The sequence below is a fragment of the Streptomyces sp. NPDC046465 genome (assembly GCF_040646035.1).
Taxonomy (GTDB): domain Bacteria; phylum Actinomycetota; class Actinomycetes; order Streptomycetales; family Streptomycetaceae; genus Streptomyces.
This window is the reverse complement of the sequence record NZ_JBEYZK010000010.1, coordinates 1-115,343: the sequence shown is the minus strand read 5'-3', so window position 1 is coordinate 115,343 and position 115,343 is coordinate 1. Positions and strand designations below refer to the sequence as shown.

Annotated in this window: 83 protein-coding genes, 1 other RNA gene and 5 pseudogenes (1 of these 89 running past the window's edge); 39 read left to right on the top strand and 50 right to left on the bottom strand. The window is 71.3% G+C overall.

The window, feature by feature from the left end:
- The 7 genes from ABZ953_RS17265 to ABZ953_RS17235 all read right to left on the bottom strand — a co-directional run.
- On the bottom strand, window positions 1–683 hold the 5' portion of the coding sequence (locus tag ABZ953_RS17265) for a zf-HC2 domain-containing protein (RefSeq protein WP_361723817.1). 112 nt of this gene lie to the left of the window's left edge; only the first 683 of its 795 coding nucleotides appear in the window; the start codon lies at window positions 681–683; its stop codon lies beyond the left edge, outside the window.
- Window positions 680–1,261, bottom strand: a complete 582-nt coding sequence (locus tag ABZ953_RS17260; protein ID WP_361723814.1) for a sigma-70 family RNA polymerase sigma factor — start codon at window positions 1,259–1,261, stop codon at window positions 680–682. The genes ABZ953_RS17265 and ABZ953_RS17260 overlap by 4 nt, the downstream gene beginning before the upstream one ends.
- Window positions 1,262–1,441: 180 nt before the next feature.
- On the bottom strand, window positions 1,442–2,035 hold the full coding sequence (locus ABZ953_RS17255; RefSeq protein ID WP_361723811.1) for a CGNR zinc finger domain-containing protein: 594 nt from the start codon (window positions 2,033–2,035) through the stop codon (window positions 1,442–1,444).
- A gap of 137 nt (window positions 2,036–2,172) precedes the next feature.
- Window positions 2,173–3,405 carry a uroporphyrinogen-III synthase gene (locus ABZ953_RS17250; RefSeq protein ID WP_361723808.1) on the bottom strand — a complete coding sequence of 411 codons (1,233 nt, stop codon included), beginning with the start codon at window positions 3,403–3,405 and terminating at the stop codon, window positions 2,173–2,175.
- Window positions 3,406–3,528: 123 nt separating this feature from the next.
- Complete coding sequence (locus ABZ953_RS17245; protein WP_361723805.1) at window positions 3,529–4,869, bottom strand: nitrate/nitrite transporter; 1,341 nt, start codon at window positions 4,867–4,869, stop codon at window positions 3,529–3,531.
- 207 nt (window positions 4,870–5,076) lie between these two features.
- Window positions 5,077–5,382 carry a contact-dependent growth inhibition system immunity protein gene (locus tag ABZ953_RS17240; RefSeq protein ID WP_361723802.1) on the bottom strand — a complete coding sequence of 102 codons (306 nt, stop codon included), beginning with the start codon at window positions 5,380–5,382 and terminating at the stop codon, window positions 5,077–5,079.
- A 206-nt stretch (window positions 5,383–5,588) separates the two neighbouring features.
- Window positions 5,589–6,107 (bottom strand): MarR family transcriptional regulator, encoded by a 519-nt coding sequence (locus ABZ953_RS17235; RefSeq protein ID WP_361723799.1) that lies wholly within the window; start codon window positions 6,105–6,107, stop codon window positions 5,589–5,591.
- A gap of 270 nt (window positions 6,108–6,377) precedes the next feature.
- Between ABZ953_RS17235 and ABZ953_RS17230 the strand changes: the two genes are divergently transcribed.
- Together ABZ953_RS17230 and ABZ953_RS17225 are read left to right on the top strand one after the other, a co-directional pair.
- The gene (locus ABZ953_RS17230) at window positions 6,378–7,397 is read left to right on the top strand and encodes an EamA family transporter (RefSeq protein WP_361723796.1); all 1,020 of its coding nucleotides are present in this window, start codon (window positions 6,378–6,380) and stop codon (window positions 7,395–7,397) included.
- A 79-nt stretch (window positions 7,398–7,476) separates the two neighbouring features.
- Window positions 7,477–8,130, top strand: coding sequence for an NAD(P)H-binding protein (locus ABZ953_RS17225; protein ID WP_361723793.1), 654 nt, complete (start codon window positions 7,477–7,479; stop codon window positions 8,128–8,130).
- Here ABZ953_RS17225 and ABZ953_RS17220 read toward each other — a convergent pair.
- Window positions 8,114–8,599: an ATP-binding protein gene (locus tag ABZ953_RS17220; protein WP_361723790.1), complete on the bottom strand. Its 486-nt coding sequence runs from the start codon at window positions 8,597–8,599 to the stop codon at window positions 8,114–8,116. The genes ABZ953_RS17225 and ABZ953_RS17220 overlap by 17 nt on opposite strands.
- Before the next feature lie 74 nt (window positions 8,600–8,673).
- On the opposite strand from ABZ953_RS17220, the pseudogene ABZ953_RS17215 reads away from it, so the two are divergent.
- Window positions 8,674–9,282 (top strand): annotated as a pseudogene (locus tag ABZ953_RS17215) (DUF5753 domain-containing protein); the annotation flags it as partial.
- An 11-nt stretch (window positions 9,283–9,293) separates the two neighbouring features.
- Window positions 9,294–9,368: pseudogene (locus ABZ953_RS17210) on the top strand (DUF397 domain-containing protein); the annotation flags it as partial.
- A gap of 117 nt (window positions 9,369–9,485) precedes the next feature.
- Here the strand turns inward: ABZ953_RS17210 and ABZ953_RS17205 are convergent.
- From ABZ953_RS17205 to ABZ953_RS17170, 8 genes are all read right to left on the bottom strand, one after another.
- Window positions 9,486–10,274, bottom strand: coding sequence for a hypothetical protein (locus ABZ953_RS17205; RefSeq protein ID WP_361723787.1), 789 nt, complete (start codon window positions 10,272–10,274; stop codon window positions 9,486–9,488).
- Window positions 10,275–10,366: 92 nt separating this feature from the next.
- Entirely contained in the window at window positions 10,367–11,410 is a 1,044-nt protein-coding gene (locus tag ABZ953_RS17200; protein WP_361723784.1) for a hypothetical protein, read from the bottom strand.
- Window positions 11,407–12,087, bottom strand: a complete 681-nt coding sequence (locus tag ABZ953_RS17195; RefSeq protein WP_361723781.1) for a hypothetical protein — start codon at window positions 12,085–12,087, stop codon at window positions 11,407–11,409. Before ABZ953_RS17195 ends, ABZ953_RS17200 begins: the two co-directional genes overlap by 4 nt.
- Before the next feature lie 197 nt (window positions 12,088–12,284).
- A complete protein-coding gene (locus ABZ953_RS17190; protein ID WP_361723778.1) occupies window positions 12,285–12,881 on the bottom strand; it encodes a hypothetical protein in 597 nt (198 codons plus the stop codon).
- 397 nt (window positions 12,882–13,278) lie between these two features.
- Entirely contained in the window at window positions 13,279–14,427 is a 1,149-nt protein-coding gene (locus tag ABZ953_RS17185; protein ID WP_361723775.1) for an acyltransferase, read from the bottom strand.
- A 131-nt stretch (window positions 14,428–14,558) separates the two neighbouring features.
- Window positions 14,559–17,006, bottom strand: a complete 2,448-nt coding sequence (locus tag ABZ953_RS17180; RefSeq protein ID WP_361723772.1) for a glycosyltransferase — start codon at window positions 17,004–17,006, stop codon at window positions 14,559–14,561.
- Window positions 17,003–17,779: a hypothetical protein gene (locus ABZ953_RS17175; RefSeq protein WP_361723769.1), complete on the bottom strand. Its 777-nt coding sequence runs from the start codon at window positions 17,777–17,779 to the stop codon at window positions 17,003–17,005. Before ABZ953_RS17175 ends, ABZ953_RS17180 begins: the two co-directional genes overlap by 4 nt.
- Window positions 17,780–18,006: 227 nt before the next feature.
- Window positions 18,007–19,005 (bottom strand): LysR family transcriptional regulator, encoded by a 999-nt coding sequence (locus tag ABZ953_RS17170; protein ID WP_361723766.1) that lies wholly within the window; start codon window positions 19,003–19,005, stop codon window positions 18,007–18,009.
- Between the two features lie 128 nt (window positions 19,006–19,133).
- On the opposite strand from ABZ953_RS17170, the gene ABZ953_RS17165 reads away from it, so the two are divergent.
- A complete protein-coding gene (locus ABZ953_RS17165) occupies window positions 19,134–20,471 on the top strand; it encodes an MFS transporter (RefSeq protein ID WP_361723763.1) in 1,338 nt (445 codons plus the stop codon).
- Here ABZ953_RS17165 and dacB read toward each other — a convergent pair.
- From dacB to ftsE, 6 genes are all read right to left on the bottom strand, one after another.
- Complete coding sequence (gene dacB / locus ABZ953_RS17160; protein ID WP_361723759.1) at window positions 20,392–21,987, bottom strand: D-alanyl-D-alanine carboxypeptidase/D-alanyl-D-alanine-endopeptidase; 1,596 nt, start codon at window positions 21,985–21,987, stop codon at window positions 20,392–20,394. The two genes, ABZ953_RS17165 and dacB, sit on opposite strands and share 80 nt — an antisense overlap.
- 134 nt (window positions 21,988–22,121) lie before the next feature.
- Window positions 22,122–22,510, bottom strand: a transfer-messenger RNA (tmRNA) gene (gene ssrA, locus ABZ953_RS17155).
- Between the two features lie 133 nt (window positions 22,511–22,643).
- On the bottom strand, window positions 22,644–23,165 hold the full coding sequence (gene smpB, locus ABZ953_RS17150) for an SsrA-binding protein SmpB (RefSeq protein WP_361723756.1): 522 nt from the start codon (window positions 23,163–23,165) through the stop codon (window positions 22,644–22,646).
- Between the two features lie 18 nt (window positions 23,166–23,183).
- A complete protein-coding gene (locus ABZ953_RS17145; protein WP_361723753.1) occupies window positions 23,184–24,350 on the bottom strand; it encodes a S41 family peptidase in 1,167 nt (388 codons plus the stop codon).
- A gap of 78 nt (window positions 24,351–24,428) precedes the next feature.
- Window positions 24,429–25,346 (bottom strand): permease-like cell division protein FtsX, encoded by a 918-nt coding sequence (gene ftsX, locus ABZ953_RS17140; RefSeq protein ID WP_361723750.1) that lies wholly within the window; start codon window positions 25,344–25,346, stop codon window positions 24,429–24,431.
- A gap of 70 nt (window positions 25,347–25,416) precedes the next feature.
- Entirely contained in the window at window positions 25,417–26,106 is a 690-nt protein-coding gene (gene ftsE / locus ABZ953_RS17135; RefSeq protein WP_055569411.1) for a cell division ATP-binding protein FtsE, read from the bottom strand.
- A gap of 248 nt (window positions 26,107–26,354) precedes the next feature.
- On the opposite strand from ftsE, the gene ABZ953_RS17130 reads away from it, so the two are divergent.
- Window positions 26,355–26,546, top strand: coding sequence for a hypothetical protein (locus ABZ953_RS17130; protein ID WP_361723747.1), 192 nt, complete (start codon window positions 26,355–26,357; stop codon window positions 26,544–26,546).
- Between the two features lie 110 nt (window positions 26,547–26,656).
- On the opposite strand, the gene ABZ953_RS17125 is transcribed toward ABZ953_RS17130, so the two are convergent.
- The 4 genes from ABZ953_RS17125 to ABZ953_RS17110 form a co-directional block, all read right to left on the bottom strand.
- Window positions 26,657–27,319 (bottom strand): LPXTG cell wall anchor domain-containing protein, encoded by a 663-nt coding sequence (locus tag ABZ953_RS17125; RefSeq protein ID WP_361723744.1) that lies wholly within the window; start codon window positions 27,317–27,319, stop codon window positions 26,657–26,659.
- A gap of 282 nt (window positions 27,320–27,601) precedes the next feature.
- Window positions 27,602–28,708 (bottom strand): peptide chain release factor 2, encoded by a 1,107-nt coding sequence (gene prfB / locus ABZ953_RS17120; RefSeq protein ID WP_361723741.1) that lies wholly within the window; start codon window positions 28,706–28,708, stop codon window positions 27,602–27,604.
- 570 nt (window positions 28,709–29,278) lie between these two features.
- Entirely contained in the window at window positions 29,279–30,520 is a 1,242-nt protein-coding gene (locus tag ABZ953_RS17115; protein WP_361723738.1) for a serine/threonine-protein kinase, read from the bottom strand.
- 125 nt (window positions 30,521–30,645) lie between these two features.
- Window positions 30,646–32,328, bottom strand: a complete 1,683-nt coding sequence (locus ABZ953_RS17110) for a serine/threonine-protein kinase (protein WP_361723735.1) — start codon at window positions 32,326–32,328, stop codon at window positions 30,646–30,648.
- Window positions 32,329–32,779: 451 nt separating this feature from the next.
- Here ABZ953_RS17110 and ABZ953_RS17105 point away from each other — a divergent pair, with 451 nt between their 5' ends.
- The 7 genes from ABZ953_RS17105 to ABZ953_RS17075 all read left to right on the top strand — a co-directional run bounded on the left by ABZ953_RS17105 (window position 32,780) and on the right by ABZ953_RS17075 (window position 46,357).
- A complete protein-coding gene (locus ABZ953_RS17105) occupies window positions 32,780–36,205 on the top strand; it encodes an FHA domain-containing protein (protein ID WP_361723732.1) in 3,426 nt (1,141 codons plus the stop codon).
- A 209-nt stretch (window positions 36,206–36,414) separates the two neighbouring features.
- Window positions 36,415–37,809, top strand: coding sequence for an ABC transporter substrate-binding protein (locus ABZ953_RS17100; RefSeq protein ID WP_361723729.1), 1,395 nt, complete (start codon window positions 36,415–36,417; stop codon window positions 37,807–37,809).
- Window positions 37,810–37,846: 37 nt separating this feature from the next.
- Window positions 37,847–39,163, top strand: coding sequence for a sugar ABC transporter permease (locus tag ABZ953_RS17095; protein WP_361724338.1), 1,317 nt, complete (start codon window positions 37,847–37,849; stop codon window positions 39,161–39,163).
- Window positions 39,160–40,041 carry a carbohydrate ABC transporter permease gene (locus ABZ953_RS17090; RefSeq protein ID WP_361723726.1) on the top strand — a complete coding sequence of 294 codons (882 nt, stop codon included), beginning with the start codon at window positions 39,160–39,162 and terminating at the stop codon, window positions 40,039–40,041. The genes ABZ953_RS17095 and ABZ953_RS17090 overlap by 4 nt, the downstream gene beginning before the upstream one ends.
- Before the next feature lie 144 nt (window positions 40,042–40,185).
- Window positions 40,186–42,444: a bifunctional glycosyltransferase family 2 protein/CDP-glycerol:glycerophosphate glycerophosphotransferase gene (locus tag ABZ953_RS17085; protein ID WP_361723723.1), complete on the top strand. Its 2,259-nt coding sequence runs from the start codon at window positions 40,186–40,188 to the stop codon at window positions 42,442–42,444.
- Window positions 42,445–42,557: 113 nt separating this feature from the next.
- A complete protein-coding gene (locus ABZ953_RS17080; protein ID WP_361723720.1) occupies window positions 42,558–43,532 on the top strand; it encodes a hypothetical protein in 975 nt (324 codons plus the stop codon).
- Complete coding sequence (locus tag ABZ953_RS17075) at window positions 43,529–46,357, top strand: stealth conserved region 3 domain-containing protein (RefSeq protein ID WP_361723717.1); 2,829 nt, start codon at window positions 43,529–43,531, stop codon at window positions 46,355–46,357. The genes ABZ953_RS17080 and ABZ953_RS17075 overlap by 4 nt, the downstream gene beginning before the upstream one ends.
- A 7-nt stretch (window positions 46,358–46,364) precedes the next feature.
- Here the strand turns inward: ABZ953_RS17075 and ABZ953_RS17070 are convergent, their stop codons facing one another.
- Window positions 46,365–48,527, bottom strand: coding sequence for a CDP-glycerol:glycerophosphate glycerophosphotransferase (locus ABZ953_RS17070; protein WP_361723714.1), 2,163 nt, complete (start codon window positions 48,525–48,527; stop codon window positions 46,365–46,367).
- A gap of 148 nt (window positions 48,528–48,675) precedes the next feature.
- Between ABZ953_RS17070 and ABZ953_RS17065 the strand changes: the two genes are divergently transcribed.
- The 4 genes from ABZ953_RS17065 (at window position 48,676) to galE (ending at window position 56,550) form a co-directional block, all read left to right on the top strand.
- Complete coding sequence (locus tag ABZ953_RS17065; RefSeq protein ID WP_361723711.1) at window positions 48,676–52,176, top strand: CDP-glycerol glycerophosphotransferase family protein; 3,501 nt, start codon at window positions 48,676–48,678, stop codon at window positions 52,174–52,176.
- A complete protein-coding gene (locus ABZ953_RS17060; RefSeq protein WP_361723708.1) occupies window positions 52,173–53,705 on the top strand; it encodes a hypothetical protein in 1,533 nt (510 codons plus the stop codon). Before ABZ953_RS17065 ends, ABZ953_RS17060 begins: the two co-directional genes overlap by 4 nt.
- A gap of 102 nt (window positions 53,706–53,807) precedes the next feature.
- Window positions 53,808–55,478, top strand: coding sequence for a glycosyltransferase family 2 protein (locus tag ABZ953_RS17055; protein ID WP_361723705.1), 1,671 nt, complete (start codon window positions 53,808–53,810; stop codon window positions 55,476–55,478).
- 73 nt (window positions 55,479–55,551) lie between these two features.
- Window positions 55,552–56,550: a UDP-glucose 4-epimerase GalE gene (galE, locus tag ABZ953_RS17050; protein WP_361723702.1), complete on the top strand. Its 999-nt coding sequence runs from the start codon at window positions 55,552–55,554 to the stop codon at window positions 56,548–56,550.
- A 934-nt stretch (window positions 56,551–57,484) separates the two neighbouring features.
- On the opposite strand, the gene ABZ953_RS17045 is transcribed toward galE, so the two are convergent.
- Window positions 57,485–58,105: a TetR/AcrR family transcriptional regulator gene (locus ABZ953_RS17045; RefSeq protein ID WP_361723699.1), complete on the bottom strand. Its 621-nt coding sequence runs from the start codon at window positions 58,103–58,105 to the stop codon at window positions 57,485–57,487.
- Window positions 58,106–58,238: 133 nt separating this feature from the next.
- On the opposite strand from ABZ953_RS17045, the gene ABZ953_RS17040 reads away from it, so the two are divergent.
- The 8 genes from ABZ953_RS17040 to ABZ953_RS17005 all read left to right on the top strand — a co-directional run bounded on the left by ABZ953_RS17040 (window position 58,239) and on the right by ABZ953_RS17005 (window position 70,839).
- Window positions 58,239–59,156 carry an ABC transporter permease gene (locus ABZ953_RS17040; protein WP_361723697.1) on the top strand — a complete coding sequence of 306 codons (918 nt, stop codon included), beginning with the start codon at window positions 58,239–58,241 and terminating at the stop codon, window positions 59,154–59,156.
- Entirely contained in the window at window positions 59,149–59,964 is an 816-nt protein-coding gene (locus tag ABZ953_RS17035; protein WP_361723694.1) for an ABC transporter ATP-binding protein, read from the top strand. Before ABZ953_RS17040 ends, ABZ953_RS17035 begins: the two co-directional genes overlap by 8 nt.
- A 98-nt stretch (window positions 59,965–60,062) precedes the next feature.
- A complete protein-coding gene (locus ABZ953_RS17030) occupies window positions 60,063–63,656 on the top strand; it encodes a bifunctional glycosyltransferase family 2 protein/CDP-glycerol:glycerophosphate glycerophosphotransferase (protein ID WP_361723692.1) in 3,594 nt (1,197 codons plus the stop codon).
- Window positions 63,653–65,917 (top strand): CDP-glycerol glycerophosphotransferase family protein, encoded by a 2,265-nt coding sequence (locus ABZ953_RS17025; protein ID WP_361723689.1) that lies wholly within the window; start codon window positions 63,653–63,655, stop codon window positions 65,915–65,917. Before ABZ953_RS17030 ends, ABZ953_RS17025 begins: the two co-directional genes overlap by 4 nt.
- Window positions 65,914–67,590, top strand: coding sequence for a glycosyltransferase family 2 protein (locus ABZ953_RS17020; RefSeq protein WP_361723686.1), 1,677 nt, complete (start codon window positions 65,914–65,916; stop codon window positions 67,588–67,590). The genes ABZ953_RS17025 and ABZ953_RS17020 overlap by 4 nt, the downstream gene beginning before the upstream one ends.
- 348 nt (window positions 67,591–67,938) lie before the next feature.
- Window positions 67,939–68,481 carry a UTRA domain-containing protein gene (locus ABZ953_RS17015; protein ID WP_361723683.1) on the top strand — a complete coding sequence of 181 codons (543 nt, stop codon included), beginning with the start codon at window positions 67,939–67,941 and terminating at the stop codon, window positions 68,479–68,481.
- The gene (locus ABZ953_RS17010; RefSeq protein ID WP_361723680.1) at window positions 68,478–69,257 is read left to right on the top strand and encodes a GntR family transcriptional regulator; all 780 of its coding nucleotides are present in this window, start codon (window positions 68,478–68,480) and stop codon (window positions 69,255–69,257) included. The genes ABZ953_RS17015 and ABZ953_RS17010 overlap by 4 nt, the downstream gene beginning before the upstream one ends.
- Window positions 69,258–69,426: 169 nt before the next feature.
- Entirely contained in the window at window positions 69,427–70,839 is a 1,413-nt protein-coding gene (locus ABZ953_RS17005; protein WP_361723677.1) for a YncE family protein, read from the top strand.
- 393 nt (window positions 70,840–71,232) lie between these two features.
- Here ABZ953_RS17005 and ABZ953_RS17000 read toward each other — a convergent pair whose 3' ends face one another.
- From ABZ953_RS17000 to ABZ953_RS16990, 3 genes are all read right to left on the bottom strand, one after another.
- Complete coding sequence (locus tag ABZ953_RS17000; protein ID WP_361724335.1) at window positions 71,233–72,435, bottom strand: helix-turn-helix transcriptional regulator; 1,203 nt, start codon at window positions 72,433–72,435, stop codon at window positions 71,233–71,235.
- A gap of 75 nt (window positions 72,436–72,510) precedes the next feature.
- Entirely contained in the window at window positions 72,511–73,152 is a 642-nt protein-coding gene (locus ABZ953_RS16995) for a hypothetical protein (protein WP_361723674.1), read from the bottom strand.
- On the bottom strand, window positions 73,152–75,353 hold the full coding sequence (locus ABZ953_RS16990) for a glycoside hydrolase domain-containing protein (RefSeq protein ID WP_361723671.1): 2,202 nt from the start codon (window positions 75,351–75,353) through the stop codon (window positions 73,152–73,154). The genes ABZ953_RS16995 and ABZ953_RS16990 overlap by 1 nt, the downstream gene beginning before the upstream one ends.
- A gap of 176 nt (window positions 75,354–75,529) precedes the next feature.
- Between ABZ953_RS16990 and ABZ953_RS16985 the strand changes: the two genes are divergently transcribed.
- On the top strand, window positions 75,530–75,913 hold the full coding sequence (locus ABZ953_RS16985; RefSeq protein WP_361723668.1) for a peptidase inhibitor family I36 protein: 384 nt from the start codon (window positions 75,530–75,532) through the stop codon (window positions 75,911–75,913).
- Between the two features lie 85 nt (window positions 75,914–75,998).
- On the opposite strand, the gene ABZ953_RS16980 is transcribed toward ABZ953_RS16985, so the two are convergent.
- The 5 genes and pseudogenes from ABZ953_RS16980 to ABZ953_RS16960 all read right to left on the bottom strand — a co-directional run bounded on the left by ABZ953_RS16980 (window position 75,999) and on the right by ABZ953_RS16960 (window position 85,266).
- On the bottom strand, window positions 75,999–77,531 hold the full coding sequence (locus ABZ953_RS16980; protein ID WP_361723665.1) for a hypothetical protein: 1,533 nt from the start codon (window positions 77,529–77,531) through the stop codon (window positions 75,999–76,001).
- Window positions 77,515–78,039 carry a GtrA family protein gene (locus ABZ953_RS16975; protein WP_361723662.1) on the bottom strand — a complete coding sequence of 175 codons (525 nt, stop codon included), beginning with the start codon at window positions 78,037–78,039 and terminating at the stop codon, window positions 77,515–77,517. Before ABZ953_RS16975 ends, ABZ953_RS16980 begins: the two co-directional genes overlap by 17 nt.
- Window positions 78,036–78,896, bottom strand: a complete 861-nt coding sequence (locus ABZ953_RS16970) for a polyprenol monophosphomannose synthase (RefSeq protein ID WP_361723659.1) — start codon at window positions 78,894–78,896, stop codon at window positions 78,036–78,038. The genes ABZ953_RS16975 and ABZ953_RS16970 overlap by 4 nt, the downstream gene beginning before the upstream one ends.
- 128 nt (window positions 78,897–79,024) lie before the next feature.
- Window positions 79,025–80,095 (bottom strand): annotated as a pseudogene (locus ABZ953_RS16965) (NDP-sugar synthase); the annotation flags it as partial.
- A gap of 224 nt (window positions 80,096–80,319) precedes the next feature.
- Window positions 80,320–85,266, bottom strand: coding sequence for an NAD-glutamate dehydrogenase (locus ABZ953_RS16960; RefSeq protein ID WP_361723656.1), 4,947 nt, complete (start codon window positions 85,264–85,266; stop codon window positions 80,320–80,322).
- A 472-nt stretch (window positions 85,267–85,738) separates the two neighbouring features.
- Here ABZ953_RS16960 and ABZ953_RS16955 point away from each other — a divergent pair, with 472 nt between their 5' ends.
- A complete protein-coding gene (locus ABZ953_RS16955) occupies window positions 85,739–86,305 on the top strand; it encodes a DJ-1/PfpI family protein (RefSeq protein WP_361723649.1) in 567 nt (188 codons plus the stop codon).
- A 320-nt stretch (window positions 86,306–86,625) separates the two neighbouring features.
- On the opposite strand, the gene ABZ953_RS16950 is transcribed toward ABZ953_RS16955, so the two are convergent.
- Together ABZ953_RS16950 and ABZ953_RS16945 are read right to left on the bottom strand one after the other, a co-directional pair.
- Window positions 86,626–88,986 (bottom strand): LuxR C-terminal-related transcriptional regulator, encoded by a 2,361-nt coding sequence (locus tag ABZ953_RS16950; RefSeq protein ID WP_361723646.1) that lies wholly within the window; start codon window positions 88,984–88,986, stop codon window positions 86,626–86,628.
- Between the two features lie 138 nt (window positions 88,987–89,124).
- Complete coding sequence (locus tag ABZ953_RS16945; RefSeq protein ID WP_361723643.1) at window positions 89,125–89,685, bottom strand: TetR/AcrR family transcriptional regulator; 561 nt, start codon at window positions 89,683–89,685, stop codon at window positions 89,125–89,127.
- Window positions 89,686–89,714: 29 nt separating this feature from the next.
- Between ABZ953_RS16945 and ABZ953_RS16940 the strand changes: the two are divergent.
- Together ABZ953_RS16940 and ABZ953_RS16935 are read left to right on the top strand one after the other, a co-directional pair.
- Window positions 89,715–89,879 (top strand): annotated as a pseudogene (locus ABZ953_RS16940) (hypothetical protein); the annotation flags it as partial.
- 110 nt (window positions 89,880–89,989) lie between these two features.
- Window positions 89,990–90,442 (top strand): serine hydrolase domain-containing protein, encoded by a 453-nt coding sequence (locus tag ABZ953_RS16935; protein WP_361723640.1) that lies wholly within the window; start codon window positions 89,990–89,992, stop codon window positions 90,440–90,442.
- On the opposite strand, the gene ABZ953_RS16930 is transcribed toward ABZ953_RS16935, so the two are convergent.
- From ABZ953_RS16930 to ABZ953_RS16920, 3 genes are all read right to left on the bottom strand, one after another.
- A complete protein-coding gene (locus tag ABZ953_RS16930) occupies window positions 90,421–90,633 on the bottom strand; it encodes a hypothetical protein (RefSeq protein WP_361723637.1) in 213 nt (70 codons plus the stop codon). The genes ABZ953_RS16935 and ABZ953_RS16930 overlap by 22 nt on opposite strands.
- 123 nt (window positions 90,634–90,756) lie before the next feature.
- Window positions 90,757–91,443 (bottom strand): HAD family hydrolase, encoded by a 687-nt coding sequence (locus ABZ953_RS16925; protein ID WP_361723634.1) that lies wholly within the window; start codon window positions 91,441–91,443, stop codon window positions 90,757–90,759.
- Between the two features lie 89 nt (window positions 91,444–91,532).
- The gene (locus ABZ953_RS16920; RefSeq protein ID WP_361723631.1) at window positions 91,533–92,036 is read right to left on the bottom strand and encodes a hypothetical protein; all 504 of its coding nucleotides are present in this window, start codon (window positions 92,034–92,036) and stop codon (window positions 91,533–91,535) included.
- Window positions 92,037–92,359: 323 nt separating this feature from the next.
- Here ABZ953_RS16920 and ABZ953_RS16915 point away from each other — a divergent pair, with 323 nt between their 5' ends.
- A complete protein-coding gene (locus ABZ953_RS16915) occupies window positions 92,360–92,827 on the top strand; it encodes an Rv3235 family protein (RefSeq protein WP_361723628.1) in 468 nt (155 codons plus the stop codon).
- Between the two features lie 198 nt (window positions 92,828–93,025).
- On the opposite strand, the gene secA is transcribed toward ABZ953_RS16915, so the two are convergent.
- Entirely contained in the window at window positions 93,026–95,857 is a 2,832-nt protein-coding gene (gene secA, locus ABZ953_RS16910; RefSeq protein ID WP_361723625.1) for a preprotein translocase subunit SecA, read from the bottom strand.
- A gap of 223 nt (window positions 95,858–96,080) precedes the next feature.
- Between secA and ABZ953_RS16905 the strand changes: the two genes are divergently transcribed.
- Together ABZ953_RS16905 and ABZ953_RS16900 are read left to right on the top strand one after the other, a co-directional pair.
- Window positions 96,081–96,656, top strand: a complete 576-nt coding sequence (locus ABZ953_RS16905) for a GNAT family N-acetyltransferase (RefSeq protein WP_361723622.1) — start codon at window positions 96,081–96,083, stop codon at window positions 96,654–96,656.
- 95 nt (window positions 96,657–96,751) lie between these two features.
- Window positions 96,752–97,915 carry a crosslink repair DNA glycosylase YcaQ family protein gene (locus ABZ953_RS16900; RefSeq protein WP_361723619.1) on the top strand — a complete coding sequence of 388 codons (1,164 nt, stop codon included), beginning with the start codon at window positions 96,752–96,754 and terminating at the stop codon, window positions 97,913–97,915.
- 50 nt (window positions 97,916–97,965) lie between these two features.
- On the opposite strand, the gene ABZ953_RS16895 is transcribed toward ABZ953_RS16900, so the two are convergent.
- From ABZ953_RS16895 to mtrA, 6 genes are all read right to left on the bottom strand, one after another.
- Window positions 97,966–98,709, bottom strand: coding sequence for a response regulator transcription factor (locus ABZ953_RS16895; protein ID WP_055568536.1), 744 nt, complete (start codon window positions 98,707–98,709; stop codon window positions 97,966–97,968).
- 196 nt (window positions 98,710–98,905) lie between these two features.
- Window positions 98,906–99,655 (bottom strand): ribosome-associated translation inhibitor RaiA, encoded by a 750-nt coding sequence (gene raiA, locus ABZ953_RS16890; RefSeq protein WP_361723615.1) that lies wholly within the window; start codon window positions 99,653–99,655, stop codon window positions 98,906–98,908.
- Window positions 99,656–99,912: 257 nt separating this feature from the next.
- Window positions 99,913–100,803, bottom strand: coding sequence for a ComF family protein (locus ABZ953_RS16885; protein WP_361723612.1), 891 nt, complete (start codon window positions 100,801–100,803; stop codon window positions 99,913–99,915).
- A 180-nt stretch (window positions 100,804–100,983) separates the two neighbouring features.
- Window positions 100,984–102,738 (bottom strand): LpqB family beta-propeller domain-containing protein, encoded by a 1,755-nt coding sequence (locus ABZ953_RS16880; protein ID WP_361724332.1) that lies wholly within the window; start codon window positions 102,736–102,738, stop codon window positions 100,984–100,986.
- Between the two features lie 97 nt (window positions 102,739–102,835).
- Entirely contained in the window at window positions 102,836–104,947 is a 2,112-nt protein-coding gene (mtrB, locus tag ABZ953_RS16875; protein ID WP_361723609.1) for an MtrAB system histidine kinase MtrB, read from the bottom strand.
- A 1-nt stretch (window position 104,948) separates the two neighbouring features.
- The gene (gene mtrA, locus ABZ953_RS16870) at window positions 104,949–105,638 is read right to left on the bottom strand and encodes a two-component system response regulator MtrA (RefSeq protein WP_189176211.1); all 690 of its coding nucleotides are present in this window, start codon (window positions 105,636–105,638) and stop codon (window positions 104,949–104,951) included.
- A 779-nt stretch (window positions 105,639–106,417) separates the two neighbouring features.
- Between mtrA and ABZ953_RS16865 the strand changes: the two genes are divergently transcribed.
- A complete protein-coding gene (locus ABZ953_RS16865) occupies window positions 106,418–107,032 on the top strand; it encodes a nuclease-related domain-containing protein (RefSeq protein WP_361723605.1) in 615 nt (204 codons plus the stop codon).
- A 19-nt stretch (window positions 107,033–107,051) separates the two neighbouring features.
- Here the strand turns inward: ABZ953_RS16865 and ABZ953_RS16860 are convergent, their stop codons facing one another.
- Window positions 107,052–107,588 carry a transcriptional regulator gene (locus ABZ953_RS16860; protein ID WP_361723602.1) on the bottom strand — a complete coding sequence of 179 codons (537 nt, stop codon included), beginning with the start codon at window positions 107,586–107,588 and terminating at the stop codon, window positions 107,052–107,054.
- A 119-nt stretch (window positions 107,589–107,707) separates the two neighbouring features.
- On the opposite strand from ABZ953_RS16860, the gene ABZ953_RS16855 reads away from it, so the two are divergent.
- The gene (locus ABZ953_RS16855; RefSeq protein ID WP_361723599.1) at window positions 107,708–108,331 is read left to right on the top strand and encodes a tyrosine-type recombinase/integrase; all 624 of its coding nucleotides are present in this window, start codon (window positions 107,708–107,710) and stop codon (window positions 108,329–108,331) included.
- A gap of 87 nt (window positions 108,332–108,418) precedes the next feature.
- On the opposite strand, the gene mtnA is transcribed toward ABZ953_RS16855, so the two are convergent.
- Window positions 108,419–109,576, bottom strand: coding sequence for an S-methyl-5-thioribose-1-phosphate isomerase (gene mtnA / locus ABZ953_RS16850; RefSeq protein WP_361723596.1), 1,158 nt, complete (start codon window positions 109,574–109,576; stop codon window positions 108,419–108,421).
- Between the two features lie 140 nt (window positions 109,577–109,716).
- Here mtnA and ABZ953_RS16845 point away from each other — a divergent pair, with 140 nt between their 5' ends.
- The 5 genes and pseudogenes from ABZ953_RS16845 (at window position 109,717) to ABZ953_RS16825 (ending at window position 115,215) form a co-directional block, all read left to right on the top strand.
- The gene (locus ABZ953_RS16845) at window positions 109,717–110,991 is read left to right on the top strand and encodes a glycerophosphoryl diester phosphodiesterase membrane domain-containing protein (protein ID WP_361723593.1); all 1,275 of its coding nucleotides are present in this window, start codon (window positions 109,717–109,719) and stop codon (window positions 110,989–110,991) included.
- 52 nt (window positions 110,992–111,043) lie between these two features.
- Complete coding sequence (locus tag ABZ953_RS16840) at window positions 111,044–111,742, top strand: DUF4129 domain-containing protein (RefSeq protein WP_361724329.1); 699 nt, start codon at window positions 111,044–111,046, stop codon at window positions 111,740–111,742.
- Complete coding sequence (locus ABZ953_RS16835) at window positions 111,739–112,950, top strand: DUF4350 domain-containing protein (RefSeq protein WP_361723590.1); 1,212 nt, start codon at window positions 111,739–111,741, stop codon at window positions 112,948–112,950. The genes ABZ953_RS16840 and ABZ953_RS16835 overlap by 4 nt, the downstream gene beginning before the upstream one ends.
- Window positions 112,950–113,936, top strand: a complete 987-nt coding sequence (locus ABZ953_RS16830) for a MoxR family ATPase (protein ID WP_361723588.1) — start codon at window positions 112,950–112,952, stop codon at window positions 113,934–113,936. The genes ABZ953_RS16835 and ABZ953_RS16830 overlap by 1 nt, the downstream gene beginning before the upstream one ends.
- Window positions 113,936–115,215: pseudogene (locus ABZ953_RS16825) on the top strand (DUF58 domain-containing protein). The gene ABZ953_RS16830 and the pseudogene ABZ953_RS16825 overlap by 1 nt, the downstream one beginning before the upstream one ends.
- Window positions 115,216–115,343: the final 128 nt, after the last annotated feature.

Below are 115,343 nucleotides of genomic sequence, written 5' to 3'. Positions count from 1 at the left end.
CATTTGTTCGGACTGTCCTTGATGCCGTACCCCCACTCGGGCACCGACCAGCTGGTGACCGTCTCCTTCTCGCCGTCCTTGCCGACCGCGATCAGCGAGCACTTGAGCGGCCCTTTGACGTTCTTCAGCTCCAGGACGGTGTGCGTGCCCCACGCCTTCTCCTCCGTGCCGACCGTGGCGCTGACCTTGGTCGACGGGTCCGTGGCGCGCGACTTCCGCGACATGTGGTGGAAGAAGGCGTCCTCGGCGGGGCTGGTGGGGTGCGGGTCGGCCACCGCGTCCTTCGAGCCGCCGCCGCCGTCGCCGGTCAGCGCGAGAACGGTGAGCGGGCCGCCGACGATCAGTACGGCCGCCGCGGCGACCAGGTAGAGGCCGCGCCTGCGCCGGTGCTCGCGGTGGCCCGCGACCTCGTCGGCGAGGCGTTCGGCGAGGCGGGGGCTCGGCCGGGTGCCGAGCTGCTCGGCGGGCGCCGGTACGCCGGGCGAACCCGCCGCGAGCGCCGCCAGCATCGGCTCCATGCCGGAGAACTCCTCCAACTGCTGTCGGCAGCCGCCGCACCCGGCGAGGTGCTCCTCGAACCGCGTGGCGTCCGCCTGGTCCAGGATCCCGAGGGCGTAGGCACCGGCGCTCTCGTGGAGTTCGTCGTCCCTGCGCGCGTCGTGGTGGCCGTAGGACCCGGTCATGTCGTCACCCCCCGCTCCTCGAGCGCCAGCTTCATCGAGCGAAGTGCGTAGAACACCCGTGAACGCACCGTCCCGCTGGGTATACCCAGCGTCTGGGCCGCCTCATTGACCGTACGCCCTTTGAAATAGGTTTCGACAAGTACCTCCCGGTGCGCGGGAGTCAGGTCCTCCAGTGCGTCCGAGAGAGTCATCAGCCACAGCGCCCTGTCGATCTCGTCCTCCGCGGGAATGACCTCCAGTGGCGACGGGTCGACCTCCTGCGGCCGGGCCTGCCGGCTGCGGTGACCGTCGATGACGATGCGCCGGGCGACCGTCACCAGCCAGGGGCGTACCGAACCGGTCGCCCGGTTGAGCTGACCGGCGTTCTTCCAGGCACGGATGAGCGTCTCCTGCACGACGTCCTCGGCGCGCTGCCGGTCCCCCGCCACCAGCCGGAGCACATACGCGAGGAGGGGCCCCGCGTGCTCTCGGTAGAGGGCGCGCATCAGCTCCTCGTCCGGGCCCGGGGGCCGGCCGAGGCGATGCCGGTGCGGCTGTGGGCGCTCATCGGCCACGGCGGAATCCTTGCGCACGCGCACCTCCGGTGTCCGCGCTTTGGCGCGGTCGGGCGGGTCTCACGTCGGAGGTACGTACGGGGGGCGGCGGGCGTTCAACATCCGCGTACGTTCTTGCCCGTGAGCTCACCCGTGTCTTTGAGCTCACCCGTGTCTTTGAGCTCACCCGCCCCACCTGTCCCGCTGCGTCGCCCGGGGCCCCGCTCACGTACGGGCGAGCGCGGCCCTTCGGCGGTGTCTGGCCACCCGTTCGCGGTTGCCGCACACCTCGCTGGAGCACCAGCGGCGACGGCGGCCGCGGGAGGTGTCGAGGTAGACGAGGGGGCAGTTGTCGCCCTCGCACTGGCGGAGCAGCGCGCGGGCCACCGGGTCGGTGAGCAGGTCGACGGCGTCCCGCGCGACGGCGGCCACGAGCCCCGCGCAGCCGGGGTCGCCGCGCAGCACGCGGACCAGGGTGCCGTCGGGGGCGCGCACGGCGCAGGGGGCCGGGGGCGCGGCGGCCGCCAGCGCGTTGACGCGGTCGAGCGCTGCGGCGGTGACGGCGGGCCTGTGCTCGATCTCGCCCTGCACCAACTGGGCGGTGTGGCCCCGCAGTTCACGGAAGGCCGCGAGCCACTGCGGTCCCGCGCCGGGCAGCGGGGCGCCCGGCGGGACGAGACCGGCGCCCGCGAGCCAGGCGCGCAGTCTCTCCACGGAGTAGAGCCGTTCCATGGGGTGGTTCGTCGCCACGAGGTCCAGGCAGCTCCGCCCGGAGTCGAATCGCAGCTCGTACGGGGCCGGGGCCGTGCCCAACGCCATGCGTCTGTCACCGCCTTGGGGGTCACCGGTGAGGGAATGCCGTTGCGTACCCCTACAGTGCCCTTCCCCGGGCAGGTCCGGAACCCGGCGTACCAGGTTGCCCCGGAAAGCCGCGTGCCCGCCGTACCCCTTCGCGCTCATTCCGCGTCGGTGTCGGCGTCCGTGTCCGTGTCCGTTTCCGTGCCCGTGTACTTCGACCCGGTGGCCGGGTCGATCGCGAGCCGGTAGCCCCGCTTGACGACCGTCTGGATCAGCTTCGGCTCCCCGAGCGCCGCGCGCAGCCGGGCCATCGCGGACTCCACCGCGTGCTCGTCGCGCCCCGCGCCGGGCAGCGCGCGCAGCAGTTCGGCGCGGGCCACCACCCAGCCGGGGCGCCGGGCGAGGGCACGCAGCAGCGCCATGCCCGCGGGCGGTACGGGGCGCAGCTCGTCGTCGACCAGGACGGCGTGCCCGCGGATCTCGACGCGGCGCCCACCGATGGGCAACGCCCGCGCCCGGCCAGGCAGTTCCCTGCACAGCACCTGTACGAGCGGGCCGAGCCGGAAGCGTTCGGGCTGCACGGTGTCCACGCCGAGGGACTGCAGCGGCAGCGCGGTGACGGGCCCCACGCAGGCGACGAGCACGTCGTGGCGCAGGGCGGCGAGGAGCTCGGCCGTCATGCCCCGCTCCTCGGCGCGGGCGAGCAGCGACGCGGCGGCGGGCGCGCTGGTGAACGTGAGCGCGTCGAGTCCGCGCCCGACGGCCGCGTCGAGAAGCCGGTCCACGGGGGTGAGGTCCTCCGGCGGCAGCCATCGGTAGACGGGCACGAGGACGACCTCCGCGCCTCCGGCCCGCAGCGCCTCGACGAAGCCGGGCAGCGGCTCCCCGTGCAGTTGCAGGGCGACACGCCGCCCCGCGACGCCCTCGCCGAGCAGCCGGTCGAGAACCTCCGCCATGGACTCGGACGACGGCGACCAGTCCTCGGTGAGCCCCGCGGCGCGCACGGCGCCCTTCACCTTCGGCCCGCGGGCGAGCAGTTCGACGCCGCGCAGACAGCGGATCAGCGCCTCCCCGCACCCCCAGCCGTCGGCGGCCTCGACCCAGCCGCGGAACCCGATGGCGGTGGTGGCGATGACGACGTCCGGCGCGTGGTCGATCAACTCCTTGGTGGCGGTGAGGAGTTCACTGTCGTCAGCGAGCTGAACGATGCGGAGCGCGGGGGCGTGCAGCACGGTGGCGCCGCGCCGCGTGAGCAGCGTGCCGAGCTCGTCGGCGCGCCGGGCGGCGGTCACGCCTACGGTGAAACCGGCGAGGGGGGAGTGGGGGGTGGGGGTGGCGTGCGCTGAGGTGTCGGCGTCGTGCGCTGAGGTGTCGGCGTCGATGTCGTGCATATATCTGTCTCGTCTCGTCCCGCTCGTGACTCTCGTTCCGCTCGTGGCTCGTGGGCGGCGGACGACCGAGCCTGTCAACGGCGCGTGACGGACCCGGTTCGCCCCGATGTCCGCCGTGTTACGTCACACTTCGGCGTAGCTGAGCTGCGGCTTCTCCTGCGTGTCGGTCGCACCGGCCGTGCGGGCCGCCGCTCCCCGAAGGTATACGGCCCAGGTGACGAGGGAGCACACCCCGTAGAAGAGGAGGAAGGCGACGTAGGCCCCGGTGCCGGAGCCCACCGTACGGAAGGACTGCCGCAGGGCGAGGTTGATGCCGAGCCCACCGAGCCCGCCGACGGCCCCGATCAGCCCCATCGCCGCCCCGGAGAGCCGCCGCCCGTACGCCGCGGCCTCGTCCCCCGTGAGCCCCTTGGCCTCGGCCTTCGCCTGGAAGATCCCGGGGATCATCTTGTACGTCGATCCGTTGCCGAGCCCGGTGAGCACGAACAGTGCGACGAACGCGCCGACGAACAGCGGCAGGGACTCCCGTACGGACGCGACGACGACCACGCCGGTCGCGGCCCCCATCCCGAGGAAGTTCCCCAGGGTGATGCGCGCCCCGCCGAACCGGTCGGCGAGGCGTCCGCCGACGGGCCGGATCAGCGAGCCGAGCAGCGGCCCGACGAACGTCAGCTGGGCGGCCTCCAGGGGCGTGCGCCCGAACTGCGTCTGCAGGACGAGCCCGAAGGCGAACCCGTACCCGATGAACGACCCGAACGTCCCCACGTACAGGAACGACATGATCCACGTGTGCGGGTCCCGGGCCGCGGCCTTGACCGCCCCCGTGTCGTTGCGGACGGACGAGATGCTGTCCATGAAGAGGAAGGCGCAGACGGCGGAGACGAGGACGAGCGGGATGTAGATCCCGAGCACCAGGCGCGGACCGCCGCCCGCCCCGATGACGGCGAGCCCGACGAGCTGCACCACGGGCACGCCGATGTTGCCGCCCCCGGCGTTGAGCCCGAGGGCCCACCCCTTCTGCCGCAGCGGGAAAAAGGAGTTGATGTTGGTCATGCTGGAGGCGAAGTTGCCGCCGCCGATGCCGGTGAGCAGCGCACACACCATGAAGGTGCCGTACGACGTCCCCGGCTCCATGACGACGAAGGCGGCGACGGTCGGCAGGAGCAGCAGGGTGGCGGCGATGACGGTCCAATTGCGCCCCCCGAACCGGGCCACGGCGAAGGTGTACGGAACGCGGACGACGGCCCCGACGAGGGTGGCCATCGACACGAGGAAGAACTTCCCGGCGGCGTCGATCCCGTACTCGGGCCCCATGAACAGGACCATCACCGACCACAGACTCCACACGGAGAACCCGATGTGCTCGGACAGCACGGAAAACGCCAGGTTCCGCCGCGCGACCCGCTCCCCGCCCCCGTCCTTCCAGAACCCCTCATCCTCCGGGTCCCACCGCTCGATCCACATCACACGCCTCCAGAGGTCTCCCCAGCCGCCCCACGGCCACCGGCCAACACCTCCCCAAGCTAGGCACCCCGCATTTCCCCCTCATGGCCTCCGGTGACCGTGGGGGAACGTTGCTCTCACGGGGGGTGGGGTGGGGTGGTGAGGGGGCGGGGGGCGAAAGGGCCCGGGGGCCCGGGAGGGGCGGGGCTGCGTATCACGCCAGCGGTATCACGCCCGCCCCTCCCACTCCCTCACCTTGCGCCGGAGCCGGTCCTCAATGCGCCGCATCCACTCCCATGAGGTCATGTCCGGCGGCGCGAGCAACCCGCAGTCCATCCCGGACAAAGCCTCCTCCAACCCGTCATCGGTCGGAGCGACGGACCGCAGCGCCTCGATGTCACGCAGCATCTCGCGAGCGTATTCGGGCTGCTCGCCCACGAAGTAGCCGTCCACCACAGCGTCGCGGTCCGGAAAGAGGTCCAGGCAGTCCTGGTGAAAGCCGCCCCTCATCAACCGGCTGATGGCCGACCTCATGGCACGGGAAGGAACCTCAGTCGTGTCCAGGTCCCCCGGGGGCATCAGCACTCCGTCACGGGAATGGTTCTTGACCCACGTCGACACGTAGGAACGCAGAAGTTTCGGGAAGCTCGGCAAACACGAAACCCATCGCTTCAATTCTGATCGGCTGTCCGCCCGTGAGAGCTGTGCACGGGCCTGTCGCGGCTCGACGCAGTCCCGCCTCAGCCCAGATGCGTGTCCCCCAGCGAGATCAGCAGGCGGCGCAGCGCCCCGTCGAGGGTCGTGCGTTCTTCCGGGGTCAGAGTCGCCAGCATGTCGTTCTCGTTCGCCACGTGGTCGACCACCGCGCGGTCGACCAGGTCCTTGCCCGCGTCGGTGAGGCGGACGCGGATGGCGCGGCGGTCGTCGGGGTCCGGGCGGCGTTCGATCAGGCCCTTGCGTTCCAGCTTGTCGAGGCGGTTGGTGATGGCTCCGGAGGTCACCATCGCCGTCTTGAGGAGGCCGCCCGCGGTCAGTTCGTGCGGGGCGCCGACCCGGCGGAGCGTGGCGAGGACGTCGAACTCCGCGAACTCCAGGTTGTACTCGGCGAAGACCCGCTTCATGCCCTTGCTCAGCAGGTGGTCGGCGCGCTTGATGCGGCCCACCAGGGCCATCGCGTCGAGGTGGGAAAGGTCCAGGTCGGGGCGTTCGCGGCGCCATTGACCGCGCAACTCGTCGATGGCGTCCGCGGAGTCGGCCACGTCTGCGGCCTCCGCTGGGAACGTGGCCTCCGCGACCTCCTGGCCAACGGCTTCAACCTGGCCGACGGCTTCAACCTGACCAACGGCTTCCACCTGGCCAACGGCTTCAACGGCCTTCCGAGCAGCCATGGACGTCCTCCTCCTGCGTCGGAGCCAGATCCGTCGACGCAATCTCTCAACGTTCAGATACTTGACGTTCGCAGACCCAGGGCTCATATTTATCTCAACGTTGAGAATAACAGCGTTCAAGGGAACGTCGAGGGGGAGCTCATGTCCATCACCAGCAGCAGCACCAGCACCGGCACCGGCACCGGCACGCACCGTGCGACCGGCGCCCGAAGCCTCTCGACCCCGCCCCCGGCCCCGCCCTCGGCCCCGGCTCCGACCCCGACGTCGGCATCCCGCCCCTCCGCCAAAGCCGCCGCAGGCATCGCCGCCCTCGCCGCCATCGGCCCCGCGACCTGGGGTACCACCTACGTCACCACCACCGAACTCCTCCCCGCCGACCGCCCGTTGCTCGCCGCCGCCCTGCGCGCACTGCCCGCCGGGCTCATCCTCCTCGCCCTCACCCGGCGACTGCCGCGCGGCGACTGGTGGTGGAAGGCCGCCGTGCTCGGTGTGCTCAACTTCGGCGCCTTCTTCCCGCTCGTCTTCTTCGGCGCCTACCACCTGCCCGGCGGCGTCGCCTCGACGATCAGCGCGGTCATGCCGCTCCTCGTGGCGGGCTTCGGGGTCGGCGTACTGAAGGTGCGCCCCACCCGTCGTACGTTGATCGCGGGACTCGTCGGAGTCGCGGGCGTCGCCCTCCTCGTCCTGCGCGGCAGCGCGGTGGTCGACCTCGCGGGGATCATCGCCATGCTGACGGCCACGACACTGATGGCCTTCGCCGTAGTGCTGAGCAAGCGGTGGGGGCGCCCCGAGGGAGTCTCGCTCCTGGCCCTGACAGGCTGGCAGTTGACCGCGGGCGGCCTGGTCCTGGCCCCCGTCGCCCTCACCGCCGAGGGCCTGCCCGACCACTTCACCGGCGCCAACATCGCCGGATACGCCTACCTCGGCATCATCGGCACGGCCATCGCGTACGCCCTGTGGTTCCGCGGCATCGAACGCCTCCCCGCGTCCTCGGTCTCGTTCCTCGGCCTGACCAACCCGGTGGTCGCCACACTCGCGGGCCTGCTGCTCCTGGGCCAGACGCTGACCGTGTGGCAACTCGTGGGCCTGGCCCTGGTACTGGCCAGCGTGCTCCTCGGCCAGGCCAGGAACACCGGCCCCCGAAAGCCCAAGTCGAGCTGACGCCTCCCTCGAACGTTCCCGAGAACCCCAAGACCATCCCCGCCGATCCGCCCCAGCCCCAGCCCCAAGGAGCAATCCCATGAACCCCCTGCGCATCACCGTCTTCGGAGCAGCAGGAAACACCGGCAGCCGCGTCGTCACCGAAGCGCTCTCCCGGGGCCACAAGGTCACCGCCGTGGCCCGCGACGCCGCCCGCTTCACGGAGCTGCACCCCCGCGCCGAGCACCGCACGGGCGACGCGGGGAACCCGTACGACGTAAGGGAGTTGAGCGCACACCAGGACCTGATGGTCAATGCGACCAGACCGGCTCCGGGCCGCGAGGGCGACCACGCCGCCATCTCCAAGTCACTGCTCACGGGCCTGTCCGGCACCGGCGTCCGCCTGCTGGTGGTCGGCGGCGCGGGCAGCCTCACGGTGCCCGGCACGGACGGGGTCCTCGCGATCGACGTCCCGCGCTACGTCCCCGCGGCTTGGCGCCACATAGCCGAGGCATCCAACGCCCAGTACGACGCGCTCCGCACGACGGACACGGACGTGGACTGGACGTATCTGAGCCCCGCGGCCCTCTTCGAGCCCGGCATCCGCACAGGCACGTTCCGCCTCGCCAAGGACGAACTGCTGGTGGACGCGGACGGCAACTCGGCCATCTCGATGGAGGACTACGCGATAGCGCTCCTGGACGAGGCGGAAAGCCCGGCCCACCACCGCGCACGGTTCACGGTCGGATACTGACCTCTCTACGATCCCTTCCGCGTTCCAGCTCAAACCACAGCAACTTGCCTCCGCTGCCGGTGAGTTCCTGTCCCAGCAGCCACCCACCCCACGAATCGGCACACTCGCATACGAGATGCAGCCCCCGCCCGCCACCGGAGTCCTCCGAGGGGGGCGCCGCCATGTGACCCCCGAGGGATCCGGGCGGCTTGTCGAAGGGGGCCGGAATATGGGAACTGGTGTCCCACACCCCCACCCGAAGCCGCCCCGCCCGCACGGAACGCAGCCGCAGCGAGGCGGGGCCTTTTGCATGCCGGTAGGCATTGGTGACCAGCTCGGACGTCAACAGCTCTGCGACGTCTCCGAGTTCGGTCATGACGTGCCCGACGAGGGCTGCCCGCAGAGTCATACGGGCGACGCGCGGGGCACGGGGGTCGTGGGGCAGATGAAGCGCGTAGGACCAGCCTTCGGGTGGGGCTACGGTGACCATGGATGGCTCCTGGGAGGAAGGGGGCCCTCTTGGCGTCCGACGGGGGCGATGCCGCCGTGATGCGGCGCTCTTCCCGCCGTAAACGGGGCCGGTGGGACGAGTACCGGGAACACCTCCCCGTCAGCCTGATCGACCTGGCCGAACTGGAGCACCACGCACGGCAGTTCCGAGTCGCGCTAGTCATCCACATTCCCGCACTCCTACAGACCACGGAACATGCCCGCGCCCTCTTCCGCACCGTGGTCCCGCCCATGCGCCAGTACGAGATCGAGCACCGCCTCACACACCGCATCAAACGCCAGGAAGTACTCCACAGGGACTCCCCCACCCCGTACGCGGCGACGATCCACGAGTCCGCCCTGCGCATGGGCTTCGGCGGCCCCACCACCAGCCGCGCCCAGCTGCGCCATCTTGTCGACATGAGCGAGCTGCCCGACGTCACGATCCGGGTCATCCCTTTCGGGAACGCCGCCTTCCCTGGGACCGGACAGTCCGTCGACTACCTCGCCGGAGCCGTTCCACAACTCGACACGGTGCAGCTGGACACACACCACGGGTGCGAGTTCCTGGACGGGGAGGCACAGTTGGCGAAGTACCGCACCGTACTGGACCGGCTGGAGCACGGCGCGCTCACCCCGCGCGCGTCACGCGACCTCATCCACCACCTCGCCCAGCAACCCTGAGAGAAGCCCTCATGCGACCCCAATGGCAGAAGTCGACCTTCAGTGGCGACTCCTCGAACTGCGTCTACGTAGCCGCCCCCACCCCCACCACGATCCGCCTCCGCGAAAGCGACACCCCCGAGACCATCCTCACCACAAACCCCCACTCCCCTGCACGCCCTCCTACGAGCGCTCAAGGAAACCAGGCAGCAGCCCACGCCCCGCTAAGCCGACGGAGGATATTGCGGGCCGGGGTGGGGAGCGGTGTAGGGGTTGGGGTTGGGGTTGGGCTGACCGTACTGACCGTACGGCTGCTGCGGCTGTCCGTACTGTTGTGGCATCTGAGGCGCGTACGGCCCTTGCGCATACGGAGAAGGGGTCGAGGGCGGATAAGCACTCGGGTACACCGGCGCCCCCAGAGGCGTCCCCAAAGGCGGGCCCACCTGCGAACCCGGTGGCAGATAGCGAAGCCGACCCGTTTCATCCGTCACCGGCACGAACCCCATCCCCTGCAACCGCGCCGCGAACTTCGCGTTGCGATGGCGGTTGACGACGAAGCCGATGCCCACGAGGACCATCAGGGCGGCCCAGATGACCCCCGCGATGACGAAGTCGCCGCTCTCGCCGCCGAAGCGGAACGCCAGAATCACCGAGGCCAAGGTGACGCCGCCGATGCCGTACAGCATGCGCTGCTCGGCGTTCTTGCCGGTGAGGTCGAACTTGGCGCGGGCCTTGAGCAGTTCCACTGCCTCGGGCTGCAAGGGAGGAAGCGCACCGGCCTCGGCGGCGTGCGGGTACATGGCCCAGGACTGGGCCGCCCGCCGCCGCGCCTGAGGGCTCGGGTCGGGGGCGATGAACAGCTGGAGCTGGGCGTTGCGGCCGCCGGAGTAGCGGGCGTCCACGTACTGGTAGCCGAACTGCTCGGCGACGAAGGCGAGTCTCGACACCTTCTTCAGCGAGGACATGGGGCTGGTCAGCACGACCGGCTCCCCGCTCGCCATCAGCCGGAACATCCTCCGCACCTGACCACTACTGACCCGCACCCGCCCGCTGCCCACGACGTCCCCATCCTCTGGTCGACTTCCCGCGACCAGCCTCGCCCGTCCTACCGATTGACCGACTGAACCTCTCGTACGAGCACATCCTGCGCCGCACCGAACTCACCTGCGGGCAGATCGCCGCCCTCCCCCGTCGTGCTCGTCCAGCTCACCTTCCACGTGAGGGTGGCCTGGAGCTCGTACGGGCCGTCGCCCGACGACCGCAGATACCGCACTCCGCACGGCGGATCCGTGTCCGCAGGCGTGCCCTTGGCGCGGGGCGAGCCGATGCGGCCGTTCTCGATGGGGCACTCGCCGGAGGCGGGGTACGTCTCGGCGTCGCCCGTTCCCGGCTCGATCTTCAGGGAGACCGGCTCGGCGGTGGTCGTCGCGGACAGGTCCGTCCCCGGGAGACTCGCGGTCACCGCGACCTTCTTGAACCTGGCCTTGTCCAGCCACACCCAGGTCGGCAGGTTGACCTTCGTCTCGCCCTCGGGCGCCATCTTGATCTCGGTGTCGGGGACCGGGAGTTGACCGTACGCGTACTCGGCCAGGATCTTGGGCGTGACCGCCAGCGGCTCCTTCGGCGTCTCGCCGTCCGCCACCCAGAACGGGAGTCGGTCGCAAGCCTTGGCGCCGGGTTCGTCCTTGCGCTTGTCGTCGACGGCCGCCGCCCAGAACTGCCCGTCGCCCTGCTTGTCGAGGTTGTAGCCCTTGTAGGGGTGGCCTTCCTTGAAGTACGAGTCGAAGATCCCGCCCACGAGGTCACCGATCCCGAAGACCTTCACGTGCCGGATCGCCTTGACCGTGGCCTCGATCTGCTTCGGGGTGTAGGCGGGTTCGTACCAGCAGGCCGGCGGGTCCCAGTTGCTGTTGGCGGGCGTCAGCGTGCCGGTCTTCGCGGACTGCGGGCTGCCTTCGACCGTTGTCTGGATCTTGGTCTGGATGCCGAGGTTCTTGCCTTGGCGAGTGCCCTGGGACTGCTGTTGGTGCCCGATGTCGCCGCCGCCCACGGTGTCGCCGCCTCCGGCGTGGGCAGTTGCGGGGATCAGCGCCACAGCCACCGCGAGGCCAGGGGCGAGCCAGCTGGGCGACGCCTTCCAAACCCTCACGGCGTGCACTTCTCAGATGCCGTCGTGGACGTGACGGAATCTGTCTGCCACACGCCCTTTCCGTTCTTCTTCACACGGGTGTTGACGAAGGCGTAGTCGCTCGGCGAGGCCTTGATCGACCTGTCCACCGTACCGGTCTTCAGGTCCTTGGGGTACGTCTTGGTGCCGTCCTTGCAGTACGACACCGCCGCGACACCGTCCTTGAGGAAGGTGACCTTACGGTCGTAGTACCGAATGGTCCCGACGAAGGTCTTCTTCTTCTCCTGGAACCCCTGGATGTACTCCGCCGACGAGATCAGACCGTCGCCCGCCGCGTAGAACTTCAGCGCCGGGTGGTCCTTGGCCTGGACGGTGACCGCCTCGATCAGCGAATCGACCCACCGCGCGTTGTCCGCCAGCACGGCGTCCTTCTTCGGATCCCCGGTCTTGCCACCCTCGAAGACGTTCTTCACGCCCTTGGGCAACTTGACCTCCGGACGAGCGACCCCGTCGTCGGACGCCCCGGCGGACGGCGACTTGCTCTGCTTGTCACCCGAGCCCGAGCCCGATCCCGAGTCCGCTCCCGCGATCTTGTCGCTGTCCTTCGCGTCTCCGTCGCTCCCTCCGCAGGCCGACAGCGAGACGACTGCGACGGCAGCCAGGGCGGTCGCGGCGAGCAAGGTGGGGCGGCGTTTCACGGTCAGCTCCTGTGGGGGGGGTGGAGTGGGTGGAGTGAACCAAGCTATCCATGAGCGCTGAGCCATGCCAGCGGCGGGTTCACCGGGCGGGAATGGGAGCAACGGGCACAACGGGGGCAAGGAAAACGGGTGCAAGGAAGGGGACAACGGGAACGGGGAGTGGCCGGGCCGCCGCCCGGCCACTCCCCGCTCGATCACTACGCTCCCGCAAGCTTCCAGATCACGGGCTTCCCGTCCTCCTTCTCGGCCCAGTGGACCTCAAGAGACTTCGAACCCGCCGGAACCAGGTACGTCTCGCAGAGCACGTGGCTTTCGCCCGTCTTCCAGCCCTCCAGGTCCAACTCGTCCTCGCAACCCGGCGCGTCCTCGGCGGCGCCGATGAGCAGGCCGCCGCGGGTGCCGTCCGCGTAGATCTCCGTCGTCTCCGCGACGTCCGGGGTGTCCTTGAGCGGGGCGCCGCCCTTGTGCGTGATCTTCATGTGGGCGGTGGCCACGACCAGGCCCTTCGCGTCCTTCGGGTCCGAGACCAGCTTCTTGGTCTCGGCCTCCGTGCCCACGTCGACCTTTTGGGCGGCGACGTCGTACGTGACGGTCGCGTCGCCCTCCTTGACCTTGCCCGTGGTGGTCTCCCCGGCCTTCAGCGCGGTGGGCTCCGCCGGCTTGTTCTGGGACTTGGGCGCGTCCGCCTTCTTGTCGTCCGACTTCTTGTCGTCACCGCCACCGCAGGCGGTGAGCGCGAGGGCCAGTACGGCGACGGGGGCGGCGACGCGCAGCGCGGTCTTCCTGTAAAGCAAAGAGATCTCCTGGCAGAGGTGGGTCCACCGCTCGGCACATGATGGACCGGCAAGCGGCAGGGAGAGCCGTCAGCTTAGGAGTCGGCTCCAGTGGGCGTCGAGATCGTTACGGTCCGCCACCGACCGAGTGTTGGCGAATGCAACGCTTTGCGCGGAATGCAGTCCGATCGCGCCAGGGGCAGCAGTTCTTGCCGAGGGCGGCGTTCGCTGGAGTGAATTCTGGGGCCTGTGGTGCAGCCGTGGCCCATGGGTCAGGAGTTCCCAACGACCGCATTTACCACGGCATTTCAGCCGAATGCGGTCGCCAATTCATACGTAACAGTCGCGCAACGCATTGGATCGGTCACCGATATCCCGACAACCGCCCCACTTCGCTGCTGAGCCTCCGTTAACACCGCTAACACCGCGAAGAGGGCCGGGAGACGGACGGCCACAACCTCGGCTTCCGCTTCGCCGCCAGGTCCTCGACCCAGCCCACGGCCACCACCATCAGGCCGATCAACGGCCAGACCAGCACGGTCATCCACAGCATGTACGTCGAGTCGAGCGCCGCGCTCCAGCGTTCGTCCGCCATGAGCGGCAGGTCGTACGCCATGTCGATGATCGGCACCGTCGCCATGATGAGGAGGTTGTGCCAGAGGTAGATCGTGACCGCGCGATTGTTGGAGAGCGTGACCAGCTTGTCCCACTTCGCCAGCCTTCCCAGCAACTCCCGCCACGACGGCGCGTACTGGAGCAGGATGACCACGAACCCGAACGACCACGTCGCCTGCGCCAGCGGGATGTCGTTCAGATCCCAGCCGTCCGGACCGGGATGGCCCGACGCCCACCACAGGCCGAACGCCATGACGAGGGCTGCCGCCGACACCGCCAGGTAGCGGGGGACCTGGGCCAGCAGACCCTCCTGGTGTGCGAAGCCAAGGACCCAACAGCTGCCGTAGACCGCGAAGTCAGAGATCGCGTTGCCCGTCTCGCCGGGGATCGTGACGACGCCGGTGCCGACCACCGCCGTCAGCGCCAGCGGTGCGAGCAGCGTCGCCCACGGAAGCTTCCGGAACGCCCGCAGCAGCAGGGGGGACGCGATGACGAACCACAGGTACGCGCGGATGTACCAGAGCGGGCCCACCGCCTGGTCCGCCCAGGTGTCCTCCAGGAGGCCCGTCGGAGAGCCAAGGTGCCAGGGGTACGGCGGCGCGCCCACCGGGAACACATAGTTGGCCAACGACAGCAGGCCCCAAGTGCCACCGAGGTCGGGGTCCTCGGAGACGTCCCAGCCGCCCGCGAAGAGCAGGAAGAGCACCGCCGCGCCGAACACCCACATCGGAGGCAGCAGGCGGCGGACGCGGCCCTTGATCACTTCCCGCGCCGGACGCTTCAGGGAACGCGCCATCAGTGAGCCCGCCAGCGCGAACATCACCCCCATGGAGGGGAAGACGATGGTCAGCCAGGCCCAGCCGAAGAGGTGGTACAGGACGACGCGGACGAGCGCGAGGGAGCGGAGGAGGTCGAGGTAGCGGTCGCGGCCGCCCGGCTGCTTCCCAGGCACAGGTACAGGTACAGGCACGGGCACAGGCACAGGCACGGGCACGGGCACGGGCACGGCCGCAGTCTCCGGCGCGACCTGGGACACAGCCTCGGGAGCACGTTCGGGTACGCGTTCCGGTACGTAGCCATGGTTCATCCGACCGGCCTCCGCTCATGAACGCCCGGCCGTCGGCGAGGAATGGCGACGGGCGCCGCCACCGCCCCCGTACGCCGGAGCTTCTGCCAGCGGAGTCGGCCTCCGGTGAGTGCGGTGATCCAGGACTGGAGCAGCACGACGTACATCAACTGCCGGTAGAGGATCTGCTGGAGGGGCAGCGCGATCAGGTGGGACGGTCGTTCGCGGTCCAGGCGGAAGGCCCATGCCGCGCAGACCGCCTGCACCGCGAGCACGCCGAGCCACGCGGCGATCGTCTTCTGGGTGGGGCCGAAGACCAGGCCGTAGAGGAGGAACACGTCGATCAGTGGGGCGAGGAGCGGGGCCAGGACCATGAACAGCGACACCAGCGGCAGGCCGACCCGGCCGAACCGGCCGGAGGGGCCTGACTCGACGACCGCCCTGCGGTGCTTCCAGATCGCCTGCATCGTGCCGTACGACCAGCGATAGCGCTGGGACCAGAGCTGCTGGACCGACTCCGGGGCCTCGGTCCAGGCGCGCGCCCGCTCCGCGTACACGACCCGCCAGCCGTCGCGGTGCAGCGCCATGGTGATGTCGGTGTCCTCGGCGAGCGTGTCGTCGCTCATGCCGCCGACCCGCTTAAGGGCGGAGCGCCGGAACGCGCCGACCGCGCCCGGGATGGTCGGCATGCAGCGCAGCACGTCGTACATCCGGCGGTCGAGGTTGAAGCCCATCACGTACTCGATGTGCTGCCAGGCGCCGATGAGGGAGTCGCGGTTGCCGACCTTCGCGTTGCCCGCGACGGCGCCCACGCACGGGTCGCCGAAGGGCTGCACGAGTTCGCGGACGGTGGATCGCTCGAAGACGGTGTCGCCGTCCATCATCACGATGATGTCGAAGCGGGCGTTGGCCATGCCGCGGTTGAGGGCGGCGGGTTTGCCCGCGTTCTCCTGGCGTATGACGCGTACGCCCGGCAGGTGCAGCCCTTCCACGAGGAGCGCCGTGCCGTCCGACGAGCCGTCGTCGATGACGATGACCTCGATGGGGTGGTCGCCCGCCGTCAGGGAACGGACCGTCGCCTCGACGCACTTGGCTTCGTTGTAGGCCGGGACCAGGACCGAGACAGGCTCGGTGATCTGCGGGCCCCAGCGGAAGTTCCGCTTCCGTACTCGGCGCGCGTGCACCGCGGAGAGCAGCAGCATCAGTCCGAAGCGGGTGAAGACCAGCACGCCGATGACGACGAGTGCCACGACGAGCGCGTCGGTGAGGTGCTCGGAGGCGCCGACCAGGAGGACCCACGCCTTCCCCTTCCACCGCTCGACGCCGGTCACCCGGGTGTGGGCGCTGGGCGCGCCCAGGGCCTCGGTGAGGTTTCTGAACTCGTAGCCCTGCTGCCGCAGTTCGGGCAGGAAGCGGTCGAGCGCCGCGACGGTCTGGGAGCGGTCGCCGCCGGAGTCGTGCATGAGGACCACGGCGCCCTCGCCGCCCCGGGGCGTGGCCCGGCGGACGATCGCCTCGACGCCGGGGCGCTTCCAGTCCTCGCTGTCGGTGTCGTTGACGACGGTGAGGTAGCCACGGCCGCCCACGTACCGGGTGACGGGGTACGACTTGTCGTCCATCGCGTACGCGAAGGACGAGTACGGCGGGCGGAAGAGCGAGGTCCGGATACCGGCGGCGCCCGCGAGGGCGAGCTGGCTCTGCGCCAGTTCCCGGTCGATGCGGCCGGTCGACCGGTAGGAGAGGTCAGGGTGGTTGAACGTGTGCAGGCCGACCTCGTGCCCCTCGTCCACCATGCGCTGGACGAGGTCCGGATGGCGCGAGGCCATGGTGCCGGTGACGAAGAAGACGGCGTGGGCGTGGTGCTCCTCGAGGACGTCGAGGATCTTGGGCGTCCACTTCGGGTCGGGGCCGTCGTCGAAGGTCAGCACGAGCCGGTGGTCGGGCACGCTCAGCGTGGCCTCGCGCCCGCCCCGGGTGTCGATGACCGGGCCGCCCTCCAGGATCTTGCGCGGTACGTGGTCCGTGGGCGCCGGGGGCCTGACGCGGTGGTCGGCGAGTATCTCGCTGTGCACGTACCCGCGCAGCATCAGCATCGCGAGCAGCGCGACGAGGAGCAGGGAGGGCAGCAGGTAGCGCAGGGGCAGGCGACGGCGGCGGTTGCGACGGGGCGCTGCGGGCGGGGTGGGTGCGCCGGGTGGGCTGGGCGGGGTGGGTGCGCCGGGTGGGCCCGGCGTACTGGAGTACGTGCCAGGTGGGCCGACGGGTGTCCCCTCACCCTCACCGTGGCGTTCGGCGCGGCGGCTCTGCGCACGACGGGGCTGAGCATGTTGGAGCTGAGCCTGACGGGACTGAGCCTGACGGGACTGAGTCTGACGGGGCTGAGCCTGACGGGTCCGGGCACGATCGGCCCGGGTTCCGCCGATCCGGAAGCGGTCCGACCAGCTCCCGGCCGTACGGGAGTTCATCGCTGCACGCCCCCCGCGGACGGCCCGGTGTCCGCGGCGGCGGCGCGGGCGGCACCCGGAGGCGTGTAGACCACGGGAACCTCCCCGCCACTGCCACTGCCACCGCCAGAGCCACCGCCAGCACCCGTACCGCCCCCACCGGCACCTCCGCTGCCGCCCCCACCGCTCCCGCCACTTCCGTCGGCCCCGGGCACCGGGGGCCCCGGCGGCGGGTCGGCGGGCGGGGCGGTCGGCTCGGTCGGGGCGGGGTGCGGGCCCGCGGTGCCGCCGGTCGGGGCCGGGGCGGGGGCTCCGCCCGTCGGGCCCGGGGCCGGGGCGGGCTTGTCGTCGCGGTCCGCGGCGGCGGGGCCGGGCCGCGCGCCGGTCGCGTCGCCGTCCTCGGACCGGGAGGGGGCGGGCCCGCCGCCGATGCCGATCTCGGGTGCCGCGCCGGTGTCGTCCGTCGCGTCGGCCGACGGGGCCGCACGGGCCGGGGTGCCCGGACCGGCCGGAGCCGCCGAGCGGCCGGGCGGCACGTCCACCGTGCTCGCAGGCCTGTCGTCCTTGGGGCCCGGCATGGGCAGCCAGGGCGCGCTGGAGTTGCCGGAGAACAGCGTGCCGACGATGACCGCCGCGTACACCGCGCAGGCGATGCCGACGATCACTCCGAACCGGCGGTACCTGCGGCCGCGCCGGCCCGTCGCGTCGACGAAGACCGGGCCGTCGGCCGCGCCCTCCTGACCGGGTTCGGCGGGCAGGTCCGCAAGTTGTCGCCCCAGGCCGTCGATCTGCACGGTGACTTCGTTCGGATCATGGGTATGTCCTGGTCGGGCAGCTTCTTGCCACGTTTCCATGCGCACGTACAAACCCCCACATAACTGGCTCGGGGTGCGTGTGCGGCCATGAATGTCCGCTGTCCGGACCGGGCCCCCACCCGGTCCGCGCGCTCCCCCTTGTGCACTGCCTTGTGCCAGTGCACTTGAGACATGTGTACGCGGTGGAATCGCGATGTGCTTATCAGTCAGCGCCGACTCATCATGATGAGTGAATCTGCGGCGGGTACCCACGCGTTCGCGGGCATCTCCAACCACCGTTCCTCGGCGGCGAGCGCCGCGGCAGCCGCTCGCAGGGCGGTGAAACCCGGGTGCACAAGGCCTTTTCGCCATACCAGCGAGACCGGGGAGAGCGGGACGGGATCGGTCAGCGGCCGCAGCTCGGCCCCCGGCATGGCCGGAAAGTCCACCACCGCCAGGACCGGATTCCGGCTCTTCGCCATGACTCGTTCGAATTCCTCGACGCCGACGGCGAGCGGTGCGGGTGGCGCGATCTCGATGCCGCGCCCCTCGAAGAGCCGGTGTGCGAGGTCGGTCCACTCGGGGGTCCTGGGGTTGCCCGCCCCCGCGTACACGGTCTCGCCCGCGAGCGCGTCCAGCGGCACCGCGGCGAGCTCCGCCAGCGGATGCCCGGTCGGCAGCAGCACGGCCATCGGCTCGTACCGCACGGGCTGTTGGGCGAGTTCGGCCCGCAGCGCGGGATCGAGCCCCGCGAACCGGCCGAAGGAGACGTCGAGGCGCCCTGCGATCATCTCGGCCGCCGCGCCGGTGAGCCCGCTCTCGAAGCGGGCCATCAGCTCACACTCCGGGGCGAGTGCACGGGCCCGTTCCAGGATGCGCCCGAAGACGAGGCCGGGACTGTTCACGTCGACGAGCAGCGGCCGGGCCCCGCCGGTGACCGCGTCGGCCAGGTCGTCCTGGGCCGCCAGGACCCGCCGCACGTACGGCAGCAGCCGCTCCCCGTCGGCGGTCAGCGTCACCTGCCGCGTCGTACGGGCGAAGAGCTCGGCCCCCAACTCCCGCTCCAGGCGCCGCACATCACGGCTCAGCGCCTGCTGGGCGACGTACAGCCGGGCGGCCGCCCGGGTGAAGTGCAGCTCCTCCGCGACCGCGACGAACGCGCGCAGCAGCCGGGGGTCCACGTCTCGGCGCACGCCACCGCCGCGTACGACTGGTTCTGCGGTCATCGCAGGAACCTACATCGCAGGAATACACATCGCAGGAATCCACAACGCAGGAATCTGCAACGCGGATGCGTGAATCGGCACCCAGAAGGTGTTGGACCCCGTCGATCACCCCCGGCGAAGGTGGCTCCATGCCCAGCGACACTCCGGTCCGCCCACGCCGCTCCCGCCCTCGCTCCCGTCCCCGCCCCCGCGTCGCCCTCCCCCGCACCCCCTACGCCCGCCTCTTCGCGATACCCGGCGCCACCGCCTTCACCGTCGGCAACCTCGTCGCGCGCCTGCCCATGGGCATGTTCAGCGTGAGCGCCGTCATCATGATCTCCGGAGCGCGCGGTTCGTACGCCCTGGCCGGTGCCGTCACCGCCACCGGCCTCGCGGCGACCGCCGTCGTCGCGCCCTGGACGGCCCGTCTCGTCGACCGCCACGGCCAGGCGCGCGTCGCCGTCCCCGCCACCCTCGTCGCCGCCCTGGGCTCGCTCTCACTGCTGCTGTGCGTGCGCTACGGAGCGCCCGACTGGACGCTCTTCGCGTCGTACGCCGCCACGGCCACGACCCCCAACACGGGAGGCATGTCCCGGGCCCGCTGGGCCCACCTCCTCAAGGACGACGCACAGGCCGTGCACACCGCCAACTCCTTCGAGCAGGCCGCCGACGAACTCTGCTTCATGCTCGGCCCGGCCCTCGCGGCCTTCCTCTGCGGCGCGCTCTTCCCCCAGGCGGGCACCCTGACGGGCGTGATCCTGCTGGTCACCGGCGTCCTCGTGTTCGCCGCCCAGCGCACGACCGAACCCCCACCCCGACTCCGTACAAGTACGTCCGCGAGTACGTCCGCGAGTACGTCCGCCGAGGCGAAATCGCCCCTCCGCGCGCGCGGGATGCCTGCCCTCCTTGCCGCCTTCCTCGCCACCGGAGCCGTCTTCGGCTCCCTGGAAGTCGTCACGATCGCCTACGCGGACACCCAGGGGCACAAGGGCGCCGCAGGGGCCGTCCTCGCCCTCCAGGCAGCGGGCTCCTGCGCCGCGGGCCTCGTCTACGGAGCCGTGACACCGCGCGGGTCCCTCGGCCGCCGCCACCTCCTGTGCGCCGCCGCGATGGCCGCCCTGATGACGCTACCCCTGCTCTCCGTAGTGGCGGCGGACTCGCTGATCGCCCTCTCCGGAGCGCTGCTTGTCGCCGGGATGGCGACGGCGCCCACGATGGTCACCGGCATGACGCTCGTCCAGCGCCGTACCCCCGAGGGGCGGCTGAACGAGGGCATGACCCTCGCCGTGACCGGCCTCCTCGGGGGCATCGCGTGCGGCGCGGCGGGCGGTGGCTGGACGGTGGAGCACCTGGGCGCCGCCTCGGGTTACGGGGTGCCGGTCGCCGCCGCCTGCTGCGCTCTGCTGCTCAGCAGCGCACAGGCTTGCGCCACGAGCACTCCAGCTCGCCGCCGCCCCGCTCGGCCGCGCGCGTCGAACGCGGCGTGACCGGCACGGCCCGGTCCCCGGTGGAGGAGGCGAGGGTCACCACGATCGCGTCTTCGAGTGCCTTCACGGACGACGGCAGGTAGTTGTTCAGGATGATGCTGAAGACCAGCTCGCGCCCGTCCTTGTCCTTGACGTAGCCGGACAGTGCGGACGCCCCCGTCAACGAGCCCGTCTTGGCATGCACGTTGAGGGCCGCCGGGGTCCCGCACATCCGCGAGCGCAGCGTGCCGCCGGTGAACTTGTCCGGGGCGCACGCCACCGGCAGGGACGCGTACCAGTCGGCGAACCACGGTTCGCCCCGCACCGAGCGCAGCAGCGTGACGTACTGCTCGGCCGCGACGTTGTCCTTGCGCGAGAGCCCCGAGCCGTCGACCTGACGGATCTTGCCGGGGTCGACGCCCGCCGTCTTCAGGTACCCGCCGATCGCGGCGAGGCCGTCGCCCCAACTCCCGGGCCTGCCGGTCGCCTTGTGCCCCATGGCCTTGGTGAGGCTCTCCGCGTGCATGTTGTTGGAGAGCTTCATGAAGGGGATCATGAGGTCTTTGAGCCGCATGGAGTCGTGCGAGGCCAGTTGCCGGGCGCCCTTCGGCGTGGCGGTCCCCGTCCTGGTCGGTCCGCTCACCCGCACGCCGTGCGCGGCGAGGGCGTCGCGGAAGACGGCGGCCGCGTATCCCGTGGGCTCCCAGACGGTCACCCACTCCTTGGTGGTGCCCCCGCCGACGGGGACGGTGCCGCTGACCGTGATGGTGTTCCTGCCGTGCTGCCGCTCCACGGCGACGGTGTCGGCGCCGCCCGCGGCGACGGTGGTCGCGCGCAGATCGATGTCCACGTAGTCGGTCTTCGGCGTCACGCTCACGCGCGGTTTGTCACCGGCCCGCGCCCCGGGCGCCACCTCGACGATGACCGTCCCGGTGTCGTAGTCCGTGTCGGGCGCGACGCTCAGGGCGCTGATCTGCGCCGCGTAGTACGAGGACTCGTCGTCGCCGCCCCACGTGTCACCGATGCGCCTGCTGTCGAAGCGGGTGTCGTCGGCCACGAGGCGCCCCGAGACCCGCCGGATGCCCGAGTCGGCGATCTTCGCGGCGAGTTGGTCGTAGTCCTTGGCGAGCGTCGTCGGGTCACCGGTGCCGCGCAGGTACAGGTCGCCCCGGAGCGTCCGGCCGTTCCTGGGCCCGTCGGAGAGGACGTCCGTGGTGAAGCGGTGGTCGGGGCCGAGGAGTTCCATGGCGGCCGCCGAGGTGAGCAGCTTGGTGTTGGAGGCGGGCATCAGGCGCCCGCTGGAGCGGTGCTGGTACAGGACGTCGCCGGACGCGGAGTCGGCGACGACGACACTGGCCACTCCGCCCTCCATGCGGGGGTCGCCGAGGATGGTGTCGATGGCTTCGGGCAGTCCCGAGCGGTCGGAGTCGGCGCCGGCCGGGGAGCCTGCGGAGAGGCCGGCCGCCGCGACGGCGAGCACGGCGGGCCAGATCCAGTGGCGCATGCGGGTGTGGACGCGTCTCACGGGTCTCTTCATGACCCTGGAGCATCCCCGACTCGGGCGGCCCGCGACAGACCCCGCTCCGGAAGGCGGCGCGGGGATCTGGCGCGGGGTCCCATGGAAAAAGCCCCCCGGCCCGAGGGCCGGAGGGCTTTCGCCGCACATGGGAATTGTGGAGATGGCGGGAATCGAACCCGCGTCCAACGGTGCAGAATCAGGGCTTCTCCGAGCGCAGTTCGCTGCGATTTTCTCGGCCCCGGAGATCTCGCGAACAAGTCTCCGACGGGCCCAGTCACTGTTTGATTTCCCATCGAACCCCGTGACCGGATTCGATGGTTTAGTCCCCTAGATTATGCCAGGGTCCGGGTCGGGAACACCCCCGGGCTGACACCCATTAAGGGTCCTTCACTCACTGCTAATTAAGCAGCGAGGGCGAAGGACTGGGAATCGCTCTTGGAATTGGCGATTATTGGTTGCGACATATGGTTTACGAGATCATTGTCGCTTCCTCGGCTCGCTTCCCCTGCTTCGACATCCGCTGTCGAAACCGATCATCCCCATGTTGATTTTTCAAGGTGGATCTGTGGATCTTTCGATCTTCCGATCCGGGCGCCCCGTCACTGGCGGGGCATGACCCATCGTACGTGACCAACGTACGACGGTGCCAGCCTATTCCTGTCGGGTGGGCCGGGCTAGGCGATGCCCTGTCGGCGGCGCACCTCCGAGACCGCGCGGCTCGTCTCCCTCGTGTCCTGCTTCTCGCGGAGGGTCTGCCGCTTGTCGTACTCCTTCTTGCCCTTGGCCAGCGCGATCTCGACCTTGACCCGGCTGTCCTTGAAGTACAGGGCGAGGGGCACGATCGTGTGACCCGTCTCCTGCGACTTGGACTCCAGCTTGTCGATCTCGGCGCGGTGCAGCAGAAGCTTGCGCTTCCGCGTGGCGGAGTGGTTGGTCCAGGTCCCCTGGACGTACTCCGGGACGTGGATGTTGTGCAGCCACGCCTCGCCGCCGTCGATGTGCACGAAGCCGTCCACCAGGGAGGCCCGGCCCATCCGCAGCGACTTGACCTCGGTGCCCATCAGCACCAGGCCGCACTCGTAGGTGTCCAGGATGTGGTAGTCGTGCCGCGCCTTCTTGTTCTGCGCGACCATCTTCCGGGCAGGGGCCTTCTCAGCGGCCTTCGCGGCCTTGCGCTTTACCTTTTCCTTCGCCATAGTGCGGCCATTTTCGCACTACGAGGGGGGTCCGAGGCCAGTCAATACTGTCTCGGCCCGCTTCTCGGCCCCCGCCTCGGCCTCCAGGTCCGGTGTGATGCCCCGGCCGTCGACCGCGCGCCCCGAGGGAGTGCGGTAGTGGCCGACGGTCAGCTCGGCGACCGATCCGTCGGGCAGGCGGCTCGGCATCTGGACCGACCCCTTGCCGAAGGTCCTCGATCCCACCACGACCGCGCGGCCGCGGTCCTGCAGGGCGCCCGTGAGGAGCTCGGCCGCGCTCATCGTGCCGCCGTCGACGAGCGCGACCACGGGTCTGACCGTGTCACCGCCCCGCGGGGCGTGCAGCGCCTTCTGCTCCCCGCGCACGTCGTACGTGGCGACCAGGCCGCCGTCGACAAGGGCGGACGCGGCAGTGACCGCCTCCGACACCAGGCCTCCGGAGTTGCCGCGCAGGTCGAGCAGTATCCCGGCGCCCTCGGGGGCCGTGCGCACCGCGGCCCGCACATCCTCTCCGGAGCCCTTGGTGAACGCCGCGACCTTGATCAGGACGGCCCCGCTGGGCAGCTTGCTGACCGTGACGGGGTCCGTGGAGAGGTGGGCCCTGTGCAGCGTCACCCGCCACGCGCGCGTGGCGTGCTCCATGCCGAGGACCACCGGGGTGCCCGCCCGGTCGCCGCGCAGCAGGGCGAGGACCTCGGTGACGGGCCGGCCGGTGACGCGCTCGCCGTCCACGGAGCGCAGCCGGTCGCCCTCGCGGAGCCCGGCCCGGTCCGCGGGCCCGCCCCGCTGGACCCGGGACACCTCGATGAGTCCGCCGGCCGTGCGCCGGGCCCACAGGCCGACGCCCGTGTACCCGCCGCCGAGGGCCTTCTCGAATTCCTGGTACTCCCCCGAGGAGTAGACCGAGCCCCAGCGGTCCCCGCTGCGGCTGACCGCTTCCTCGGCGGCCTTCTTGCCGGACTTGCCGTCGGCCATGGCCTCGGCGGCCGCGTCCGCGGCTTGCTCGGCGGTGCCCGAGCGCACTGGGGGAGGTGGCGTGTTCCGGCCGTCGTCCGCGGCGCCGCTCCAGGAGCCGGTGGCGGCTCCGGTGGCGAGGACGCTCACGAAGACCAATGTCAGGGTCGCCCCGCGGCGGATGCGGCGGGGCGGGGAGAACCGGTCGGCGAACCGGTCGAGGCCTGACATGACGGTGAGTCTAGGACAACGGAGGGCGCCGTACGGTGGGTTGAACCGCACGACGCCCGGACACGCTGAGGGCTCTTGTCACACCTTCAGGTACTTGCGCAACGCGAAGAACGCGGCAAGCGCGGGCATCAGAAGGCCGATCGCGAGGACCAGCGGCAGCTTGGCCAGGACCGCGTCCCAGCCGATGAAGTTGATCAGGTTGATCTTCTCGGAGAGTTCGAGACCGTGGTCGATCATGAAGTACCGGCCGATCAACAGCATTCCGCAGGCGAGACCGCCGCCGATGAGGCCGGCGACCGCGGCCTCCATGATGAACGGCATCTGGATGTAGAAGCTGGACGCGCCGACGAGCCGCATGATGCCGGTCTCGCGTCTGCGGCTGAACGCCGATACGCGCACGGTGTTGACGATCAGCATCAGCGCGACGACGAGCATCAGCGCCATCACCGCCACGGCCGCCCAGTTCATGCCGTTCAGGAGCCCGAAGAGGTTGTCCAGATAGCCCTTCTGGTCCTGCACGGCCTGCACGCCGTCACGCCCGGAGAAGGCGGTCGCGACCACCTGGTACTTCTCCGGGTCCTTCAGCTTGATGCGGAACGACTCCTGCATCTGGTCCGGCGTGAGCGAGCTGGACAGCGGGGAGTCGCCGAACTGCTCCTTGTAGTGCTTGTACGCCTCGTCCGCCGACTCGTGCTGGACCTTGTCCACGACGGGCATCTTCTTCAGATCGGAGAGGATCTGGTCCTTCTGCTCGTTCGTGACGGCGCCCTTGGCGCACTTGGGGTCCTGCTCGGCGTCGGCCTTGTTGCACAGGAAGATCGAGACGTTGACCTTGTCGTACCAGTAGCCCTTCATCGTGCTCACCTGGTCGCGCATGAGCAGCGAACCGCCGAACAGGGCGAGCGAAAGCGCTACGGAGACGACGACCGCGAAGGTCATCGTGAGGTTCCGGCGGAGACCGACGCCGATCTCCGACAGGACGAACTGGGCGCGCATGGCGGCCTTTCAGTGGATCAGGTGGATCAGACGGTACGAGCGGGACGGGGCCGTCGGGGAGACGGGACCGTCAGTGCTGGTAGCCGTAGACGCCGCGCGACTGGTCGCGGACGAGACGGCCCTTCTCCAGCTCGATGACCCGCTTGCGCATCTGGTCCACGATCTGCTGGTCGTGGGTGGCCATCACGACGGTGGTGCCGGTCCGGTTGATCCGGTCGAGCAGCTTCATGATGCCGACGGACGTCTGCGGGTCGAGGTTGCCGGTCGGCTCGTCGGCGATGAGGAGCTTGGGGCGGTTGACGAACGCGCGCGCGATCGCGACGCGTTGCTGCTCACCGCCGGAGAGCTCGCCGGGCATCCGGTCCTCCTTGCCGCCGAGGCCCACGAGATCGAGGACCTGGGGCACGGACTTGCGGATCTCGCCGCGGGACTTGCCGATGACCTCCTGCGCGAAGGCCACGTTCTCGCCGACGGTCTTGTTGGGCAGGAGGCGGAAGTCCTGGAAGACGGTGCCGAGCTGGCGGCGCATGTGCGGCACCTTCCAGTTGGACAGGCGCGCGAGGTCCTTGCCGAGGACGTGCACCTGGCCGTGGCTGGTGCGCTCCTCACGCAGGACGAGCCGCAGGAAAGTGGACTTTCCGGAGCCGGAGGAGCCCACCAGGAAGACGAACTCGCCCTTCTCGATCTCGAGGGAGACGTCCCTGAGCGCGGGGCGGGTCTGCTTCGGATAGGCCTTGGAGACGTTGTCGAATCGGATCACGGATGCACCACGGGTTGCCGGGGGTAGGTGAGCGTGACCCTACGCGAACCCGGCGCACGAGCGCAGTCGGCGTCCTGAGTTGCGCGGATTGTCTCGGAAGTACGGGGGTACGGATCCGTCGTAACCCGTCGAGAGGCCGAGAGGCGGCGGGCCGCGCCGAAATCCGCGGAAGCTGGCACAGTGGTAGGGGGAACGATTGAGTTCCCCCCAGCGTTGGGCAGGCTGAGACTGTGCGGGAGGAGAAGCGCATGACCCTGGATCGGTTGGTGTGCGCGAACTGCGCAGCGCCCGTGAGTGAAGGCCGCTGCCCCGTGTGCCGGGTCAATCGCGAGCGCATGCAGCAGGAAGGGCCCTTCGCCGGGCTCAACCCCGCGGCACTGATAGCGCTGCTCGTCGTGCTGATCGCCGCGGTCGCGCTCCTCGCGCACCAGACCGCGTAGCAGTAGCAGCACCGGAGGCAGCGCGGAAGGGCCCGGAGCTTCGCGAAGCTCCGGGCCCTTCTTTCACACGTACGTGACGCACCCGTACGTGGCGTACGTCACCGCCTGAGTCAGGCAGCGGCGCCGCGGTTGCCGACGAGACGCGGCAGGAAGCGGAAGCCGATGCCGCCGGCGATCATCGTCGCGGCACCGATCAGCAGGAACGTGGTCTCGGCGGCGCCGGTCTCGGCGAGCTCGCCGCCCTTGTCGGACGCCTGGGCGGCGTTGCTGCCACCCTGCTCGACCGGCTTGGAGCCGGTGTCGGACAGGCTGTCCTTGCCCTTGCCCTGCTCGACGGGGGCGGCGCCGCCGTCGGGGTCGGTGTCGTTGCCGCCGTGGCCGCCACCGTTGCCGTTGTCGCCGCCGTCACCGTTGCCCGGGTCGGTCGGGTCCGTGGTGGGTTCGGTCGGGTCGGTGGTGGGCTCCGTCGGCTCCGGGTCCTCGGTGGGCTCGGTCGGCTCGTCCGTCGGCTCCTCCGGGTCGGTGGGCTCGCTGGTGGGCTCGGTCGGCTCGTCCGTCGGCTCATTCGGGATCGACGTGGGCTCGTCTCCCGGCTGCACGTCCACGTCCACGCCGACGCCGCTGTCGTCGGCGTGCGCGCCGACGCCCACACCGCCGAGGTCGACACCGACGTCGAGCGCCGAGGCGGCACCCGCGGCGGTCAGCGAGGCACCGGCGGCGATCACGGCGCCGGCGGCTATCCGCGCGACACGGATCCGCGTCTTCTTTGTCATCTGGCTGCTACCCCCAGTAGCTCAAGTGTCAGTGAGGCAGCGTCCGGGGCCGCGTCCGCCGGGGGCGATTTCGATCAGCCCCCACGGTTCCCACGCGCCCCAGGAATACGCATGCCGCGCGCTAGCCTTTCCACTTTTCACAGCAGCGTCAAGGTCGTTGCGGGCGCGATGTCCGATATCGGGGTAGTTGACCGTCCTACGGAGATGTGACTGTGACGTAAAAGGCAACTGCCGCCTCTTGGGCGGCAGTTGCCTTGTCGATAAAGCCGTTCTCGGCGGCTTTTACTTCTCCTGCTGCTTGCGCCAGCGAATTCCGGCTTCAAGGAAACCGTCGATCTCGCCGTTGAAGACGGACTCGGGATTGCCGACTTCACACTCCGTCCGCAGGTCCTTCACCATTTGGTACGGGTGCAGGACGTACGAACGCATCTGGTTGCCCCAGGAGTTGCCGCCGTCGCCCTTGAGCGCGTTCATCTTCGCCTGCTCCTCCTGGCGGCGACGCTCGAGGAGCTTCGCCTGGAGGACGTTCATCGCGGTCGCCTTGTTCTGGATCTGCGAGCGCTCGTTCTGACAGGAGACGACGATGCCGGTCGGCAGGTGGGTCAGGCGGACCGCGGAGTCGGTCGTGTTGACGCCCTGGCCGCCGGGGCCCGAGGAGCGGTACACGTCGATGCGCAGTTCGCTCTCGTCGATCTCGATGTGGTCGGTCTGCTCGACCACGGGGAGGATCTCGACGCCCGCGAAGGAGGTCTGGCGGCGGCCCTGGTTGTCGAAGGGCGAGATGCGGACGAGGCGGTGGGTGCCCTGCTCGACGGAGAGCGTTCCGTAGGCGTACGGGACGTTGACGGCGAAGGTGGTCGACTTGATGCCGGCCTCTTCCGCGTACGACGTCTCGTAGAGCTCCGTCTTGTAGCCGTGGCGCTCGGCCCAGCGCAGGTACATGCGCTGCAGCTTCTCGGCGAAGTCGGAGGCGTCGACGCCGCCGGCCTCCGCGCGGATGGTGACGACGGCCTCGCGGGAGTCGTACTCACCGGAGAGGAGGGTCCTCACCTCCATCTCGTCCAGCGCCTTCTTGACGGACCCGAGCTCGGTCTCCGCCTCGGCGCGGGTGTCCGGGTCGTCCTCCTCCTCGGCCATCTCGAACAGCACGCCGAGGTCGTCGATGCGCCCACGCAGCGCCTCGGCCTTCCTGACCTCCGCCTGGAGGTGGCTCAGCTTGCTGGTGATCTTCTGCGCCGCATCCGGGTCGTCCCAGAGGGACGGTGCGGCCGCCTGCTCCTCGAGCACGGCGATATCGGCCCTCATCTTGTCGAGGTCCAGGACGGCCTCGATCGACTCCATGGTCGAGGAGAGGGACTTGAGCTCTTCGGATACATCGACGACTGCCACGACTCCAGCGTAACGGTTACGGCAAGCGGGACGGTCCTCGCGGGGGCGGGGCGGTGGGGGTGGGGGGCGCTTCCGTCCGCACGTGCCTGCGGGCGGTGGGGGCCGGTCGCGCAGTTCCCCGCGCCCCTGAGAGGGCGGCACCTGCGGCTCGAGCCGACGTCCGACCGCCTCTGCCTGCGGGCCGTGGGGGCGGGGCGGGGCGGGGCGGTGGGGGTGGGGGGCGCTTCCGTCCGCACGTGCCTGCGGGCGGTGGGGGCCGGTCGCGCAGTTCCCCGCGCCCCTGAGAGGGCACCTGCGGCTCGGGCCGTCGTCCGACCGCCTTTGCCTGCGGGCCGTCATGGGCTGGTCGCGCAGTTCCCCGCGCCCCTTACGGGGCGCCTTCGGTGCGGGATGAGGTGGGCCACCCAGGGGCGCGGGGAACTGCGCGAGCAACCAGCGCGCGCCTGCAGGCGAGGGCGGCGGAGTGGAGGGTGTCAGGGGCGCGGGGAACTGCGCGGGCAACCCCCACCGCCCGCAGGCGGAGACGCGACGGAGGCCCCGCGCACTCGCCCGCGGGCAGCCGCGGCTGGGTCAGGGGGTCCGGGGAGCCGAGTCGCTCGGCTCCGACGGGGGCGTGTCCGGGTCGTCGCCGCTCGTCGCGGCCCACGTACCGATGCCCGCCGCGGCGACGAGGACCACCCCCGCCACCCCCAACGTGATCCGCCGCCGCCGCGCCGAGGCCCGGTGCTTGGCGGAGCCGGGCCGTGCCGTACCGGCGGCGCGCGGCGCGCGAGCCGTCCCGCGGGCGCCGCCGGCCAGCTCGTCGGGGCCGGGCACCCGCATCGACGTGTGGGTGTCGCGGTTGGACCCGGCGGAGGCCGAACCCGGTACGAGAGGGACCGCACCCCGCCGGGGAGCGCTCTCGCGCGGCTCGGGGGCGGAGTCCTCGTACGCCTCCTCGGCCTGCGAGGACTCCGTGTCCGGTTCGTCGACGTCCAGCGGCGGCATCCCCGCGACCAGCGGCAGCAGCTCCCGCAGGCGCGCGGCCAGCTCGGAGGCGCGCAGCCGGGACGCGGGCGCCTTCGCCAGGCACTGGACGAGGAGCTGCCAGAGCTCCTCGGGGATACCGGGGAGCGGGACCACCGTCTCGGTGACGTGGCGGCGCAGGACCGCCCCGGGGTGCCCGCCACCGAACGGTGTGAAGCCCGCGAGGAGTTCGTACAGGACGGTGGCCAGCGCGTAGATGTCGACGGCGGCGCGCGGCGGCAGGCCCTCGATGATCTCGGGGGCGAGGTAGTCCGGGGTGCCGATGATCTTCGTAGCGCGGGTGCGGCGCGGGGAGTCGATCAGCTTGGCGACGCCGAAGTCCGTGAGGAGGGCCGGGTGGGCGCCGCCGGGTCCGAGGGGGCCCTGCATGTCCAGGAGGACGTTCTCGGGCTTGACGTCACGGTGGACGATGCCCGCGGCGTGCGCGGCGGCGAGGCCGTCGGCGACGTCCGCGGCGATGGCGACGGCGGCCTCCGGGGCGAGGCGCCGCTCGCGCTCCAGACGGGTGCGCAGATCCGTGCCGCGGACGAGGTCCATGACCAGGGCCAGGTCGTTGCCGTCGACCACGAGGTCGTGGACGCCCACCACGCGCGCGTGGTCGAGACTGAGCAGAGCCGTGCGCTCCTGGACGAAGCGGCCGACGAGTTCCTGGTCGGAGGCCAGGTCCTCGCGCAGCAGCTTGATGGCGACGGGGCCCTCGGGGCCGTCACCGAGCCACACCGTGCCGGCGCTGCCACGGCCCAGGATCTGGTGGGCGGTGTACCGGCTGCCGATCTTGCGCGTCAAGACTGCTCCTACGGATGCGTGTTGGCGACAAAACTACGCGGCCTTGCCGCCAACCTTCACTCCGGGAGCAGAAATCACTCTGCAGATGTCGACAAATCCCCGAAGTCGTCCGGGGATTGTGGCCGCTAGTTGCCGTTGATCTTCCCGGCCCACTCGCTGACCTTGTCGTACGCGTCACCGAGCTGGCCCCAGAAGCTCTTCGTCGTGCCGATCCAGTCCTGGAGCGGGCTGAACTCCCAGACCAGCCAGCTCACGACGAAGAGGATGAGGATCGTGAACAGGCAGCCCTTGAGGCAGCCGAGACCCGGGATCTTCATCGGGTTGGCGCTGCGCTGGCGCGGCTGCCGCGGCTCGCGCGTGGGCGTCGGGGCGGGCTGCGGCGCCTGCGGGGGCGCGGAGTACTGCTGGGGCTGGTACTGGGGTTGGTGCTGGGGTTGGTGCTGCTGAGGCGCGGGGGCGTACTGCTGCGGCCGTTGTCCGCGCGGCTGCTGCGGCGCGTACTGCTGGGGGCGCTGCTGCTGCGGCGGCTGCTGGGGGCGGGCCACCTGGCGCTGGGGGCGGCGGCGCAGCGGGTCGTCGTTCGGGTCCAGGTGCGCCTGGTACTGGGTCTGTTCGTTGCGGTCGCGGGCCGCCCGCATCTGGTTCTGCCAGGGGTGCGGGTCGTTCGGGTCGCCGCCGGGTCCGTTCGGCGGGACGGGCGGCATGACCGCGGTCGGGTCGGCGGCGCCGGGGCCGGTGGGCAGCACGGACGTCGGGTCGGCGTCCGGGGAGCCCGGTCCGTGACCGCCGGTGCTCCGCATGACGCTGGTCGGCGCGGCCGGGTCGTACGAGCCCGCGTTGTTCGGCAGCACCTGCGTGGGGTCGGCCGCGCCCGGGGTCTCCGGCACGTGCGCCGGTGCCGGGTCCGGCATGAGCAGGGCCCCGACGCCCTCCGCCGCGGCGATCTGCGCCGGGGTGGAGTGCACGCCGACGCCCTCGGCGACGGCGCGCAGGGCGCGGGCCAGGTTCTCGGCGCTCGGCCGGCGGTCCGGGTTCTTGTCGAGGCAGCGCTCGATGACCGTCCACAGCGGGCCCGGAACGGTCGAGGGGCGGCGCGGCTCGGCGCTGAGGTGCTGGTGCAGGACTTCGAGGGCGGAGCCGCCGGAGAACGGCGGACGCCCGGTGACCAGCTCGTACAGCAGGATGCCCGCGCCGTAGATGTCCACGGCGCTGGTCTGCGGGCGGCCCTCGGCGGACTCCGGCGCGACGTACGCGGGCGTGCCGACGAACTCGTGGGTGCGGGTCAGGCCCGGGGAGTCCGCGAGGCGCGCGATGCCGAAGTCGGTGAGCATCGGGTGCATGCCCCCGCCGTCCTGCTTGAGCAGGACGTTCGCGGGCTTCAGGTCGCGGTGCACGACGCCGTCGGCGTGGCTCGCGGCGAGCGCGTCGGCGATCTGGGCGGTGAGCAGGGCCGCCGCGACCGGCGTGAACGGGCCGTTCTCGCGGAGGTAGCGGTGCAGGTCGGGGCCCTCGACCAGGTCCATGACCAGGGCGAGCAGATCGCCCTCGACGACCAGGTCGCGGGTCCTGACGATGTTCTCGTGGGTCAGCCTGAGCAGGACGGACCGCTCCCTGAGGAAGCGCATCACGACGTCCGCGTCGTTGGCGAGCTCTTCCTTGAGAACCTTGATCGCGACGGTCTCGCCGGGCTGGCCGGGAACGGCCGCCTCGGCACCCGCGGTCTCCCGCTGGCGGGCTCGCCAGACGGTGCCCGTGGCGCCGCGCCCGAGCGGCTCCTCGAGCAGGTACTTGCTGCCTACCGGCCGCACGTCATGCGCTCCCTGCTGGTCTGGCTGGTCCCGTCCGGACGCTGGTTCTGTCCGGGGGTCTGTCCGAAGGTGTCTGTCCGAAGGTGTTCCGACCCACTGTAATGCCGCCGAACCGAGCGCCGACGGGTCGGATTCCGCCCGGCCTTTTCTTTTCGGGGCGTTCCGGATCGCTGTTCGGTGGAAAGACGCGCGCCCGTGGCCATTGGTTGCCGAGTGGTCCTGAATTGACCTCTGCCGGATATCCCTCACACCTGTCCCCAACGGTCCAAGCAGGCACTTTTCCGAGCAGAGCCGACCAATCAAGATCACTTACGGGTGGCCGCCGGGCGTGTTGTCGGTGGCAAGTGCGAGGATGCCTCCAGTACTGGCCGACGTGCCCGTGTGCGGTGGGGGGAATCACAGCGCGTGTCCCCGTGCCGGGCGCCCAGCGCAGAAGGGACCGCTGACGGCGATGCAGATCCGGCTGACCGTCCTCGGGCCGCGCAGCGGCCAGACCGAGCAGCAAGGCCGCCCCGTGACGTCGACCGGGGCCCCCGGCGCCTGCGACGTCCTGGTCACCGCCCCCGCGGGAACCGCGCTCGCCGCGGTGGCCTCGGGCCTCGCCACGGCCGTGGCGGGCACCGACGCGCCCCTCGTCCTGTACGCGGGCCCGGAGCGCCTGGACGCCCAGCGCTGCACGCTCGGCGAGCCCCCCTTGATCGACGGAGCGGTGCTCTCGCTGGGCGCCCCCGCCGAGCCGGGGCCCGAACTGGCCGGTGCGGCGGCCCAGTTGCACGTGGTCGCGGGGCCGGACGCGGGCGGTGTCCATCTGCTGCACGGCGGCCGGATCCAGGTGGGCCGCTCCGCCGACGCGGACGTCGCCCTCGACGACCCGGACGTCTCCCGGCTGCACTGCTCGGTCACGCTCGCCCAGGACGGCCGGGTCACGGTCACGGACCTGGGCTCGACGAACGGCACCGCGGTGGACGGCCGGGAGGTCTCCGGCCGCCCCACGGGCCTCTCCCCCGGCTCCATGCTGCGGATCGGCGAGTCCGCGCTCCGCCTCACCGACGGCAGGGGCGGCCCGGCGCCCGCCGCGGGCGGCACGCTCCCGACGGCCCCGGACGGCGAGGGTCACGTGCGCGTGCGGCGGCCCGCGGGCACGGGACAGCCCGCCCCCGGCGAGGCGGCGGGCACCCCGCAGAGCGGCCCCACCCACCACGCGTACGGGTCGGCGGCCTGGGGAGCCACGGGCGGCCCCGGCGGGCACGGGACGTCCGACCGGACCACCGGCGCGGACGGAACGCACGGCCCGCACGGCCCGACCGGCCCGGACGGAACGCACGGAACGCACGGCCCGACCGGCGCGGACGGAACATACGGCGCACCGGGTGCGTACGGGAACGGGTCCGGCGCGTACGGGAACGGGTCCGGACCCGGCGCGTACGGGAACAGCCCCGGCGCCGATGCCTACGGCACGCCCCGCGCCGACACCCCCGTCGTGCCGCAGCAGGCCGGCGCCCCCGACGCGGAGCGGACCCGGCTCGGCACACCCCCGCGCGGGACGACCGTCCCGCCGCGCCTGCGCAAGCGCGGCGGCCTCTCCGCCTGGGCCCGCCGCCTGACCGGGGGCCGCGACGGTGGCCGGGCCGACGCGTACGACATGTACGACGTGTACGACCGCCACGACGAGCACGAGGGGCCCGAGGACCGCGGCGGGGCGTACGCGGACGGCGGGCCCGGCGACGGCCCGCAGGCCCCCTCCCCGGAGGAGCTCGCGGTGGCCGCGGCCGCCCGTACGCCCGAGTCGTGGCCCGATCCCGCCGCCCTGCTGCTCACGGCGCTCGGTCCGGGCCCCCGCCTCTGGGAGCGCGCCCCCGGCCACCCGGAGGCGCTCGCGGTCCGGCTCGGCACGGTCGACCGCACGCTGCCCGGCGCCGAAGGACGGGAGGAGCTGCTGCCCGCCGTGCCCGTCACGGTCGGCCTGCGGGAGGCGGGCTCGCTTGGCCTGGCCGGGCCACGGGACCGGCTGACCGGCCTGGCCCGCGCGGTCATCGCCCAGCTCGCCGCGCTGCACTCCCCCGACTCCCTGGAGATCGTGCTGATCAGCACGGACCGGGCGCGCCCGGTGGCCGAGCGCACCGCCGAGTGGGCCTGGCTCGGCTGGCTTCCCCATCTGCGGCCCACGCACGGCCAGGACTGCCGACTGCTCCTCGCCTTCGACCGCGACCAGGCCGCGGCCCGTACGGACGAGCTGATCAGGCGCCTCGACGACCGCATCGCCGACGGCGGCGACGAGGCCGGTGCCCGTACGGTCGTCGTGGTCGACGGCGACCCCGGAGCCGCCGGGCTGCGCGAGGCGACCGTGCGGCTCGCGGGCGAGGGGGCGCGCGCAGGTATTCACGTCGTGTGCCTCGCCGAGACGGTGGCGGCCTCGCCCGCGTCCCCGGTCCTCGACACGTACGAGGCGGCCTGTTCGGTGTCGCCTCCCTTTCGCGCGTGCGGTGCCGCGGCGCTGCTCAGCGGTGACGTGGCGACCGCGCTGCGGCTGATGCGGACGGCGGGCGGGCGCCCGGCGGGGCACGGCACCGTGGCGGCCGTGGACGCGGTGTCGGGCGCCTGGGCCGAGCGGTTCGCGCGGGCCCTGGCGCCGCTGCGCACGGACGGCACGGCGGGCGAGGGGCACACGCGCGTGTCCGCGCCGCTGCCCCAGGCCGCCCGGCTCCTTGACGAGTTGGGGCTCGCGAGGGCCACACCCGCCTCCCTGATGGCACGGTGGGCGGCGGCGGCCGACGACCCCGACGCGCTCGGCGGGCGCGCTCTCGCGGTGCTCGGCGCGGGTCCGCGTGGTCCTGTCGTCGCGGACCTCGCCACCGACGGCCCGCACCTGCTCGCCGAGGGCCCCGCGGGCAGCGGCCGTACGGAACTGCTGCGGTCCATCGCGGCGTCCCTGGCCGCCGCCGAGCGCCCCGACCGCCTCGGCATCGTCCTCGTCGACGGGCGGGACGGCGTCGGCGCGGGCGGGACCGCGGCGCGGCAGGGCGCGGGGCTCGGCGTCTGCACGGACCTGCCGCACGTCACGACCCACCTCGTCACCAACGACCCCGTACGGATGCGGGAGTTCGCCCAGTCCCTGGCCGCCGAGCTGAAGCGGCGGGCCGAACTGCTCGGCAGGCTCGGGTTCACCGAGTGGCACACGCAGCGGGAGGTCTCGGGGCGGATGGTGGCGCAGCGCACCCAGTCGTCCACTGCCGCATCCGGGGACGATGCCGTGGGCGCCGCCTCCGTGCCCGCCCAGCTGTCCGACGGCGACCTGGATCCGCCGCCCAGCGCCACGATGCGGCTGCGGCCCGTCGGGGCGCGGCAGCGGGTGGAGCCGGGGCCGCCGCTGCCCCGGCTCGTGGTCCTCGTCGACGACTTCGACGCGCTGCTCTCGCCCGCGCTCGGCTCGCCGGGGCGGCCCGCCGCCGGGTCGGTCGTGCGCGCTCTTGAAGCCGTCGCGCGGGACGGCGAGCGGCTCGGGGTGCATCTCGTGGCGGCGACGGCCCGCAGTGAGCGGGTGTGGGAGACGGAGCTCGGCCAGCGGGCGTCGCTGCGGGTGGTCCTCGACGCGGTGGCGCCGGGTCCTGAGGAGCCGGCGCCGGGGCGGGGTGAGCTGCGCTCGCCCGACGGGCGGGCGACCGCGTTCCAGGCGGGCCGGGTGACGGGCCGCATCCCCCGTACGGCGACGTTGCGCCCCACCGTCGTACCCCTGGAGTGGGAGCGGATGGGCGATCCACCGGCCCGGCGGCCCGTACGGGAGTTGGGGAACGGGCCCACCGATCTGGCCCTGCTCGCCAGCGCGTTGGAGCGTGCGGCGCGGTCCGTCTCGGCGGAAGAGGTGTCGTCCCTGCTGTGATCCGGCCCGGTCCACGCTGCGGTCCGGCCCTGTCCGCGCTGCGGTCTGGCCCTGTCCACGCCGCGGTCCGGCTCTGTCCGCGGCATGGACGGCCTGTCACAACGCCATCACGATAAGCGAGTTGACACCGCAGGCCATCTTGCCGCCCCTCCCCGCGCGGGCGTAGACCAGACCGCACGGGACTCGCCAGGGAAGAGAACGGGGCAGTGATGCGCAGCACTCTTCGTACACGCAGGGCACGGCTACATCGGCGTACCACCGTCAGGATCGCCTCCGCCGTCGTCGCGGGCGCGCTCGCGTTCACCGTCACCGCGTGCGGCGGGGACGACGACAAGGACGACGCGGACAAGGGCGGGAACGGCGGGAAGGACACCAAGAACGCGCTCCAACTGCCCAAGCTGGACGGGGAGAGCATCTCCGTGTCCGCCGTCTGGGGCGGCGCGGAGCGCAAGGTGTTCCTGAAGGTTCTCGACGAGTTCGAGAAGAGGACGGGCGCCAAGGTCTCCTTCGTGCCCGCGCAGGACCCCATCATCAGCTTCCTGGAGTCGAAGGTGGCGGGCGGGCAGCCGCCGGACGTCGCGATGCTGCCGCAGGTCGGCGCGATCGAGCAGGCCGTGGCGAACAAGTGGGCCAAGCCGGTCGGCCCCGAGGCGCAGAAGCAGCTCGACAAGAACTACGCCAAGGGCTGGCAGGAGCTCGGGGCCGTCGACGGCAAGCAGTACGGCGTGTACTTCAAGGCCGCCAACAAGTCCCTTGTCTGGTACAACACGCGGGTCTTCGAGAACGCGGGCGTGAGTGTGCCCAAGACCTGGGACGACTTCATGAAGACCGCGCAGACCATCTACGACTCCGGGGTGCCGCCGGTGTCCGTGGCGGGCGCGGAGGCGTGGACGCTCACCGACTGGTTCGAGAACATCTACCTCTCGCAGGCGGGCCCGGAGAAGTACGACCAGCTGGCCGCCCACAAGATCGAGTGGACGGACCTGTCCGTCAGGAATGCGCTGATCACGCTCGGCGAGCTGTTCGGGAAGAAGGGCTTCGTGGCGGGCGGCGCGAGCGGCGCGCTGCAGACCGAGTTCCCCGCCTCCGTGAAGCAGACGTTCCGGGGCGGCGACCAGCCCAAGGCGGGCATGGTCTTCGAGGGCGACATGGTCTCCCTCGCGATCTCGGAGACGAAGGCCAAGGTGGGCACGGACGCCAAGGTGTTCCCCTTCCCGGCGGTCGGCGCCGAGTCCCCCGCCGTGGTCGGCGGTGACGCCGCGGTCGCGCTGAAGGACAGCAAGGGCGCGCAGGCGCTCCTGACGTTCCTGGGCTCGCCGGACTCGGCGAAGATCTGGGCCGAGGCGGGCGGTTTCATCTCGCCGAACAAGAGCCTGGACATGTCGGTGTACCCGAACGACGTGCAGCGGAACATCGCGAAGGCGCTGGTGGCGGCCGGTGACGACATCCGCTTCGACATGTCCGACCAGGCGCCGCAGTCCTTCGGCGGCACCCCGGGCAAGGGCGAGTGGAAGGCTCTGCAGGACTTCCTGCAGAGCCCGAAGGACATCTCGGGCACGCAGAAGGCGCTGGAGACAGCCGCCGCCAAGGCCTACAAGGACTGACGCGATGTCGTCCGCGAACGCCGGAGGCACGCCCGCGATGGTGACGCCTCCGGCCCCGGCCTCGCGCAGGAGTGTGACCGGCACCCGCAGGGCGGTGGCGGTGCTGTTCCTGCTGCCCGCCCTGGTGCTGCTCGGCGCACTCGTCCTCTACCCCATCGGGTACTCGTTGTTCCGCAGCTTCTTCGACAAGTCGGGCGACTTCACGGCGTTCGACAACTACGAGACGCTGTTCAAGGACGACGGCATCCGGACCGCCATCAAGAACAACGCGATCTGGCTGGTCGTGGCGCCCACCGTGGCGACCGCGCTCGGCCTGATCTTCGCCGTGCTGACCGAACGGGTGCGCTGGGGCACGGCGTTCAAGCTCGTCATCTTCATGCCGATGGCGATCTCGATGCTCGCCGCGGGCATCATCTTCCGGCTCGTGTACGAGTCCGATCCCGACCGGGGCGTGGCCAACGCGGTCGCGGTGAGCGTGCACGACACGTTCGCCGAGTCGTCGGCGTTCCCCCAGGCTCATCCCGGCATGAACTCGCCGCTGAAGTCGGCGGGCGGCGGCGCCTTCATCACCAGGGAGCCGGTGCGGGCGGGCAGCCCGGTGGCGCTGCCGCTCACGGGTGTGGCGCCGGAGCAGATGCCGGACGGCGCGAAGGCCGCCGAGCCCGCGCGCGCCGAGCCGGGCAAGGTCACCGGCACGGCCTGGCAGGACTTCACCCGGGGCAAGGGCCGGGGCAGGGCCAACGCCCCCGACGCCACCGAGTTCGGCTACTCGGGCATCAAGATCGAGGCCGTCAGGAACGGTGCGGTGGTGGCGTCCACCGAGGCGTCCGCCGACGGCACCTTCGCGCTGCCCAAGGAGGCCGACGGGGCCCTGCTGCGTTTCCCGGAGTCGAACTTCCGCGAGGCGTACAACGGCGTCGACTGGCTCGGCCCGACCCTGATCACGCCCGCGATCATCGGTTCCTACCTGTGGATGTGGGCGGGGTTCGCGATGGTCCTGATCGCGGCGGGGCTCGCGAGCGTGCCGCGGGAGCTCCTGGAGGCGGCCCGTGTGGACGGCGCCAACGAGTGGCAGGTGTTCCGTCGTGTGACGGTGCCGCTGCTCGCCCCGGTCCTGGCGGTCGTCCTCGTCACGCTCATGATCAACGTACTGAAGATCTTCGACCTGGTCTTCGTGATCCCGCCGGGCTCCTCGAAGGACGAGGCGAACGTCCTCGCGGTCCAGCTCTACAACTCGGCCTTCGGTGACCAGGACTCCGGCGTGGCGAGCGCGATCGCCGTGCTCCTCTTCCTCCTCGTGATTCCGGTGATGCTCTTCAACATTCGTCGGATGAGGCGGGAGGCGCAGCGATGACGACCCAGACGGAGATCGTCAGGGCCAGGCAGTCCGTGGGCGGGCGGATCGCCTCCGCCCTTGGCGGTACCGCGCTGCGCGTGTTCCTCGTGCTGGTCGGCCTGTTCTGGCTGGTGCCGACGATCGGGCTGCTCGTCGGCTCGCTGCGGACGCCCGCCGACATGAGCGAGAGCGGCTGGTGGAAGGTGTTCAGCGCGCCCTCGCAGATGACGCTGGACAACTACTCCAACCTGCTGAAGGACGAGACGATCACCGACTCGCTCCTGTCCAGCGTCATGATCACCGTCCCCGCGACGCTGCTCGTCGTGATCATCGGCGCGCTCGCCGCGTACGCCTTCGCGTGGATGGACTTCCCGGGCCGCGACTGGTGGTTCATCGGCGTCGTCGGGCTGCTCGTCGTCCCGGTGCAGGTGGCGCTGGTGCCGATCTCCAAGCTCTTCGGGGAGATCGGGATCTTCGAGACCACGATCGGCGTGGTCGTCTTCCATGTGGCCTTCGGCCTGCCGTTCGCGATCTTCCTCCTGCGGAACTTCTTCGCGGAGATCCCGCGCGAGCTCCTAGAGGCGGCCCGGCTCGACGGGGCGGGCGAGCTGCGGCTCTTCGCCCGCGTCGTGCTGCCCCTCGGGATGCCCGCGATCGCCTCGCTCGGCATCTTCCAGTTCCTGTGGGTCTGGAACGACATGCTGATCGCCCTGATCTTCGCCGACTCGCAGAACCCGCCGATCACGGTGGCGCTCCAGCAGCAGGTGCGGTTCTTCGGCGACAACGTACAGATCCTGGCGCCCGGCGCCTTCATCTCGATGGTGATCCCGCTGGCCGTCTTCTTCGCGTTCCAGCGGCAGTTCGTGTCCGGGGTGATGGCGGGCGCGGTGAAGTAGGTACGTGAGCGGAGAGGGGGCGACCCGTACGGGGCCGCCCCCTCCCCCGTACGGGGCCTCTCCCCCGTATGGGGCACCCGGCGTAACTCGCGGACCCCTTCCGGCGTTTCGGGCAGTATGCCCGCGCCGACCCATGGATGTGCCGTGCCCCGGTTCAGTGTGATCGTTCCCGTGTACAAGGTGCGGGCGTATCTGCACGCGTGCCTGGAGTCCGTGCTGGAGCAGTCCTTCACCGACTTCGAGCTGATCGTGGTCGACGACTGCTCGCCGGACGCCTGCGGCGCGATCATCGACGAGTTCGCCGCCCGTGACACACGCGTGACGGCCGTCCGCCGCACGGAGAACGCCGGTCCGGGCCCGGCCCGCAACGCCGGTCTGGAGCGCGCCACCGGCGACTACCTGATCTTCCTTGACGGCGACGACACCCTCACCCCCGGCTCCCTGCACGCGATCTCCGACCGCCTCAAGGAGACCGACGAACCGGACGTCCTGGTCTACGGCCACGCACGGACCTTCTGGACGGGCGACACCGTCCGCGACCCGGGCGCGGGCCACCTCTCAGAGGAGGGCGCCGCCCCCTTCCGGCTCGCCGACCGGCCGGGTCTCCTGGAGGTCCCGCCCCTCGCCTGGAACAAGGCGCACCGCCGCGACTTCATCGAGCGCGAGGGCTTCACCTTCCCGCCCGGCTCCTACGAGGACATTCCCTGGACGTACCCGGTCCTGATGGCGGCGGGCGGCATCGCCACCCTCGACCGGGTCTGCGTGCACCACCGTCAACGCCGTCAGGGAAACCTCAACCTCCCGCCCCTCACGAGCCGCGGCCCCTTCGACGTCTTCGACCAGTACGACCGGATCTTCGCGTTCCTCGACGCGCGTCCCGAGCTCGGCACGGCCTGGCGGCCCCCGATGTTCCGGCACATGGCCGGGGAGCTCACGCAGATCTTCACCGAACGGGACCGGCTTCCGCGCGGCTCGCGCGCCGAGTTCCTGCGCAGGGCCCGTTCCCACTACCGGCGCCACCGCGTGCCGGGCACCCGCCTGCCGCGGCGCACCCGGCTGGGTTACGTCCTCGCGCGCCTTGGCGCACACCGGACGCACCGGGGAGTGTGGGCGGCGGCGCGCCTGCGGGAGCGCGCGGGGCGCTGCGCGGCCCTCGCCCGCCGCCGCCTCAGGGGCGCCCTGCTCCAGCTGCACTACCGCGTCCAGCTGCGGCTTCCGGTGCGCGAGCAGCATGCCGTCTTCTCCTCGTACTGGGGGCGCGGCTACGGCTGCAACCCGGGCGCCATCGAGGCCGCGATGCGCGAGCTCGTGCCGGGGGTGCGCACGGCGTGGATCGCCCACCCCCGGCACCACCACACGATCCCGACGGCGACGCGCAGGCTGCGGCCCGGCACGGCCGCGTACTGGACGGCCCTCGCCCGCTCCAAGTACCTCGTGAACAACGTCAACTTCGACCGCAGGCTGGTCAAGCGCCCCGGCCAGGTCCTCGTGCAGACCCAGCACGGCACGCCCCTCAAGCACATGGGCCTGGACCTCCAGGAGCGTCCGGCGGCGGCGCGCGGCACGGACTTCGCCACCCTGCTGAGCAACGCCGACAAATGGGATTACGTCCTGTCGGCCAACCGCCACTCCACGCTGGTCTGGGAGCGCGTGTTCCCCGCCTCGTACACGACCCTCGAATACGGCTCTCCGCGCAACGACCGTTTCCAGCGGGCGACTTCGGCCGACGTCGCCCGGCTGCGGGAGAGCCTCGGCATCCCGCACGGCGCCATCGCCGTGCTGTACGCGCCGACCCACCGCGACTACGCCCGCTCCCAGCGCCACAGCCTCGACCTGGCCCGGATGCTGCGCGCGCTCGGCCCGCGCTTCGTATTCCTGACCCGCGCGCACCGCCTCTACGACGCGCCGATGGCCGTCGGGGAGCCGTCGGAGCGGATCATCGACGTCTCGGACCACCCGAGCGTGGAGGACCTCTGTCTGGCCTCCGACGCGCTGGTCACCGACTACTCGTCGCTGATGTTCGACTACGCCGACCTCGACCGGCCCATCGTGCTGCACGCCGACGACTGGGAGGCCTACGAGGCGGCCCGCGGCACCTACTTCGACGTGCGGGACTTCCCGCCGGGCGCGGTCGCCCGCAGCGAGGACGAGCTCACCGACATCTTCACCAGCGGGCACTGGGCGGGCTCGCGCTCGGCGCAGCTGCGGCGGGCGTTCCGTGAGGGGTTCTGCGCGTACGACGACGGGCGCGCGGCGGAGCGCGTCGTACGCCATGTGGTCCTCGGCGAGCCGGGCGGGCTGCCGTCCGCCGTACCTCTGGAGGAGCGGCACCCCGTGCCCGGGGGCGGTCCGAGGCCGGACCGGGCGCCGTACTCGGGCCTCCAGCACGTCTCGCAGCTGTGACCGGTACCGCTCGCCCCTCCGACGACGCCCCGGCCATCCCTGCCACCCCGCCCCGCCGCAAGAATGGCGTAGCTGCGCGAGAGGTCCGGGGCATAAGCGGTCAAAGTGGACAGATGCAGCGCATCGGGTTCACGTCCTCCCGCCTCCCGGGGCCGCCTCCCCTCGTACGGCGGGTGCTCGCCGCCGCGCGGAGCGCGCGGTTCCGGCTGGAGCGGGCCACGGCGGGGCGGATGGGGCACGGCGGGCCCGCGGACGGCGCCGGGCGGTCCCGGCCGCTCCTGACCCCCGTACACCTCTCCCTCCGCGACAGCCGCACCCTCAACCTCGCGATCGTCGCGCCGCCCGCCCCCGAAGGCGCGGACCGCGCCCGGCTCCTGATCACCCGTGGACCCCGCAGGCTCGCCGTCCCCCTCGCCCATGAGCCGCACACCGGCGGCACCCCGCTGCTGACCGCCACGGCCACCCTGCGCGACATGCGGGACGGCGTGTGGCGGCTCACGGTCGAGACGCGGGGTGCCGACGGGCGCGTACGGCGCCACGGCCTCGCGACCGCCGAGTCCGGCCCGCCGCCCGCCACGCCGACCGCGCCGCACGCCCCCGACCCGCTGACGGGGACCCTTGTCCGGGTCGTCCGGAGCCGGTCGGGGCGGGCCGTGCTGCAGGCGACGCGGTCGCGGCCGCGGGCGGAGCTGGTGCGGTTCGTGCCGTCCGGGGACGGCATCACCGTGCACGGGCGGCTCGTCGCGGGGTCTCCGGCCGGGCGGGCCGAGGCGGTGCGGCGCCGGGACGGTGTCGTCGTACCCGCCGAAGTCGCCTGGCAGGGCTCGGCGTTCACGCTGCGGGTGCCGCTCGGCGCGATGGCCGGGGCGGGCACCGGGCAGTGGGTGTGGGACTTCCGGCTCGGCCCGCACCCCCTCGGGCGGTGGCTGTCCGACGTGCGGGACCCGGCGGCCGCCTACCCGACCCCCTTCCGGGTCTTCGCGCTGCCCGGCGGCGCACTGGTCCGGGCGCACGCCCACTTCACCGCGTCCGGCGCCTTCGCGGTCACGTGCTGGGACATCACCGCCGTCACGGAGGAGACCTCATGAAGATCACGTACCTGCTCGGGTGGGGCGACGAGATGGGCGGCACGGAGCTCGCCACGTACACCCAGGCGCGGCACCTCGCCGAGCGCCCGGGGATCGAGGTCGAGGTCGTCTCCGTCTTCCGCACCCGCGCCGAGCCGTTCTTCGCCGAGGCCCACGAGCTGCCCGTACGACACCTCGTGGACCGCACCCTGACGCCCGAACGGCCGCTGCGGAAAAGTGAGTTGGACGACGCCGCGTGCCGTACGCTCGCCGCGCTGCCCAGCGAGCTGATCAAACCGGCCTGGGAGGACACGTTCGACCGGCTCTCGGACATCGAGATGACGGCCGCGCTCTCCACGCTCGACACCGACGTCCTGGTCACCACCACGCCCGCGCTCCTGGCCGCCGCCGTGGCGCTGGTGCCCGCGCGGGTCGTCACCGTCCACCAGGAGCACCGCCCCACCCAGCGGCGCGGCCCGTCCGGCGAACCGCTGCTGCTGCACGCGCCCCGCCTGGACGCGCTCGTCACGCTGACCGAGCGGACCCGCGACTGGATCGCGGAGTCCCTCGGCGCCACCGCCCCCGAACTGGCCGTCGTCCCGAACGCGGTGCCCGACGGGTTCAGGCCGCGCGCGGACGGCGAGAGCAAGGTCATCGTCATGGCGGCGCGGCTGACCGGCGAGAAGCGCGTCGACCACGCCGTCCGGGCCTTCGCGCAGGTCGCGGAGGCGCACCCGGGGTGGACCCTGCGGATCTTCGGCAGCGGCCACCGGGAGCGGCACCTGCGCCGCCTTGTCGACGGGTTCGGCCTGCACGACCGGGTCGAGCTCCTCGGGCCCTGCCAGGACATGGCCGCCGAGTGGGCCAAGGCCGGGCTGAGCCTGATGACGGCGGGGCACAACGAGGCGTTCCCGCTGGTGCTCCTCGAAGCGCTCGCCGCCGGGGTGCCCGTCGTCGCGTACGACGTCCTCACGGGCCCCGCCGAAATCGTGCGCCACCGGGTCGACGGGCTGCTCGTGCCGCCCGGCTCGGTCGATGAACTCACCTGCGCCATGAACGAGTTGATGGGCGACGACGCGATGCGGCGCGGCTTCGCGCAGGCCGCCCGCGAGGGCGTGTACGCCCGGTTCTCCTCGGGGGACGTCACCGCGCGCTGGGAGGAGCTGTACACGCGGCTCGTCGCGGGGCGCGACCGGCCGGAGCGGCTGCGCGGGCGCGCGGACCGGGTGGCGCTCGGCGTCGCGTCCGGCGGCAGCGGCTTCCGGCCCACCGCCCCGCACACCTTCGACGCCGCGGCGGGCGCCGACGAGCACGCCCGCGAGGACGAGATCCTCGCTGCCGACACCACCGGCCGCGTCATCCGCTCGGTGGGCCGGCTCGCCGAGCGGCGCGACGACGTCCTCGCCCCCCGCATGGCCGACTGGAACCTTGAGCTCACCGCGTCCGCTCTGGAGGCGTCGGACGTCCCGTACGCCGTCGTCCGCACCTCCGGCTCCACCTGCCACACCCTGGCCGTGGCCGCCGACGACCGCGACCGCGCCCTGAAGGCCCTCGCCGCCTCGCTGCGCGGACAGCCCGTCTACGCCGAGCTGGTCAACCCGCGCGACGCGCCGCCCGGCACCGTGCTCGCCGAGCGCCTCGACAGCATCGGGGAGCTGGCGGGCGTCAAGCTCTTCAAGCCGGTCACCACGACGACGCTGTCGCTGCGGCACGGCGCGGGTATGGCCTGCACGGTGGCGTTCTGGACGCGCACGCCGGAGGGCACCTGCCACGCCCCGTTCGGCTCGACGCTGGCGGGCGCGGAGCTGCCCTCGCTCACCCCGACCGCGTCCCTGCGCGTGGCCGACCGCACGTACCCGACCCTCGACGTGTTCACCGAACTCCTGGTCAAGGACGTCAACTTCCCCATCGACGCGGTCTATACGTGGGTCGACGACTCCGACCCCGAGTGGCGCGCCGCCCGCGACAGGACGCGCGGCGGCGGCGACACGTCGGCGGACAACGGGGCGGTGCGCTTCCGCAACCGCGACGAGCTCCGCTTCTCCCTGCGCTCCCTCGCGATGTACGCGCCGTGGATCCGGCACGTGTACCTGGTCACTGCGGGCCAGACCCCGCCCTGGCTCGACCGGGAGCACCCGGGCGTCACGGTCGTCGACCACCGCGACCTCTTCGCCGACCCCGACGCGTGCCTGCCGACGTTCAACTCGCACTCCATCGAGTCCCAGCTGCACCGCGTCGAGGGCCTGTCGGAGCACTTCCTCTACTTCAACGACGACATGTTCCTCGGCCGCCCCACCACCCCGGAGACCTTCTTCCTCAGCAACGGCCTCGCCCGCTTCTTCTGGTCGTCGGCGTCCGTACCCGCGCTGCCGGTCGCACCGGACGACGAGGGGTACCTGGCGGCGGCCAAGAACAACCGGGAGCTGCTGCGCCGCGAGTTCGGCCGCACGACGACGCACAGCTTCTTCCACGTGCCGTACGCGCTGCGCCGCAGCGTCCTGAAGGAGATCACCGAGCGCTTTCCCGAGCAGCTGGCGGCCACGGCCCGCAGCCGCTTCCGCGCCCGCAGCGACGTAGCGCTCGTCTCGTCGCTGCACCAGCACTACGCGTATCTCACCGGCCGTGCCGTGCCCGGCTCCATCGCGTACGACTTCGTGGACATCGGCGACCGCGCGGACCACGCGCGGCTCGGGCGGCTGCTGCAGAACCGCGACAGGACCGCGTTCTGCATCGGGGAGTCCCCCGACGGGGGCGTGACGGACGAGGAGATGGCGCTCGCCATCCGGTCGTTCCTGACGGCGTACTTTCCGGTGCGCTCGCCCTACGAGCTGCGATCCGAGGCCTGAGCCCCGTCTACGCCTGAGTCCCGCCCAGGAAGAGCCGCCGGACCACGCGTTCGGCGGCTCCGCCGTCGTCGTAGGGGCAGAAGCGCTCCCGGAACGCGGCCCGCAGCGCCGTCGCCTCCGGCGTGTCGAAGGCGCCGAGCCGGAACAGCCCGGCGAGCTCGTCCTCGGTGGTGGCCACGGCCCCGGGGGTCTCGCCCGGACGGCCGGAGAGCAGGTCGAAGTAGGTGCCGCGGGCGAGCCGGTAGGCCTGCCAGTCGGGGGCGTACGTGACGATCGGGCGGTCCAGGCAGGCGTAGTCGAACATCAGCGACGAGTAGTCCGTGATGAGCGCGTCGGCGGCCAGGCAGAGCTCCTCCACGCGCGCGTGCCCGGTGACGTCGACGAGCTGCGGGTGGCTCTCCAGGCCCACGCCGGCGCCGTAGAAGTAGTGGGCGCGCACCAGCACGACGTACGAGGGGCCCAGCCGCTCCGCGAAGCGCCGCAGGTCGAGGCGGGGCAGGAAGCCCTTCTGGTAGTCGCGGTGAGTGGGCGCGTAGAGCAGGACGGTCCGTCCGTCGTCGACACCCAACTCCTGCCGAACACGGACCGCTTCACCCTCCCCCGCCGTGAAGTACACGTCGTTGCGCGGATATCCGGCCTCAAGGGCCCGGTAGGCCCCGGACGGGTAGACGCGCTCCCAGACCTCGGTGGAGTGCGGGTTCGAGGAGAGGCTGAAGTCCCACTGGTCGGTGTGGTCGAGGACCTTCTGGAAGCTGATGCCGTGCGTGCCCGCCGGGTAGCGGCGCTGGTCGAGGCCCATCGTCTTCAGCGGGGTGCCGTGGTGGGTCTGGAGGTAGACCTGGCCGGGGCGTTTGGTGAAGCCGCCGGGGAAGCTGGAGTTGTTGACGAGGTAGGTGGCCGTGGCCATCGTCTGCCAGTAGCGCCGGGAGCCCTCGATGACGTACTCGACGCCGGGCGGCACCTGGTGCTTGGTGCGGCTTGAGACCACCCACACGCCCCGGATGTGCGGGGCCAGTTCGCGGGCCTTGGCGTGGATGGCGGCCGGGTTGCAGGAGACGCCGCGGTTCCAGTAGGCGCCGTAGACCGCGAGGTGCGGGTCGAGGGAGCGGCGCAGGTCCCCGCGGTAGGCGGCGCGCATGGCGCGGGCCCGCAGCTTCTTCTTCTGCCGCTTCAGCTGCCGGGTGACGCGCAGGCGCCGCGTGTCGGCCTTCCGCAGCCGTTCGTACGAGGCGTACGAGTCGGCGGCGAGGGCCTTGCCGTAGGTGCGGGAGGCCGCGTCGAAGAAGTCGCGCCGGTCGGCCTCCGCGATCCGGCCCGGGTCTTCGAGGACGGCGAGCAGATGGGCGGCGGCGTGCGGCAGGAGGCGGGCGCGCTCGTCGGGGCCCACGGCGGCGAGCAGCTGCCCGTACCGCTCGACGACGGCGAAGTGGTGCCGTCCCGGCGTCTTGGCGAAGCTCCCCGCACGCCGCTCGCGCCAGCGCACGCACGGCCGGTCGAGGACGGCGAGCCGGTCGCCCGCGCGCAGGGTCGCGGTGTGGACGGGCACCACGTCCTCGTAGGCCCCGGCGGCGAAGGCGAGCTGCTGCTCCTGCCAGAAGCCGCGCCGGAAGAAGCGGTTCCAGGCGGCCGGGGTGACGGCGAGGGGGTCGCCCGCGAGGTCGTCGCCGCCGGGGCGGACGTTCTCCCACCAGTCGACGCGGTCGTGCGCGCAGAGCAGGACGTCCGGCTCGTCTGCCGCCGTGAGCGCGGCGTCGGCGGCCTCAAGGGCGCCCGGCAGGAGCAGGTCGTCGCCGTCGAGGAAGAGCAGGTGGTCGCCGGTGGCGTGCTCGGCGCCGAGGGTGCGGGCCGGGCCGGGTCCGGTCCGTTCGGGGAGGCCGGTCCGTTCGGGGAGGCCGGTCCGTTCGGGGAGGCCGGTCCGTTCGGGGAGGCCGGTCCGTTCGGGGAGGCCGGTCCGTTCGGGGTGTCCGGTCCGTTCGGGGAGGCGCAGGAGTCGCGTGCGCGGGTCGCGCTCCGCGTACTCCGCGGCGATCGCGGCACTGGCGTCGGGCGACGCGTCGTCGACCACGATCAGTTCGAGGTCGCCGAAGGACTGGGTGAGCACCGAGTCCAGGCAGGCGCGCAGGTATCCCTGGACGCGGTGGACGGGGACGACGACCGAGAAGCGCGACATGGACACCGACCGTAGCCAGCGGGACACCGCCTGTCGAAGACCGTTCGTCACTCTTTGGGGTGGTCGGCGGCGCGGAGTATGACCGTGGGGAGCCGCGAGCGGGCAAGGGGGATGAATATGCCCTTATCCCCACGAAAGGCCGGTCCCTGTGCAGCCCCGTCTCAGCGTCGTCGTACCCATCTACAACGTCGAGGAGTTTCTGCAGGAGTGCCTGGAGTCGATCGCCGGGCAGACCGTGGACGGACCCGGCCTGCTGGGCGGCCCGCAGGGGCGCGGCGGTCTCGAGTGCATTCTCGTCGACGACGGCTCGACGGACGGCAGCCCGCTCATCGCCCGCGAGTTCGCCGCCAAGGACCCCCGCTTCGTCTACGTCCGCCAGCGCAACGCCGGACTGAGCGCCGCCCGCAACACCGGGGTGCGCAAGGCCTCCCCCACCGCCGAGTTCCTGACCTTCGTCGACAGCGACGACGTCGTCCCGCACGACGCGTACGAGCGGATGATCGCGAGCCTGGACGAGACCGGCTCCGACTTCGCGAGCGGCAACGTCTGGCGGCTCACCGAGCGCGGCCGCTCCCAGGCCTGGCAGTACAAGTGGCTCACCGAGCCGCGCACCCGCACCCACATCGCCCGCGACCTGGACCTCCTCTCCGACCGCGTGGCGTGGAACAAGGTGTTCCGGCGCTCCTTCTGGGACCGGCACCGCTTCACCTTCCCCGAGGGCAAGCTCTACGAGGACACCCCCGTGATGATCCCGGCGCACTTCCTCGCCGGGTCCGTGGACGTGCTCAGCGACCACGTCTACTACTGGCGGGTCCGCGAGGGCTCGATCACCCGGCGGCGCACCGACGTCAAGGGAGTGCGCGACCGGATCGCGGCCTGCGCGCACGTCAGCGCCTTCCTCGCCGAGCACGCGCCGGAGATGAAGAAGACGTACGACGCCTCCTGCCTGCGCGACGACTTCGTGTACTTCCTCGAAGGGCTGCCGATGGGCGGCCCCGAGTACCGCGCCGCGTTCACGGCGGGCACCGCCGCGTTCCTGCGCCGCGCCGACCCGGACGTGCTCGCCGGGCTCCCCGTCGACCTGCGCGTCAAGTGGGAGCTCGTCCGCGCCGCGCGCACCGCCGAACTCATCGGCCTGCTCACCTTCGAGCAGACCAACGGCACGTCCTTCCACGTGCGCGGAAAAGTGCGGCGCCGCGCCGCGTACCCGGGCGTCGGGCCCCTCCCGGAGAAGCTGGCGCGCGTCGGCCGTGCCGACCTGCCCGTCGTGGCGCGGGTGGGCGAGACCCGGTGGGACGCCGAGGGGAAGCTGCGCGTCAGCGGATACGCGTACGTGCGCAACCTCGCCGCGACCCGCCCCGGTCACTCCGTCAAGGCGGGCCTGCTCAAGTCCGCCCACAGCAGGCGCCAGATCCGCCGCGTGCCGACGCGCACGGTCGCCGCGCCGCAGGCCACCGAGCAGTCGCGGCAGCAGCTGCACTGCTACGACCTGGCCGGTTTCGAGATGACCGTCGACCCCGAACAGCTGAAGACCGGTGGCCGCTGGCGCCCAGGCAACTGGCTGTTCGGCGTGGTTCTCGCAGGCCACGGCACGGTGCGGCGATCCGCCGTGCGCGCCGCCGAGGGGGCGTCCTCGCAGTCCCTGGTGCGCGAGCTCGGCGACGGGCTGCGGCTCGTCCTCGGGTTCAGCAAGGGCCGGCTCGTGCTGCGCGTCCAGGAGTACGCGGCGCGCGTGGACGCCCACCGGCTCGACGGGGACGACGTGGTCCTCTCCGGCACCCTGCCGGGGCGTGCGCGCCCCACACTGCTCCGCCTCACCCACGCGCACTCCGGGACGGACTTCGACTATCCGGTGCGGGTCGCCGGGGACCGCTTCGAGGTGCGCGTGCGCCTCGGCGACCTGGAGGACGTGGCGCCCACGCCGCACCTCGCGCCCAAGGAGGTCGAGCCGCCGCACGGCGACCGCTGGCAGGCCAACCTCGTCCTGCCCGACGGCACGCTGAAGTCCCTTGCCGCCGCCCTCGGCCTGCCGCCGGGCCGGTACGCGTCCCGCGCGGGCCGCGAGCTGTGCGCCACCGCCAACGACCGGGGCGGACTCGTCGTCGAGCTGACCCGGCAGCCGGTCGCCGACCGCGTCGCGTGGGGTGCGGACGGCACGCTGACCGTGGAGGGTCCGATGGCGGCGGCCAGTTGGGCCAAGCCCGAACTGGTCCTTCGGCACAGCGGCCGCGACGAGGAGCTGACCGCCCCCGCCACTCAGGACGGCGGCCGGTTCCGCGCGGTGCTCGCGCCGGGCGGCGGGGCGCTGCGGGAGGGCCGCTGGTACGCGTTCCTGCGGGAGGCCGCCTCGCCCACCGACGCCCCGGCCGGACGCGCCGAGGACGGCATGCCCGTACGGCTGCTCGCCTCCGCGTCCGCCACGCTGCCCCTCCACCGGACCGTCCAGGGGCGGGAGTTCACCCTGGACCGGCGGTTCGGCGACCGACTGCTCGTCGTGGCGGGATCGGTGCTCCCCCGCTCCGAGCGGGGCGCGTACCGGCGGCACAAGCTGCGTACCGTCCACTACCCGGCCCGCCGCGAACTGCCCCTGACCGACGCCGTCCTCTACTTCGACGGTGACTCGCCGCGCGCCGTCCACGAGGAGCTGCTGCGGCGCGGCTCCGGCGGCGAGCACCTGTGGGTCACGCACGACCAGCAGACCCGCGTCCCGGCCGGGGCGCGGGGCGTCGAGGAGCACAGCGCCGACTGGTACGAGGCGCTGGCCCGCTGCCGCCGCATCGTCACCGCGGGACACCTGCCGGACTTCTTCGAGCGCCGTGCGGGCCAGACCGTCGTCCAGACGTGGCACGGCGCCCCGCTCAAGCGGATCGGCACCGACCTGACCGACACCCTCTACGCCGACCACGGCCACCTCGACGCCCTGCCCCGGCTCTCCCGCCAGTGGGACGTGCTCGTCTCGCCCAACCGCTTCTCCACCCCCCACCTGGGGCGCGCCCTCGCCTACGACGGCGAGGTCCTCGAAGCCGGTTCGCCGCGCAACGACGTGCTGTTCGCCGAGGACCGCCAGAAGGTCGCCGACCGCGTCCGCCGCGAGCTCGACATCGCCCCGGACAAACGGATCGTGCTGTACGCGCCGACGTACCGGGACCATCTCGCGTACTCCCCCGGCCGGTTCCGCTACGAGCCCGCCCTCGACTTCCGCGCGGTCGAGTCCGTGCTCGGCGACGACCACGTCCTGCTGGTGCGCAAGCACCCACTGGCGGCGGGCCGGCTGCCGGGCGCCCGCGCCCCCTTCGTACGTGATGTGTCCGCGCACCCGCGGGCGGCGGAACTGCTCCTGCTTGCCGACGTCCTGGTGACGGACTACTCCTCGCTGATGTTCGACTTCGCGCACACCGGGCGGCCGATGCTCTTCCACGCCTACGACCTGGAGCACTACCGCGACACGGTGCGCGGTTTCTACCTCGACTTCGAGACGCACGCGCCGGGCCCGCTGCTCGCCTCCACCGGCGAGGTCGTCGAGGCGCTGCGCGACCTGGACGCGATCGCGGCACGGCACGCGGAGGCGTACGCGGCGTTCCGCGAGTCCTACTGCGATCTGGACGACGGGCGGGCCGCGGCCCGGGTCGCGGAGAGGCTCATGCGGTGAGCGGCGCGCTGCTCACCCGGCGGATCTGCCACGGCGCGACGGCGCTCGGCGGCGGGACGCGCCGCCGCCCCAGCCTCTATCTCGTCTTCGGCGGGCTCTTCTGGCTGGTGATGTCGCTGGCGTTCTGGCGGGTCCCGATGTGCTGCGACTTCGGCCAGCACGCGGCCGTCGTCGAACGCCTGAAGGAGAACCTCCTCCACCCCGCGCACCCGATGGCGCAGCTGCCGGGCCACGGCAGCCCGTACTACTCCCCGTACGCCGTGGCGCAGGGCCTGTTCGCCAAGGTCACGGGCGCGGCGGGCTGGGAGGTCGTGAAGCTCTCGGGCCCGCTGAACCTGCTGGTCCTGCTCACCGGCATCGGCCGCTTCGTCCGCGTCCTGACGCCCCGCCCGTGGGCCCCGGTGCTCGCGCTGGCCGCGATGGTGCTGCTCTGGGGCACCCGGATGGCGTGGTGGAGCGGCTATCTGGGGCTGATGTCGATGACGGGGAACCTCGGCTATCCGTCGACCTTCGCGATCGGCCTGGCGTTCTGGGCCTGGGCGTGGGCGGGCGCGCTGGCCCGTGCCGCGCAGCCCGCCTTGTGGCCGTACGCGGGACTCGGCGCACTGTGCGGCCTGATCCTGCTCATCCACCCCATCTCGTCGGTGGCGGCGGTCATCGGCGTCGTCGCGTTCGCGGCGTCGGGCCGCAAGGTGTGGCCCTGGGCGGCAACGGCCGTCAGCGCGGCGGTGCTCGCGGCGCTCTGGCCGTACTACAGCGTGTTCTCCCTGGTCGGGGACGAGTCCGTCGACTGGATCCACCGCCAGCTCTACACCGAGATGCCCCAGCGCTTCTGGCTGGCGCTGCTCGGCCTGCCCGCCCTGTGGCTGCGCTTTCGCCGGGACCGCAGGGACCCGCTGGTCCTGATGTTCGCCCTGGAGTGCGCGGTCGTCGCGTACGGCTGGGTCAGCGGCCACTACACCTACGGCCGCATCCTCGGCCTGACCCTCGTGCCCCCGCAGTTCGCCCTGGCCATCGAGCTCGCGGCGCCCCGCCCCTGGGGATGGCGCCGGGGCGCGCTCGCCGGAGCCGCCGCGCTCGGCGCTTGCGTCGGGTTCCTCCAGCTCCAGGCGGGCGCCGTCGTGCCGCGCGCCCTGGACCCCGTCGGCTTCGACCAGCCGCCGCGCTGGCCCGGCTACGGGTGGGCGGTCGGCCACATGCACAAGGGCGACGTCGTCCTGACGAACGGCTACCGCCCCACCCGTTCCGTGCCCGGCTACGGCGCCAATCTCGTCGCGCCCGCCTGGCCGGACGCCTCGCTCGACGAGACCGTGCGGGGCCGCCGCCTGGCCGCCGTGCGCGCCTACCTCGACCCCGGCTCCACCCGCGCCGAGCGCTCCGCGATCGCCCGCCGCTACGACGTGCGGTGGCTGCTGCTCACGCCCGGCCAGAAGGCCCCGCCGGAGGCCGTGGTCGTGGACTGGAGCCGGCACACCGGGGAGGTACTCGCGCGGGTTACGGACGGGGCAGCCGGGGCACCCGACAACTGATGCCGGATCTGATGCCGAATTTACTGCCCCCTGAGGCGGCTTGCCCCGCCCACCAAAGCCCCCTTAGTCGGATAATTAGTAGAAGCATCTAAAATTTCCACTGTGGAACGCACCCTGCCTCAACCGCCCGCCCAGAACCAGGCGTCTCGCACCGCCCAGGTCTCCGTCGTCGTGATCGGCTACAACGACGCGGCCCACGTGGCCGACGCCGTGCGTTCCGCGCTCGCCCAGGGCCCCGCGGTCCGCGAGGTGATCGCCGTCGACGACTGCTCGACGGACGGCAGCGTCGACATCCTGACCCGGCTCGCCGACGCCGATCCGCGGCTGCGGGTGATCCGCCGCGAGGCCAACAGCGGCGGCTGCGGCACCCCGCGCAACGACGGGATCGACGCCGCCGCGGCGCCGTACGTGATGTTCCTCGACAGCGACGACGTGCTGCCGCCCGGCGCGGCCGCCGCGCTCCTCGGCGCCGCACACCGGCACGGCGCGGAGGTCGCCGCCGGACTCTGCGTGCGCCGCGAGCTGCCCTCGGGGCGCGAGGTGCCCTGGCAGCCCGAGCTCTACACGAAGGCGCGGCTCGTCCCCCGCCCGGAGCTGCGCTCCCGCCTTGTCCACGACACGCTCTGCGTCAACAAGCTCTACCGCACGGAGTTCCTGCGCGAGCACGGCATCCGCTTCCCCGAAGGCCGCTTCATCTACGAGGACTTCGTCTTCACCGCCCGCATGCTGGCCGCCGCCCCGCGCATCGCACTCGTCCCCGACACGGTCTACGTCTGGCACGTGCGCCGCGCCGCCGCCAAGCTGTCGATCTCCCTGGACCGCGCGGGCATCGCAAACTGGCAGGCCCGCATGGAGGCGCACCGCCAGTCCGTGGAGATCCTGCGGGACGCGCGCGGCACCGGCGGCAAGCGGCTCGCGCGGGCGGCGCGCGCCAAGTTCCTCGACCACAGCCTGCGCATGTACACGCGGGAGCTCACCGCGCGCGGCACGGAGTACCAGCGCGAGTGGTGGGCCCTGACGCGCGCGTACCTGGCGACGTTCGACGACGCCGACCTCGACGCGGCGCCCGCGCCCGGCCGCGTCATCGCCCGCGTCCTGCTCGCCGCCGAGGAACCGCGCGACCTGACCCGCCTGAGGCAGGTGGCCGCCCGCCCCGCACGGCTCGCGCCGCCCTACGCCCACGCGGCCGACGCCACGCCCATCTGGGCCGAGGACCTCCCCGAGGTCACCCTGGAGCACCTGCTCGTACGGCCCGTGCGGCTGCTGCCCATCGCGGTCGACGGCGAGCTGCGCCCGGCCGCGACCGCGGACGGCTCGCGGCTCACCCTGCGGCTGCGCGAACTGTACGGGCGCGTCGCGGACGCGGGCCCGGCCACCGTCGACGTCGAGCTCGTCCACCGCCAGGGCGAACTGGCGGGGCTGCGCCGGACGGCGGCGTTCCGTGCCGAGAAGCCCGGGGAGACCTGGGTCACCACGCTCCTGCTCGACCTCGGATCGCTGGACGACGGCGTGTGGGACATCCGCCTGCGGCTGCACTTCGACGACGGGACCACGCGCGACACGACCGCCAACGCCGTCGCCGGGCCCGGGCTGCTGCGCCGCACGGTGGTGCCGAGCAGGCGGCGCGGCGTGCTGCTCGTCCAGCCGTACGCCACGCAGGCGGGCAATCTCTCGGTGCGGCTCGCCCCCGGGGTGCGGGGCGTGGCCGGGGTCGCGAAGCGGCGCCTGACCCGGCTGGTCCGCACTCTGCGCAGCGCCGCCCCAGGCCACTGACGCGCCTCGCACACCGGCTCTGCGAGACTGCACCTCACGCATCACACTCGCGACAAGACAGGACAAGCCGACCATGACCTGGCTGATCACCGGCGGCGCCGGATACATCGGGGCGCACGTCGTCCGCGCCATGACGGAGGCGGGCGAGCGGGCCGTGGTCTACGACGACCTGTCCACCGGAATCGCCGAGCGCGTGCCCGCCGGGGTGCCGCTGGTGGTCGGCTCGGTCCTCGACGGCGACCTGCTCACGCGCACCTTCGCGGAGCACGCGGTCACCGGTGTCGTGCATCTGGCGGGCAAGAAGCAGGTCGGCGAGTCCGTGGAGCGCCCGCTGCACTACTACCGCGAGAACGTGGAAGGGCTACGGGTCCTGCTCGACGCCGTGGTCGCGTCACCCGATGTGGCCCACATCGTCTTCTCCTCCTCCGCCTCGGTGTACGGCATGCCCGACGTCGACCTCGTCACCGAGGAGACGCCGTGCCTGCCGATGAGCCCGTACGGCGAGACGAAGCTGGCCGGCGAGTGGCTGGTCCGCGCGACGGGCCGCGCGCACGGCCTGTCGACGGCGTCCCTGCGCTACTTCAACGTGGCGGGCGCGGCGGCGCCCGAACTCGCCGACACCGGCGTCTTCAACCTCGTCCCGATGGTCTTCGAGAAGCTCACCGCAGGCGCGGCCCCGCACATCTTCGGCGCGGACTACCCCACCCCCGACGGCACGTGCGTACGCGACTACATCCACGTCGTCGACATCGCCGAGGCCCACGTGGCGACGGCCCGCAAACTGGCGTCCACCGCACCCGGCACGGACCTCACCCTCAACATCGGCCGCGGCGAGGGCGTGTCGGTCCGCGAGATGACGGACCTGATCAACGACGTCACGGGCTACGACACCCCCGCCGAGATCACGGCACGCCGCCCCGGCGACCCGGCCCGCGTGGTCGCGTCCGCGGTGCGCGTCGCGGAGGAGCTGGGCTGGTCCGCGAAGCACGACGTGCGGGACATGGTTGTGTCGGCGTGGGCGGGGTGGGGGCGGTTGCATCCGGCGGTGACGTTGGGGGGCCGGAGCCGTTGACGGTCACCGGGGCCGCCCGGTTTTTTGCGGAGTGTGGCGGTTCCGGGCCGGAAGTAAAGGGCGCTCCGCTGCGCTACGCGTCGGCTCCGCCGATGGCCCTACGGCCCACCCTTGACTGCCGTCCCTCCACCGCACGCTAACTTTGACCCGGACGCCCAGGGGTGAGGCGGCGGACTTCTCTGCTCGGGTCATCACCTTTCACTGCCGGGTGCGGACCGGTCCAACGTGGGCGGGGGCCACGGTAGACGCTCGGCCAGCCGCGCGGCCTCGCCGCTCGGGCCATAACCTCTCGTTGCCGGGTGCGGACCGGCCCATCGTGGGTGCCCGTCACGGTCGGGGGTGCTGTCAGACCGAAGGCGGCGAGCCGCTCTCAGGAACCAACTTTGGAAAAGTTGTGAATGAAGACGCCGCGCGCCCCCCTTCACCCTCAATGCGCCGCCGAGAATGGGGGCGCTTGGATCATGGCGGGGGGCGCGCGGCGAATCGATTCGCAACTTTCCCAAAGTAGATGTCCGGGGGCGGAGCCAGCATGCCCGGCGGCGCCTCGACCCTCACGTCCACCCACGATGGACCGGTCTGCACCCGGCGATGAAGGGTGATGGCCCGAGCGGCGAAGCCGGGGGTTCGCTGGCCGAGCGCCTTCCGGGGCGTCTACGTACGTTGGACCGGTCCGCACCCGGCAGCGAAAGGGGATGCCCCATCCCCACAGTCCCCGAAAGTCCCCACCCCTGGCCGTCCGGGTCAAAGTCAACGTGCAGTGGAGGGACGGCAGTCAAGGGTGGAGCGGAGCGGAATCGGCGCAGCCGACGCGACCGCAGGGAGCGCCCTTTACTGGCGGCCCGGAACCGCCACACTCCGCAAAAAGCCGGGCGGCCCCGGGAACCATCAAAGACGCCGCCCCACCAACGTCCCCGCCAGACCGAGCGCAGCCCGCTCACAGCGCCCGCAACCCCGCCGCCGCAGCCGCCGCCAACCTCCCCACGTACCCCTTGGGGAGCTCGGTGCGCACCACCACGGAGCGCCAGTAGAGGGGACCGGAGACGAGGTCGAGGGCCAGGCTCTCGTCGGATCCGGCGCGCATCTCGCCCCGCTCCACCGCCGCCCGCACGATGCCGCTCGCGACGCCGTACTGGCCCTCCCGCAGGGTCTTCTGCAGCGCCTCCGCGATCTCGGGGTTGCGGGCCGCCTCGGCCTGCAGGTCGGGGATGACCTGGGAGGCGATCGGGTGGCGCAGGGCGCGTGACGTCACCTCGTAGAGGAGGCGCAGGTCTCCCTCCAGGGAGCCCGTGTCCGGGGCCGGCAGGCCCTGTACCGCTATGGCCGACACCAGGTCAAGGACCAGGTGCAGCTTGGAACGCCAGCGGCGGTAGACGGCGGTCTTGCCGACGCCCGCGCGGCGGGCGATGCCCTCGATCGACATGCGCGCGTACCCCACGGAGGCGAGCTCCTCGAAGACGGCGGACCGGATGGCCTCGGTCACGTCCTCGCGGAGCACGGCGGCCCCGGCGGGGGCCCTGCGGCGCGGCTGTTCACCTGCTGGCCTGCTCGTCGTCATACAGACAGCATAAAGCGCGACGACGATACGGTTGCGTCCCGACGTGGCGCGCTCTACTCTCGGCGTTGCGACGATACGGGTTCGTCCCGACGTACTCCCAGCGTTCCCGCCTCCCCCAGCGAAAGCAGCGGATGTGAGCCAGGTTCTCGACACACCGCCGACCGCCGGCCCCACGGCACCGGCCCCCTCCGCCGCCGAACTGGCCGCCCGGTACGGCCTGACCGTCAGCGGCGCCCGCCCCACCCTGCCCGCCTACGTCCGGCAGCTGTGGCAGCGCCGCCACTTCATCACCGCCTTCGCGACCGCCAAGCTGACGGCCCAGTACAGCCAGGCCAAGCTCGGCCAGGTCTGGCAGGTAATGACGCCGCTCCTGAACGCGGCGGTCTACTACTTCATCTTCGGCGTGCTCATGAACACCAAGCGCGATGTCGAGGACTACGTCCCGTTCCTCGTCACCGGCGTCTTCGTGTTCACGTTCACCCAGCAGTCCGTGATGGCGGGGACGCGCGCCATCTCCGGCAGCCTCGGGCTCGTACGCGCCCTGCACTTCCCGCGCGCCTCGCTGCCGATCTCGTACTGCCTGCAACAGCTCCAGCAGCTGCTGTTCTCCATGTGCGCGCTGCTCGTGATCCTGCTCTGCTTCGGCGTCCCGCCCACGGCGTCCTGGCTCCTGGTGATCCCGGTCCTCGCGCTGCAGTTCACGTTCAACACCGGCGTCGCGCTGGTCATGGCGCGGCTCGGCAGCAGCACGCCGGACATCGCACAGCTGATGCCGTTCGTGCTGCGGACCTGGATGTACGTGTCCGGGGTGATGTGGAACATCGACGCCGTCCTCAAGGACCAGAACCTGCCGCACGCGGTCAAGGTCCTCCTGGAGTGCAATCCGGCCGCCGTCTACATCGACCTGATGCGGTTCGCGCTGATCGACAGTTTCCAGCGGGACCAGCTCCCGCACCACGTGTGGGCCTGGGCCCTCGGCTGGGCGCTGCTCGCCGGGATCGGCGGGTTCATCTACTTCTGGAAGGCAGAGGAGACGTACGGACGTGGCTGACGCCGAGAAGATCGAGAAGACCGAGAAGAACGACGCCCCCACCGTCATCGTCGACCAGGTCGACATCGTCTACCGCGTGCACGGGGCGGGCGCCACAGCAGGGCGCGGCAGCGCGAGTGCCGCGCTCGGCCGCATCCTCAAGCGCGGCAAGGGCGAATCCCCCGGCGTACGCACCGTGCACGCCGTCAGGAACGTGTCGTTCACCGCGCACAAGGGCGAGGCCATCGGGCTCATCGGCACCAACGGCTCGGGCAAGTCGACCCTGCTCAAGGCCGTCGCCGGACTGCTCCCCGTAGAGCACGGCCGGATCTTCACCGACGGCCAGCCCTCCCTGCTCGGCGTGAACGCGGCCCTGATGAACGACCTCACCGGCGAGCGCAACGTACGGCTCGGCGGTCTCGCGATGGGCATGTCCCGCGAGCAGGTCCAGGACCGCTACCAGGAGATCGTCGACTTCTCCGGCATCAACGAGAAGGGCGATTTCATCACGCTGCCGATGCGCACCTATTCGTCGGGCATGTCGGCGCGGCTCCGCTTCTCCATCGGTTCCGCCAAGGACCATGACGTACTGCTCATCGACGAGGCCCTGGCCACCGGCGACCGCTCCTTCCAGAAGCGCTCCGAGGCCCGCATCCGCGAACTCCGCAAGCGCGCGGGCACGGTCTTCCTGGTCAGCCACAACAACAAGTCGATCCGCGACACCTGCGACCGCGTGCTCTGGCTGGAGCGCGGCGAGCTGCGCATGGACGGCCCCACGGCGGACGTATTGAAGGAGTACGAGCAGTTCACGGGAGGCGGCAAGGGGTAGTCGCACCGTGTGCCCTGAGCCGTAAAGCGTATCCCTTTTGTCGCATCAATACGCAGATCCTTACACTATGGGAGCGTTTAGCAACAGAAGGAGTGCGCGTGCAGCCACGGCTGAGTGTTGTCGTCCCCGTCTACAACGTCGAGCTCTACCTCGACGAGTGCCTGGAGTCCCTGGCCTCCCAGACGTTCCAGGACTTCGAAGTGATCATGGTCGACGACGGGTCGACGGACGGCAGCGCTGCTCTCGCCGAGGCCTTCGCGGCGGCCGACCCGCGTTTCCGGCTCATATCCCAGGAGAACAAGGGCCTGGGCGCGGCGCGCAACACGGGCGTGCGGGAGATGTCGCCTGACAGCGAGTACCTCGCGTTCGTGGACAGCGACGACACCCTGCCCAGCACGGCGTACGCGCTGCTGATCGAGACGCTCGACGAGACGGGCTCGGACTTCGCGGCGGGCAACGTCACCCGCTTCCGCTCCGCCGGACACGTGCAGTCGCCCGTGCACCGCGTGCCCTTCGCCGCGACCCGGCTGCGCACCCACGTGTCGAAGTTCCGGCCGCTGCTGACCGACCGCACCGCGTGGAACAAGGTCTACCGCCGTTCCTTCTGGGAGCGGCACGGGCTCGCGTACCCGGAGGCGATGCTCTACGAGGACGCTCCCGTCAGCGTCCCCGCGCACTACCTCGCCGACTCCGTGGACATCCTGAGCGAGCCGATCTACAACTGGCGCGAGCGTGAGATCGGCGAGCGGTCCATCACGCAGAACCGCACCAACCCGCAGGGTCTGATCGACCGCGTGAAGTCGATCCGCATGGTGCGCGAGTTCATGCTCGCCCGCGTCGACGACGACCCGATGTACGCCGAGCACCTCAAGGTCTACGACCACAATGCGCTCGCCGAGGAGATCCCCCTCTTCTGGAAGGTGCTCCCCGGCTCGGACGCCGCCTACCAGGAAGCTTTCCTTGAGCACGTGGGCCTGCTCGTCCGCGAGATCGGCCAGGACGCGGTGCGCGCCCTGCACGTCCCGCACAAGCTGAAGCTGTACCTGACCGTGCACCGCCGCATGGACGAGCTGATCGGGCAGCTGGAGTTCGAGAAGGAGCACCCCGGCTCGCTCCCCGTCGCCGGGACGCTGCACCCGAAGGCCGACTACCCCTTCCTCGACCCGACCGACCCCGTGCCCGACGCGGTCCTCCGCCTCGACCAGGAGCTGCGGCTGCGCAGCCGTCTCGACGAGGCCGCCTGGCACGACGACAAGCTGTGGCTGTCCGGCTGGGCGTTCGCACGCCAGCTCGGCGCCGAGTCGCGCGGCAAGGCGCTGAAGTCGCTGATCCTGAAGGAGAAGGGCAGCCGCCGCACAGTCCTCGTGCCCGCGCGCAGCCACCTCGACCCCGAGGCCACGGTGGCCTCCGGCGCCGAGTTCCGGCACGCCGACTGGGCGGGCTTCGCCGCCGTGGTGAATCCCTCGCGCCTGCGCCACCGCGGCAAGTGGGTCGACGGTCTGTGGTGGGTACGGATAGCCGTGGCCGGTACCGGCTCCACGCCGCGGCGCGGTCCGCTGCACGGCGCGGGTACGGGCTCCGGCCAGACGCCGCCCGCGCACTGGGTCACCCAGGACGTGCGGGTGGCCCCGCAGATCCAGGACGGCGAGCTGGCCATCCGCGTGGAGACGGCGCACGCCCGCGCCCTTGAGGTCCGCACCGAAGGCTCCCGACTCCTCGTCCGCGGCATCCTGCGCACCGCGCCCGACGGCGAGCCCCGCCTGCGCATGCGCCACCGCGAGTCCGGCCGGATCCTCACCGTCCCGCTGGACCTCGGCACCCCGCAGGACGGCCGCGTCCCCTTCACGGCACCGGTCGACACGGCGGCCCTGCGCGACGTCCGCGAAGACCACGAACGGCTCCGCCCGACCCAGGCGGAACGCTCGATCGCGCGCTGGGACATGTCGGTGGAGATCGTCGATTCCACCGGCGCCGAGCCCACGTCGACCCGCCTTGCCCTGATCCTCGACGACCGTGAGGGGTTCTCGGGCGCCCAGTTCGCGCAGGCGGACACCACCCGTACCGTCTACGCCAGGCGCAGCCCCGGCGGCTACCTCCAGCTCTGCGACCAGCCCGTCCAGCCCCTCGTCGACCACGTCTCCGTGGACCCCGACGGCACCGTCACCCTCACCGGCAGCTACCCGGCCAAGGGCACCCACGAGCTCGGCCTCGTGCTGCGCCAGACCTGGTCGGGCCACGAGTACACGTTCCCCGCGAAGGCGGTGGACGGCCGGTTCGAGGCGGCCTTCGTGCCCGCGCCCACCTACCGCTACGCCGGCGCGACCCCGCTGCGCGCCGGATTCTGGTGGCCCTCCGTGCAGAAGCCGGACGGCTCCCGCACCGCCGTCCAGCTCGCCCCGCCCGTCCACGGCGACCTCCCCCTGGAGGTGGCCGCGCACGGCAAGCGCGTGGAGTTGCAGGCCCGCCAGTACGACCAGCTCGCGCTGATGGCCCACTCCGAGCTGCGTCCCGACGAGCGCAGCCGCTACCGCCAGACCCGGCTCCGTACGGAGACCTACCCGGCCGCCCGCCACGAGCCGCTGCGCGAGGCCGTCCTGTACGACGTCTTCGGCGGCCGCATGTACGGCGACTCGCCCCGCGCCATCCACGAGGAGATGGTCCGCCGCGCCCTGCCGGTCGACCACCTGTGGGTCGTCAAGGACGGCCAGTGCGAGGTCCCGGCCACCGCGAAGGCCGTCCGCGTGCACAGCCCCGAGTACTACGAGGCGCTGGCCCGCTCCCGCTACATCGTCGGCAACACGCACTTCCCGCGCTGGCTTGAGCGGCGCGAGGGCCAGCAGATCATCCAGACCTGGCACGGCACCCCGCTCAAGCGCATCGGCTTCGACTTCGACAACGAGCACTTCGCCAGCACCCAGTACCTCCAGGACCTGGACCGCGAGCGCCACCAGTGGACGATGCTGCTCTCCCCCAACCGGTTCAGCACACCGATCATGCGCAGCGCCTTCCGGTTCGGCGGCGACGTGGACGGCGAGCTCCTTGAGGCCGGTTACCCGCGCAACGACGTGCTGCTCGCCCCCGACCGCGCCAAGCGCGCCGAGAAGGTGCGCCGCGCACTCGGCCTGCCCGAGGGCAAGAAGGTCGTCCTGTACGCGCCGACGTGGCGCGAGGACAAGCAGCGTCACCGCGGCGGCTTCCTGCTCGACCTGCGCATCGACCTGGCGAAGGCCCGCGCCGAGCTGGGCGAGGACCACGTGCTCCTCGTCCGGCCGCACGCGCACATCGTGGAGCCGGTGCCGGGCGCGGGCGACGGCTTCGTGTGGGATGTCGCGGGCTACCCGGACATCATGGATCTGCTCCTGATCGCCGACGTCCTGATCACCGACTACTCCTCGGTGATGTTCGACTTCGCCGTGACGGGCCGCCCGATGCTGTTCTTCACGTACGACCTGGAGCACTACCGCGACCGCCTCCGCGGCTTCTACTTCGACTTCGAGAAGCGCGCGCCGGGACCGCTGGTGCCGACGTCCGACGAGCTGATCGCCGCGCTGCGGGACCTCGACGCGACGAGCGAGCCGTACCGGGAGGCGTACGACGCGTTCCGCGCCGAGTTCTGCGACCTGGACGACGGGCAGGCCGCGCGCCGCGTCGTCGACCGGATGCTCGCCCACCGAGGGACGGCCACCGCATGACCACACAGGAGGGGGGCGCCACCGTGCCCGAGCAGAGTGAGAGCGCCGGACCCGAGCTGAGCGTCATCGTCCACGGCCGCAACGTCCAGGGCCACCTCGGCTCCTGCCTGGACGCCCTCGCCGCGCAGGCCTCCCCCGGCGTCGAGGTGATCGTCGCCGCGGTCGGCGCATCGGCGCAGGCCGCCGCCGCGGACCGCCCCGGCGTCACCGTCGTCCCGCTGCCCGAGGGCACCGGCGACGGCGCGGCCCGTGCCGCGGGCGCCGAGCGGGCGGGCGGCCGGTGGCTGCACTTCGTGCACAGCAAGGACAGCGTGCCGACGGGGGCCCCGCGCGCCGTCGCCGACCGCGTGGCCGACCTGCCGCACCTGCCGGACAGCGTGGACGTCCTCTGTGTCGACCACGTCCGCTCCACGTGGCGGCACCAGGGGATGCCGAGCCCGGACGGCAAGCACCTCGCCAAGCAGGGCCGCCGCGATCTGCCGCTCGCGGACTGCCCGAACCTCCTGAAGGCGACGCCGCTGCTCGGCACCCGGGTGCTGCGGGCGGACTTCTGGCGGGCGCACCGCGCCGAACTGGCCGTCGACGACGAGACGTTCGCCGCGTACGCCGCCCTGCTCGTCGCCGACCGCGTCGCCGCGCTCGACCAAGTGGCGCTCAACGTACGGGAGTTGCGCGCCGAGAGCCTGCCGCCGGGCGCCCCCGAGGAGCGCTTCGGCGTCATCGACCGCTACGAGTCGCTGCTGCGGCTCGCCGCCGACCGCGGCCTGCCGGTGGCGCCCCGCGCCGCGCTCTACGACGTCATGGTCGGCGACTGCCTGCGCGTCATCGCCCGCGAGAAGCTGCCCGACGCGGTGCGCAGGGAGTTCTTCCACCGCGCGGCGCGGGCCGCCGTCGCCTGGCGCCCCGAGGGCCACCAGCACCCCGGCGGCCTGGAAGGCATGCGGCGCCGCATCCTCGAAGAGGACGCGTACACCAAGTACCGCACGTTCCAGACGGCCAACCAGCAGCGGCGCAAGCTCAGGTCGGCGGTCGTCTCGCGCAAGCACAAGGTGGGCCTGAAGGTGCGCGACCTGCGCTACCGCAGGGCCCTGGAACAGCCCGTCGACCCGGACCTCGCGGTCTTCACCGCCTACTGGGACCGGGGCGTCGCCTGCAATCCGGCGGCCATCGCAGCGAAGCTCACCGAACTCGCCCCGCACATCCGCCCGGTGTGGGTCGTCTCGGCGGCGAACGTACCGCTGCTGCCGCCCGGCACCGACCACGTCGTGCCCGGCACGCGCCGCTACTGGGAGGTGATGGCGCGCGCCAAGTACCTGGTCAACAACGCCAACTTCCCCAACGCGATCGTGAAGCGACCCGACTCGGTCCACCTCCAGACGCACCACGGCACGCCCCTGAAGCGCATGGGCCTCGACCAGCTCGACTACCCCGCCGCCGCCAAGGGCCTGAACTTCCACGACCTGCTGGCCCGCGTCGACCGGTGGGACTACAGCGTCTCCGCGAACGGCCACTCCACCCAGATGTGGGAGCGCGCCTACCCCTCGCACTACACGTCCCTCGACTACGGCTACCCGCGCAACGACGTCTACTACAGCGCGAGCGCCGCCGACGTCCGCGCGATCCGGGAGCGGCTCGGCATCGCGCCGGGCAAGCGGGCCATCCTCTACGCGCCCACCCACCGCGACTACGAGGCGGCCTGGACCCCGCGCCTCGACCTCGCGACACTCGCCGACCGGCTCGGCGAGGACACCGTCCTCCTCGTCCGCGGCCACTACTTCTACGGCGGCGCGACCTCGCCGCTCGCGGGCCTGCGCCGGAGCGGCCGGGTCATCGACGTCTCCTCGTACGACCCGGTGGAGGAGCTGTCCCTCGCCGCGGACGCGCTGATCACGGACTACTCGTCGATCATGTTCGACTACGCCAACCTCGACCGCCCGATCGTCATCTACGCCGACGACTGGGAGACGTACGCGACGACGCGCGGCGTCTACTTCGACCTGATGGCCGAGGCGCCGGGCCGGGTGGCGCGCACGCAGGAGGAGCTGACCGAGCTGCTCACCTCCGACGCGTGGCGCGACGACGAGGCGGCAAAGGCGCGGCAGGCGTTCCGCAGGCGCTTCTGCGAGTACGACGACGGGCGCGCGGCCGAACGCGTCGTGCGCCGCGTCTTCCTCGGCGAGGACGAGAACTCCCTGCCGCCCGTCACCCCGGTCGACGAGCGCACCCCCGCACCGACGCCCGAGGAGGCGACCCAGCGATGACCACCACCCCTGACGTCACCGTGACGGTCATCGTCTACAACGACGCGGACCGGCTGCCGCGCGCGGTCGCCTCGCTCCGCCGCCAGACGCACGCCGACATCGAGATCGTCATCAGCGACGACCACTCGACGGACAACACCCCCGAGGTGGCGCGGCAGTTGGCGGCGGAGGACGACCGCGTCAGCTATCTCCGGCTGCCGGAGAACAGCGGCGGCTGTAGCGCGCCGCGCAACCGCGCGATCGAGATCGCCCGCGCCCCGTACCTGATGTTCCTGGACAGCGACGACGAACTCCCGGAGCGGGCGGTGGAGTTGCTGCTCGCCGCGCACCGCGAGCGGGACGTGGACTTCGCGATGGGAGCGGTGGAGCGGGTACGGGTCGACACGGGCCGCACCTCCACGTGGATGCCGCACCTGGTCGCGGAGCGCCGCACCGTGGACGGCATCGAGGCCGAGCCCGCCCTGTTCTTCGAGCACCTCTCGACGAGCAAGATGTACCGCCGCGAGTTCCTCGACCGCAACGACCTCCGCTTCCCGGAGGGCATCCACTACGAGGACCAGCTCTTCTCGGCGCAGGCGTACTGCCTCGCGCGGTCCTTCACGGTCATCCCGGACCCCGTCTACCGCTGGTACATAGCCCCTTACGAGGCGGCCGAGTCGGCGTCGATCTCCAACCAGCGCCACAAGCTGACGAACGTCCGCGACCGCATCCACGTCCAGCGCCTCATCGACGCGTTCCTGACGTCGAGCGGCCACGCGGGCGTGCGGGAGGCGAAGGACTACAAGTTCCTCAAGCACGACTTCCGCATGTACGCGGGTGACCTGCCGTTCCGCGACGAGGAGTGGCTCACGGGCTTCGCGGACACCGTGAACCCCTACCTCGCCGAACTCGCCCCCGGCGCGTACGCCCGCCTCCCCCGCGCCGAACGGGTCGTCCTCCAGCTCGTCCGCGACGGCCGCCTGACCGAGGCGCAGCTCGCGGCGCGCGGCCTGGGCCATGGTGTCGCGCCGCGCGAGACGTCGATGGACGCGGCGGGGCACGTCTACTGGGGCCCGCGCGTTCCCCCGACGCCCGCCGCCCGTACCGAACTGGACCTCACGGACCAGGGCCTGGACTCCCGGCCCTTCCCGAGCGCCCAGTTCCGGCACGAGATCACCCGGATCGATCCCGGTCCCGGCGCCACGGTCGACCTCGCCGTCCGCACGTACGACCCGGGCCTGCGCCTGCCGGTGGGCCCGCAGATCGCCACCCTGCTCCTCGCCCCCGGCCGCCGCCGCATGAAGGCGCCCTTCCGCCTGGACCCGGTCCGCCCCGGCGTCTTCGAAGGTACGGTCCGCCTGGACCTGACGGCGGCCCCGCTCCCCCTCAACGGCTTCGCAGGCACCCGCCACCCTGTCCTGCAGCTCACCTCGGGCCAACTCCGCAACACGGCCCTGCTCCTGGCCCCGCTCACCTTCCCCACCCTCACGGCCCGCGTCGACTACCGGGGCGGCGCACTCCCCCACGAGGTCACAGTGGAACCGGAGGGCCGCGCCTCGGGCCGCCTCCAACTCCGCTGGACCCCCGTGGGCGTGACCTCCCGCGTCATACGCCCCCTGGCCCGCAAGGCGGGCGCGAAGGCGGGCTCCCGAGTACGCAGGGCGGCCCGCCTGGCCGCAAGCCTGGCCCGCTGAGCCGAGGCATCCCGGGGGGCCACCGGGGCGGCCACCTCCACGCCACACGTGAGGCGACCGCCCCCTCCCCACCCACCCACCCACCACAACCCGGCCCGCACCCCAGCCCCCAGCCACAACCCGGCCCGCACCTCAGCCCCCCAGCCACAACCCGGCCCGCACCTCAGCCCCCCGGCCACAACCCGCATGCCCGCCCCGGCCAACACATCCGCCACCCCCCACACGCCCGCCACCCGCAGAGCCCGCGCCCCTTCCCCACCCATCACCCCCCGCCCACCCGGCACCACTCACCCGCACCCCACGGCGGCAGAGCCGACATCGCCGCCACCGGCCCCGCAGGAGGACACCGTGAGCGACAGCACGTGGGTCAGCACCTCTGTGCCGTACTTGAAGCCCCGAACGAAGGGGGAGCCCGACGCCTGGGGCGAAGAAGCCGCCGCCCGGGGCGGCAAGGGCGGCCAGCGCATCACGCACGCAGGTGAGGTGCCCGCGCCGGACGACGTGGCCGGTCTACTCGGCGCCACCGCCGGAGAGATGGTCGTCGTACGCCGCCGCATCATCGAACTCGACGGCGAGCCATGCGAGTTGACGGACACCTACTACCCCGTGGCCATCGCTCGGGGGACCCGTCTCGCCGGGACAGGGAAGATTCGCGGCGGAGCGGTGACCTTGCTGGCCGAGCTCGGTCACGTCGGCGTCCGCGTCCGCGAGGACGTGACCGCCCGCATGCCCGAGGCCGAAGAGCGCGAGGCCCTGGGCCTGGGCACGGATCAACCGGTGATCCGGCTGAACAGGGTCACTCTGGACCGCGACGACCGGCCGATCCAGGTCGACATGATGGTGATGCCCGCTCATCGGCAGCAACTGCGCTACGAGATCAGGATCGGATGACAGTGCCCGACGCCGACAACATCACGGCCGACCACCGCTCCTTGCACGAGCGGATCGCCGCCGACCTCAGGGACGAGGTCATGAGCGGCGACCTCGCTCCGGGGGCTAACCTCCCCTCCACGAACCAGCTGAAGGAGCGGTTCGCCGCATCCAACGCCACCATCCAGAAGGCGGTCCAACGACTCAAGGGAGAGGGACTCGTCGTCGGACGGGCCGGGGCCGCCGTTACCGTGCGCGAGCATCGCCAGCGGACCATGCACCCCGCTTCGTACATGACACCGGCCCCGCAAGGTGAGCCCTATCGCTGGCTCACCGAGGCCACGAAGTACGGAGCGGTGGCGCACAGCACCCTGCTGGAGGTCGCGGAAGTCTGCCCTCCTGCAGACGTCTCGGCAGCCCTGAACCTCTCCACGGGCGAGACCGCGCTGCTCCGGCAGCAGATCCTCACCATCGACGACGAACCAGTCGAACTGGTCAAGTCCTACTACCCGTTGACCATCGTCCGATCCACCGCCATCACGGAAAAGCGCAAGATCAAAGGTGGCACCCCGGCCCTCCTCGCCGAACTGGGGTTCCCGCCCCGCCTGAGCGTGGACCGGGTGTCCGCGCGAGTCCCGACCCAGGAACAGTTCCAGGCGTTGAGGCTCCCCAGCGACCTCCCCGTACTCCGCACCCTGCGCATCGTCCACAGCGATGACGACCTCCCGATCGAAGTCACCGTCATGGTCAAAGCCGGTCATCTCTACGAGCTGCAGTACGAGTTCACGCCAGAGTGAGGTACCCCTGGCCCGAGGGCCTCCGCGGTGTCAAGTTGTCGTCTGGCCACCTTCTGACCGCATTCGGACAACAGTGAGTTTTCGGCCCCCCGAGTGGTTGAGGGAGCGAGAAGATTCCGGGGCTGTCGCCGGGCGTCGGCCGGGCGCATCCGCCGAAGGGGGAAGTCCCATGACACCTGCACCCTCCAGACCCGCGAAACGTTTGCGGCTGGCCTCGCTGGCCGCCGGTGGCGCTCTGGCGCTGACGGGCATGGTGGCGCTCCCCGCGCAGGCCGCACCCGCGCAGGCCGCCGCCGGCCCCTCGGCCTTCGTGGCCAACTTCCACGGCGACACCGTCTCGGTGGTCGATACGAGCACGAACACCGTCACCGACAGCATCACCGTCGGCAACAGCCCCGTCGGCGTGGCGGTCGACCCGGCCGGTGCGCACGCCTACGTCACCAACTTCGACGAGGCCACCGTCTCGGTCATCGACACGGAGACCCACGCGGTCAGCGCGACCGTCCCCGTCGGCGGCAACCCCCTCAACGTGGCCTTCGCCCCGTCCGGAAACCGCGCGTACGTGGCGAACAGCGGCGGGGACACCGTCTCGGTCATCGACACCGCGACCAACACGGTCAGCGCCACCGTCCAGGTCGGGAACTCCCCGAACGGCGTGGCGACAGCCCCGTCGGGCAGCACCGCCTACGTGACCAACAGCAACGCGAACACCGTCTCGGTCATCGACACCGCGACCAACACGGTGACCAGCACCGTCCCGGTCGGGAGCTCCCCCGCCGGGGTGGCCGTCAGCCCCTCCGGAGCCGTCGCCTACGTCACCAACAACGGCGGCACCACGGTCTCGGCCATCGACACCGCGACCAATACGGTCAGCGCCACCATCCCCGTCGGCACCTCGCCGAACAGCGTCGCCTTCGCCCCCTCGGGGGCCCGCGCCTACGTCGCCGACCGGGGCAGTGACGACGTGAAGGTGATCGATACGGCGACCAACACCGTGACGGCGACCGTCCCTGTCGGTGACAGCCCGGCCGGGGTCAAGGCCGACCCGTCCGGCAGCGTCGTCTACGCGTCCAACGTGGACGACGGCACCGTCTCGGTGATCGACACCGGGACCGCCGCCGTCACCGCCACGATCAGCGGGTTCAGCGGCCCGTACGGTCTGGCCTTCGCCGGGACGCCGCCCTCGCCGGCCAAGGCGGACATCGACGTCAACCTCACCGCCCAGCCGCGCCTGAGCCTCCTGGTGCCCTACATCGCCTACACCCTCACGGCCCACAACACCGGCCCCGCGGCCGTCAGTTCCGCCACTCTCACCGCGAAGCTCCCGCAGGGCGCCAGGGCCACCAACCTCGCCGCCGGATGCACCACCGCCAACTCCACGGTGACGTGCACCTACGGAGCCATCGCCGACAACGCGAGCGTGAACAAGACCTTCCGCGTCCCGCTGAGCCTGCTGAGCCTCGGCCCGGTCAAGGTCACCGGCGAACGCACCGCCTCCGCCCCCACGGACCCCAACCCCGCCAACGACGCCGCGTCCGTCACCTGCACCGCCGTCTCCGTCATCCTCGTCACCTGCCCCTGACGCGAGGGGGCGGCCACCTGGCCCTGAGAGCCACCCGGCCACCAACCGCCACGTGACCGCCCCCTCCCCGCCCATCACACCCGCCTACCCGGGGCCATGCCCGCCTTGCTCCGTTCGACTGCCCGCCCCAGCCCCGCGCGTCCGTGCGGCGGCAACGACCCGACGTGCTCCTCGATCACATCCCGCCCCCGGCGTGACGCCCGTCGACGCGTCGGCGAGGCCCTGACGTCGCCTCAACTGCCCCTCGGTACGGCGAGCCGCACGCGGCTCCTGCCCCTGATCACGTTCGCTGCTGACCATGCGGACATCGTGTCGGCTCGATCACCCAGAGTGAAGAGACAGGGCGTCCGATCGGTTGGGGTTGCCTCGCCCCGGCTCCTACGCTCCGTACGACTACGCGATGAGCGGCATGCCGATGAGTTCGCCGATGTTGCGCACGCGCGCCGTCGACACCTTCGCGAGCCGCTTGCCGATGACGCCGGGCAGCGCCTGGTGCTTGACCCACTCCGGGGCGTCGAGCGCGACCTCGATGAGGGTGTCCGCCGCCTGGTCGTGCAGGCCGACGGCGCACTGGGCGAGGGCGACGTCGAGCTTGTAGCGGTTGCGGGCGAGTTTGGGCATGGAGCCCGGCAGTTGGGTGCGCGAGGCCAAAGTCAAGGCCTTGCCGTGGTTCCCGAGCGCCACGGCGATCCCGACAGCCTCGGTGTTGGCGGCGGTCGGGCCGAAGTGCGTGCCGTGTTGCGCCACATCGTGCCCGATCCGCGCTGCGGCCGCGTGCGCCTGCGAGAGGTAGTCGTCCGCCGAAGCGGCGTCTCCGTTGCGCGACGCTGCCACGGCTGCGGAGATCATGAGCCGACCGTATCCGAGCAGTTGGGGGTTGGTGGCCCTGCTGAACGACGGCTCGATCCGCAGAGCCGCACGCTCCGCGACCGCTACCGCGCGGGAAACCTTCGCGCTGCGCAGGTAGATCCACGACAACGTCGATTCGACGAGCGCGGCCAGCACCGCGTCACCGGAGCCCTCCGCCAGGCGTCGCGCCGAGGTGAGCGCACTCAGGGCCAGATCACGCTGGCCGAGCAGGATCGCTGCCGAGGACGCGAACTGGTAGGTACCGGCGAGGAGGGAACCCAGTCGTTCGCGCTCGTGTCCCGAGGTGTGCCCGTACCGAGCGCTTCCTTCGAGCAGGACCTTGGCGATGAGCCCGCTCAGCTCACCGTAAGCACCCTGCCAGTAGGCGGCACATACGCGTTCGTGAGCGGCCGCCAACTCTGCGACCGTGCTGGGCTCCTCAATGCCGTCCCAGTCCCCGAGGGCACTGTCGTGCACCGCGTCGGAGAGCCGCCGCAGCGCCGCACGTGTGTCCTGGCTGGTGGCTCGCCGGGGGGCCTGCTGCCCAAGGACCACGGACACGTCCGTGTTCAACGCGTGCGCGAGCTTGAGAAGCGAGCCGATGGACAACTCCCCACGGTCCTGCTCCGCCTTCTGCACCAGCGCCAGGGACAGCCCCGTCGCATCCGCGAGGCCCTGCTGCGTCAGGTCGGAGCCCCGCAGATGCTTGATGCGCTTACCGGTCGTCAGGTCGGCCCAGTTGCTCACGGTCACCCCAGTGGGTTTGCTCAAGGCTGCTGAACTTCGATGGTAGGCCCGTACTGTCCCGTACCGTCCCGTTCCTCAAGACCCCACCACCCGCGTACCCGCCCCCACCCCCGGCACATCGGCCCACCCGTGGATACGTCGCGCCACGTGTCGCAGTTGGGGGTCCGACGGGGGCACCGCGATGTGGAAGTGGGATTCGTCCGGCGTGGGGAACGTGCCGCCCCAGGCCACCACGCCGCGGCACTCCGCCAGGATGTCGCGGACGACGGCGACGTGGTGCTCGATGAGGCCGCCCCTCACTCCCGGCGGGTACCAGCCGGGGCGGATCGCGAGCGCCGTGCCCGAGGAGTGGTTGGTCGAGTGGCCCCGCAGCGCGCGGGACGGCGGGGTGAAGCCCGTGACCTCGTCCGGCCGCAACGTATCGATCTCGTAGTGGTAGCGGCGCACGACGTGGATCAGGACGGTCGACACGTCGCCCAGGCGCAGGGGTAGCGCGAGCGGGCTGCCGGGTACCGGCTGCGTCCAGATGGCGCCGCCACGGTCGGCGGCTTCCTCTACGGGCCAGCCGTTCTCACTGAGGCGGGTCGGAGGGGCGGTCGGCTCGGTGCCGGACGGGGCCGCGTGGGCCGGGAGCGGCGACGCCATGAGGCCCGCCGACGCTGTGCAGGCGGCACCGGCCCACAGGATCGAACGGCGCGGCACATCCATCGTCACCATCACTGGCCTCTCAGCGGCGCGTGGTACTTCTCGAAGACCCGGTAGAGTCCGAGCAGCGCGGTCCCGTACCCCTGCGCGCTCTCGTTGGTTCCGTTGTAGCGGGCGAGCGTGCGCCTGCTGTCCTCCTCGCCGGTGTCGAGGCCGGGACGCTCGACGCCGATGTCGTGGGCGCCCTCGATGAGGACCAGCGGAATGGTGGTCAGGTTGTAGGCCGCGTCCTTGAAGAGCGGCTGCCAGACGGCCCAGAGGTCGCTCTCTTTGGTCGCGTCCATGAGGGTTCCGCCGATCAGCCCTTGCCTGATGGCGTGGTTGCGTGCGCGGATAGCCGTGGACGCGAAGATCTGGCCGAGACCGGTGCTGCAATCGTTCTTCGTGCTCGGCCCGCCTTCGTAATGGTTGATGACGAGTTCGTCGGCCACTACGTCGCCGGAATTGAAGGCCCGCATCTCCCACATCAGCGGGCACTGGATCAGCGCTTTACGCATCCGAAGATTGCGGGCGAGGCGGGTGATGAGCCAGTCGTAGTCGAGGAGCATGTCGAAACATTTCGTCGTCGTCCGATGGCTGAACGCCAGACCGCCGGATCCGCCCTCTTCGGGAACCTTCATCACATTGACGAAGTACGACTGGACGTCCGCCAGCATCGCGTTCCGCTGTGCCTTGTCGAAGCTGACGTCCAGGCCGTCCGGGGACTGCTCGATGTCGTAGCTGTCCTGACCGTTGTCGCGTCCGGAGACGATGTTGTTGTCGATCTCGATGCGGCCGCTGCCGGAGCCGGTCTCGATGGTGGAGATCTGGTCGAAGGCCCAGTCCTCCGGGAGCGGGTAGCCGAGATTCCCCGAGAAGCCGGTCGACATCCCGCTGACGAAACTCGCCGAGGTGTATCCGGCCGCGTGGACGCGGCCGCACACGTTACGGGGGCCGTAGATACCGACCTGATATCCGGGGCCGTGCTCACTCATCGTGTCCCTGACCGCGCGGAAGTGCGGCAGAATTCGTTCCGTCACCTGGTGGTCGAGCGCGTCGAAGTCGACGGCGAAGTAGATGCGGGTGCCCGCCTGGTAGCCGTAACGGCGGGCCCGTTCGACGGCGTGCAGAGCGTCGGCGATTCCGCTCCCCCTGCTGAAGTAGCTCGCCTCACCGCCGTTGGTCTGGTAAATCGGGAACGTCCGCAACCCGTTCGCGGACATGACCCCCAACTCGCCCGGCTGGATCTGCTTGTCGAGCGACGACCCCGCGTAGTTCGCCAGATAGCGCCCCACGATCCGGTAACCGGCGTTCCTGAGGGCCTGTGCCCGTGCGGCCGTGACCTCGGTGACGCAGTCGCACGCGGTTCCTTTGCGCTCGTGGTCCCCGGTGGAGACCAGCAGGGAGGCCCAGGTCGAGAAGTCTCCCCGCCCGTTCACGGGAAGCTTCACGAAGTTCTGGAACTCTTTGACCCGGCCGCCGAGCGGGGCGTCGAACCGGTCGGTGAAGGTCACCCCGGAACGCCGGTTGAAGATCATGGCCGCGCTGAACAGGCTCACCCAGGTGCCCGCCGAGCCCTGCGCCACCGAATTCTTCCTCAGTCCGTCCCGAGTGGCGGGGCCGAACGCCCCGGTCGCGGCCTCGTCGCTCATTCCCATCTCGAATTGCAGGGCGTAGATCAGCGCCTTCTGCACGTCCCTGGAGAAATTGCCGTCACAGGGAATGATGAAGAAGTTCTGGCGCCCCACATACCGGCTGTTCAGCCACTGCTGAATGGTGCGGATCTGCTCGGTCCCACCGGGCACCACGGTGTACGCGTCCATCGTGAGCAGCGCCTTGAGCACCTTCGGTGTGACCCCGTCCCCGGGATACACGGCGCCCACTCCCATGTTCTGCTTCACCCGGGTCACGGACGCCGCCACCCGTGGGTTGTACGTGCCCTCGATGTCGCCGCCGTCGTACCCCTTGCAGTACAGGGCGGACTGCACGACCCGGTAGATGGCCTCGTGCCGGGTGTTCGCGTCGATGACCGGGAACCGGGACCGGAGGGCGGCGAGCGTGGTGCGGCCGAAACTGTCGGAGAGCGGGGTGAGCCCCAGCTCGTGCTGGAGGACGCGGGTGAGCGCGTACATGACCGCCCAGCTGGTCCTGCCGTTCTCCTCGACATCCGGGATGCCGTCGACACCGTAGCTGTTGATGAACCTCTGCGCCTTCAGGACCATCTCGTCGGCCATACGCGCCTCTTTTCGTGTGCCCGCGCCTCACATCGTTCCTGCGGTAGATCGTCCTCCGGCGTTCTGCCTCCGGGGAGTTGGTCCGGCGCGAAGACACTCAAACGGTCGTACTCCTGGTGCCCCCCGCACGGGTGATTTGCCGCTTCGGGGAGCGAGCGGTGGGGAAGGGCTGCGGCATGCGATTCCGCAATCTCTCACTCGCTCTGGTCCTCGCCGCGGCATCAGCCGTTCTGCCCATGGCCTCACCGGCCGCGGCCGCGGCCGCGGACTTCGGACGTTGTCCGAGCGGCAGCTACTGCCTCTTCGAAGACCCGGACGGAAACGGCCGCATGGTCGCCTTCCGCGCCGGAAGCCCGGACCTGCGCCAGCAGAATTTGGACAACACGGCGTCCTCGTACGCCAACAACAGCGGCGTTCTGTGGTGCGTCTTCGACGACTACCGGTACAGCGACGCGCACATCTCGCACGGGGCGCTCAACGGCCAGCGGGGGAACTTCGGCGAGATCAACGACCTCGCCAGTTCCACGCGGGGCGGGAACATGCAGGTCGGCTGCGGCTGAGCCGCTGCGCCGCTGAGCCGCTGCGCCGCTGCGCCGCTGAGCCGTTGAGCCGCTGAGCCGCTGAGCCGCTGAGCCACGGCCGAAGTCAGCCCCGCACCTCGTACAGCACCTGTCCCTTGGGCCCGGTCCCCGCCCGGTGGAGGACGGGGTCGTCCGGGCGCAGGCCGCCGTCGCCGGGGTACTCCACGACCCACCGCACCCCGTATCGCCGCAGGATGTCCAGGCGTTCCGTACGCGGGGTCGACACCGCGAAGTAGTCCCGTACCGCGGCCACCCGCTCCTCCTGGTCCGGCAGGAAGAAGTCCGGGTAGCCGGGGGCCACCGTGTAGGGGCCGTACGCGGGGATCTGGCGGGCGGGGAAGGTCTTGGCCAGGACGACGTCGCCGTACCGGACCTTCGGCGTGAGCCAGTGGTAACCCGGCCACGGGGCCCGGTACTTCGCCGCGACCCGGTCGGGCAGCGCGCCGCGCGGCACCACGTATCCCAGCGTGCCCGCCTGCGTCCACGCCCCGGCGAGCAGCGCCACGCCAAGGAGCCCGGCGAAGACCCGGCGCACCCCCGCGCGCCCCGCCTCGACGACCGCCTCGACGACCTCGATGGCCACCGCGAGCTGCGCCGGGATCAGCGCCGCGGGCAGCACGCGGCCCCACGAGTAGTGGCCGGTCAGGCCGCCCGCCGCGAACATCGCCGCGCCGAGGAGGAAGAAGAGGACCAGCGGGTCGCGGCGGTCCCTGCGCCAGCGCGGGACGAGGGCGGCGACACCGATCAGCGCCAGGCCGAAGTGCGGCAGCAGATGCCGGTAGAGCGAGCGGTGGATCTGCTCCAGGTCGCCCGCGCCGAGGAGGCCGAAGAAGGAGTAATACGGCCAGGCGGCGAGGACGGCGAGGCCGAGTGCCAGGCCCGCGACCAGCCTCACCAGCTGCCCTCGCGAGGGCCACGGCCGTGCGCCGAGCACCATCGCAAGGGCCCCGAACGACGCGACCACGCCGGTGAACTGATGGCTGAGGAGGATCACCGCCCAGAGCGCGCCGAGGAGCGGGAAGACCGGCCACTTCGCCCCTGCCGACCACTCCGCCCCTTCACTACGCAGCGCCTTCCGCAGCAGCGCCCAGAAGTGGAAGGAGAGCCCGAGCGCGAACGTGCTCGGGTACGAGACCGTCAGGGCAAGGGAGTTGAGGCCGAGGAAGCCGCTCCAGTTGAAGAGCCGCGGGCCCCAGAGCAGGAGCAGGCAGAGCAGGGCGAGGGGCGGCGCGGCCCGGCGGGCGCTGAAGGTGCGGACGAAGTGCGCGACACCCGTCACGAGCAGGCCGAGCCCCACCAGCGCGGCCACCCGCAGCACCACGAACGTGCCGAGCCCGGTGACCTTGGCCAGGCAGCCGAGCAGCAGCATCCAGGGCGAGTAGTACGGGCTGGGGGTGTCGGCGTCGACCAGGGGGTTGCCGGGGTCGACGAGGTCGTGGCGCAGGCGCTCGATCGTCGCCGCGTGGATGCCGAGGTCGCCCGCCCAGGGCAGGCGGACGATCACGAGGAGGAGCAGGACGAGGAGGAGCAGGGCGAGGACGAGGGCCGCCGCCGCCCACGCGGCGCGCCCTATGACCGCTTTACCGGCGACGCGCATCGTGCTGGAAGACCCACGTCCGGTAGACCAGGAAACGGAACGCCGAGGCGAGCACGATCGACAGCGCCTTGGCGACGTTGGAGCCGAGCGGCCCGCTCATGTCCGCGCCGTGGTACGCCGCGTAGAACAGGACACTCTCCATCGCCACGCCGATGCCGCTGAACGCGAAGAAGAGGGCGATCTGGCGCTTCGTGCGCGAGGCGCGGTCGCGGTAGGCGAAGAAGCGGAAGCCAAGGTAGTTGGTTCCCATGGCGACGCAGCTGGCCAGCACCGTCGCCGTCATCGGGCCGGAGGCCAGGCCGTGCAGGAGGAGGTTGAAGACGACGAGGTTCACGGCGACGCCGCTGCCGCCGACGACGCCGAACTTCACGAGTTCGAGGAGCAGCCTGCGCAGGCGGGCAACGGTGAGCCGGGGCCCGGGGGTGGGAACCGGCGCGGGAGCGGAGTCGGGGGCTCTCGGGGCGGGCGGCGCGGTCTGCGGCGTCTCGTGCAGAGTGGACGGACTCATCCGCGCACCCCCGCCCCACGCCCACGCCCACGCCCACGCCCACTCGCACTCGCACTCGCACTCGCACTGAGCCGCAGCTTCCACGGCATGACGACCGACTCCAGCTGCACCATCAGGCTCATCTTCGACTCGCCGACCGTGCGGTCCTCGAAGTGGATCGGCACCTCCATGACGCCGAAGCCGCGGCGCAGCGCGCGGTACTTCATCTCGACCTGGAAGCTGTAGCCCGCGCTGTCCACGGAGGCCAGGTCGATGGCGCGCAGGGCGTCGGCGCGCCACAGGTTGAAGCCGCCGGTGATGTCGCTGACGCGGGTGCCGAGGATGGTGCCCGCGTAGGCGTTGGCCCAGCGGGAGAGCAGCTTGCGGTGGGCGCCCCACGCGTCGGAGAGCGTGCCGCCCTGGACGTACCGGCTGCCGATGACGACGCCCGCGTCGGTGGCGAGGGCGACGCCGAGCAGTTCGGCGGCCTTCTCCACGGGGTGGCTGCCGTCGGCGTCCATCTGCAGGACGTAGTGCGCGCCCTCGGTGACGGCCTGCGCCATGCCGGCCGCGTAGGCCCGGCCGAGGCCGTCCTTCTCGGTGCGGTGCAGGACGCTCATGCGGGCGCTGCCGTACCGCTCGGCGAAGCGTTCGGCGATCTCGCCGGTGCCGTCGGGGCTGGAGTCGTCGACGACGAGGAGGCGCAGGCCGGGCAGCGGCAGCGCCATGAGGGCCTCGGCCATGCCGGGCAGGTTGCCCGCTTCGTTGTACGTGGGCATGACGACCGTGAGGGGGGTCGCGGCCCAGGCTTCGGGCAGCCGGGCGGCAAGGCTTTCGGAGAGGTTCTCCGACCTGTCCTGGGGGAGGTTCACAGGCATTGCTGAGGCCCTTCGATGTCGATGGTCGGGGATCCGGGTCCGTCGGTTACATCCGTTGCGCCGGTTACGTGGGGTCCGGCGGGTCCGGCGGGTCCGTCAGGCCCGTCCGGCCCGTCCGGCCCGTCCGGCGAGAAGCGGAGTGCCGCGTCCGGCAGGACCGCCGCGCACCACACCCTCGCCCCGGTCCGCAGTTCGTTGTCGGCCCCCACGCGCGCGCCGTCTCCCACGACCGCGCCTTCGAGGACGGTGCGGCGCCCGATGCGGGCCCCCGCGCCGACCAGGCTCCGGCGGATGTCGGCGCCGGCCCCCACGTCCGCCCCGTCGAGCACGACCGAGCCGTGCACGAGCGCCCCCGCCCCGACGCGGGCACCCGCGCCCACCACGGTCCCGGCGGCAAGGCGGGCGTCCGCCGCGACCTCGGCGCCCGGCAGGACGAGCGACTCGCCCCGCTCCCCCGGTAGGGCGGGCGAGGCGATGACACCGCGTACGAGGTCGGCCGAGGCCTGGACGAGCGCCTCGGGGCGGCCGAGGTCCAGCCAGTAAATGTCTTCGATGTGCCCGTGCAGGTACGCGCCGCGGGCGAGCAGCGCCGGGAAGGTCTCCCGCTCGACCGACACGGCACGCCCCGGCGGGATCGCGTCGATCACGGACCTGCGGAAGACGTACGCCCCCGCGTTGATCTGATCCGTGACGATCTCCTCGGGCGCCGTCGGCTTCTCGGTGAACGCGAGGACGCGGCCGCCGTCGTCGGTCGGCACGAGCCCGAAAGCGCGGGGGTCGTCGACGCGGGTGAGGTGGAGCGTGACGTCGGCGCCGCACCGTACGTGCGTGGTGACCAGGCCCCGGATGTCGATGCCGCTGAGGATGTCGCCGTTGAGGACGAGGACGGGCTCGTCGCCGCCGCTCCGCAGTCGGGCCGCGGCGTTGCGGAGGGCGCCGCCGGTGCCCAGGGGCTCGTCCTCGACCACGTACTCCAGTTCAAGGCCGTACGCCGATCCGTCGCCGAAGTGCGGTGCGAAGACCTCGGCGAGGTAGCAGGTGGCCAGCACGACGTGGTCGACACCGGCGGCCGCGAGGCGGGCGAGCTGGTGCGCGAGGAAGGGGACCCCGGCCGCGGGGACCATCGGCTTCGGCGTGTGGACCGTGACCGGCCGCAGCCGGGTGCCCTGCCCGCCGACCAGCAGAATGGCTTCCGTCATCGCCTTGCCGCGACCTTCCCTGCGTTTCGGATCTCGTACCGCCATCAGACAATCTCACCCACCTTAGACCAAATGTCTTAATTGATGAGATATGGCGAGTCATGGCGAATGTCATCAGCCCTTCCGCGCCGCGGAGGCAACCAATCCCCTCGACCGACACTCCGCCGCACACAAGGGGGCGCCCCGGGCCGTTTCCGGCCCGGGGCGCCCCCTTGTAACAGAGATCACGAATGCGTGCGCAGCAACGTCCGCATCGTCCGCATCGCCACCGACAGATTCGCCAGATCGAACGCGTCCGAGCTCTGGATCTCCTCCAGCGTCGTCCGCGCCCGGCTCAGGATCGGTGCGTTCTTCTCCTCCCACGCCTTGAAGCGCTGCTCCGGCGTGGACTCACCGTTGCCCGCGGCGAGGATGTCCGCCGTCAGCGCGGCGTGCGCCGCGTACAGGTCCTCGCGGATCGAGGCGCGCGCCATGGACTGCCAGCGGTCGGCCCGCGGCAGTTCGATGATGCGGTCCATGAGCTGGGTGATGCGCAGACGGTCGGCGAGGTCGTAGTAGACCTCGGCGACGGCCATCGGCTCCTTGCCCGTCCGGTCGGCGACCGCGACGATGTCGAGCGCCGGGAAGGCCGACGAGAAGCCAGCGACGCGCTGCGCGAGGTCGTCGGGGACGCCCGCGCCGGTCAGCTCGTCGTGGATGCCCTGGTACCACTCCAGGTCGGAGCCGCGCAGGAGCTGCGGCAGCTCGTCCCAGACCTCGGCGACGCCCTCACTGAAGAAGTCGATGGTCTCGGCCAGCTGGAGCGGCTGCGGCCGGTTGTTCAGGAGCCAGCGCGCGCCGCGCTCGACGAGACGGCGCGAGTGGAGCCGGATCCGGGTCTGGACGTCGGCGGCGACGACATTGTCGAGCGCCTCGACCGCGTCCCACACCTTGCTCAGACCGAAGATCTCCCGGGCGGCCAGCTGCGCCCGCACGATCTCCTCCAGTGAGGCGCCCGTCTCCTCCCGCAGCCGGTGCAGGAAGGTCGAACCACCGGTGTTCACCGTGTCGTTGACGAGGACGGTCGTGATGATCTCGCGGCGCAGCGCGTGCCCGTCGACCTGCTCGGGGAACTTCTCGCGCAGCGCCTTCGGGAAGTACGCGTGCAGCAGCCGCTGCAGATACGCGTCGTCCGGCAGCGTCGTCTGGATCAGCTCGTCCGCGGCGGTGATCTTCGTGTACGCGAGGAGCACGGCGAGCTCGGGCTGGGAGAGGCCCCGGCCGGAGTTGAGCAGCTCACGGATCTGCCGGTCGTTCGGCAGGAACTCCAGGCCCCGGTCGAGGTGGCCCTGCTTGCCGAGCCTGCGCATGAAGCGCTGGTGGGCGTGGAGCAGGGACGAGGACTGGAAGACGGCGTTGGCCAGGGCGGTGTTCTGCGCGTAGTTGTTGCGCAGGACCAGGTGGCCGACCTCGTCGGTCATCGCGGCGAGCAGCTTGTTGCGCTGCTTGACCGTCATGTCGCCGTCCGTGACGACCGCGTTGAGCAGGATCTTGATGTTCACCTCGTGGTCGGAGGTGTCCACGCCCGCGCTGTTGTCGATGGCGTCCGTATTGATGCGGCCGCCGGAGCGCGCGAACTCGATGCGGCCCAGCTGAGTCAGGCCGAGGTTGCCGCCCTCGCCGACGACCTTGACGCGCAGGTCCTGGCCGTCCACGCGGATCGCGTCGTTGGCCTTGTCGCCGACGTCCGCGTTCGACTCGGTGGAGGACTTCACGTACGTACCGATGCCGCCGTTCCACAGCAGGTCGACCGGCGACTGCAGGATGGCCTTCATCAGGTCGGCCGGGGTCATCTTGGCGACCTTGCCCTCGATGCCGAGGGCCTCGCGGATCTGGGCGTTGAGCTGGATCGCCTTGGCGCTGCGCGGGAAGATGCCGCCGCCCGCGGAGAGCAGCTCCTTGTTGTAGTCGGCCCAGGAGGAGCGGGGCAGCTCGAAGAGGCGGCGGCGCTCGGCGTACGAGGTCGCGGCGTCCGGCTTCGGGTCGATGAAGATGTGCCGGTGGTCGAATGCGGCCACCAGGCGGATGTGCTCGGAGAGCAGCATGCCGTTGCCGAACACGTCACCGGACATGTCGCCCACGCCGACGACCGTGAAGTCCTCGGACTGGGTGTCGCAGCCCAGCTCGCGGAAGTGCCGCTTGACGGACTCCCAGGCGCCGCGGGCGGTGATGCCCATGCCCTTGTGGTCGTATCCGGCGGAGCCGCCGGAGGCGAAGGCGTCGCCGAGCCAGAAGTTGTAGGACTCGGCGACCTGGTTGGCGATGTCCGAGAACGTCGCCGTGCCCTTGTCGGCCGCGACCACCAGGTAGGTGTCGTCCTCGTCGTGGCGGACGACGTCCGCCGGGGGCACGACCTCACCGGCGACCAGGTTGTCGGTGATGTCGAGCAGCGCCGAGATGAACGTCTTGTAGCAGGCGACGCCCTCCGCCAGCCACGCGTCACGGTCGACCGACGGGTCGGGCAGCTGCTTGGCGACGAAGCCGCCCTTGGCACCGACGGGCACGATGACGGTGTTCTTCACCATCTGCGCCTTCACGAGCCCGAGGATCTCGGTCCGGAAGTCTTCCTTCCGGTCCGACCAGCGGAGCCCGCCGCGCGCGACCTTGCCGAAGCGCAGGTGGACGCCCTCGACACGGGGCGAGTACACCCAGATCTCGTACGCGGGGCGCGGCGCGGGCAGGTCGGGGATGGCCTGCGGGTCGAACTTCATGGAGACGTAGTTGTGGGCCTTGCCACCCTCCGCCTCCTGGAAGAAGTTGGTCCGCAGCGTCGCCTTGATGACGGTGAGGAAGGAGCGCAGGATTCGGTCCTCGTCCAGCGAGGCGACCTGGTCGAGCGCGCCGTCCAGCTCCTCCAGGAGCCCGTCGGTCAACTCGGTGCCCGCGCGCTGGCGGTCCGGGGACATCCGCGCCTCGAAGAGCGAGACGAGCAGCCGGGTGGTGTGGACGTTGTTGCGGAGGGTGTCCTCCATGTAGTCCTGGCTGAAGGTGGATCCGGCTTGGCGCAGGTACTTGGCGTAGGCCCGCAGCACCATCGCCTGACGCCAGTTGAGCCCGGCCCGCAGCACGAGCGAGTTGAACCCGTCGACCTCGGCGGCGCCGGTCCAGGCGGCGGCGAAGGCCTCCTGGAAGCGCTCGCGGCCGTCGTCGCCCAGGTAGTCGCCGTTGCCGTTCGGGGACTTGGGCATGCGGAGCCCGAAGTCGTAGATCCACGCGTGCGTACGGTCCGCGCAGCGCAGCTCGTACGGACGCTCGTCCGTGACCTCGACGCCGAGCCGCTGCAGGACGGGCAGCACGGCGGAGAGGGAGACCTGCCCACCGGACCGGTAGATCTTGAAACGCCGCTCGCCGGGTGCCGCGCCCACGGGCTCGTACAGGGAGAGCGCGAAGTCCTTCTCGCCGTGGCCGAGCTGCTCCAGGTGCTGGAGGTCGGCGACGGCGGCGCGCGGCGTGTGGTCGGCCTTGTACCCCTCGGGGAAGGCGTGCCCGTACCGGCGGATCAGCTCGGCGGCGCGCTCCTCGCCGCACTCGGCGGTCAGCGCCTCGGCGAACCCGTCGGCCCAGGAGCGGGCGGCCTCGACGAGCCGCGCCTCGATGCGCTCGGTGTCGGCGTCGGAGAGGTCGGGGACCTCGGCGCCCTTGGGCACCCGCACCACGAAGTGGATGCGGGAGAGGATCGACTCCGTGTTCCAGGCGGTGAAGTCGACGCTGGCGCCGTTCAGCTCCTCCTTGAGGATGTCGATGATCCGCAGCCGGACGCCGGTGGTGTAGCGGTCGCGCGGCAGGTAGACGAGGGCGGAGTAGTAGCGCCCGTACTCGTCCTTGCGCAGGTAGAGCCGGAGCCGGCGCCGCTCCTGCAGGTAGAGGACGCTCGTCACGATGGAGCGGAGCTCGTCGGCGGGCGTCTGGAAGAGCTCGTCGCGCGGGTAGGTCTCCAGGATCTGGAGCAGGTCACGGCCGTCATGGCTGTTCGCCGAGAATCCGGCGCCCTTCAGGACCTCCGCGACCTTGCGGCGGATGACGGGCACGCGGCGCACCGACTCGGTGTACGCGGCGGACGAGAAGAGTCCGAGGAAGCGCCGCTCACCGACGACGTTGCCCTCGGCGTCGAACTTCTTCACGCCGACGTAGTCGAGGTAGGAAGGACGGTGGACGGTGGCGCGGCTGTTCGCCTTGGTCAGCACCAGGAGGCGGTGCTCACGGGCCTTGGCGCGGGCGTCGGCGGGCAGCCGGTTGAAGGACGGGCTCACCGGGTGGTGGTCGTCGCCGTCGTGCTGCGGGTCGGCGCGGAGGATGCCGAGGCCGGTGCCGGGGACGGCGGCCAGCGAGTCCTCGTCCGTGAGCGTGTACTCACGGAAGCCGAGGAAGGTGAAGTGGTTGTCGGCGAGCCAGCGAAGCAGCTCGCGGGCCTCCCCCACCTCCTGATCGGGCAGGTCGCCCGCGGTGGGCTCGGCGGGCAGCTCGTCGGCGATGCGCAGCGCGGCGTCGCGCATCTTCTCCCAGTCCTCGACGGTCTCCCGTACGTCACTGAGGATCCGCAGCAGATCGGCGGTGATCTGCTTCAGGTCCGCGCGGTCGGTCTCGCGGTCCATCTCGACGTGGATCCACGACTCGACGAGCGCGTCGTGCGGCAGCTCGGCACCGGCCTCGCGGCTCAGCACCTCGAGGAGCTTTCCGGTCACGTCACGGCGCACCACGACCTGCGGGTGGATCACGACATGGATGCCGCGCCCCTGCCGGGACAGCTCGTTGGTGACGGAGTCGACGAGGAAGGGCATGTCGTCGGTGACCACCTCGACGACGGAGTGGCTACAGGTCCAGCCGTTCTCCTCGACGGTCGGGGTGTGCACCCGCACGTTGGCCGTGCCCTGCGGTCGGTTCTCGGCCAGCCGGTAGTGGGAGAAGGCTGCTCCGAAGACGTCGACCGGGTCGCGGTCGGCCAGATCCTCGGGGGCGGTGTGCAGGTAGTACCGCTGGAGGAACGCGAGAGCCATGTCCTGGTCTGGCGTGGCCTCGCTCGTCGTCCCGGTCGGTGCACCGCTCGGTAGGCGTCCCCCGGCCGGGCTGTTCTCAGCGACCCGGGCGGCCCGCGCGAGCAGCTCGGCCTTGGCTTCGTCCAGCTTGGTCTGCATTGTCCTCTGACTCCTGTCGCGCGCCGTTGCGTGACGTAGAAGGAAGTGATGTGCCGTAACGCCGCGGCACGGGGTCTCCGGCCGCATTCGACGTTATGCCGCGGTGACGCGCGAGCGGACAGCTTTCCGCCATTTTCAGCGGTTCCACTGACTGATGGCTCGCTCGGCCCGGTCGGCCGCACCGCGAAGAAGCGTCAGCGAGGTCCCGGGCACGGTTGTCCACCGTGTTCCCCGGGCGCAGGGCGGGGGCGTCCATGCCCCCGCGGGATATCGCGCTGATCACGGGTCCAGGCTATCGCTCCGCACCGGGAAGCCGTCATGAGCCGTATGTGTACAAAAGCAGGGGGTGAATTTTGACAGTCTGCACAGTGCCCCTGGCCACCACTCCCTCTTGGCAAAGAGCCACCACAGGGGCACGTTGGCCGTGAGGGTCCGCGCAGGCGGCACCCCGCCCCGAGGGGAGCGCAGCGACATGGCAGCCAAGATCCTGATCGTCACCGGCGACGCGGCGGAGTCACTCGAAGTCCTCTACCCCTACCAGCGGCTGCGTGAGGAGGGTTACGACGTCCACATGGCCGCCCCCGCCCGCAAGACGCTGCGGTTCGTGGTGCACGATTTCGAGCCGGGCTTCGACACGTACACCGAGAAGCCGGGCTACACCTGGCCCGCGGATCTCGCCTTCTCGGAGGTGGACCCCGGCCAGTACGCCGCCCTGGTGATCCCCGGCGGCCGGGCCCCGGAGTACCTGCGCAACGACCCGGAGCTCCGCAAGATCCTCAAGTCCTTCTTCGACGCGGACAAGCCGGTCGCCCAGATCTGCCACGGCCCGCTGCTCACCGCCGCCATCGGCGGGCTGAGCGGCCGCAGGGTCACGGCGTACCCGGCGCTCGAACTGGACATGCAGACGGCCGGCGCGACGTTCCAGGACGCGGAGGTGGTCGTGGACGGCACGCTGGTGTCGGCCCGCGCGTGGCCGGACCACTCGGGCTGGATGCGCGAGTTCCTGACGGTCCTGCGCGCGAAGGCGCCGGTGACGTGAGCGGGGCCGCGTACGGCCTGGGCGTGAGCTAGGCCGCGTACGGCCTGGGCGTGAGCTGGGCCGCGTACGGCCTGGGCGTGAGCTGGGCCGCGTACGGCCTAGGCGTGAGCTAGGCCGCGTACGGCCTAGGTATACGGAGCCTGACCCACCACCGCCCACATCGGTATGCCGATCCTCACCGGTACCGATGCCGGGAGGGGCCCGCACGAGGCAGGCTCTACGCAGTGCCGCCATCCACGAGGCGACAGAACGGGCCTGCCCTTGTCGGCGAGGGCAGGCCCGCAACCGAAGGCGCACCGCTCAAACCGAAAGCGCACCGCTCAAACCGAAAGCGCCCCGATCAAGGCGCCCCGCCCGCCGACGTCGCCCGCGATCTCCGTCCGGGACCCCACCCCCAGCTTCGCCAGAATGTGCTCGACGTGCGCGTCAGCGGTCCGCTTCGAGATGACGAGCCGCTCCGCGATCTCCCGGTTGGACAGCCCCTGGGCGACCAGCACCGCCACCTCCCGCTCCCGCCGCGTCAGCACCTCGCCCCCGGCCCGCACCCGCCCGGCCCCGGCGACGGCCCCCGCACCCGTCCCCGCCCCCCGCTGACCCGGCGCCCGCCCCGGCGTATCCGCGTCCGCCCGCACCGCTTCGAGCACCTGCCGCCCGGACAGCCGCGCCCCCACCGCATGCCACCGCTCGAACTGCCTGCCCCCCAGCGCCTCCCGCACCGACTTCCGCGCCACCTCCTGCTGCTCGAAGAGCGAGGGGAGCATGCCGATCGGGTCCCCGGCGAGCCGCCGCGCGTTCTCCGCGTACCCGAAGAGCCAGGCGGCCCGCACCTGCCGCCCCTCGCGCGCCGCGGCCCACGCGAGGCCGTGACAGCACATCGCGGCGACCAGGATCTCGTCGACGTCGCTCGCCGCCTCAAGGCCCCGGCACAGCGACGCGACGCCCGCCTCCCACTCCCCCGCCAGCCACCGCACCAGGCCCTGCGCCGTCAGCGTGGAGCCGTAGATCTGCCGCTCGCCCGTGCCCTCAAGCAGGTCGAGGCCCTGCGCGCACAATTCGAGGGCGCCGTCCGTGTCCCCGAGGACGGCGCGGAGCAACGCGGCCTCGTAACTCATGACGACGACGCCGAGCAGGTTGTCGCTCTCGACCATCCGCCGCCGCACCTCGGCGAGCCGCACCAGGCCGGACTCGTCACCGCACAGCGCCGCGAGCCCGTGGCCGTACGCCTCGGCGAACTGCGCGACCTCCTCGTCGCCCGCCCGCACGGCGGACTCCCGCGCCAGTGCCATCCGCTCGACGGCCGTCGCGAGATCCGCGGTCCACACCCCGATGACACCGGTGCCGAGCAGCCCCCACGCCCGCGCCGAGCAGTCCTCGGGGACGCGCTCCAGGCCCTTCTCGATCCAGTACCCGCCTTCGGAGAGCGTCCCCGAGGCCCGCCAGTGCGGCCACAGCCCGGCCGCGAGCCGCAGCCCTTCCCGGGCCCGCCCGTCGGTCTCGTACGCATCCTCGTACGCATACCGCAGGGCGGCCCGCAGTCCGGCCATCTCGGCGCGGACTGCCCGGTGCAGCTCCGGCTGGGCGGCGCCCAGGAACCCCTCCTCGAAGCGGCGCCCCAGATCCCGGTAGTACGCGAAGTGCCGCGCCCGCAGCGCCGCGCCGCCGTCGGTGTCCGCGGCGCCGAGCCGCTCGGCCCCGTACTCGCGGAGGGTGTCGAGCAGCCGGTAGCGATTGCCGGACTCGCCGAGCCGCTGGACCACGGACTTGTCGACGAGCCCGATCAGCTGCCCGAGGACCTCCGCGACGGGTAACGCCTCGTCCCCGCAGACCTGTTCGGCCGCCGCCAGCTCGAAGGACCCGGCGAAGACCGAGAGGCGCGCCCAGAGCAACTGCTCGGCGGGGGTGCACAGTTCGTGCGACCAGTCGATGGCCGTACGTAACGTCTGGTGCCGCGAGAGGGCGGTGCGCCGCCCTCCCATGAGCACCTGGAACCGGTCGTCGAGCCGCGCCACCAGCTCCTGCGCGGACACCGCACGCAGCCGCACCGCGGCCAGTTCCAGTGCGAGCGGGATGCAGTCGAGCCGGTGGGCGAGCGCCGCCAGCTGCCGCCGGTTGCCCTCGTCCACGGCGAACCCGGGCACGACGGCCGCCGCCCGCTGCGCGAACAGCTCCACGGCATCGTCCGGCGCGAGCGGCGCCACGGAACAGCAGTGTTCGCCCGGCACGTCCAGCGGCTGGCGGCTGGTCGCGAGCACGCAGACGTCGGCGGCCTCGCGCAGCAGGATGTCGGAGAGCATCGCGCAGGCGTCGACCAAGTGCTCGCAGGTGTCGAGGACGATGAGCAGCCGGCGTCCCTGCAGATGCGCCACGACCGCGTCGAGCGGCGCCATCCCCGACTGCTCCGGCAGTTCGAGGACGGCGGCCAGCGTGGCGGGGATCAGCTCCGGGTCGCGCAGCGCGGACAGTTCGGCGAGCCACACGCCGTCCGGGAACCGCTCCCCGAGCCCGGCGGCCGCCCGCAGCGCGGTGCGGCTCTTGCCCACCCCGCCGGGGCCGACCAGCGTGACGAGCCGCGCGTACGCGAACGCCGCCCGGACCTGCGCCAGTTCGCCCGCCCGCCCGACGAACGAGGTCAGTTCGGCGGGCAGTTGCCCGCCCCGCCGCTGCCCGAAGCCGAAACCCATCGCGCTACCGCCCCCGTCACATCGTCCGGCACGCCGTCCCGCAAGCCTCACCGCGCCGAGGATCCCACCTCAGCGTACGCAGTACGACGCGGAGCGTGAACGAAATCCCGCAACCCTCTCGGGTGTGTGCGGCGGTGATCAGCCAGGTTCGGCGCAGCGGCGCCGCGCGCTTCGGCACTCTCCGGTGAATACATGGCCGAGTTGATCGTCCAGAGCGGCGAGAACCACCGACTCCGGTGTGCCGCCGGGGTCGATGTGCGCATGCTGGGCGAGTCCTTCGGTGAAGGCCACGATGCGCAGGGCCTGGGTGGCGGCGTCGACATCCTCGGCGACCTCGCCGCATACCGTGCCGTTGCTGATGGAGCGGGCCACGCGCGTGCGGACGCCCGCAAGGGTTTCCTGCTGGACGGCGGCGAGACGGGCGTCGTGCGCCGCTTGGCCGGCGAAGGCAAGGCGGACCAGGAACTCGGCTCGGCGCATGTCGTCGAGCGGCATCAGCTCGCTCAGCGCCTGACGCACCATCTCGGCGATGGTGCGGCCCTCGGCCTCGCCGCGGTTGACCAGCTCGTCCACGCGCGCGGTGAAGCGCTGGTTGACGCGCGTGAACGTGGCCAGCAGCATCTCGCCCTTCGCCGTGAAGTAGTGCTGCACCAGGCCTACGGACATGCCCGCTTCGGCGGCGGCCCGCGCGACGGTCACAGCGGCGAGGCCGTCCCAACTCGCCTGTTATGCCTCGCACTTGCCGGTGCCTTCCTGCTGCGGTCCGCAACAGCCGCCGCCCGCCCGGTCAGCGCCGGACAAGGTGCGACTCCGACAACCGTTACGGCGCGGCCGGGGTGGCCGACCGGTCCACCGGCGCGCCGATGAGGCCGGATCTGAAGTTCCGTACCGGGAGCGTCACCAAGACCTTCACCGCGACCGTCGTCCCGCAACTCGTCGCGGAGCGCCGGCTGCGGGACACCTCCTACCCGCTGGCGCAGAGACCGCCATCGAGGGTTCCCATGTGCACGGCTACGCGGATGTCACGCCGCTGCTGCCGGACGCACCGGACGCGACCCGCTTCGACGTCACCGGGTTCAGCCCCTCCGAGGCAGGTGCGTCGGATGCCCTCGTCACGACCGCGGCGGACCTCACACGCTTCTATCGGGCCCTGCTGCGCGGGCGCCTCCTGCCCCCGCACCTGCTGCGCCGGATGCTCACCGACACCGTCCCCACGACCGGCAGTGCCCCGCCCGCCGTCGCCTACGGCCTGGGCATCTACGTCTACGCCACCGACTGCGGCCGTGCGTACGGCCACGGCGGCAGCTCACCCGGGTATCTGACGTTCACCCTCAACGACCGCGACGCGCGCCACCAGATCGTGGCCCACACCAACTGGAACTCGCTCGTCGACACCGAGATCGACGACGACTTCTGGGCTGCCTTCCAGCAGGGTTACTGCACCCGCCCTCGATGACCTCCTGCCCCGCCGCCCGACCCGTCGCGGCCCTGTGCTGCCACCAGCCGCCTGAGCCGGAAGTTCTCGTCGATGAGCTGGTGGTTCTCCACGACCAGGGCGCGGGACGCGCGCCGCAACTCGGCAGAGAGTTCCCGGGCCCAGGCCAACCGCTCTCTCAGGGCATCCGCCTGTGCTTCCGCCTCCGTCATGACGCGCGAGTATCCCGCTCGGGCTCCACCATGTCGGCTTCGCAGGCGTTGAGAGCCTGCCCCGGCCGGGCAAAGCTCGACTGTCTTGAAGGCAGTCATGAAAGCAGCTGCTGAAGCAGCCCCTCAGGCGGCCCGCGCCACGAGCCGCTCCGCCACGTCGACGGCGTCCGCCAGGCTGTCGACCACGGGCACTCCGGCGGCCTCCAGGCTCGTCCGGCTGTGCGAACCCCCGGTGTAGAGCACGGCCCGCGCCCCCACGTGCGCGGCGGCGACGGCGTCGTCCACGGCGTCACCGATCACGACGACCCGCGCGACATCCAGCTCGCCGGACTCGTCGAGCGCGGCCAGGTGACGCACCATCCGCTCGGCCTTGCCCGCGTGCGACTCGTCGGTCCGCCCGTCGATCCGTACGAAGTGGTCGTGGATGCCGTGCCTGCGCACGATCGGCACCAGGTGCTCGTGCGGGGCGAGCGAGAGCAGCGACTGGGTGCGTCCGTCGGCCCGGCGCGCGGCCAGCAGCTCGGATGCGCCCTCGGCGAGCGCGCAGGCGTCCGCCCGCGTCCAGTAGTGCTTGTGGAAGACGGCGTTCATGATCTGCCACTCGGCGTCGCTGGGGAGCCGTCCCATCAGCCGCTCGTAGAACCGGGGCACCGGCACGCAGTACAGGTCGCGGTACCGCTCCAGTGTGATCGGTTCGAGCCCGAGCTCCGCGAACGAGGCGTTCGTCGCGCCGATCACCGCATCGATGTCATGCAGCAGCGTCCCGTTCCAGTCCCACACGATATGCGCCCCGCGCAGCAGCTTCCCCATACGAAAACGCTACCCTCCCCCACCGACAACCACCCCGGCACGGGCCCACCGCACGCTCACAGAGCCTGTCTCCGGCCCCCGGAGCCTCCTCAGAGCAACCCGGGAATCTCCTGCGTCGCGAACCAGAGCAGCTCGTGGTCCTCGGCCCCGTCGACCACGAACCGCGCGTCGTCGTCGCCCTGGTCCGCCGCCCCCAGCGCCGCGGCCGCCGCCGTCACGTCCGGCTCCGCGTCCCCCGCGTCCACGTGCACCGCCGCCGCCTTGCCCAGCGGCAGTCCCTCGGAGATCCGCACCTCGCCGAGCGCTCCCTCGTCGAGCCCGCGGTCGGGGTCGGCCACGGCAGCCCCGTCGGGCACGTCGGCCGCGAGGACGACCCGCCGCCGCGCCGCTCCGGGGTCCCCGGCGATCAGCCGCAGCGACGCCTGCGCGGCCCGGTTCAGCGCCGCGTACTCGAGCTCCTCGATGTCGTCGGAGACGTACCACTCGCGCAGAGCGGGCGTCACGGCGTAGGCGACCAGCGGGCCGGGCCCCACTTCCCCCGCCTTGTACGCCTCGGCGAGCCGGGGCAGGGTCAGAGGAACGTAGACGCGCATGGCTGACCGCTTTCGTTCGTGTCCGCGACAGCGGACCTTCGTGGCCGTGGAAGACCTTCAGGATACGTGCGGGAGTCCCCCATCGAGCTCCCCCCACCGCCTCGGGCGGCGTCAGCGCACGTCCCGCCCTTCACCCGGCCCCGGCCAGGAACCGCAAGGCCGCCGCGGGCCCGCATCCCCCGGATAGGTGAACCCCGCCGCCGTCCGCACCCGGCCCGCGCACCCTTGCACCCGCAGCCCGTGCGCCCGTACAAGATCCCTCGACAAGAAGTTACTCCTCGGTACCGCACCCCGGTATCACCGGACTCCAGACGGAGGCACCCGTGCGCAAGGTGATGACAAGGCCCCGCCCCCGCCCGACCGCGTCCCGCCCGCCCGCGGGCCGCCCACCGGCCCGCAGGGACTCCCGCCGCCCCTCGGCACCCCGCCCCTCGGACCGCCGCCCCGGCACGATCCCCGCCCAGCCGCCCCCGCACCCCACCGAAGTCTTCGCGGAACGCCTCGTCCTCGTCCTCAGCGGCCAGCGCCCGATGCACTGGGTGGCCCGGTACGTCGCCAACACGGCCTTCGACGACCTGGCCCGCCTGGCGGAGCTCAGGCCCCTCTCCGCGAACGGCCACCGCCCCACGGTCCACCGGATCGGCCACTACCAGCCGCACCCCGAGACGTACGAGGTCTTCGCCCGCGTGGCGACGGGCCCGCGACTGCGCGCGCTGGCGTTCCGCCTGACCCTGGGCCCGGACCGCAGGTGGCGCTGCACGGCGGTGGAAACGGAACCGAGTCGCCTCTGACAGGGCACTTCTGACAGGGCACTTGAACCGCACCCGGCACGGCACGCCGAAGGGGCCGGGCACGCCGAAGGGGCCGAGCACGCCGAAGGGGCCGGACAGAAGTCCGGCCCCTCCAGTCACGTCACGTCACGGCGACGGCTCACGTCACAGCGACAGCTCACGTCGCAGCGACCTCACGTCAAAGCGACAGCGACAGCGCTACTTCTTGCGCCGCCTGCCGCCCTTCTGCGCCTTGCGCCGCTCCGCGCGGGTCATGCCGTCCGACTCGGACCGGGCGCCCTCGCCGTCCGTGGCGAAGTCGCCCTCGTCGACGCCACCCTCGGCGTTCGGCGCCTGGAAGTGCAGGCGGTCGGGCCGCTGCGGAGCCTCAAGGCCCTTGGCGTGGATCTCCGGACGGGAGGCGCCCGCGGGCACCGCGTCCTGCGTTCCGGCCTTGGTCAGCGAAGGCGCCGCGTCCTCGACGGGAACCTCCTCGACCTGCTGCTCGACCTGGACCTCCAGGTTGAACAGGTAGCCGACGGACTCTTCCTTGATGCCGTCCATCATGGCGTTGAACATGTCGAAGCCCTCGCGCTGGTACTCGACCAGCGGGTCCTTCTGCGCCATGGCGCGGAGGCCGATGCCCTCCTGGAGGTAGTCCATCTCGTAGAGGTGCTCGCGCCACTTGCGGTCGAGGACCGAGAGGACGACGCGCCGCTCCAGCTCACGCATGATGTCGGAGCCGAGCTGGCCCTCACGCGCCTCGTACTGCTGGTGGATGTCGTCCTTGATGGACTCGGAGATGAACTCGGCGGTGAGGCCCGCACGGTCGCCCGCGTCCTCCTCCAGCTCCTCGACGGTGACCTTGACGGGGTAGAGCTGCTTGAAGGCGCCCCACAGCCGGTCCAGGTCCCACTCCTCGGCGAAGCCCTCAGCGGTCTCGGCGGAGATGTACGCGTCGATGGTGTCGTCCATGAAGTGCGTGATCTGCTCCTGCAGATCCTCGCCCTCCAGGACGCGGCGACGCTCTCCGTAGATGACCTCGCGCTGGCGGTTGAGGACCTCGTCGTACTTGAGGACGTTCTTACGGGTCTCGAAGTTCTGCTGCTCGACCTGCGACTGCGCGGAGGCGATGGCACGGGTGACCATCTTGTTCTCGATCGGCACGTCGTCCGGCACGTTCGCCATGGCCATCACGCGCTCGACCATCTGCGCCTTGAACAGGCGCATCAGGTCGTCACCGAGCGAGAGGTAGAACCGGGACTCGCCCGGGTCGCCCTGACGGCCGGAACGACCGCGCAGCTGGTTGTCGATGCGGCGCGACTCGTGGCGCTCGGTGCCGAGGACGTAAAGCCCGCCCAGGTCCTTGACCTCCTCGAACTCCGCCTTCACGGAGCGCTCGGCCTTCTCCATGGCGGCGGGCAGCGCGGCGGCCCACTCCTCGACGTGCTCGACGGGGTCGAGACCACGCTGGCGCAGCTCCGCCTCCGCGAGGTCGTCGGGGTTGCCGCCGAGCTTGATGTCGGTGCCTCGTCCGGCCATGTTCGTGGCGACGGTGACGGCGCCCTTGCGGCCCGCCTGGGCGATGATCGGCGCCTCACGGTCGTGCTGCTTGGCGTTCAGCACCTCGTGCTGGACGCCGCGCTTGGAGAGCTGCTGCGAGAGGTACTCGGACTTCTCGACGGAGGTGGTGCCGACCAGGATCGGCTGGCCCTTCTCGTGCTTCTCCGCGATGTCGTCGACGACGGCGGCGAACTTCGCGACCTCGGTGCGGTAGATCAGGTCGGACTGGTCGGCGCGGACCATCGGCCGGTTCGTCGGGATCGGCACGACGCCCAGCTTGTAGATCTGGTGGAACTCGGCGGCCTCGGTCATGGCCGTACCGGTCATGCCGGAGAGGCCGCTGTCGTAACCCTCGCGCTTGTAGAGGCGGAAGAAGTTCTGGAGGGTGATGGTCGCAAGGGTCTGGTTCTCGTCCTTGATGTCCACCCCTTCCTTCGCCTCGATCGCCTGGTGCATGCCCTCGTTGTAGCGGCGGCCGGCGAGGATACGGCCGGTGTGCTCGTCGACGATCATGACTTCGCCGTCGATGACGACGTAGTCCTTGTCCTTCTTGAAGAGTTCCTTGGCCTTGATGGCGTTGTTGAGGTAACCCACCAGAGGCGTGTTCACCGACTCGTACAGATTGTCGATGCCGAGCCAGTCCTCGACCTTGGCGACGCCGGGCTCGTGGATGGCGACGGTGCGCTTCTTCTCGTCGACCTCGTAGTCCCCGGTCTCCTCGATGCCCTTGAGCTGGTTGCCGGGCTCACCCTTGGTGAGGCGGGTGACCAGCTTGGCGAAGTCGCCGTACCACTTGGTGGCCTGGTCGGCGGGGCCGGAGATGATCAGCGGCGTACGGGCCTCGTCGACGAGGATCGAGTCGACCTCGTCGACGATCGCGAAGTTGTGGCCGCGCTGCACGAGCTCCTCCTGCGACCACGCCATGTTGTCGCGGAGGTAGTCGAAGCCGAATTCGTTGTTCGTGCCGTACGTGATGTCGCACGCGTACTGCTCGCGGCGCTGGGCCGGGGTCATGTTGGCCAGGATGCAGCCGACCTCCAGGCCCAGGAACTTGTGGACGCGGCCCATCATTTCGGAGTCGCGCTCGGCCAGGTAGTCGTTGACCGTGATGAGGTGGACGCCCTTGCCGGAGAGGGCGTTCAGATACGCGGGGAGCGTGCCGACGAGGGTCTTGCCCTCACCGGTCTTCATCTCGGCGACAAAGCCCATGTGCAGCGCGGCGCCGCCCATCATCTGGACGTCGTAGTGACGCTGGCCCAGGACGCGCTTGGCGGCCTCACGGACGGTCGCGAAGGCCTCGGGCATCAGGTCGTCGAGCGTCTCGCCGTCGGCGTAACGCTCCTTGTACTCCTGGGTCAGCGCGCGCAGCTCGGCGTCGGAGAGGCTGACGAAGTCCTCTTCGATGGAGTTGACCTGGTCCGCGATGCGGTGCAGCTTGCGCAGGATCTTGCCTTCGCCTGCACGCATGATCTTTGAGAGGACGGACACGGGGGTTGGTCTCCTTGCCGGTCGGGCCTGGCATGGTCGGTTTTACTCGTCGGGCAACGGCCATCGTATGCGAGAGCCGGCCTGCGCCGGGAGGGCTGCCATGAGGTCAACGGGCGAGGAGCGCCGAAGGTGCCGGGTCACGCCCGTGAGTGCCCTGTGAATGGTGATCACGAAAGCCCGTAAACCGCTGGCCCCGAGGGCTCCGCCCCAGCAGAATCGATTGATGGAGCCCGTCACTCTCACCACCGAACGTCTGTTCCTGCGCGCCTTCACGCCCGAGGACATCGACGAGACCTACGCGGCCTGCCAGGACCCGGACATCCAGCGCTGGACGACCATTCCGTCGCCGTACGCGCGCGTGGACGCCGAGACGTTCATCCACCGCATCGTCCCGGACGACTGGCGCAACGACCTGGAGTACACGTTCGCCGTACGCCCCCTGGAGGGCGGCCCGCTGCTCGCCGCCGCCAGCCTGCACCACCCGCGCTCGGGCACCTGGGAGGTCGGCTACTGGACGGCCAAGGAGCACCGCGGCCGCGGCTACATGACGGAGGCCGTGCTCGGCCTCGCGCGCTGGGCCTTCACGGAGCTGCGCTGCACCCGTCTGGAGTGGCGTGCGGAGGTCGGCAACACCGGCTCGCGGGCCGTGGTGGAGAGGGCCGGTTTCCGGGTCGAGGGCACGCTCCGCGCGGGCCTGCTGAACAAGGGCACCCTGCGTGACTGCTGGATCGGCGCCCTGCTCCCCTCGGACCTCGACGTGCACTCGCCGCTGCCCTATCTGCCCGCGAGGAGCGTCTGAATCTGCCCGCGCGGAGCGTCTGCCGCTCGCCTGCGGGGAGCGTCTGACGCTTGCCTGCGGGGGCGCTGTCAGTGCCTCCCCCTATCGTTTCGACCATGACGAGCCTGCCGAGTCCCGCCACCGAACTCTCCGCCGACGAGGCCCGCCGCATCGTCCTGCGTGCCCAGGGTTTCCTGGGGGCCCCGGACCGCAGGTCCGGTGTGCGGGGCGTCCTGCGCCACCTCGGCGCGGTCCAGCTCGACACCATCTCGGTCCTGGCCCGCTCGCACGAACTCATTCCGTACGCGCGCCTGGGCGCCGTGGGCCGCGACACCGTGGAGGCGGCGTACTGGACGCAGGAGCACGCCTTTGAATACTGGTCGCACGCCGCGTGCATCCTCCCCATCGAGGAGTGGCCGCACTTCGCCTTCCGCCGCCGCGCCTACCGCACCCGCCCGCACTGGCACCACGACCTTTCCAGCGGTGCGTACGAGCAGGTCATCAAGCAGCTGCGCACCGAAGGACCGCTCACCGCCACGGAGTTGGGCGGCGCGAAGAACAAGGGCGAGTGGTGGGACTGGTCCGAGTCGAAGATCGCGGTCGAGCGGGCGCTGATGTACGGCGAGGTGGTGTGCACGGAGCGCCGCTCCTGGAAGCGGGTGTACGACCTGGCCGAGCGCGCCGTCCCCGACACACTGCTCCACGACGACCTGACCGACGCGGAGTGCCTGCGCCGCCTGGTCCGCCTGGCCGGTGAGGCGCTGGGCGTCGGGACGCGCGCGGACATCGCCGACTACCACCGCCTCAAGGGCGAGCAGTTCGACGCGGTGGTCGCCGATTCGGGCCTGGTGCCGGTGACAGTGCGGGGCTGGGCCAAGCAGGCCTGGGCGGACCCGAAGGCCCTGGAGACGACGCCCCGCGGCCGGCACCGCACGACGCTCCTGTCCCCCTTCGACTCGCTGGTCTGGGAGCGGGCGCGCACGGAGCGGATCTTCGGTTTCACGCACCGCCTGGAGGCGTATGTGCCCAAGCCGAAGCGGATCCACGGCTATTTCGCGATGCCGCTGCTCGCGGGCGGCAGGCTCCTGGGCCGGGTCGACCCCGCGCGCGAGGGCCGCACGCTGGTGGCCAGGCAGGTCTCGCTGGACGGCCCGAAGGCGGTCGCCCCGATGGCCCAGGCGCTGCTCGAAGCGGCGTCCTGGGTCGGCTGCGACTCGGTGCGGGTGGAGCGGGTGGACCGCCCGGAGCTGACGGCAGCGCTGACCGCCGCGGTCGGCTAGCGGCCGGTTCAACCGGTCGGCCCGTTCAAGCGGTCAGCCCGTTCAACCGGTCATCGGATCTCGAGGATCTTCTCCCGCATCGCGTAGACGACGGCCTCCATCCTGGAGTGCAGCTGCAGCTTCTCCAGGATGTTGCGCACGTGGTTCTTCACGGTGTTCTCGGAGATGAACAGCTCCTTGGCGATGTCGCGGTTGTTCATCCCCGTGGCGACCAGCTTCAGGACTTCCAGCTCACGGTCGGTCAACCGCGGCGCGGGCACCAGTCTGCGCTCGTCGGTGCGCTGGATCATCGACTTGAACTCGGTGAGCAGCTTGGACGCCATCGAGGGGCTGATCTGCGACTGCCCGTCGGCCACCGCACGGATCGCCGTGGCCACCTCGTCCGTGGAGATCTCCTTGAGGAGATAGCCGGTCGCGCCCGCCTTGATCGCGTCGTAGAGGTCGGCCTCCTCGTCGCTGATCGTCAGCATGATGATCTTGGCGCTGGGCGCCACCTCCTTGATGGAGGTGCACGCCTCGATGCCGCCGCGCTTGGGCATCCGTACGTCCATGAGCACGATGTCGGGCAGCAGATCGGCGGCCTTGTCCACCGCCTCGGCGCCGTCGCCCGCCTCTCCGACCACCTGGATGTCCTCCTCGGCGGCGAGGACGATCTCCAGGCCCCGGCGGAAGAGGGCGTGGTCATCCACCACAAGGACCCTGATGGGCTCCTTGCGTGGGGCGCCCGCGTCCGTGCCGATGCCGATGCCGTCCCCGGCACCCTCGTGACGCATCGGTCCGAAGCTGTCCGCCATCGTTCCTCCCCCATGAAGGCCGCGGCCTGTTGTGCCTCTGCTGCGCCAACCCCAGGCGACAGCACACCGGTTGACCGGCCCGCCCATGCTTTCATGCCCAGCGCCGGTGCGGTGCGCGCACTGGGCGCACGGTGGTGCCCCTGGGGGCGCACAGGCGCTCCAGGGGCACGACCTCGGCTGTCATGGGGGCAGTGGGTCAGCCGCCGAGGGCTCCGCCGCCACCGGCGGACTCGGCCTTGGCGACCATGGGGTCGGTGTTGAGCCGGATGACGCCGTAGTCATAGGCGTGCCGTCGGTAGACGACGCTCGGTTCCTTGGACTCGGAGTCGACGAACAGATAGAAGTCGTGTCCGACCAGTTCCATCTCGTAGAGCGCCTGGTCGAGTGACATGGGGGCCGCGACGTGCGTCTTCTCCCGGACCACGAGCGGACCTTCGCCCTGGATCTCCAGGGAGCCGATCTTCTTGACCGGCACGCCGTCGGGCTCTTCGTCGCGTGCGATGGAGCCGTCCCCGTTGAGGGTTGCGGCGTCCGGGACACGCTCGGCGACTTCGGCGGCGGAGAGCCTGCCGTTGCCTCGCCGGTTGTGGCGCTTCTCGTGTTCCTTGCGCAGTCGCGCGTCGAGCTTGGCCGTGGCCAGGTCCAGCGCCGCGTACGGATCGGCTGCCGAGGCCTCCGCGCGGATTACGGGCCCGCGCGAGCGGAGGGTGATCTCCACACGGTCGGAACGGTCGGCCTGACGCGGATTGGTTTCCTTGGACACCTCGACGTCGAGGCTGATCACCTTGCCGTCGAGCTTCTGGATCTTGTCCAGCTTCAGCTTCTCGGCCACGTGCTTGCGGAACCGCTCGGGTACCTCGGTCTTGCGGCCCTTGACGACGATGTCCACGCAGAACTCCGTTCCCGGATCGCTCCGCTTCGGCGGCGGAGCATCTCCCTTTTGCACCAGACCCCGGTGACTCCCGGAGCCTCGGACTCGGTGACTTCCACCTCCTCCTCCCCCGTGGGCAAGATCTCCACCCCACCGGCCGGGGTGATTGCGAAAAACCCGCAGGCCGGCATTCCGATATGCGAGGGACGGCGTCCGCCATTCCTCACAACCGAACATATCTCGCCCGGAGGGAAGTCGTCACCCTCTACTGCCGCGTACCTCCATTCAGGTGTATTGACCCTCTCATCACCTGCAACGATGCAAGTTCTCAGTCAGTTCCGGTTTATTACGAAGGAATCCGGTGACGCAGCGACAACGGCTGCACAGATCGCGTTCTCACCGCCCAATACCGGGCTTCGTACGGCCCCCGTTCCCCGTTCTCGTCCGTTCACCCCGTGTGTCTGTGCCGACTGTGCCGGTGACTCCGCACGCGTCTCCACTCCCGCTCTCTCTTCCGTGCCTAAGGCACGTAATGCCCGGGCGGCCTCCGCCAGAGAGGCACCGGTGGTCATGAGGTCATCCACGACCACGACCTGGCCACCTCCCCCGAGCAGCCGCCCACTCCCCGCGGCCACCTCGAGGGCACCCGCCAGATTGGCCTGCCGCTGCCGGGAGTCGAGCCCCGACTGATCGGCCACCGCGCGCCGTTGACGGAGCACCGCGAGCACCCGCGCCGGGATTCCCGCCCGCCGCAGCTCCGCCGCCGCGGCGAACGCGATCCGCCGCACCGGGTCATGCCCGCGCGCCCGCACAGCGGCCCGCGCCGAGGGCACAGGAACGAGCGACAACGGCATCACGCGCCCCTGTGGACCACCCTGTGTGCCGCGTACCCACGATCGTGGTGACTTATCACCCTCGGCCCTGGTTCGGTCCGGCAGACCGGCATACACGGCTTCGGCCAACGCCGACCCCAGCGGCCCCGCCAGCCCCAGGGCGCCCCGCTCCTTGTGCGCGAGCAGGACGGCCCGCACAGCGTCCTCGTACGGAGCGACGGCATGCACGACCGGCAGCCCGGCCGGCTCCGGCACCGGCCGCACCCGGCGCGGCACGGCCCCGCACAGAACGCCGCGGCACCGGTCGCAGAGCGCCGCCCGAGGCACCCCGCAGCCCGCGCACTCGGCCGGCAACACCAGGTCGGTGAGGTCCTGCCACCAGCCCCGCATGCCCACCACCCCCGCATGCCCACCACTGTGCCAAGGCCGCGGCGGCGCGGCCACCCCTGTGGATAACCCCGGACACCCCCTGTGGACAACTACGCGCCGGACCTCACCCCGGGCCTCACCCGGGCCTCACCCGGGACCTCAGCCGGGACGTCCTCACCCGGGACCTCAGCCGGGACGTCCTCACCCGGGATAGACCGGAGCCATCCCTTCCTTCACCACCGTCTGCCACTGCGACCCCGTCGGCAGCCGCACGATCCCGTCGTCCGAGTGCGCCACCAGCGGCTGCCGCTCGTCATCGGACGCCGCGATCTTCTCGACTCCCGTCAGGCCGGGCAACGCGGTGCCCGGCAGCACCGAACCGTCGCTCTGCACGTACCGGATCTGCTGCACCCCGCCGGTCTCCCGCCCGACCACCACGAGACGGCTACCGCCCGCCCACGACATGGCCGTGACCTCTTCCATCTGCGGCGCCACGGGAGTGGGGTCGAGGACCGAGATGGCGGGCCGCTCCCCCTTGCCCGCGCTCCGCTCGGCCCTGCCGATCCACAGGGACTTCTTGTCGCCCTTCTTCACGAGCAGGGCGATGCGCACGCCGTCGCCCGACACCCGCACTTCCTGAACGCGCCCGTCCAGAGCGGGGATCTCGATCTCGACCGGATCGCCCTTGCCCTGCTCCAGCCAGAGCAGACGCGGCCGCTTCGGGTCACGGTCGGCCACCCACAGGTTGCCCCGGCCGTCCCAACTGGGCGTCGAGAGGCGGTTCTCCTCCGACGTGGCCTTGCTGCGCAGATGCGCCTTGCCGAGCGGGTCGTCCGAGAGCAGCGACCCCGTGTACAGCGACTTGCCGTCGAGCGACACCCCGGCCGCACGCTGCTCGTCGCGCGAGACCGCCGCCGAACGCAGCGGCTGGTCGCCGGTGCCGAGGGCGCCCGTCACCGGTTCCGGGTCCACCGCGCTCCCGGCGTTGGCCGACATCCGGACCAGCCGGTGCTTCTCGTCGATGAAGTACTGGTAGTCGGGGCGGTCCGCACTGCGGTGCGCCGCGACGGTCTCCGCCCGGTCCTGACTCAGGACACAGAGCATCGAACCGTTGGAACGCTGCAACGTCACCTGCTCGACCCCTGAAGGCGTCAAGTCCTGCAGGGTGAAGAGCAGTTGCGCCGCCATCTCCTTGCACTTGGTCTGCCCGGCGTCGTCGGACCGGCTGTTCAGCTGCACGGTCAGCCTGTTCTGGTCGTCCAGAGTCAGCGATTTGTCGGGGTCCTTGAGCGCCGTACCGCTCGGGAAGCTCGAATTCACCACGAGACCGAGCCAGTTGGTCGGCCCCTCAAGGAGTGTCCTGACCGTCTCCGTCAGCGGGTCGATGCGCTGGCGGATGTACACGGGGTCGGCGACGAGCCCCGTCCGGCCGCTCACGCCCGCCCCCGCGGGCCCGGCGAAGTAGTACTTGTTGACGGGCCGGTAGATCCGCTGGAAGTCCGACTCACCGAGCACCACGCCCGTGGGCGGCTTGTCGATGCGCCACTCGTTCCCGCCAGGACCGCCCTCCTGGCTGAGGTGCACGGACTGGCTGTACGTCGCGTCCTCGGGGCGGTACGCGTGCTGCTCGTCCACCCTCGCGACCTGTCGGCCGGTCAGTGCGTAGCGTCGGCTGCCCTCGGCGTCGTTCCCCGCGTTGCCCGCGTCGGTGTTCGGGCCGTCCGCGAGCACCGTCGTGGACTGCTCGGGGTGCCACGCGCGCGACGCCTTCTTGCTCAGATACTTGCGCGCCATCGCGAACTTCGGGTCATCGCTGGTCAGCGCCTCCAGGAAGCCCTGCACGATCTCCACGGGGCGGGCGCCCTCACGCGGCGGCATCGCGTAGACCCGGACCTGGGACTGCGAGTCGGGGCGCTGCGAGGTGTCGACGGACTTCAGATTCCCGCTGTCGGGCATCGAGGCGCACCCGGCGAGGAGCACTCCGCAGCCGCCGAGCAGCAGTCCGCTGCGCAGCGCCCGCCTGCGGCCCGCACGGCGGCCGCGCCCGGCACGGTCAGCGACCACGAGTGCTCTCCTCTTCCCTGTCCGAACCAGCACCGCCTGAACCAGCCCCGCCTGAACCAGCACCGGCCGAACCAGCACTCGCTCCGTCGCCCGCCGACTCCTCGCCCGACGGCTCATCGCCGTCCACCGGCCTGCGCGGCACGACCCGCGACCCGCTGCCGGGCAGCGCCGTCGGGTCCACGGGACCGGTCTGCAAGAGCCGCGGCGGTATGGGCCCCCTCGCCGGTACGGGCGGCGACGCGCTCTCGGAGTCCGCCGCGGCCGCCTGCGCGGGAACCGTGGCCAGCTTGTTCGCGCCCCCGAGGGGCAGTCCCGCGTCGTTCAGCCCGCGGTGGCGCCGCGAGTCGTCCGGCTCCAGCGGTATCGGCGAGCCCCGCAGCGGCTCGTCCGCCGTCCTCGGCAACGTGAGCCTGAACTGCGAACCCCCGCCCGGCTCGCCCCAGGCCTGCAACCAGCCGCCGTGCAGCCGCGCGTCCTCAAGAGCGATGGAGAGCCCGAGCCCCGTCCCACCGGTGGTACGCGCGCGTGCCGGGTCCGCCCGCCAGAAGCGGCTGAACACCCGGGTCGCCTCGCCGGGCTTCAGGCCCACTCCGTAGTCCCGTACCGCCACGGCGACCGCACCGCCCGCGGCGGCGAGCCGCACCACGACGTCCTTGCCCTCACCGTGCTCCACGGCGTTGACGACGAGGTTGCGCAGCACCCGCTCCACCCGGCGGGCGTCGGCCTCGGCGACCACGGGCTGCTGGTCCCCGACGACCCGTATGTGCGTGCCCTTGCGTTCGGCGAGCATCTCGGCGCCGCCGACGACCCTGCGTACGACCTCCCGGAGGTCTATCGCCTCCGCCTCGAGTGCCGCCGCCCTCGCGTCGAACCTGCTGATCTCCAGCAGATCGGCGAGCAGCGACTCGAACCGGTCCAACTGGTCGGCGAGCAGCTCGGCCGACCGCGCGGTCACCGGATCGAAGTCCACCCGCGCCTCATGAATGACATCGGCGGCCATCCGCACCGTCGTCAACGGCGTCCGCAGCTCGTGCGAGACGTCCGACACGAACCGCCGCTGCATCCTGGACAACTCCTCCAGCTGCTGGATCTTCAGCTGCAGGTTCTGCGCCATCTTGTTGAAGGCCTCACCGAGCCGTGCGATGTCGTCCTCTCCGGTGACCTTCATACGTTCCTGAAGGCGCCCGGCGGAGAGCCGCTCGGCAATGCCTGCGGCCATCCGGACGGGCGTGACGACCTGGCGCACCACGAGCCAGGCGATGGCCCCGAGAAGCACCACGACGAAGAGCCCGGCGGTCGCGAGGGTCGTCCTGACGAGATTCAGCGACTCCTCCTCCTGCGTCAGCGGGAAGAGGTAGTACAGCTGGTACGGATCGCCGTTGAGGTCGTTCAGCCGCTTGCCGATCACCAGACCGGACTGCGGCTCACGACCGTCGTCGTAGATGACGCGCGTATTGGCCTGGTAGACGCCCGTGCCGTTGTCGACCTGGCGGCGCAGTTCCTCGGGCACGCTGACGATCGGCTCGACGCCGCCCGAGGCCCGCGAGCCCCGTACGCTTCCGGAGTCGCCCGCGGAGGTGGGGCTCAGCGTCACGACGGCGAACGCGTTCTGCCCACCGCTGGAGAGCTGCTCGACGAGGTCGGACATCCACACGGCGGCATTGCGCCCGTCGGCCGTACTGCCGTCCTGGCCCTGCCCCTGACCGGCGCTCTGCCGCGCGGCGTTGACACTGTCCTGCGCGGCCCTGAAGCCGCCGTCGGCCTGGCTCTGCGAGGCCTTCACCTTGGCCTTGAGCAGGCCGTTGTTCACCGAGCTCATGACGGCGAAGCCGAGCATGAGCACCACGCCGAGCGACATCAGCAGGGTCGTCGCGACGACCTTCAGCTGGATGTTGCGCCGCCACAGCCGCAGCGCGGGCAGCAGCGGACGGCGCACCCAGCGCACGAAGAGCCGCAGCACGGGGCTGCCCTGAACCCCGCCCTGCAGCAGCAGCCCGCCGTCGGCGAGCCGCCCGAACCGGGACGCGCCCCACGCCGGTCCAGTCCGCCCCGAGCGAGCCCTCTGACTCCCGGGCGCCGGGGAAGAACTGTCCCGGGACACGTCAGCTCGGTCCGGCCTTGTAACCGACGCCACGGACGGTCACCACGATCTCCGGCCGCTCCGGGTCGCGCTCGACCTTCGACCGGAGCCGCTGTACGTGCACGTTCACCAGGCGGGTGTCCGCCGCGTGCCGATAGCCCCAGACCTGCTCGAGCAGCACCTCACGCGTGAACACCTGCCACGGCTTGCGCGCCAGCGCGACCAGCAGGTCGAACTCCAGCGGCGTCAGCGCGATCGACTGCCCGTCCCGCTTGACGGAGTGCCCGGCCACGTCGATGACCAGGTCACCTATGGCCAGCTGCTCCGGCGCGGGCTCCTCCGACCTCCGCAGCCGCGCCCGGATCCGGGCCACGAGCTCCTTCGGCTTGAACGGCTTGACGATGTAGTCATCCGCCCCGGACTCCAGACCGACCACCACATCCACGGTGTCGCTCTTAGCCGTGAGCATGACGATCGGCACTCCGGACTCCGCCCTGATCAGACGGCACACCTCGATCCCGTCACGGCCCGGCAGCATCAAATCGAGCAGCACAAGATCAGGCTTGGCCTCCCGGAAAGCGGCCAGCGCCTTGTCGCCATCAGCTACGAACGACGGCTCAAAACCTTCACCACGCAGCACAATCCCGAGCATCTCGGCCAGTGCGGTGTCGTCGTCGACGACAAGGACTCGTCCCTTCATGCCTGACATCATCCCATTCTCGTAACAGTGACTGGGCTGCTGGTGAGGCAGGTCACTGGCCTGTGACGATAGTCGTATGAGGCCATTACTGTCTGCGGCGGTCCGTGGCTGTTGATGTCAGCAACGGATGTCAGCTCCCCACCCAAGCATGCAGTCATGCGGAGCGGGGAGGGTGAGCCGCGAACTGAGCCGGGGCCCGTGCTGCTCAGGCCGGACCGCATCCCTGCCGTCCGCCCGACCTCCACTCCCCAGCCCACCCACCTACCCCAGCTCCCATCCCGTCTGCCGTCGACCCACACACCGTGGAGCGGGCGTGGTTCAGGGCGTCAAGGTGGAGCGCGCCACTGTACGAACGACCTTGACGCCCTGGGCCGCGTCCGCTCGACTCTGCCTGGGTCGATGGCAGACGGGATGGGAGCTCCCCACGCTCACCCCATTCGGTCGGCACTCGCAAGCGGCGCCCCCTCCATCCCGGTGCCGCTTGCGCCCCCGCCGGAGGCATGTCCCTGACCGGGGCCCTGTTCGTCAGGTGCTCGCCTTATGGCCCCGGGCTCTATCCATGTGGGGGCGGGCGTCGGCGCAGCCGGGGCGGAGCGGGCCGAAGGCAGGAGCGGCGCCCCGAGCGGAGCCGGGAGCCCGCCCAGCGGAGCGGAGCGCAGCCGGGTGCCTTGATGAGGTAGAGAAACTTGATGAGGTAGAGAAACTTGTAACAGCTCATGGCCGGTATCGGGCTTGGGACTGATGGATCCTCCGTGGTCGTCTGGGCGAAGGGCTTACGACTTGGGAGTGGGATGGCTTCTTTGCACGGGGACTTGGCGCTGAATCGTCCGGGTGATGCGGTGCGGAGGAAGATCCGGGATCTGCAACCGAATGCCCTGATGCGGTGGCTCGGTCGCTGGTATCGCGGCTCAGAGGTCTGGTCCTGGGCGAATGGACTGGTGGGGGAGCGCGTGACCGGGCGCAAGCTGGACAGACTGAAACGTCGCGGCTGGTTCGTGTTACATGCCGTCCAGTGGGCGAGCGGCTCCGACATCGACCACCTGGTGATCGGACCCGCCGGGGTCTTCACCATCAACTCGAAGCGCCACAAGGGGAAATCCGTCTGGTACGGGGATCGTGCGATCACGGTCAACGGGTCCCCAACTCGGCACATTGGCATCAGTCAGGCTGAGGCACGTCGTGTCGCACGGGTGTTGTCCCAAGCCTGCGGATTCCCCGTCTCCGTCCGGCCGACGATCTCAGTCGTGGACGCGGCCAAGGTCACCGTCAAAGGCGCCGCTCCGCCGGTGCTGGTGCTGCCTGTGAAGGACTTGAGCAGGGCACTGACTGGCCTGTCGCCGGTACTTCCACCAGGCCAGGCCGCGAGGATCTACGAGATTGCTCGTGACCCTCGGACTTGGACCTGATCGCGGTATCTGCGCTGGCTCAGCCCAGGGCATCGGTGCGCTCCGCCAGCGCCCGCAAGTCGTTGGAAACCGCGCGTCCGGCCACGAGGATCAGTTCCCTGATCACGTCACGAGCTGCGATGTGTGTGCGGATCATCTCCGGCGCCAACTCCTCCGCCGCGAGCAGGCAGCCCAAGGCATCTCCGAAGTGACGCCGTTGAGCGTGAGCCCGTCCGAGGTCCATCAGGAGTCGTGCCCGGCGCTCCACAGAGAGGCCGCTGGCATCGAGGCTCTCGCCGATGTCGAGGGCTTCGCCAGCGTCTCCGAGGTCGACGGCTGTGGATACGGCCTGGATCTCGACGTTCGTGGGCCCGAACTCCAAGTTGAAGTCGTTCCGGTCTTCTCCGAGCCGGGTGGCAACCTCCCGGGCTTTATTGATCTGCGCGCGCGCAGTCGTACGCTCTCCGGCCCGCGCATGGATGAGCGCAAGCATCAGGTGGAGTGATCCCAGCACAGAGAGGTGTTGCGGCGTCGGCTCGTGATCCGTCACGTACCGCTGAAGTGCGTTAACCGCCATGGTCGTTGCATGCTCGGCCTGATCGAGGTGCTTGAGCCGCACGAAGGCGTGGGCCAGGCGGTAGATACCGGCGAAGACCCCGAGCGGCTCGCCGGACAGCTCGGCTTCGGCGTCTGACGGTGTACTACCCGGCGTTCTTGTTGGTCTGCCTGCTGGGCCTGTGGCGTGCGGAGGTGTGCGGTTTGCGGTGGGTGGACATCGACTTGGAGAACCGGGTCGTCTGGATCGAGCAGCAACGGCAGCGAACGAGCGCTGGCACAGTTGACGTGGATCTCAAGTCCGAGACGTCGAAGGCTCCGCTGCCGCTCCCCGCTCAGTGCATCGCACCGCTTCGGTGGACTCGGATGCGCACGGCGTGGCTGCGGGAGCGCGCGATTGGTCGGGGCCGCGCCTGGTTCGACGACCCGGAAGATCACGTGTTCGTCACACGAACCGGGCGGCCCCTTCTCGCAGAGAACCTCTACCTGACCTTGAAACGGGTCATCAAGGCAGAAGAGCTCGGCAGGATGAACCTCAAGGGGCTCCGCAAGTCCTGCGGCACGCTCCTGGTGCACCTCAAGGCGCACCCTCGGGTCATCAAGGCGATTCTGCGGCATAGCCGGATCGCGACCACCCTCGACATCTACGCTGAGGCTCTGGACCCAGACGTCATCGAGGCAGTTGCCCAGCTCGACCGGCTGTTGCGACAGCCAGCGCGCATCCGACAGTTGGAGGCTGCGCACACGGCCCCGGAGACCGACTGATGTAGGACTTGGATGTCACGGCCCCTCTCCCTGCGAATCGCCGCAGGTGGAGGGGCCCTTCTCGTCGATCAGGCCGACAACATCCCATTAGCTAATCGTTACCTGGCGTGACCTGGCACATAGCTCGGCAAGGCCCTCTGCTGTCACAGGTGACAGAACGCCCTCTTCCGTGACAATCGCCGTCACCAACTCGGGCGGCGTCACGTCGAATGCGGGGTTGTACGCCTGGGTCCCGAGGGGTGCCACCGGTATACCGCCTCCCGCTTCCATCCCGATCACCGGCACATACGGTGCCGTGACCTCCGTCACTTCATGACTGCCTCGCTGCTCGACCTCGATGGCCGCCCCGTTCGGTGTCCTCGGGTCCACGGTGGTCACCGGAGCCACCACGATGAACGGCACATGGTGATACCGCGCCAGCACAGCGAGCGGATAGCTCCCCACCTTGTTCGCCACCGAACCGTCGGCCGCGATGCGGTCGGCACCGATCAGCACGGCATCCACCTCACCCGCCGCGAACAGCGAACCCGCCGCGTTGTCCGTAAGCAAGGTGTACGCCATTCCGCTCCGCGCCGCCTCGTACGCGGTGAGCCTGGCCCCCTGCAGCAGCGGCCTCGTCTCGTCCACCCACAGCCTGCGCAGACTCCCCTGCCGGTGCGCCTTGAGCGCCACCGCGAACGCCGTGCCCTCCCCTCCGGAGACCAGCGCCCCCGTATTGCAGTGCGTCAGGATCCGGTGCCCGCCGCCGGGCAACAGCTCGTCGAGCAGGGCCAGGCCGTGAGCCGCCATCCGGCCGCTGGCCTCGGCGTCCTCGGCGTGCAGGGCCCGCGCCGCGTCGAGCGCGGCACCGGCCGCCGTGCGGGCGTCGGCACCGTCCGCGGCCGCCGCGCGATACGCGGCCTGGGCCCGTCGTGCGCCGTACGCGAGATTGACCGCGGTGGGCCGCGCCCCCGCCAGGGAGTCCGCCGCCACGTCCACGTCGAAGCCGCGGGCGGCGGCGAGCGCGACGCCGTACGCCCCCGCGATGCCCAGCAGCGGCGCCCCTCGCACCGCGAGCGTCCTGATCGCCTCCACGAGAGCCGGTGCGTCGGTGCACACCAGCTCGATCTCCTCGCCCGGCAGCCTGGTCTGGTCGAGCAGGACGACCACAGGGCCCTCGGGCGGGTCGTCCCATCGGATCGCGGGAACCGTCGGGATTCCGGTCGGCCGGTTGTCCTCGCTGGATTGCGCGTACTGATCAGCCATCCGCCCAGTCTGCCCCGTACCCCGCGGACAATTGAAGGTGTACAGCCGCTACGGCGCCCGGTCACCTCGAGGGCCCACCGTGACACGATGGCTGCCAACCTGCCGCCGCACCCGCGGACGGGCACCTTGAAGGAGCGACGATGAACGACACTCCGGGCTGGGCCTCGCCCGGATCTGCCCCCTCCGACGGACAGGACTCCGGCAGGCCGGACGCCGAAGGGCCCGCGGACGCCGGCCGGCAGGACGGCCCGCCCAAGTGGTCCAAGGAGCAGCCGCCGCCCGCCCAGTGGTCCCCGCCCAGCAACCCCGGCCCGGGCGCCACCCCGCCTCCGCCGCCCCCTCCGCCCGGCCAGGGCGGCGGCTGGGGCAACCAGCCCCCGGGCCCCGGTGGCTACCGCGGCTGGGGCGCCTGGCAGGGACCGCCGCCCGCGGCCAAGCCCGGCGTCATCCCGCTCCGCCCGCTCGGCGTCGGTGAGATCCTCGACGGCGCGGTGTCGACCATGCGCGCCCACTGGCGCACGGTCCTCGGCATCTCGCTGACCGTCGCCGTGCTCACGGAGATCGTCGTCGTCCTCCTCCAGGGACTCGTCCTCAACGAGTCCGTCGACACCGAAGCCCTCGACGACCCGAGCGCGACCGTCGGAGAACTGACCCGCGCCATGGGCGACACGATGCTGAGCTCCGGAGTGGTCCTCGCGATCACCCTGCTCGGCACGATCGTCGCGACGGCCCTCCTCACCATGGTCACCAGTCGCGCCGTGCTCGGTAAGCCGGTGACCACCACGGAGGCCTGGCGGGACTCCCGCCCCCAGCTCGCCAAGCTGTTCGGTCTGACCCTGCTCATTCCGCTCATCGGCGCCGCGATCATCACCGTCGGCATCCTGCCCGGCCTGCTGATCGCGCTGGCGGGCCCGTCCGACGCCGGCGCGACCCTCGCCGTACTCGGCGGTCTCGCCGCGGCCGTCGCCGCCCTCTGGATCGTGGTCCGCCTCTCGCTCGCCTCCCCGGCCCTCATGCTGGAGAAGCAGGGCATCAAGAAGTCCCTGACCCGCTCCGCCAAGCTGGTCCACGGCTCCTGGTGGCGGGTCTTCGGCATCCAGCTGCTCGCCGCGATCATCGCCAACGTCGTGGCGTCGATCATCGTCATCCCGTTCACGTTCCTCGCCGGGGCGGTCAGCGGCGACGGCGTCACCGGCTTCCTCGACAGCACCGGGGAACTGGGCTGGACCTTCCTGATCGTCAGCGGCGTCGGCTCGGTCATCGGCTCCATGCTGACGTTCCCGATCACGGCCGGCGTCACCGTGCTCCTCTACATCGACCAGCGCATCCGGCGCGAGGCCCTCGACCTCGAACTCGCCCGCGCCGCAGGCCTCCCCGGCCACACTCCCCACGCACCCGGCTCCTCGGGGAGCTGATGCGGTGACCGCGGCGGGGGCAGTACGCAGGGGGCTCGGAGCCGCACCGCTCCTGCCGCACACCGGCGACGACCCACCGGTGACGATCCCGCGCGACCCCGCGCGGGAGGCCGCCGAGCGCGAACTGTCCAAGCCGATGTACCACGAGAACGACCCCAGCCTCTTCCAGCGGGCCCTGAACCGCTTCTGGGGCTGGGTCGACGACCTGTTCTCCGCCGCCTCGGGGGCCACCCCGGGCGGCGCACTCGGGCTCCTGGTCATCGTCCTGGCCGTCGTACTCGTGATCGTCGCCCTCTGGTGGCGCCTGGGCACCCCGCACCGCGCCGCCGCCTCCGAAGCCCACGCCCTCTTCGACGACCGCCCCCGCAGCGCCGCCGAACACCGCGCCGCCTCCGAAGTCCACGCCGGCAGGGCCCACTGGAACCAGGCCGTGCAGGAACGCATGCGCGCCGTCGTCCGCGCCCTGGAGGAACGCGCGCTCCTCGACCCCCGCCCCGGCCGCACAGCCGACGAAGCCGCAGCGGAGGCGGGCCGCACCCTCCCCTCCCACACCGACCGACTCCGCGCCGCCGCCCACGCGTTCGACGACGTCACGTACGGCGGCCGCACCGCGGACCAAGCCACGTACCTCCGCCTGGCCGAGCTCGACCACGACCTGCGGCGCACCAAGCCGGTCCTGACCAGCACCGCCCACACCACGCCGAGCAACAGGTCCCAGCCGAGCAACAGCTCCCAGGGGAACGCCGAATGACCGGCCCAAGCCCCGCCACGGAGCCGCCCGCGGCCTCGACGTCGATCACCCCCACGCCCCGCCAGCTCTGGACCCGCTCCCGGGGCATCGTCCTCGCCGTGGTCGTCCTCCTCGTGGCCGCCGTCGCCATCGCCGCCGTCCGCTCCAGCGCCCAGCACGGCCGCCTCGACCCGCGCTCCGCCGACAGCCGGGGCAGCCGAGCCGTCGCCGAACTCCTCGCCGACCAGGGCGTGTCCACCCGCGTCGTCACCAGCACCGAAGAGGCCAGGGCCGCGGCCGGTCCCGACACGACCCTCCTCGTGGCCGACCCCGACCTGCTCACCGGAGGCCAGCGCTCCCGCCTCCACTCGGCCACCGAGAACTCCGGCGGCCGCACCATCCTCGTCACCCCGGGCACCCGCTCGATCGGTGACCTCGCCCCCGGGGTCACCGCCGAGCCCACCACCAGCGCCGACTCCACCCTCTCCGCAGGCTGCGCCCTCCCGGCGGCCCGCCGCGCAGGCAGCGCCGACCTGGGCGGCATCCGCTACGACACCCTCGCTCCGGACGCCGAGGCCTGCTACCTCAGCGACGGACTCCCCAGCCTTCTGCATCTCCCCGCCCCCCACGGAAAGGGCGACACCGTCGTCCTCGGCGCCCCCGACATCCTCTACAACGACCGACTCGACGAGCAGGGCAACGCCTCACTCGCCCTCCAACTCCTCGGCTCCCCCCCCCACTTGGTCTGGTACCTCCCCTCACCTGCCGACGACCGGGCCGCGACCGACTCCGAACGCCGCAGCTTCTTCGACCTGATCCCCTCCGGCTGGCTCTGGGGCACCCTGCAACTCGCCGTCGCCGCCGTACTCGCCGCCCTGTGGCGCGCCCGCCGCCTCGGCCCCCTCGTCGCCGAACGCCTCCCCGTCGCCATCCGCGCCTCCGAAGCCGTGGAAGGCCGCGCCCGCCTCTACCGCAAGGTCAACGCCCGCGACCGCGCAGCCGCAGCTCTACGCACCGCAGGCCGCACCCGCCTCGCCCCCCTCGTCGGCGTCTCCCCCGGCCGGGCACACACACCCGAGACCTTGCTCCCCGCCCTGACGGCCCGTCTCCGCACCCCCGGCCAAGAACTGCACCCCCTCCTCTTCGGACCACCTCCCGGCAACGACGCAGCACTCATCGCCCTCGCCGACCAACTCGACGCCCTCGAAAGAGAGGTACGCCACTCATGATGGACCCGACCACTGACAACGGGCCCACCGGAGAGCCCCGCGACTCACGCGCTTCCCTCGAAGCCCTGCGCGCCGAGATCTCCAAGGCCGTGGTCGGCCAGGACCCCGCCGTCACCGGCCTCGTCGTCGCCCTCCTCTGCCGCGGCCATGTCCTGCTCGAAGGAGTCCCCGGGGTGGCCAAAACGCTGCTCGTCCGCGCCCTCTCCGCGAGCCTCGAACTCGACACCAAGCGCGTCCAGTTCACCCCCGACCTGATGCCGAGCGACATCACCGGCTCCCTCGTCTACGACGCCCGCACCACGGAGTTCTCCTTCCAGCCCGGCCCCGTCTTCACCAACCTCCTCCTGGCCGACGAGATCAACCGGACCCCGCCCAAGACCCAGTCCTCGCTCCTCGAAGCGATGGAAGAACGCCAGGTCACCGTCGACGGCACCCCGCGCCCCCTCCCCGAACCCTTCCTGGTCGCCGCCACGCAGAACCCCGTCGAGTACGAGGGGACGTACCCCCTCCCCGAAGCCCAGCTCGACCGCTTCCTGCTCAAACTGACGGTCCCCCTCCCCTCCCGCGAGGACGAGATCGACGTGCTCACCCGACACGCGCAAGGCTTCAACCCGCGCGACCTGCGCGCCGCCGGCGTACGCCCCGTGGCGGGCCCTGCAGACCTCGAAGCCGCCAGGGCCGCCGTCGCCAAGACCTCCATCTCCCCCGAGATCACCGCGTACGTGGTGGACCTGTGCCGCGCCACCCGCGACTCCCCGTCCCTCACCCTCGGCGTCTCCCCTCGAGGCGCCACGGCCCTGCTCTCCACGGCCCGCGCCTGGGCCTGGCTCACCGGCCGCGACTACGTCATCCCCGACGACGTCAAAGCCCTGGCACTCCCCACCCTCCGCCACCGGATCCAGCTCCGCCCGGAGGCCGAGATGGAGGGCGTCACCGCCGACTCCGTCATCAACGCGATCCTCGCCCACGTCCCGGTCCCCCGCTGATGGCACTCACCGGCCGCACCGCCCTCCTGGCAGCCCTCGGCACACTCCCCGTGGGCCTATGGGACCCCAGCTGGACCGGCATCCTCGCCGTCAACACCCCGCTGGCCCTGGCCTGTGCCTGCGACTTCGCCCTGGCCGCTCCCGTACGCCGCCTCGGCCTGACCCGCACCGGCGACACCACGGTCCGCCTCGGCGAGACCGCCGACGTCGAGCTCACGGTCACCAACCCCTCCCGCCACCCCCTGCGCGCGGAGCTCCGCGACGCCTGGCCCCCGAGCAGCTGGCAGTCCGGCACCGAAGTCACCGCGTCCCGCCACCGCTCGACCGTCCCGGCCGGCGAGCGCCGCCGCTTCACGACCCGACTGCGCCCCACGCGCCGGGGCGACCACCGGGCCGACCGCGTCACCATCCGCTCGTACGGCCCCCTGGGCCTCTTCACCCGACAGGGCAGCCACCAAGTCCCCTGGACCCTGCGCGTCCTGCCACCCTTCGCCAGCCGGAAGCACCTGCCCTCCAAGCTGGCCCGCCTTCGCGAACTCGACGGCCGCACCAGCGTGCTCACACGAGGCCAGGGCACCGAGTTCGACAGCCTCCGCGACTACGTTCCCGGGGACGACACCCGCTCCATCGACTGGCGCGCCACCGCCCGCCAGTCCAGCGTCGCGATCCGCACCTGGCGCCCGGAACGCGACCGTCACATCCTCCTGGTGCTCGACACCGGCCGCGCCTCGACGCCTCCATGGACGCCGCCCTGCTCCTCGCCGCCCTCGCTTCCCGCGCCGGCGACCGCGTGGATCTGCTCGCCTACGACCGTCGAGTGCGCGCCCTGGTCCAGGGCCGGTCAGCAGGCGACGTCCTCCCGTCCGTGGTCAACGCTCTGGCCACATTGGAGCCGGAACTCGTCGAAACAGATGCCCGGGGCCTCACCTCGACGGCCCTGCGAACCGCTCCGCGCAGTTCCCTGATCGTGCTCCTCACCAGCCTCGACGCGGCCCCCATCGAAGAGGGCCTGCTCCCCGTACTCTCCCGCCTCACCCAGCGCCACAAGGTCCTGGTCGCCTCGGTGGCCGATCCTCACATCGACAAGATGGCGAACTCCCGCGGAACCACAGAAGCGGTCTACGACGCCGCGGCGGCCGCGCAGGCCCAGTCGGAACGCCACCGCACAGCCGAACAGCTCAGGCGCCGAGGCGTCACCGTCGTGGACGCCACCCCGCATGACCTCGCGCCCGCTCTGGCAGACGCATACCTTTCCCTCAAGGCCGCAGGACGCCTCTGAATTCAGCCCGGCCAATAATGCAGGCCCCTACCTGCCCCTAGAACGCAGAAAACCCCCGCACCATAAGGTGCGGGGGTTTCCCGATCAAAATTAGTTCGGCGGCGTCCTACTCTCCCACAGGGTCCCCC

Excerpts from the sequence above, each read along its gene's own strand:
- ABZ953_RS17255 (WP_361723811.1), bottom strand. The coding sequence starts at position 2,035 with ATGGCGTTGGGCACGGCCCCGGCCCCGTACGAGCTGCGATTCGACTCC.
- ABZ953_RS17250 (WP_361723808.1), bottom strand. The coding sequence starts at position 3,405 with ATGCACGACATCGACGCCGACACCTCAGCGCACGACGCCGACACCTCA.
- ABZ953_RS17245 (WP_361723805.1), bottom strand. The coding sequence starts at position 4,869 with ATGTGGATCGAGCGGTGGGACCCGGAGGATGAGGGGTTCTGGAAGGAC.
- ABZ953_RS17240 (WP_361723802.1), bottom strand. The coding sequence starts at position 5,382 with ATGAGGTCGGCCATCAGCCGGTTGATGAGGGGCGGCTTTCACCAGGAC.
- ABZ953_RS17230 (WP_361723796.1), top strand. The coding sequence starts at position 6,378 with ATGTCCATCACCAGCAGCAGCACCAGCACCGGCACCGGCACCGGCACG.
- ABZ953_RS17225 (WP_361723793.1), top strand. The coding sequence starts at position 7,477 with ATGAACCCCCTGCGCATCACCGTCTTCGGAGCAGCAGGAAACACCGGC.
- ABZ953_RS17220 (WP_361723790.1), bottom strand. The coding sequence starts at position 8,599 with ATGGTCACCGTAGCCCCACCCGAAGGCTGGTCCTACGCGCTTCATCTG.
- ABZ953_RS17205 (WP_361723787.1), bottom strand. The coding sequence starts at position 10,274 with ATGTTCCGGCTGATGGCGAGCGGGGAGCCGGTCGTGCTGACCAGCCCC.
- ABZ953_RS17180 (WP_361723772.1), bottom strand. The coding sequence starts at position 17,006 with ATGAACTCCCGTACGGCCGGGAGCTGGTCGGACCGCTTCCGGATCGGC.
- ABZ953_RS17170 (WP_361723766.1), bottom strand. The coding sequence starts at position 19,005 with ATGACCGCAGAACCAGTCGTACGCGGCGGTGGCGTGCGCCGAGACGTG.
- ABZ953_RS17165 (WP_361723763.1), top strand. The coding sequence starts at position 19,134 with ATGCCCAGCGACACTCCGGTCCGCCCACGCCGCTCCCGCCCTCGCTCC.
- dacB (WP_361723759.1), bottom strand. The coding sequence starts at position 21,987 with ATGAAGAGACCCGTGAGACGCGTCCACACCCGCATGCGCCACTGGATC.
- smpB (WP_361723756.1), bottom strand. The coding sequence starts at position 23,165 with ATGGCGAAGGAAAAGGTAAAGCGCAAGGCCGCGAAGGCCGCTGAGAAG.
- ABZ953_RS17145 (WP_361723753.1), bottom strand. The coding sequence starts at position 24,350 with ATGTCAGGCCTCGACCGGTTCGCCGACCGGTTCTCCCCGCCCCGCCGC.
- ftsX (WP_361723750.1), bottom strand. The coding sequence starts at position 25,346 with ATGCGCGCCCAGTTCGTCCTGTCGGAGATCGGCGTCGGTCTCCGCCGG.
- ABZ953_RS17130 (WP_361723747.1), top strand. The coding sequence starts at position 26,355 with ATGACCCTGGATCGGTTGGTGTGCGCGAACTGCGCAGCGCCCGTGAGT.
- ABZ953_RS17125 (WP_361723744.1), bottom strand. The coding sequence starts at position 27,319 with ATGACAAAGAAGACGCGGATCCGTGTCGCGCGGATAGCCGCCGGCGCC.
- ABZ953_RS17105 (WP_361723732.1), top strand. The coding sequence starts at position 32,780 with ATGCAGATCCGGCTGACCGTCCTCGGGCCGCGCAGCGGCCAGACCGAG.
- ABZ953_RS17100 (WP_361723729.1), top strand. The coding sequence starts at position 36,415 with ATGCGCAGCACTCTTCGTACACGCAGGGCACGGCTACATCGGCGTACC.
- ABZ953_RS17095 (WP_361724338.1), top strand. The coding sequence starts at position 37,847 with ATGGTGACGCCTCCGGCCCCGGCCTCGCGCAGGAGTGTGACCGGCACC.
- ABZ953_RS17090 (WP_361723726.1), top strand. The coding sequence starts at position 39,160 with ATGACGACCCAGACGGAGATCGTCAGGGCCAGGCAGTCCGTGGGCGGG.
- ABZ953_RS17080 (WP_361723720.1), top strand. The coding sequence starts at position 42,558 with ATGCAGCGCATCGGGTTCACGTCCTCCCGCCTCCCGGGGCCGCCTCCC.
- ABZ953_RS17075 (WP_361723717.1), top strand. The coding sequence starts at position 43,529 with ATGAAGATCACGTACCTGCTCGGGTGGGGCGACGAGATGGGCGGCACG.
- ABZ953_RS17070 (WP_361723714.1), bottom strand. The coding sequence starts at position 48,527 with ATGTCGCGCTTCTCGGTCGTCGTCCCCGTCCACCGCGTCCAGGGATAC.
- galE (WP_361723702.1), top strand. The coding sequence starts at position 55,552 with ATGACCTGGCTGATCACCGGCGGCGCCGGATACATCGGGGCGCACGTC.
- ABZ953_RS17045 (WP_361723699.1), bottom strand. The coding sequence starts at position 58,105 with ATGACGACGAGCAGGCCAGCAGGTGAACAGCCGCGCCGCAGGGCCCCC.
- ABZ953_RS17025 (WP_361723689.1), top strand. The coding sequence starts at position 63,653 with ATGACCACACAGGAGGGGGGCGCCACCGTGCCCGAGCAGAGTGAGAGC.
- ABZ953_RS17020 (WP_361723686.1), top strand. The coding sequence starts at position 65,914 with ATGACCACCACCCCTGACGTCACCGTGACGGTCATCGTCTACAACGAC.
- ABZ953_RS17010 (WP_361723680.1), top strand. The coding sequence starts at position 68,478 with ATGACAGTGCCCGACGCCGACAACATCACGGCCGACCACCGCTCCTTG.
- ABZ953_RS17005 (WP_361723677.1), top strand. The coding sequence starts at position 69,427 with ATGACACCTGCACCCTCCAGACCCGCGAAACGTTTGCGGCTGGCCTCG.
- ABZ953_RS16995 (WP_361723674.1), bottom strand. The coding sequence starts at position 73,152 with ATGGTGACGATGGATGTGCCGCGCCGTTCGATCCTGTGGGCCGGTGCC.
- ABZ953_RS16990 (WP_361723671.1), bottom strand. The coding sequence starts at position 75,353 with ATGGCCGACGAGATGGTCCTGAAGGCGCAGAGGTTCATCAACAGCTAC.
- ABZ953_RS16985 (WP_361723668.1), top strand. The coding sequence starts at position 75,530 with ATGCGATTCCGCAATCTCTCACTCGCTCTGGTCCTCGCCGCGGCATCA.
- ABZ953_RS16980 (WP_361723665.1), bottom strand. The coding sequence starts at position 77,531 with ATGCGCGTCGCCGGTAAAGCGGTCATAGGGCGCGCCGCGTGGGCGGCG.
- ABZ953_RS16975 (WP_361723662.1), bottom strand. The coding sequence starts at position 78,039 with ATGAGTCCGTCCACTCTGCACGAGACGCCGCAGACCGCGCCGCCCGCC.
- ABZ953_RS16970 (WP_361723659.1), bottom strand. The coding sequence starts at position 78,896 with ATGCCTGTGAACCTCCCCCAGGACAGGTCGGAGAACCTCTCCGAAAGC.
- ABZ953_RS16960 (WP_361723656.1), bottom strand. The coding sequence starts at position 85,266 with ATGCAGACCAAGCTGGACGAAGCCAAGGCCGAGCTGCTCGCGCGGGCC.
- ABZ953_RS16955 (WP_361723649.1), top strand. The coding sequence starts at position 85,739 with ATGGCAGCCAAGATCCTGATCGTCACCGGCGACGCGGCGGAGTCACTC.
- ABZ953_RS16950 (WP_361723646.1), bottom strand. The coding sequence starts at position 88,986 with ATGGGTTTCGGCTTCGGGCAGCGGCGGGGCGGGCAACTGCCCGCCGAA.
- ABZ953_RS16930 (WP_361723637.1), bottom strand. The coding sequence starts at position 90,633 with ATGACGGAGGCGGAAGCACAGGCGGATGCCCTGAGAGAGCGGTTGGCC.
- ABZ953_RS16925 (WP_361723634.1), bottom strand. The coding sequence starts at position 91,443 with ATGGGGAAGCTGCTGCGCGGGGCGCATATCGTGTGGGACTGGAACGGG.
- ABZ953_RS16920 (WP_361723631.1), bottom strand. The coding sequence starts at position 92,036 with ATGCGCGTCTACGTTCCTCTGACCCTGCCCCGGCTCGCCGAGGCGTAC.
- ABZ953_RS16905 (WP_361723622.1), top strand. The coding sequence starts at position 96,081 with ATGGAGCCCGTCACTCTCACCACCGAACGTCTGTTCCTGCGCGCCTTC.
- ABZ953_RS16900 (WP_361723619.1), top strand. The coding sequence starts at position 96,752 with ATGACGAGCCTGCCGAGTCCCGCCACCGAACTCTCCGCCGACGAGGCC.
- ABZ953_RS16895 (WP_055568536.1), bottom strand. The coding sequence starts at position 98,709 with ATGGCGGACAGCTTCGGACCGATGCGTCACGAGGGTGCCGGGGACGGC.
- ABZ953_RS16885 (WP_361723612.1), bottom strand. The coding sequence starts at position 100,803 with ATGCGGGGCTGGTGGCAGGACCTCACCGACCTGGTGTTGCCGGCCGAG.
- ABZ953_RS16880 (WP_361724332.1), bottom strand. The coding sequence starts at position 102,738 with ATGCCCGACAGCGGGAATCTGAAGTCCGTCGACACCTCGCAGCGCCCC.
- mtrA (WP_189176211.1), bottom strand. The coding sequence starts at position 105,638 with ATGATGTCAGGCATGAAGGGACGAGTCCTTGTCGTCGACGACGACACC.
- ABZ953_RS16865 (WP_361723605.1), top strand. The coding sequence starts at position 106,418 with ATGGCTTCTTTGCACGGGGACTTGGCGCTGAATCGTCCGGGTGATGCG.
- ABZ953_RS16860 (WP_361723602.1), bottom strand. The coding sequence starts at position 107,588 with ATGGCGGTTAACGCACTTCAGCGGTACGTGACGGATCACGAGCCGACG.
- mtnA (WP_361723596.1), bottom strand. The coding sequence starts at position 109,576 with ATGGCTGATCAGTACGCGCAATCCAGCGAGGACAACCGGCCGACCGGA.
- ABZ953_RS16845 (WP_361723593.1), top strand. The coding sequence starts at position 109,717 with ATGAACGACACTCCGGGCTGGGCCTCGCCCGGATCTGCCCCCTCCGAC.
- ABZ953_RS16835 (WP_361723590.1), top strand. The coding sequence starts at position 111,739 with ATGACCGGCCCAAGCCCCGCCACGGAGCCGCCCGCGGCCTCGACGTCG.
- ABZ953_RS16830 (WP_361723588.1), top strand. The coding sequence starts at position 112,950 with ATGGACCCGACCACTGACAACGGGCCCACCGGAGAGCCCCGCGACTCA.